This is a genomic window from Geodermatophilus tzadiensis, assembly GCF_003002915.1.
GTDB lineage: Bacteria > Actinomycetota > Actinomycetes > Mycobacteriales > Geodermatophilaceae > Geodermatophilus > Geodermatophilus tzadiensis.
On record NZ_PVTG01000008.1, the window covers coordinates 1 to 115,343 of the forward strand.

The 115,343-nt window shown below is 75.6% G+C and carries 103 protein-coding genes and 2 pseudogenes (1 of these 105 running past the window's edge); 54 read left to right on the forward strand and 51 right to left on the reverse strand.

All coding sequences use genetic code 11. From position 1 onward, the window contains the following. The first annotated feature begins 97 nt into the window (after positions 1-97). The 3 genes and pseudogenes from LY71_RS11675 to LY71_RS11685 all read left to right on the forward strand — a co-directional run bounded on the left by LY71_RS11675 (position 98) and on the right by LY71_RS11685 (position 4,662). Positions 98-1,197: pseudogene (locus LY71_RS11675) on the forward strand (IS3 family transposase). Positions 1,198-1,543: 346 nt separating this feature from the next. After that, positions 1,544-3,208, forward strand: a complete 1,665-nt coding sequence (locus tag LY71_RS11680; protein WP_245887862.1) for an McrB family protein — start codon at positions 1,544-1,546, stop codon at positions 3,206-3,208. Positions 3,209-3,300: 92 nt separating this feature from the next. Beyond that, complete coding sequence (locus tag LY71_RS11685; RefSeq protein WP_170121322.1) at positions 3,301-4,662, forward strand: 5-methylcytosine restriction system specificity protein McrC; 1,362 nt, start codon at positions 3,301-3,303, stop codon at positions 4,660-4,662. Here the strand turns inward: LY71_RS11685 and LY71_RS11690 are convergent. The 4 genes and pseudogenes from LY71_RS11690 to LY71_RS11705 form a co-directional block, all read right to left on the reverse strand. Beyond that, entirely contained in the window at positions 4,614-6,986 is a 2,373-nt protein-coding gene (locus LY71_RS11690; protein WP_106277633.1) for a hypothetical protein, read from the reverse strand. The genes LY71_RS11685 and LY71_RS11690 overlap by 49 nt on opposite strands. After that, a complete protein-coding gene (locus LY71_RS11695; protein ID WP_106277635.1) occupies positions 6,983-9,460 on the reverse strand; it encodes a BREX-1 system adenine-specific DNA-methyltransferase PglX in 2,478 nt (825 codons plus the stop codon). Before LY71_RS11695 ends, LY71_RS11690 begins: the two co-directional genes overlap by 4 nt. Before the next feature lie 146 nt (positions 9,461-9,606). Further along, positions 9,607-10,737, reverse strand: a pseudogene (locus tag LY71_RS11700) (IS3 family transposase). 1,865 nt (positions 10,738-12,602) lie between these two features. Further along, positions 12,603-13,853 carry a GGDEF domain-containing protein gene (locus LY71_RS11705; RefSeq protein ID WP_146146120.1) on the reverse strand — a complete coding sequence of 417 codons (1,251 nt, stop codon included), beginning with the start codon at positions 13,851-13,853 and terminating at the stop codon, positions 12,603-12,605. 110 nt (positions 13,854-13,963) lie between these two features. Between LY71_RS11705 and LY71_RS11710 the strand changes: the two genes are divergently transcribed. The 4 genes from LY71_RS11710 to LY71_RS11725 all read left to right on the forward strand — a co-directional run bounded on the left by LY71_RS11710 (position 13,964) and on the right by LY71_RS11725 (position 18,863). Then, positions 13,964-14,938 (forward strand): hypothetical protein, encoded by a 975-nt coding sequence (locus LY71_RS11710; protein ID WP_106277639.1) that lies wholly within the window; start codon positions 13,964-13,966, stop codon positions 14,936-14,938. A gap of 75 nt (positions 14,939-15,013) precedes the next feature. Beyond that, positions 15,014-16,558: an acyl-CoA synthetase gene (locus LY71_RS11715; protein ID WP_106277641.1), complete on the forward strand. Its 1,545-nt coding sequence runs from the start codon at positions 15,014-15,016 to the stop codon at positions 16,556-16,558. After that, positions 16,545-17,891: an ABC1 kinase family protein gene (locus LY71_RS11720; RefSeq protein WP_106277643.1), complete on the forward strand. Its 1,347-nt coding sequence runs from the start codon at positions 16,545-16,547 to the stop codon at positions 17,889-17,891. The genes LY71_RS11715 and LY71_RS11720 overlap by 14 nt, the downstream gene beginning before the upstream one ends. Before the next feature lie 3 nt (positions 17,892-17,894). Continuing rightward, complete coding sequence (locus LY71_RS11725; protein WP_106277645.1) at positions 17,895-18,863, forward strand: NAD(P)H-dependent flavin oxidoreductase; 969 nt, start codon at positions 17,895-17,897, stop codon at positions 18,861-18,863. Here LY71_RS11725 and LY71_RS11730 read toward each other — a convergent pair. Beyond that, positions 18,860-19,903, reverse strand: coding sequence for a DUF2332 domain-containing protein (locus tag LY71_RS11730; protein WP_106277647.1), 1,044 nt, complete (start codon positions 19,901-19,903; stop codon positions 18,860-18,862). The two genes, LY71_RS11725 and LY71_RS11730, sit on opposite strands and share 4 nt — an antisense overlap. Before the next feature lie 4 nt (positions 19,904-19,907). Next, positions 19,908-20,651, reverse strand: a complete 744-nt coding sequence (locus LY71_RS11735) for an enoyl-CoA hydratase/isomerase family protein (RefSeq protein ID WP_106277649.1) — start codon at positions 20,649-20,651, stop codon at positions 19,908-19,910. A 122-nt stretch (positions 20,652-20,773) separates the two neighbouring features. On the opposite strand from LY71_RS11735, the gene LY71_RS11740 reads away from it, so the two are divergent. Continuing rightward, positions 20,774-21,835: a YncE family protein gene (locus LY71_RS11740; RefSeq protein WP_106277651.1), complete on the forward strand. Its 1,062-nt coding sequence runs from the start codon at positions 20,774-20,776 to the stop codon at positions 21,833-21,835. A gap of 33 nt (positions 21,836-21,868) precedes the next feature. Here LY71_RS11740 and LY71_RS11745 read toward each other — a convergent pair whose 3' ends face one another. Continuing rightward, positions 21,869-22,717 carry an SGNH/GDSL hydrolase family protein gene (locus tag LY71_RS11745; RefSeq protein WP_106277652.1) on the reverse strand — a complete coding sequence of 283 codons (849 nt, stop codon included), beginning with the start codon at positions 22,715-22,717 and terminating at the stop codon, positions 21,869-21,871. Positions 22,718-22,819: 102 nt separating this feature from the next. Beyond that, positions 22,820-23,395 (reverse strand): TIGR03086 family metal-binding protein, encoded by a 576-nt coding sequence (locus tag LY71_RS11750; RefSeq protein ID WP_245887844.1) that lies wholly within the window; start codon positions 23,393-23,395, stop codon positions 22,820-22,822. A 72-nt stretch (positions 23,396-23,467) separates the two neighbouring features. Between LY71_RS11750 and LY71_RS11755 the strand changes: the two genes are divergently transcribed. The 7 genes from LY71_RS11755 to LY71_RS11785 all read left to right on the forward strand — a co-directional run bounded on the left by LY71_RS11755 (position 23,468) and on the right by LY71_RS11785 (position 28,172). Next, complete coding sequence (locus LY71_RS11755; protein ID WP_245887845.1) at positions 23,468-24,241, forward strand: DUF6308 family protein; 774 nt, start codon at positions 23,468-23,470, stop codon at positions 24,239-24,241. 67 nt (positions 24,242-24,308) lie between these two features. Next, a complete protein-coding gene (locus LY71_RS11760) occupies positions 24,309-24,890 on the forward strand; it encodes a DUF6318 family protein (protein ID WP_146146121.1) in 582 nt (193 codons plus the stop codon). Positions 24,891-25,018: 128 nt separating this feature from the next. Further along, entirely contained in the window at positions 25,019-25,801 is a 783-nt protein-coding gene (locus tag LY71_RS11765; RefSeq protein WP_106277658.1) for a hypothetical protein, read from the forward strand. Positions 25,802-25,839: 38 nt separating this feature from the next. Further along, positions 25,840-26,061, forward strand: a complete 222-nt coding sequence (locus LY71_RS11770) for an antitoxin (RefSeq protein ID WP_106277660.1) — start codon at positions 25,840-25,842, stop codon at positions 26,059-26,061. After that, a complete protein-coding gene (locus tag LY71_RS11775; RefSeq protein WP_106277662.1) occupies positions 26,058-26,441 on the forward strand; it encodes a type II toxin-antitoxin system VapC family toxin in 384 nt (127 codons plus the stop codon). The genes LY71_RS11770 and LY71_RS11775 overlap by 4 nt, the downstream gene beginning before the upstream one ends. A 139-nt stretch (positions 26,442-26,580) precedes the next feature. Then, positions 26,581-27,003, forward strand: a complete 423-nt coding sequence (locus tag LY71_RS11780) for a DUF1810 domain-containing protein (protein ID WP_106277664.1) — start codon at positions 26,581-26,583, stop codon at positions 27,001-27,003. A 110-nt stretch (positions 27,004-27,113) separates the two neighbouring features. Beyond that, complete coding sequence (locus tag LY71_RS11785; RefSeq protein WP_106277666.1) at positions 27,114-28,172, forward strand: glutathione S-transferase family protein; 1,059 nt, start codon at positions 27,114-27,116, stop codon at positions 28,170-28,172. A gap of 4 nt (positions 28,173-28,176) precedes the next feature. On the opposite strand, the gene LY71_RS11790 is transcribed toward LY71_RS11785, so the two are convergent. The 5 genes from LY71_RS11790 to LY71_RS11810 form a co-directional block, all read right to left on the reverse strand. Further along, positions 28,177-28,431 (reverse strand): hypothetical protein, encoded by a 255-nt coding sequence (locus tag LY71_RS11790; RefSeq protein WP_146146123.1) that lies wholly within the window; start codon positions 28,429-28,431, stop codon positions 28,177-28,179. 50 nt (positions 28,432-28,481) lie between these two features. Next, a complete protein-coding gene (locus LY71_RS11795) occupies positions 28,482-28,706 on the reverse strand; it encodes a hypothetical protein (RefSeq protein ID WP_146146124.1) in 225 nt (74 codons plus the stop codon). 320 nt (positions 28,707-29,026) lie between these two features. Further along, positions 29,027-31,606, reverse strand: a complete 2,580-nt coding sequence (locus LY71_RS23740) for a hypothetical protein (RefSeq protein WP_211297291.1) — start codon at positions 31,604-31,606, stop codon at positions 29,027-29,029. Between the two features lie 53 nt (positions 31,607-31,659). Further along, positions 31,660-32,394, reverse strand: a complete 735-nt coding sequence (locus LY71_RS11805; protein WP_106277672.1) for an alanyl-tRNA editing protein — start codon at positions 32,392-32,394, stop codon at positions 31,660-31,662. A gap of 21 nt (positions 32,395-32,415) precedes the next feature. After that, positions 32,416-33,141 carry a type 1 glutamine amidotransferase gene (locus LY71_RS11810; protein ID WP_211297292.1) on the reverse strand — a complete coding sequence of 242 codons (726 nt, stop codon included), beginning with the start codon at positions 33,139-33,141 and terminating at the stop codon, positions 32,416-32,418. A 129-nt stretch (positions 33,142-33,270) separates the two neighbouring features. Here LY71_RS11810 and LY71_RS11815 point away from each other — a divergent pair, with 129 nt between their 5' ends. Next, positions 33,271-33,891 carry an antibiotic biosynthesis monooxygenase family protein gene (locus tag LY71_RS11815; RefSeq protein ID WP_106277674.1) on the forward strand — a complete coding sequence of 207 codons (621 nt, stop codon included), beginning with the start codon at positions 33,271-33,273 and terminating at the stop codon, positions 33,889-33,891. A 96-nt stretch (positions 33,892-33,987) separates the two neighbouring features. On the opposite strand, the gene LY71_RS11820 is transcribed toward LY71_RS11815, so the two are convergent. The 5 genes from LY71_RS11820 to LY71_RS24475 form a co-directional block, all read right to left on the reverse strand. Next, complete coding sequence (locus tag LY71_RS11820; RefSeq protein ID WP_106277677.1) at positions 33,988-35,061, reverse strand: acyl-CoA dehydrogenase family protein; 1,074 nt, start codon at positions 35,059-35,061, stop codon at positions 33,988-33,990. Then, on the reverse strand, positions 35,058-36,227 hold the full coding sequence (locus tag LY71_RS11825) for an acyl-CoA dehydrogenase family protein (RefSeq protein WP_106277679.1): 1,170 nt from the start codon (positions 36,225-36,227) through the stop codon (positions 35,058-35,060). Before LY71_RS11825 ends, LY71_RS11820 begins: the two co-directional genes overlap by 4 nt. A 60-nt stretch (positions 36,228-36,287) precedes the next feature. Beyond that, positions 36,288-38,909 (reverse strand): SpoIIE family protein phosphatase, encoded by a 2,622-nt coding sequence (locus tag LY71_RS11830; protein ID WP_245887846.1) that lies wholly within the window; start codon positions 38,907-38,909, stop codon positions 36,288-36,290. Positions 38,910-38,924: 15 nt separating this feature from the next. After that, the gene (locus tag LY71_RS11835) at positions 38,925-39,722 is read right to left on the reverse strand and encodes an alpha/beta fold hydrolase (RefSeq protein WP_245887847.1); all 798 of its coding nucleotides are present in this window, start codon (positions 39,720-39,722) and stop codon (positions 38,925-38,927) included. 91 nt (positions 39,723-39,813) lie between these two features. Beyond that, positions 39,814-39,948 (reverse strand): hypothetical protein, encoded by a 135-nt coding sequence (locus tag LY71_RS24475; RefSeq protein ID WP_281261602.1) that lies wholly within the window; start codon positions 39,946-39,948, stop codon positions 39,814-39,816. A gap of 192 nt (positions 39,949-40,140) precedes the next feature. Here LY71_RS24475 and LY71_RS11840 point away from each other — a divergent pair, with 192 nt between their 5' ends. Both LY71_RS11840 and LY71_RS11845 read left to right on the forward strand, forming a co-directional pair. Beyond that, positions 40,141-40,809: a hypothetical protein gene (locus tag LY71_RS11840; RefSeq protein ID WP_106277682.1), complete on the forward strand. Its 669-nt coding sequence runs from the start codon at positions 40,141-40,143 to the stop codon at positions 40,807-40,809. Between the two features lie 203 nt (positions 40,810-41,012). Beyond that, entirely contained in the window at positions 41,013-43,322 is a 2,310-nt protein-coding gene (locus LY71_RS11845; RefSeq protein WP_245887848.1) for a HelD family protein, read from the forward strand. A 177-nt stretch (positions 43,323-43,499) separates the two neighbouring features. On the opposite strand, the gene LY71_RS11850 is transcribed toward LY71_RS11845, so the two are convergent. The 3 genes from LY71_RS11850 to LY71_RS23115 all read right to left on the reverse strand — a co-directional run bounded on the left by LY71_RS11850 (position 43,500) and on the right by LY71_RS23115 (position 47,074). Next, positions 43,500-44,756 (reverse strand): cytochrome P450, encoded by a 1,257-nt coding sequence (locus tag LY71_RS11850; protein WP_106277686.1) that lies wholly within the window; start codon positions 44,754-44,756, stop codon positions 43,500-43,502. A gap of 46 nt (positions 44,757-44,802) precedes the next feature. Next, complete coding sequence (locus LY71_RS11855) at positions 44,803-46,422, reverse strand: SIR2 family NAD-dependent protein deacylase (RefSeq protein WP_106277689.1); 1,620 nt, start codon at positions 46,420-46,422, stop codon at positions 44,803-44,805. Positions 46,423-46,486: 64 nt separating this feature from the next. Next, positions 46,487-47,074: a hypothetical protein gene (locus tag LY71_RS23115; RefSeq protein ID WP_146146125.1), complete on the reverse strand. Its 588-nt coding sequence runs from the start codon at positions 47,072-47,074 to the stop codon at positions 46,487-46,489. 153 nt (positions 47,075-47,227) lie between these two features. On the opposite strand from LY71_RS23115, the gene LY71_RS23120 reads away from it, so the two are divergent. The 3 genes from LY71_RS23120 (at position 47,228) to LY71_RS11870 (ending at position 49,952) form a co-directional block, all read left to right on the forward strand. Then, positions 47,228-48,118: a DUF1206 domain-containing protein gene (locus tag LY71_RS23120; RefSeq protein ID WP_170121323.1), complete on the forward strand. Its 891-nt coding sequence runs from the start codon at positions 47,228-47,230 to the stop codon at positions 48,116-48,118. Between the two features lie 65 nt (positions 48,119-48,183). After that, positions 48,184-49,035 carry a DUF1206 domain-containing protein gene (locus LY71_RS11865; RefSeq protein ID WP_106277695.1) on the forward strand — a complete coding sequence of 284 codons (852 nt, stop codon included), beginning with the start codon at positions 48,184-48,186 and terminating at the stop codon, positions 49,033-49,035. Positions 49,036-49,127: 92 nt separating this feature from the next. Beyond that, complete coding sequence (locus LY71_RS11870; RefSeq protein WP_245887849.1) at positions 49,128-49,952, forward strand: DUF1206 domain-containing protein; 825 nt, start codon at positions 49,128-49,130, stop codon at positions 49,950-49,952. Between the two features lie 51 nt (positions 49,953-50,003). On the opposite strand, the gene fabG is transcribed toward LY71_RS11870, so the two are convergent. From fabG to LY71_RS24135, 3 genes are all read right to left on the reverse strand, one after another. After that, positions 50,004-50,765, reverse strand: coding sequence for a 3-oxoacyl-ACP reductase FabG (fabG, locus tag LY71_RS11875; protein ID WP_106277699.1), 762 nt, complete (start codon positions 50,763-50,765; stop codon positions 50,004-50,006). A 72-nt stretch (positions 50,766-50,837) separates the two neighbouring features. Beyond that, a complete protein-coding gene (locus LY71_RS11880; protein WP_106277702.1) occupies positions 50,838-52,049 on the reverse strand; it encodes an acetyl-CoA C-acetyltransferase in 1,212 nt (403 codons plus the stop codon). 113 nt (positions 52,050-52,162) lie between these two features. Beyond that, positions 52,163-52,534: an STAS domain-containing protein gene (locus LY71_RS24135; RefSeq protein ID WP_245887850.1), complete on the reverse strand. Its 372-nt coding sequence runs from the start codon at positions 52,532-52,534 to the stop codon at positions 52,163-52,165. A 262-nt stretch (positions 52,535-52,796) separates the two neighbouring features. Between LY71_RS24135 and LY71_RS11890 the strand changes: the two genes are divergently transcribed. Both LY71_RS11890 and LY71_RS11895 read left to right on the forward strand, forming a co-directional pair. Beyond that, a complete protein-coding gene (locus tag LY71_RS11890) occupies positions 52,797-53,105 on the forward strand; it encodes a hypothetical protein (protein WP_170121319.1) in 309 nt (102 codons plus the stop codon). A gap of 223 nt (positions 53,106-53,328) precedes the next feature. Then, positions 53,329-53,694 carry a hypothetical protein gene (locus LY71_RS11895; RefSeq protein WP_106277708.1) on the forward strand — a complete coding sequence of 122 codons (366 nt, stop codon included), beginning with the start codon at positions 53,329-53,331 and terminating at the stop codon, positions 53,692-53,694. A 57-nt stretch (positions 53,695-53,751) separates the two neighbouring features. Here the strand turns inward: LY71_RS11895 and LY71_RS11900 are convergent, their stop codons facing one another. Continuing rightward, positions 53,752-56,796: a hypothetical protein gene (locus tag LY71_RS11900; RefSeq protein WP_245887851.1), complete on the reverse strand. Its 3,045-nt coding sequence runs from the start codon at positions 56,794-56,796 to the stop codon at positions 53,752-53,754. An 87-nt stretch (positions 56,797-56,883) separates the two neighbouring features. On the opposite strand from LY71_RS11900, the gene LY71_RS11905 reads away from it, so the two are divergent. Continuing rightward, positions 56,884-58,422 (forward strand): aldehyde dehydrogenase family protein, encoded by a 1,539-nt coding sequence (locus LY71_RS11905; RefSeq protein WP_106277712.1) that lies wholly within the window; start codon positions 56,884-56,886, stop codon positions 58,420-58,422. A 107-nt stretch (positions 58,423-58,529) separates the two neighbouring features. On the opposite strand, the gene LY71_RS11910 is transcribed toward LY71_RS11905, so the two are convergent. Further along, entirely contained in the window at positions 58,530-59,849 is a 1,320-nt protein-coding gene (locus LY71_RS11910) for an MFS transporter (protein ID WP_106277945.1), read from the reverse strand. A gap of 76 nt (positions 59,850-59,925) precedes the next feature. Between LY71_RS11910 and LY71_RS11915 the strand changes: the two genes are divergently transcribed. From LY71_RS11915 to LY71_RS11925, 3 genes are all read left to right on the forward strand, one after another. Beyond that, a complete protein-coding gene (locus LY71_RS11915; protein ID WP_106277714.1) occupies positions 59,926-60,909 on the forward strand; it encodes a GlxA family transcriptional regulator in 984 nt (327 codons plus the stop codon). A gap of 259 nt (positions 60,910-61,168) precedes the next feature. Next, entirely contained in the window at positions 61,169-62,758 is a 1,590-nt protein-coding gene (locus tag LY71_RS11920) for a DEAD/DEAH box helicase (protein WP_245887852.1), read from the forward strand. Between the two features lie 73 nt (positions 62,759-62,831). Next, a complete protein-coding gene (locus LY71_RS11925; RefSeq protein ID WP_106277716.1) occupies positions 62,832-63,344 on the forward strand; it encodes a hypothetical protein in 513 nt (170 codons plus the stop codon). An 86-nt stretch (positions 63,345-63,430) separates the two neighbouring features. Here LY71_RS11925 and LY71_RS11930 read toward each other — a convergent pair whose 3' ends face one another. Continuing rightward, a complete protein-coding gene (locus LY71_RS11930; protein ID WP_211297293.1) occupies positions 63,431-63,970 on the reverse strand; it encodes a helix-turn-helix domain-containing protein in 540 nt (179 codons plus the stop codon). Between the two features lie 55 nt (positions 63,971-64,025). On the opposite strand from LY71_RS11930, the gene LY71_RS11935 reads away from it, so the two are divergent. The 4 genes from LY71_RS11935 (at position 64,026) to LY71_RS11950 (ending at position 66,366) form a co-directional block, all read left to right on the forward strand. Next, positions 64,026-64,385 (forward strand): hypothetical protein, encoded by a 360-nt coding sequence (locus tag LY71_RS11935; protein ID WP_106277720.1) that lies wholly within the window; start codon positions 64,026-64,028, stop codon positions 64,383-64,385. A gap of 2 nt (positions 64,386-64,387) precedes the next feature. Then, positions 64,388-65,314, forward strand: coding sequence for an alpha/beta hydrolase family protein (locus LY71_RS11940; RefSeq protein ID WP_211297294.1), 927 nt, complete (start codon positions 64,388-64,390; stop codon positions 65,312-65,314). A gap of 105 nt (positions 65,315-65,419) precedes the next feature. Next, positions 65,420-65,950, forward strand: a complete 531-nt coding sequence (locus LY71_RS11945; RefSeq protein WP_106277722.1) for a cupredoxin domain-containing protein — start codon at positions 65,420-65,422, stop codon at positions 65,948-65,950. Beyond that, the gene (locus LY71_RS11950) at positions 65,947-66,366 is read left to right on the forward strand and encodes a hypothetical protein (RefSeq protein WP_245887853.1); all 420 of its coding nucleotides are present in this window, start codon (positions 65,947-65,949) and stop codon (positions 66,364-66,366) included. The genes LY71_RS11945 and LY71_RS11950 overlap by 4 nt, the downstream gene beginning before the upstream one ends. Positions 66,367-66,387: 21 nt before the next feature. Here the strand turns inward: LY71_RS11950 and LY71_RS11955 are convergent, their stop codons facing one another. The 7 genes from LY71_RS11955 to LY71_RS11985 form a co-directional block, all read right to left on the reverse strand. After that, entirely contained in the window at positions 66,388-67,395 is a 1,008-nt protein-coding gene (locus LY71_RS11955; RefSeq protein ID WP_106277724.1) for a sugar phosphate isomerase/epimerase family protein, read from the reverse strand. Beyond that, complete coding sequence (locus LY71_RS11960; protein ID WP_106277726.1) at positions 67,395-68,597, reverse strand: Gfo/Idh/MocA family protein; 1,203 nt, start codon at positions 68,595-68,597, stop codon at positions 67,395-67,397. The genes LY71_RS11955 and LY71_RS11960 overlap by 1 nt, the downstream gene beginning before the upstream one ends. 61 nt (positions 68,598-68,658) lie before the next feature. Next, complete coding sequence (locus LY71_RS11965) at positions 68,659-69,714, reverse strand: substrate-binding domain-containing protein (RefSeq protein ID WP_106277728.1); 1,056 nt, start codon at positions 69,712-69,714, stop codon at positions 68,659-68,661. A gap of 121 nt (positions 69,715-69,835) precedes the next feature. Further along, entirely contained in the window at positions 69,836-71,005 is a 1,170-nt protein-coding gene (locus tag LY71_RS11970) for an ABC transporter permease (RefSeq protein ID WP_106277730.1), read from the reverse strand. Then, a complete protein-coding gene (locus LY71_RS11975) occupies positions 71,002-72,624 on the reverse strand; it encodes a sugar ABC transporter ATP-binding protein (RefSeq protein ID WP_245887854.1) in 1,623 nt (540 codons plus the stop codon). Before LY71_RS11975 ends, LY71_RS11970 begins: the two co-directional genes overlap by 4 nt. A gap of 215 nt (positions 72,625-72,839) precedes the next feature. Further along, positions 72,840-74,021 (reverse strand): ROK family protein, encoded by a 1,182-nt coding sequence (locus LY71_RS11980; RefSeq protein ID WP_106277732.1) that lies wholly within the window; start codon positions 74,019-74,021, stop codon positions 72,840-72,842. A gap of 4 nt (positions 74,022-74,025) precedes the next feature. Further along, a complete protein-coding gene (locus LY71_RS11985) occupies positions 74,026-74,712 on the reverse strand; it encodes an alpha/beta fold hydrolase (protein WP_170121325.1) in 687 nt (228 codons plus the stop codon). Positions 74,713-74,838: 126 nt separating this feature from the next. Between LY71_RS11985 and LY71_RS11990 the strand changes: the two genes are divergently transcribed. After that, positions 74,839-76,290, forward strand: a complete 1,452-nt coding sequence (locus LY71_RS11990) for an NAD(P)/FAD-dependent oxidoreductase (protein ID WP_106277736.1) — start codon at positions 74,839-74,841, stop codon at positions 76,288-76,290. Between the two features lie 70 nt (positions 76,291-76,360). Here the strand turns inward: LY71_RS11990 and LY71_RS11995 are convergent, their stop codons facing one another. From LY71_RS11995 to LY71_RS12005, 3 genes are read right to left on the reverse strand one after another with little or no spacing between them, the layout of a single operon-like run. After that, positions 76,361-77,041, reverse strand: a complete 681-nt coding sequence (locus LY71_RS11995; RefSeq protein ID WP_106277737.1) for an alpha/beta hydrolase — start codon at positions 77,039-77,041, stop codon at positions 76,361-76,363. Positions 77,042-77,045: 4 nt separating this feature from the next. Beyond that, the gene (locus LY71_RS12000) at positions 77,046-78,317 is read right to left on the reverse strand and encodes an erythromycin esterase family protein (RefSeq protein WP_106277738.1); all 1,272 of its coding nucleotides are present in this window, start codon (positions 78,315-78,317) and stop codon (positions 77,046-77,048) included. Beyond that, a complete protein-coding gene (locus LY71_RS12005; RefSeq protein WP_170121326.1) occupies positions 78,317-79,453 on the reverse strand; it encodes a carboxylate-amine ligase in 1,137 nt (378 codons plus the stop codon). The genes LY71_RS12000 and LY71_RS12005 overlap by 1 nt, the downstream gene beginning before the upstream one ends. A gap of 271 nt (positions 79,454-79,724) precedes the next feature. Here LY71_RS12005 and LY71_RS12010 point away from each other — a divergent pair, with 271 nt between their 5' ends. The 3 genes from LY71_RS12010 (at position 79,725) to LY71_RS12020 (ending at position 83,240) form a co-directional block, all read left to right on the forward strand. Further along, positions 79,725-80,666 carry a S1C family serine protease gene (locus tag LY71_RS12010; RefSeq protein ID WP_106277740.1) on the forward strand — a complete coding sequence of 314 codons (942 nt, stop codon included), beginning with the start codon at positions 79,725-79,727 and terminating at the stop codon, positions 80,664-80,666. 84 nt (positions 80,667-80,750) lie between these two features. Further along, positions 80,751-81,698, forward strand: a complete 948-nt coding sequence (locus LY71_RS12015) for a GGDEF domain-containing protein (RefSeq protein WP_146146127.1) — start codon at positions 80,751-80,753, stop codon at positions 81,696-81,698. 27 nt (positions 81,699-81,725) lie between these two features. Continuing rightward, positions 81,726-83,240 (forward strand): FAD-dependent oxidoreductase, encoded by a 1,515-nt coding sequence (locus LY71_RS12020; protein ID WP_281261603.1) that lies wholly within the window; start codon positions 81,726-81,728, stop codon positions 83,238-83,240. Between the two features lie 3 nt (positions 83,241-83,243). Here LY71_RS12020 and LY71_RS12025 read toward each other — a convergent pair whose 3' ends face one another. Then, a complete protein-coding gene (locus LY71_RS12025) occupies positions 83,244-84,050 on the reverse strand; it encodes an SDR family oxidoreductase (RefSeq protein ID WP_106277745.1) in 807 nt (268 codons plus the stop codon). 191 nt (positions 84,051-84,241) lie between these two features. On the opposite strand from LY71_RS12025, the gene LY71_RS12030 reads away from it, so the two are divergent. Further along, entirely contained in the window at positions 84,242-86,614 is a 2,373-nt protein-coding gene (locus LY71_RS12030) for a serine/threonine-protein kinase (RefSeq protein WP_106277747.1), read from the forward strand. A 225-nt stretch (positions 86,615-86,839) separates the two neighbouring features. Next, positions 86,840-89,227: a serine/threonine-protein kinase gene (locus LY71_RS24480; RefSeq protein ID WP_211297295.1), complete on the forward strand. Its 2,388-nt coding sequence runs from the start codon at positions 86,840-86,842 to the stop codon at positions 89,225-89,227. A gap of 18 nt (positions 89,228-89,245) precedes the next feature. Here LY71_RS24480 and LY71_RS12050 read toward each other — a convergent pair whose 3' ends face one another. Then, a complete protein-coding gene (locus LY71_RS12050; protein ID WP_106277749.1) occupies positions 89,246-90,208 on the reverse strand; it encodes a helix-turn-helix transcriptional regulator in 963 nt (320 codons plus the stop codon). Positions 90,209-90,300: 92 nt separating this feature from the next. On the opposite strand from LY71_RS12050, the gene LY71_RS12055 reads away from it, so the two are divergent. Next, positions 90,301-90,807, forward strand: coding sequence for a DinB family protein (locus LY71_RS12055; RefSeq protein ID WP_245887855.1), 507 nt, complete (start codon positions 90,301-90,303; stop codon positions 90,805-90,807). Between the two features lie 44 nt (positions 90,808-90,851). On the opposite strand, the gene LY71_RS12060 is transcribed toward LY71_RS12055, so the two are convergent. Continuing rightward, on the reverse strand, positions 90,852-91,787 hold the full coding sequence (locus LY71_RS12060) for a hypothetical protein (RefSeq protein WP_106277751.1): 936 nt from the start codon (positions 91,785-91,787) through the stop codon (positions 90,852-90,854). A 149-nt stretch (positions 91,788-91,936) separates the two neighbouring features. On the opposite strand from LY71_RS12060, the gene LY71_RS12065 reads away from it, so the two are divergent. From LY71_RS12065 to LY71_RS12075, 3 genes are all read left to right on the forward strand, one after another. After that, a complete protein-coding gene (locus LY71_RS12065; RefSeq protein ID WP_106277753.1) occupies positions 91,937-92,194 on the forward strand; it encodes a ubiquitin carboxyl-terminal hydrolase 14 in 258 nt (85 codons plus the stop codon). 1 nt (position 92,195) lies between these two features. After that, positions 92,196-93,767 (forward strand): Na+/H+ antiporter, encoded by a 1,572-nt coding sequence (locus LY71_RS12070; RefSeq protein WP_106277755.1) that lies wholly within the window; start codon positions 92,196-92,198, stop codon positions 93,765-93,767. Between the two features lie 101 nt (positions 93,768-93,868). Continuing rightward, complete coding sequence (locus LY71_RS12075) at positions 93,869-94,309, forward strand: arsenate reductase/protein-tyrosine-phosphatase family protein (protein ID WP_245887856.1); 441 nt, start codon at positions 93,869-93,871, stop codon at positions 94,307-94,309. A gap of 13 nt (positions 94,310-94,322) precedes the next feature. Here LY71_RS12075 and LY71_RS12080 read toward each other — a convergent pair whose 3' ends face one another. Next, positions 94,323-94,712 carry a hypothetical protein gene (locus LY71_RS12080; RefSeq protein ID WP_146146128.1) on the reverse strand — a complete coding sequence of 130 codons (390 nt, stop codon included), beginning with the start codon at positions 94,710-94,712 and terminating at the stop codon, positions 94,323-94,325. A 65-nt stretch (positions 94,713-94,777) separates the two neighbouring features. Between LY71_RS12080 and LY71_RS23465 the strand changes: the two genes are divergently transcribed. Then, on the forward strand, positions 94,778-94,933 hold the full coding sequence (locus tag LY71_RS23465) for a hypothetical protein (RefSeq protein WP_170121320.1): 156 nt from the start codon (positions 94,778-94,780) through the stop codon (positions 94,931-94,933). 336 nt (positions 94,934-95,269) lie between these two features. Here the strand turns inward: LY71_RS23465 and LY71_RS12085 are convergent, their stop codons facing one another. Together LY71_RS12085 and LY71_RS12090 are read right to left on the reverse strand one after the other, a co-directional pair. Next, on the reverse strand, positions 95,270-96,514 hold the full coding sequence (locus LY71_RS12085; protein WP_211297296.1) for an MFS transporter: 1,245 nt from the start codon (positions 96,512-96,514) through the stop codon (positions 95,270-95,272). A gap of 85 nt (positions 96,515-96,599) precedes the next feature. Further along, positions 96,600-97,559, reverse strand: coding sequence for a LysR family transcriptional regulator (locus LY71_RS12090; protein ID WP_106277761.1), 960 nt, complete (start codon positions 97,557-97,559; stop codon positions 96,600-96,602). A gap of 85 nt (positions 97,560-97,644) precedes the next feature. On the opposite strand from LY71_RS12090, the gene LY71_RS12095 reads away from it, so the two are divergent. The 6 genes from LY71_RS12095 to LY71_RS12120 all read left to right on the forward strand — a co-directional run bounded on the left by LY71_RS12095 (position 97,645) and on the right by LY71_RS12120 (position 103,715). After that, on the forward strand, positions 97,645-98,643 hold the full coding sequence (locus LY71_RS12095) for a cyclase family protein (RefSeq protein ID WP_211297297.1): 999 nt from the start codon (positions 97,645-97,647) through the stop codon (positions 98,641-98,643). Between the two features lie 20 nt (positions 98,644-98,663). Beyond that, complete coding sequence (locus LY71_RS12100) at positions 98,664-99,794, forward strand: FAD-dependent oxidoreductase (RefSeq protein ID WP_106277763.1); 1,131 nt, start codon at positions 98,664-98,666, stop codon at positions 99,792-99,794. A gap of 78 nt (positions 99,795-99,872) precedes the next feature. Then, complete coding sequence (locus LY71_RS12105) at positions 99,873-100,811, forward strand: VOC family protein (protein WP_106277765.1); 939 nt, start codon at positions 99,873-99,875, stop codon at positions 100,809-100,811. Next, complete coding sequence (locus LY71_RS12110; protein ID WP_106277767.1) at positions 100,811-101,773, forward strand: fumarylacetoacetate hydrolase family protein; 963 nt, start codon at positions 100,811-100,813, stop codon at positions 101,771-101,773. Before LY71_RS12105 ends, LY71_RS12110 begins: the two co-directional genes overlap by 1 nt. After that, positions 101,770-102,519: an SDR family NAD(P)-dependent oxidoreductase gene (locus tag LY71_RS12115; protein ID WP_211297298.1), complete on the forward strand. Its 750-nt coding sequence runs from the start codon at positions 101,770-101,772 to the stop codon at positions 102,517-102,519. Before LY71_RS12110 ends, LY71_RS12115 begins: the two co-directional genes overlap by 4 nt. An 11-nt stretch (positions 102,520-102,530) precedes the next feature. Continuing rightward, complete coding sequence (locus LY71_RS12120) at positions 102,531-103,715, forward strand: alpha/beta hydrolase family protein (protein ID WP_106277769.1); 1,185 nt, start codon at positions 102,531-102,533, stop codon at positions 103,713-103,715. A 65-nt stretch (positions 103,716-103,780) separates the two neighbouring features. Here the strand turns inward: LY71_RS12120 and LY71_RS12125 are convergent, their stop codons facing one another. Beyond that, on the reverse strand, positions 103,781-105,061 hold the full coding sequence (locus tag LY71_RS12125) for a hydroxyacid-oxoacid transhydrogenase (protein ID WP_106277771.1): 1,281 nt from the start codon (positions 105,059-105,061) through the stop codon (positions 103,781-103,783). A gap of 158 nt (positions 105,062-105,219) precedes the next feature. Here LY71_RS12125 and LY71_RS12130 point away from each other — a divergent pair, with 158 nt between their 5' ends. Next, positions 105,220-106,869 (forward strand): AMP-binding protein, encoded by a 1,650-nt coding sequence (locus LY71_RS12130; protein WP_106277773.1) that lies wholly within the window; start codon positions 105,220-105,222, stop codon positions 106,867-106,869. A gap of 18 nt (positions 106,870-106,887) precedes the next feature. Here the strand turns inward: LY71_RS12130 and LY71_RS12135 are convergent, their stop codons facing one another. Further along, complete coding sequence (locus LY71_RS12135; protein WP_245887857.1) at positions 106,888-107,700, reverse strand: sulfite exporter TauE/SafE family protein; 813 nt, start codon at positions 107,698-107,700, stop codon at positions 106,888-106,890. An 85-nt stretch (positions 107,701-107,785) separates the two neighbouring features. Here LY71_RS12135 and LY71_RS12140 point away from each other — a divergent pair, with 85 nt between their 5' ends. After that, positions 107,786-108,751, forward strand: coding sequence for a YihY/virulence factor BrkB family protein (locus LY71_RS12140; protein WP_106277778.1), 966 nt, complete (start codon positions 107,786-107,788; stop codon positions 108,749-108,751). 30 nt (positions 108,752-108,781) lie between these two features. Here the strand turns inward: LY71_RS12140 and LY71_RS12145 are convergent, their stop codons facing one another. Then, positions 108,782-109,663: a dioxygenase family protein gene (locus tag LY71_RS12145; RefSeq protein ID WP_106277780.1), complete on the reverse strand. Its 882-nt coding sequence runs from the start codon at positions 109,661-109,663 to the stop codon at positions 108,782-108,784. A gap of 14 nt (positions 109,664-109,677) precedes the next feature. After that, the gene (locus LY71_RS12150; RefSeq protein ID WP_106277782.1) at positions 109,678-110,358 is read right to left on the reverse strand and encodes a GTP cyclohydrolase II; all 681 of its coding nucleotides are present in this window, start codon (positions 110,356-110,358) and stop codon (positions 109,678-109,680) included. Between the two features lie 88 nt (positions 110,359-110,446). Between LY71_RS12150 and LY71_RS12155 the strand changes: the two genes are divergently transcribed. After that, entirely contained in the window at positions 110,447-110,941 is a 495-nt protein-coding gene (locus LY71_RS12155) for a MarR family winged helix-turn-helix transcriptional regulator (protein ID WP_211297299.1), read from the forward strand. Here the strand turns inward: LY71_RS12155 and LY71_RS12160 are convergent. Continuing rightward, on the reverse strand, positions 110,938-111,723 hold the full coding sequence (locus LY71_RS12160; RefSeq protein WP_106277784.1) for an SDR family oxidoreductase: 786 nt from the start codon (positions 111,721-111,723) through the stop codon (positions 110,938-110,940). The two genes, LY71_RS12155 and LY71_RS12160, sit on opposite strands and share 4 nt — an antisense overlap. A 96-nt stretch (positions 111,724-111,819) precedes the next feature. On the opposite strand from LY71_RS12160, the gene LY71_RS12165 reads away from it, so the two are divergent. The 3 genes from LY71_RS12165 to LY71_RS12175 all read left to right on the forward strand — a co-directional run bounded on the left by LY71_RS12165 (position 111,820) and on the right by LY71_RS12175 (position 112,950). Next, positions 111,820-112,155, forward strand: coding sequence for a VOC family protein (locus tag LY71_RS12165; RefSeq protein WP_106277969.1), 336 nt, complete (start codon positions 111,820-111,822; stop codon positions 112,153-112,155). Positions 112,156-112,264: 109 nt separating this feature from the next. Continuing rightward, positions 112,265-112,522, forward strand: coding sequence for a hypothetical protein (locus tag LY71_RS12170; protein WP_169064642.1), 258 nt, complete (start codon positions 112,265-112,267; stop codon positions 112,520-112,522). Continuing rightward, positions 112,519-112,950 (forward strand): hypothetical protein, encoded by a 432-nt coding sequence (locus tag LY71_RS12175; protein ID WP_106277787.1) that lies wholly within the window; start codon positions 112,519-112,521, stop codon positions 112,948-112,950. Before LY71_RS12170 ends, LY71_RS12175 begins: the two co-directional genes overlap by 4 nt. Before the next feature lie 48 nt (positions 112,951-112,998). Here LY71_RS12175 and mgrA read toward each other — a convergent pair whose 3' ends face one another. The 3 genes from mgrA to LY71_RS12190 all read right to left on the reverse strand — a co-directional run. After that, positions 112,999-114,030: an L-glyceraldehyde 3-phosphate reductase gene (gene mgrA / locus LY71_RS12180; RefSeq protein ID WP_106277789.1), complete on the reverse strand. Its 1,032-nt coding sequence runs from the start codon at positions 114,028-114,030 to the stop codon at positions 112,999-113,001. After that, positions 114,027-114,602 carry a GNAT family N-acetyltransferase gene (locus tag LY71_RS12185; RefSeq protein ID WP_106277791.1) on the reverse strand — a complete coding sequence of 192 codons (576 nt, stop codon included), beginning with the start codon at positions 114,600-114,602 and terminating at the stop codon, positions 114,027-114,029. Before LY71_RS12185 ends, mgrA begins: the two co-directional genes overlap by 4 nt. Before the next feature lie 126 nt (positions 114,603-114,728). Then, on the reverse strand, positions 114,729-115,343 hold the end of the coding sequence (locus LY71_RS12190; RefSeq protein WP_106277793.1) for an HNH endonuclease signature motif containing protein. Its footprint extends 894 nt past the window's final position; 615 of the gene's 1,509 nt are visible here — the last part of the coding sequence; its start codon lies beyond the right edge, outside the window; the stop codon is at positions 114,729-114,731.

Sequence of the window (115,343 nt, forward strand, 5' to 3'; positions counted from 1 at the left end):
CGCCGCGATCTGGCACAACCGGGCCACCGGCCAGCCGATCACCCGATCCCTGATCGCCTACGACCATTGACCGGACTTCGGACTTACTCGTCTAGATCTGGTCGAGTCCGGCCGGCCGGTCGCCGAGGTAGCCAAGGCGCTGGGCATCAGCGACCAGACGATCTACACCTGGCGCCGGCAGGACCGCATCGACAAGGGCCGCGAGCCGGGGCTGACCTCCGCAGAGAAGTCCGAGCTGGCGACCGCCAAGCAGCGGATCGCCGCCTTGGAGGCCGAGCTGGCCGTGCACCGGAGGGCCTCGGAGCTACTGGGGAAGGTGGTGCCCCCAAAAGGCGGTTCCAGGCCATCGCGGTGATGGCGGGCGAAGGACTATCGGTCCAGCTGGCCGCCCGGGTCCTGGATGTGTCGGCGTCGGGCTACTACGAGTGGAAGAGCCGCGCCCCCTCGGCCCGCAGCATCCGCCACGCGCTACTTACTGACGCCATCCGCGAGATCCACACAGTCTCCCGCGGCACCTACGGCTTCCGGCGGGTGCACGCCGAGCTCACCCTCGGACGCGGCCTAGTCGTCGCGCACGGAACCGTCGAGCTGCTGATGGCCCGGGCCGGGCTCAAGGGCGCCACCGGCCGGCCCAAGTGGGTGCGCGCCCGACCCGACACGATCGCCATGGACCTGGTCGACCGGCGCTTCGCCCGCTCGGCGCCCAATCAGCTGTGGGTCACCGACATCACCGAGCACCCCACCGCCGAGGGCAAGGTCTACTGCGCCGTCGTCCTCGACACCCACTCCCGGCGCGTGGTGGGCTGGTCGATCGACTCCTCACCGAGCGCAGCGCTGGTCACCAACGCTCTCGGCATGGCGATCGAGTCCCGCAAACCACCCCCAGGCGCGGTCATCCATTCCAACCGCGGCGTGCAATTCGGCTCCTGGGCGTTCACCGACCGCGCCAAGGCCAGCGGGCTGGTGCCCTCGATGGGCAGCATCGGCGACTGCTACGACAACTCGATGATCGAGTCCTTCTGGTCCCGGATGCAGGTCGAGCTCCTCGACCGCCGACGCTGGAAGACCCGCATCGAGCTAGCCAACGCGATCTTCGAGTACCTCGAGATCTGGCACAACCGGCAACGACGGCACAGCCGCCTGGGCATGCTCACACCCATAGAGTTCGAGAACCGACAACTGATCATCGGGGCCTAACGAGTCCAACAACCCGACTCCGTCGAACCCGGGGCACACCAAGGCGTCCGCCTGACGGGGGTCACTTCACTACTCCCACGTCGAGGTGGCGGCCTCCCTGCGTCGGCGCAGGGCGATTCATGCTCTGCAACTTGGCATGTCACGGGCGGCCGGTCGCTGCCCACCTGCGGCCTCGGCAGCCAGAGGGGCGCGGCCGGCACCGACGACATCGCGGAACTGCGTCTGCCGCAGCCTCCCCCGGAAGGACCCCGCCCCGTGTTTGACTGCGATGCGGTGCCGGATCACCCGGCCCGCAGAGGCCGCGTCGCGAACGGACCGGCAGCGGCGGCAACAGGAACGGGGTGTGATGCAGCCGAGCGCGGAGGAAGTCATCGCCGTGGCGCGGAGCTTCCGGAACGTGGTTATCGAGGGGCCGCCCGGAACCGGTAAGACCTACCTGCTTGACGAGATCGCTCAGGACTGGCAGGCCCGCACCGGGCGTGAGCTCGGCGGCGACGCCCGCGGCAAGTGGGCCATCACGTTGCACCCGAGCACCAGCTACGAAGACTTCATCGGCGGCCTGCGCGCCGACGAGGACGGCTTCACTTATCGCCCCGGCTTCCTCCAGCAGCGGGTCAAGGACGCCCTCGAGGACCCGCACAAGGACTTCTTGGTCCTGCTAGACGAGCTCAACCGAGCCAATGTCCCTCGCGTTCTCGGCGACGCGATGCTCACCATCGAGGCCAGCAAGCGGCTCCGCTATGAAGAGCAGAGGGAGGCATGGGGCGGCGGCCTCACCGTCACCCTTCCGTCCGGCGACGTCGACCTCGGCGTCGAGGAGATCGACGGCTTCGGCATCCCCGACAACCTCTACATCCTGGCCACCATGAACACCACAGACCGCTCGGTGGCCGGCCTGGACAGCGCGCTGCGACGGCGGTTCGCCTTCGTCCGGCTCCCACCGATGGGCGCCGCCGACATGGCACAGGACATCGAGGCCCTGTACGGCACCGCCATCCGTGCGGCGATCGAGCCCAGCGCTCAGACCCTCAGCGTCCTCAACGACGACTTGCTTCAGCCGGTGCTCGGCGCCGACCACGTCCTCGGGCACAGCTACCTGTTCGACGCCGCCAACGCCCTCGACGGCACCCGCGGTGGCGATGGCGGCGCCGAGCTGGCCGTGCTGGCCGAGGAGCTGCGGACCGGCACCACCGGCGGCCGCACCATCCTGGAGGCCTTCTGGGTCGAGGTCGGCAAGAGCACCAGCGTCAAGCGCAACCAAGTCGACCTCTCTAAGCGCGGGCGGCAGAACCCCGCCGAGGGCTCGGCGCACTTCTTCCTCGGCCCGCAGCTGCCTGCCGGTGCCACGACCCGTCCCGTCACCGTCGAGTACAACAGCACCACCTACACCGGCTCGGAGCTCAAGTACTACGGCGGCGACAGGGCCAACCTGACCTGGCGGTTGAACCTCAACGGCACCGCCGGCACGGAGAACATCGGCGACCTGGGCTGGACGGCGATCCGCCTCCACGCGCTTGTCTTTCTGCGCGTGGGCTCCGACCACTACGTGATGCGCTCCCTTCCACTCTCGGCGATCGCGCAACTATCTGCATGGGGCACCGCCGACCAGGTGCCGGCCTCCAACCGCCAGTTCGGCCGGCTCACACTTCACCAGGCCGTCCCCGAGCCGACCCCCACCGCGCTGCGCCGCGCCTGGCAGTACGCGCTGCTGCCGCAACTGATCGACCTCATCGCCGCCCAGGGGGCCGAGGCCTTGCTGGTCAGCGGGGACCGCGCCTCCTTCCTGCTCGCCCGCGGCGACCTCACCGAAGCCCAGCGGACCGCGGCCGAGGTCGCCGGAACGCGCCTGGACGACCACCTACGCGCCCTCGGCCTGCAGGTCCGCGCCGACGGCACGGGCCTCTCCCGCACACTGGTCGTCGACCAGGCGCCGCCGCACGAACAACCGCCGGCCCCGGTGCGCGCGGCGCCCGAGCCGGACGCCGAGCCGAACGGAGGCGATCAGGCCTGAGCCGCACCATCCTCGCGCTCAAGGCCGCGCCGCGCGGCAACCGCTGTGGACTCGTCTCAGTCAGCGGCGGCGGCCGGTCGCTGCTGCTCGCCGTGCTGCCCAAACACTGGCGCGGCGCCGGGCAACGGGTTGTCGAGCTCGTCCCGGCCGCGGGCGGCACCAGCGTTGCTGTTGTCTACGAGGGCGACACACTGGCCCTCCCGGCTGGCTCCCCTGAGGCGGCGCTCGCCCTGGAGGCGGTCCGCGACAAGGACAGCACCAGCTCTGTGCTGTGGGGGCTGAGCTCGGTCAGCCGGGACGACGTCGCGGGGGCGGCGAGCACCGACCTACGCCACCTCCCGGCTCTCTACGGCCTCGCCGGGGCCGCCGATGTGCAGGCCCCACCCGCCACGCTGAGCCTCGGTCCGGACGCCGCCGCACCGCCCGCCTACCTGTGGGCGCGGCTGGTCGCGCTCACCGAGCCGCTCGCCCGTAAGGTCCGCCAGGGCTACGTGGAGCGGGAGGAGCGGCTGCCCGCGATGCGCGGCCGCATCGTCGCCGAGGACATCCCACGCGCGTTGGCAGAGCGGCGCACCCATCTGCTCTGCCGGTTCGACGACCTCACCCCCGGCACCACCCTGCAGCGGGTCGTTGTCACCGCACTCGACGTCTGCACCCGCCCCGCCGACGGTGTAACCGCGCTGCTCGGGCAGGTCCTCGGCCGGATTCCCCAACGGGCGGTCCAGGTACGCCGGCTGCTGCGCGACATCCCCTCGCTGCCCCCGGCCGAGGCCGTCCGGCTCGGTCGTGGACTGCGCCCCGGTCGGCTCGACGCCGCGTGGCGGCCGGTGCTCGAGGTCGCGCTGCAGGTGCTCAGTGGGCAGCACGCCGGGCCGGTGAACGACACCGACGACCGGGTGGACGTCCGTGAGGTGGTCGTCCGCAGTGAGAAGCTGTGGGAGAACCTGCTTGACCGGGCGATGCGACAGCGCTGGCCGGGGGTTCGGGTGCTACGCAGCGAGCTCGGCCAGTTGGGCGAGCACGCCAAGGTCCCCGCGCCCTGGGCCGGGGCGCGGTCGCGGTCGCGGGAGGAGGACAAGTCCTACCCAGACTTCTTGGTCCTCAACAACGACGTCGTGTGGTGCGGTGACGCCAAGTACAAGCGGCTGGGTGTCTGGGGCCCGGAGGGCGACTACAGCGTCGCCCCCGACCGCGCTGACCTCTACCAGCTCTTCGCGTACAGCCACCTTGCCCGAGGGCTGGCCCCGCGGCGGCCGGTCACCCGCTGCGCGCTGCTGTACCCGGCCGAGCGAGGCGGCCCCGCGGGCCTGCTGCGCACACTGCACCGGGAGCCTGACCGCCTGGAGCTCGACGTCCTCACCCTGCCGTGGCCCGAACCGGGGGACGCACAACGGCCGATAGCGGCCTACCTGTCCCGGCTCGCTGCGGCGCTGCCCTCCCTCACCACCCCGTAGCCGCCGGCGCGCAGCATCTCGACTTCGTCGGCCGGGACGTCAGCAGAGAAGTCCGCGGCGAGCTCGCAGAGGTCGGCGAGGGAGAGCCCGTAGCCGTGGGCGACCAAGACGTCGACCTCCCGCCGAGTGCGGCCGCGGTCGGCCGCGGGCGGCGGCACCGCACCGAGCGCTGAGGCCAGCAGCGGGTGTACCGCGGCGTCGTCGGCAAGCAGCGCGCCGACCCGGGTGAGCAGGTGCTGGCCGAGCGTCGCCCGCGCCCCGCCGAAGGCGACCACGTGCTTCCACGCGGCCGGGTCGGGCACGGGCACCTGGCGCACCACGGTGCCGGTGACGTCGATCCCGGGCATCCGGCGGCGGAGCAACCAGTCGAACGGCAGACTGTCGAGCACCCCGCACAGCTGCAGCAGGCGCTCGGCATCGGGGAGCTGGAGTAGCTGAACTGACTGAATGGTGGGGACCCGCGGCAGCACTGTGGCCAGCATCGTGCGCCTATTGAACGGCGAGGACGCGTTGCGCCAGACCAGGCTGAACGGCTGTGCGTGCCGGCGGGCCACCTTCTCCCACACGTCCGGGCGAACCCACCAGCGGGCCTCGGGCCGGTAGTACGGGTCGGCGCGCTGCTCCGGCCGGACCGAAGTGGCCCTGACCTTCGCGCTCCACCGCTGCGGCCCGGTAACCCCGGCGAAGGTGGCGAACCTGGCGGTGTACTGCTCGATCATCCGGCCCTCCCACACCGGGAGCAGCCCCGGCGCCGGATGCCGGGAGATGCCCTCGGAGTGGTTGGTGAGGTGCAGCAGCCGGCCGAAGTGTGCGTCCGGGTAGGCGTCGCCGAGCAGCGGGCTCGCCGACAGCGCCAGCAACCGGGGCAGCTCCTCGCGCGTGCACGCTGGAAGCAGCCCGCTGGAGGGGTTGATCCGGAGGCGGAGCTCGTCGTCGAGGGTGGTCAGCAGCGCCTCGTCGCCGAGGTCACGCACGCGGGTGAGCCCGGTGGCCAGTCGGGTGTGCGGTGCCGTCGCCGGCCCGGCCAGCAGGAAGGCGAACCGCTCCCGGCTGTCGATGTCGAAGATCCGCTCCTCGTTGCGGTAGTCCCACACCTCGTGCACCTGGTGCCCGTCGAGTAGCGGCCGCATCAGCGCGGCATGCCCCGTGCTGGTCAGCATCGCGCTCTTCACCAGCACCGCTACCCAGCCGTCGCGCTCACGCACCCGGTCCAGCGCCAACTCGGTGAACAGCACGTGCGTGTACAGCTCGCCGCGGGCGCCACGGGCCAGCCGGGGGTCGGCGCGCATTGCACGGAGGCCATCGGCGGTAGAAGCCCGCACATCGGCGAGCCAGGCGTGCAGCAGCGGGTGGCTGCTTCGGGTGGCGTCCAAGTGCTCGTCCCGGCTGGCGCGGTGCCCGTCGTCCGCGGCGGCGTCGAGCAGGCCACGCAGCAGCGGGCGCGGCTCGACCCGGACCCGTTCCCACGGCGGGTTGCCCAGCACGAGGTCGACTGGCTCCTCGGGCGCAGCCACGCCAACAGCCGGGTCCCAGATCCGGCCGGCGACGAATGCAGCGGCCGGATTGCCGGCGCCTGCGCGGTGCAGCAGCGCGTTGCCGTGCCGCAGCCGGGGACCGTCGGCGAGCAGAGTGGCGTCACCGACGGTGACCGCGCAGGCGACGGCGGCCAGCTCCAGCGCCACCTGGTCGACGTCAGTGAGCTCCAGGTTCCGGGCGGCCTCCACTAGCAGGTCGTGCAGCAGGCCCAGCTCGCGAAGGTGCTCCAGCCAGGCCACCGGAAACCGACCGGGGCCGACTGCGAGGTCGGCGACCCGCAGCGAGCTGAGCAGCCGCGCCCGGGCGAGATCGGACGCGTCGCCCAGCCGATCGCGTGCCACCACTGCGGCGGTGCGAGCGACGACGCGGCGGGTGAACTCTTCGGGGGTATGGAATGCACCGAAGGCCCGGCGGGTGTGCTGGTCCGCCGTGGTGCCGGCGCGCCAGTCGGCGGTCAGCAGGGTCTCGTAAAACGCGGACAGGTTGACCGACTCGGCCGCCAGCTCGGCCAGCAACTCCGGATCTGCGCCGTCGGACCAGGCCAGCAGCGCCGCGCCGGGCCGAAGGATGCCGGCGAGGTCGTCGGCAACCTGACCGGCGGTGCGTGCGGGGGCCCAGCCGATGAGCGGTCGCAGCGCGGCGTGCGCGGCGGCGGCGGAGAGCGCGCGGACGGCCGTGCCGGCGGCGGTCATCGCGGCGACCGGGTCCTCGTGCGGGAGCACCCCGCCGAGCGCGCGGGTGCGCAACCGCTGCCAGCCGCGCAGGGCCAGCTCGTCCAGGCGGTTCACCGGGCCAGCCGAATCTCGTCGGTGCCAACATGCAGCACCGGGCGCCTGCGGAACGCCGCGGTGTGAACAGGGCCCAGCCGACGGGCGATCCACTCCTCGACCGGCTGGTCGAGCAGCGGCATCCGCGCGGTGCCGACCGCCTCGGCGACGGCTCCGGCGACCGAGGGCAGCGGCCGGCGGCGGGGGCGCCAGGTGCGGTCGGCGGTGAACCCCATGACGGCCAGGCAGTGTTCGTGAAGCACCGCCTCCAGGTACTTGCGCAGCGTGTGTACCGGCAGCGTCGCCTCGCGCAGCCGGTGAGCCACGCTTGCCGCGCTGGCGCCCAGGTACAAGCTCAGCGCCTCCAGCGGCCCCTCGCAGCCAGTAGGCGTCCGCAGCCCGCCGCTGTAGCGCAACCCCGGGGTGAGCCGGCGGGCGAAGCGGGCCTCCAGGTGGTCGGGCCGCTCCAGTAGCGGGACCTCGGGCTGCCGAGCGGCAGCCACGCCTGTGGTCTCCACGCGCTCCTCGGTGAGGCCGTCGGCGTCGCCGAACAGTTCGGCGACGCGGTCATCGATCTCCGCCTCGGCGGCCAGCCGCTGCAGCTCCCCGTCGAGGTCCGCGAGCCAGATCGTGCCCAGCACGTCCAGCAGGTCCCCGTCGACGGCGGGCGCTCCAACCCAGTCGAGGCAGTCGGGTCGGCGGGACTCGGCCCGCTGCTTGAGCCGCACGCACTGCGCGGCGAGCGCGCGCAGCGTCTCGTCGCCGAGAGCCGCCTCCGGGAAGGGACTGGCGGCGAGCGCGCCGGCGGTGAGGGTCAACTTGGGATTGACGCAGCGCAGGTAGGCGGTCAGTACCCGCGAGTTCAGCACCGCCGCGTGGGACAGCGGCTCGCCGCGGCCCACCAGTATGCCGGGCCCGGACGCCATGAACACCGAGCCAGGCGCGTGTAGCCGCACGTTCAGTCCCGCGGTGCCGGTATCGCTCCAGACCAGCTGGGCGGCGTCGGCGAGTTCCGGGTTGCGCAGGGCCGCCCCTGAGTGAGCGCGCAGCAGTGATCCGCCTTCGCCCCAGCGGACGACGTAGCGGCGCAGCCCCCACCACTTGGAGTAACCGCCACCCTTGCTGGCTTCCCGCCACCCCTCCTCGTCGGCCGGGACCTCCCATGCGAAGCGGACGAACCGGGTGTTGTCACCGGTGGAACTGCCCTGCATCGGGCGAGCGACGGTGCTGTAGGCGGGGTGGGCGTCGCGGAGCGCGCGCAGCGACGCCGCGCGCGCTCTGTGCCCGGACGAGGGGGTGCCGGCGAGGTCGGCCTCCAGCGCCGCCTGCTTGGCCTCGCGGTTTAGCGCGGAAAGGTCGAGCCGGGCCTCGGGCCAGGCGTCGCCCGCGCCGCCCCCGCCCTCCAGAAGGGTGAGCGTGACCCGAGCCTTGTCCCCGGACAGCTCACGGAAGGCCCCGGAGCCCAGGTCGACCGCATCGAGCACGCGGGCCCGCGCGATGACCGACCGGCGCAGCTGGGCGAGAGTGACTAGGTGGGTGAGCGTGCTCTGGTGCACGACGCCCAGCCGATCGCCCTCGGTGAGGTTGGTGGTGAGGTGGCCGACAAAGGCCGCACACAGGTCGTTGCCCGCGGAGGGGAAGTGGGCCTTGAGGTGCTGGCGCAGTGGCACGCCCATCAGCCGCCGGCCGAGGAACGGCGGGTTGGTGAGCAGCGCCAGCCGCCGCTGCTCACCGGCGGGCAGCACCCGGCCGAGGGTGACTGGGTCGAGCGCGCCGGCAAGCGGGTGGCCGCCGGTGGTGATCCAGTTCGGCGCCCGCGCGTCGCCGGTGTGCCGCAGCGCCTGCAGCCACAGCGCGACGGCGGCAATCTCGGCCAGCGCCGGATCAAGGTCGTAGCCGCGCAGAACCCGGTCGAGCAGCACCGCGGAGCGTTCAGCGGCTGGCACCGCCCAGGTGGGCGAAGCGATCAAGTGCCGGTAGGCGGCGAGCAGGAACGCGCCGCCGCCCACGGCCGGGTCGGCGACCACCAGTGAGGCGTCGTCGAGGCCATCAAGCGTCCGGGCGGTCAGCCACCGGACCAGGTAGCCGTCGGTGAGGAACTGGGTGACGGCCAGCAGGTCCGCGCCATCCAGCTTGGCGCCGCCGGTGAACGCAACGGCGTTTGCCCGCCGGACGTGTGGCCGTCGAAGGGCCTGGTACAGCTGACCGAGCTCTTCCGGAAGCACGTGCGGGGCCATCCGGCTGATGAGCGCCAGAGCTGCTACGCCGTTGTCCGTCGTCTCCAGCGCTCGGCGCAGGACCGCCACGCGGGCCGCGGCGGTCGGAAACTCCGCGGCGAAGCGGCCGGCGTCGGCCGCTTCTTCGGCGACCAGCAGCGCCGCCGCCGCCGGGGCCTCCCGCAGGGGCGCCAGGCCGCTCAAGGCGGTGGCCAGCCTGCGGAGGTCCTGGGCCTTCGGCGCCGCCCCGGCTGACACGGAGAGCGGCGAGGAGGTCATGGGCGCACCGTAACCAGGGGGTCCGACCGTTTGCGGCCGGGCGCGCCAGGTTGCTGTGTGTGGGGTGTACTCCACCTGTGAAGGTTGTCTCCCTGCCGTCAGAGGGGACTGCCCCGACTTCAGTTGACTCGGTTCGGTAGGGGCGGTCAGGCCGCGTGAGCGGCCTGGGTCAGTGTCTCGAACTCGATGGGTGTGAGTCGGCCGAGGCGGCGTTGCCGGCGGCGCCGGTGGTAGGTCCTCTCGATCCAGGTGATGATTGCCAGCCGCAGGTCCTCCCGGGTGGCCCGGCTCTGGCGGTCGAGAACGTTGCGCTGCAGCAGCGCGAAGAAGGACTCCATCGCGGCGTTGTCCCTGCAGGCGCCGACCCGGCCCATCGACCCGATCAGCCCGTGGTTCTTCAGCGCGGTGACGAAGGCGGTCGAGCGGAACTGGCGGCCCCGGTCGGAGTGCACGATCGTGCCGGCCGGTCCGCGTAGGGCGATCGCGTTGCGCAGCGCGGTCACCGCCAGTGACGCGGTCATCCGGGCGTCCATGGAGTAGCCGACGATCCGGCCGGAGTGCAGGTCCTTGATTGCGCAGAGGTAGAGCTTGCCCTCGCTGGTGGGGTGCTCGGTGTTGTCGGTCAGCCAGACCGCGTTGGGTGCCTTGGCGGTGAACTGGCGGTCGACCAGGTCCTCGTGCACCGGCGGGCCGGCCTTGCGGTTCAGGCCGCGCTTCTCGGGCGTTCACCGACCAGATCCGCTGCTGGGAGCACAGCCGGGCGACCCGGTTCTCACCCGCGGTCAGGCTGCGTTCGCGCAGCTGATCGGTGATGAACCGCTCGCCGAACGCGGGGTCGTCGTGGTGGATGTCGTAGGCGGCGTTGATCAGGTGCGCGTCGTCCCAGTCGCGCTGACTGACCGGGTCGGCGCACCACTTGTAGAAGGCCTGCTCGGAGAAGCCCAGCACCCGGCAGGTCACCGCGACGGGGATCTTCTCGGCGGCGAGTTCACGGACCAGCGGGTAAATCATTTTGGGAGGACGTCACGGGCGAAGTACGCGGTCGCCCGGCGCAGGATCTCGTTCTCCTGCTCGAGCAGCTTGTTGCGCCGACCTAGCTCGCGCAGCTCCACGGATTCGTCGGCGCATCGGCCGCGGCGGTCGCTCGAGGTCGGCGCGGCGAGTCCGTCCTCGAGGTCGGCAATCTTCAACCACCGCTGCAGACAGGACTCCGTGATTCTGAAGTCCCGGGCCACCTGGACGACCGACGCATCGCCCTTGCCGGCCACGGCGATCACGTCACGACGGAACTACACCGGGAACGGCTTGGGCACGATGCTGGTCCTTCCAGCGACTCCGCCGAACCGGGGGCACCCCAAGGAGTCAACCGAACCGGGGGCAGTCCCTCATGTCACCGGACGCCGTCATCAACGTCCGTGCTTAGTACACCTAAGCCTCAACGACACGCCGTTGGCACTGGCGACGCTCGCTGCACGACCTGCGTCGTCGCAACATGGAGGCGTGACAAGGTCGATCGGTGACGAAACGGCGGGAGACATCCGCCTACGCCGTCAAGGCGAATCGCACAAGAGTAGGGATTATTGCACCACTGTCGAGATGCGGTTACTTACCGGTCGACCGGCGACCGGTATAGGTGGCTTGCTGTAGCCATGCACCAGTCAAGCGAAGCCCGGCCAGCGATCAGCCCTAGACATTAGCAAATGACACAATTCATCCACTAATGCACCGGCTCAACTATGGGAAAGAGGACGAGTGTGGCGCTTTGGTTGGTCCGAGGTGGACGACACAGGGAAGGCGAGGAGACGGCATTCAAGACGAGCTCTGTGGGCATTGGGTGGCCCGAAGTGGGCGATCTTTCAACGATTTCCGTGAGCGAGGAGCTCCGTCATCGACTGGAGGTTGCTTATCCCACCGCCAGGACTAATGCAATCACGACATGGGCAACTCAGATTGACGCTTTTCATCGACGCATGCGTGTAGGTGACCTCGTCGCCCTCCCCTCAAGACGGGCATCCACCATTGCGTTTGGCCGCATTACTAGCGCCTATCGCTACGAACCCACCGCTATCGCGTCACTGCGACACCAACGGTCGGTCCTCTGGATCCGCGACAACGTGCCACGCGAGCTGATTGAACAGGACGTTCTCCGTTCACTTGGCGCCGCCTTAACAGTTTGCGAAATTCAGCGCAATAATGCGGAAGCGCGGATTCGAGCGCTACTGAATTATGAGGAGTAGAACTGACGAACGAGCACCGTGGCTCCGCGACTCGATGCCCATTCGAATCGCAGCAATATTCTATCCGCCACACCAACTGGAGTTGCTCACACTTGCGATTCTATGCAACGCTACAAGTCAACCTCACCTCTGCGCGATGCAGTACGTCAACCCACTGTGGCAGGCGCCTCCCATGCGCAATTCTCCCAGCCGATGCTCCCGCCAGATGCGCAGGCTTCCGGCGCCAGGACAGTCCGGCCTACCTTGCTGCCCGGAATTGCGACAGCAAGCGCGCTCGATGGGCACGACACTTGGGGCGCCGACGCCCTGCATTAGGGCACGACATAGCAGCGTCGTCCGGTTAGGTGTTGGAGCTATTTACCCTGAGTATTGGTAGATACGCAAGCCACTCTAGTGCAACATCATTGCAACACTCAGTAATGCAATGTCAAATAGGAGCCGTCAGAGCCGAGTCCTTGACACGCGCGAATTTTCTATGCGCACCATGATTAGAGGAGGTACTTGGGCAACCTATAATTACCAAGTAGATACCGCTCCTGAGTCGAACGAAAGACTGACTTACCAACGGGCTTTCAAGGCGGCTACTGCGCTCGGTGTCGGCGCAGTCTACAGAACGCCGGCATCCACGAAGATGCCCTCGCTAGTCAGCGTCCAAGGGCGTGGCCGGCCACCTTCCCCGGGTGGCCGGCCACGGTTCTACCAGGAGAAGCGTACGTTCCAACAACCCTCAGGACCAGCCCGGACCTACTACGGCGCCGCCGAGCACCATCTCCTCCTCCATCGACCTCCTCCGCGCCCCATGAAGTAGCCTGGCCAGCGCATGATCAGCAAGCCGCTGCTGAACACCTCGCAGATGACGTCGAAGACTGCCGTTACCAAGACCTAGGTGTCCGGCCGGAACTGAGCTATGACTCCGCGTCGATCCTGTGCAGTACGCCGCGGCCGCGTTCCTTGGCGCCGTACATCGCCCGATCCGCCAGCGAGAGGACCTCGTCCAGCGTCGTCCCCGGGGCGGCCATCGCCAGCCCGATGGAGGCCGACACCCGCACCGTCCGCCGTCCCACCTCGACCTCGTCCACCAGCACAGCAGCAAGCCCGTGCCCGATGGCCTCGGCAGCAGCAACGTCCACCCCGGGCAGCACCGCCACGAACTCGTCCCCGCCCAGCCGACCGACCACGGTCCCCGGCAGTTCCCGCTCCACGTGCCGGCGCATCCGCTCGGCGAGCCGCACGAGCAGCTGGTCCCCCACCGCGTGCCCGCCGCGGTCGTTGACCTCCTTGAACCGGTCGACGTCCACGAAGAGCACCGCTCCCCCGACCGCCAGCGCCGCGCGGCCGGTGTCGAGCAGGTGGCTGCGGTTGGCCAGCCCGGTCAGCGGGTCCTGCCGCGCCGACCGCAGCAGCGCCTGCTTCCAGCCGTCGGCCTTCACCGCCACCGCGGTCAGCCGGTCCACCGTCTCCTGCAGCCGCCGCGACTGCGCGGCGTCCGCCTCGGAATCAAGCTCGGCCGTCGACGACGCCAGCGTGTCGAGCACGGCCTCCAGCGGCAGTCCGGCCGCCACCGCCTCCAGCGTCCGCCCCTGCGCCGCCAGCAGCCCGGCGTCCCACTTGTGCCAGGCCACCTGCCGCCGCAGCGACAGCACGCTGCGCACCAGCCGGACCTGGATCTCCAGCACCGCCTGCTCCGCCGGCGTGAACTCCCGCGGCTCGTCGTCGAACACGCCCAGCGAGCCGAGCACGTAGCCGTCCTCGTCGATCAGCGGCACCCCGAGGTAGGAGCGGATCGCCCCGGCCACCACCGCCGGGTTGTCGCGGAACACCGGGTGCTCGGCCGCGTCGGACACCTCCAGCGGCGCCCGCAGCGCCACCACGTACGCGCAGAACGACAGCTCGTCGGGCACGTGCGAGTACGGCGCACCCGCGCCCTTCTCGGCCGGGAAGCACTGCTCGTCCGGGCCGACCAGGTTGATCACCGCGATCGGCGCGTCCACCGTCCCGGCCATGTACGCGACGACGGCGTCGAGGTCCTCGATCCCGGCGTGCCCCGGCACCCGGTAGCTGGCGATCGCCGCCAGCCGCGCCGCCTCGGCCACCGCCGGCCGCGGGTTGGGCAGCTCGGACACGGGCAGGCGGGGCGTCGGGATGAGGGCACTCACGCGGGGCGACGCTAGCTGCCGAGCGTCACCGGCGGAACACGTTCCGGCACGGGAGGCGTCCGGATCCCCCGGGACGGCGAACGAGGCGGGACGCTCCCCCGGGAGGCGCCATGTCCCGCACCGCCGCCGCGGCGCTGTTCGTCCTGCTCGCGGCCGCCTGCACCGCCGGACCCGACCCGCCGGGCGCCCGGGCGGTCATCGGGACTGTCGACCTCGACAGTGCACTCGGCACGGACGTCACCGTCCTCGATCTCGCGCCCGACCCCGACGGTCCGCCCGTCGCCCTGGTCAGCGGCGACGGCCGGAGCTGGCTCGTTCCCCCAGCGACCGGCGTCGTCCGCGAGATCCCCGCCGCGGAGCCGGGCAGCCGGCTGGTCATCGCCGACACCGGCACGCCGCTCGTCGTCGGCACCGCTCTGACGCAGGTCGGCGGCGAGGTCCTCCCGCTGCCGCTGGGGGGACCCCCGACCGCCGCCCTCCTCGACGGCGACACCCTCTACCTCGCCCACGACACGGAGCTCGCCGCCGTCGACGCGCACACCGGCGAGGTCCGCGCCACCGCCACCGCACCCGGCCCGGTCACCCACCTCGCGCGGGCACCGGACGGCCTGGTCGCCCTCGTCCACCGGGACGGCGTCGAACTCCTCCGCCTCGCCCCCGACCTCCGCCCTGACGGCGAACCGGTCGAGGTCGTCCCGGAGGAGATCGGCACCCCCACCGACCTGCAGGTCACCGCCGACGGCACCGTCGTCGTCACCGCCTACGTCAACGAGGCGCGGGATGCCGGGCGACTGGTCACCGTCGTCGACGGCGCGGTGCACACGCAGGTCGACGTCGAGGGCACCGACGACACCGCCCTCGACGTCGCCGTCGACGGCCAATCCGCCTACGTCGTGCTGTCGGCCTCCTACCACCCGGCCGAGCTGACGGCGGTCGACCTGGTCACCGGCGGGGTCACCGGGATCGCCGGGCTGTGCGGCGGCGCCGGCGCGTTCGGGGCTCTCACCACCGACGGCGGCACCGTCACCGTCGTCGGCTCGTGCACCGGCGCCGACCCGCACACCACCGCCTTCGTCATCGGCTGACGGGGCCGTCCGCCCCTGGCCCGCCGACCTCGTCGGCGGGACGCTCCGGACCCACCGGAGAAGGGGGTCGGCACCGTGTACGTCACCCAGGGTCTGCACCGCCACGTCCAGCAGCGCCCGCATGAGGTCGCCACCGTCTGCGCCGGCCGCACCCGCACCCACGCCGAGTCGGTCGACCGGATCGCCCGCCTCGCGGCCGCGCTGCAGAAGCTCGGCATCCGGGACGGCGAGCGCGCGGCGATCCTGTCGCTGAACTCCGACCGGTACCACGAGTTCCTCGGCGCGACGCTGTGGGCCGGCGGCGTCGTCGTCCCCGTCAACATCCGCTGGAGCGTCCCCGAGATCGCCGACTCCCTCGCCGAGGTCGGCGCCTCCGTCCTCGTCGTCGACGATGTCTTCGCCGGCTGCGTCGACGGCATCCGGTCGGCGCACCCCGGGCTGCGGTCCGTAGTCCACGCCGGCGACGGCCCGACCCCCGACGGCTTGCTCTCCTTCGAGGAGCTCGTCGCGGCGCACGAGCCGGTCGAGGACGCCCGCCGCGGCGGCGCCGACCTGGCCGGCGTCTTCTACACCGGCGGCACCACCGGCCGGTCCAAGGGCGTCACGCTCAGCCACGACAACCTGCTGACGTCGTCCATGGGCGGGCTGGCCGCCGTCCACTTCCCGCCCGGCGCGGTCGGCCTGCACTCCGCGCCGATGTTCCACCTCGCCGCGTTCGCCCACTGGGTCGGCGGCGTCGTCGTCGGCGGCACGCAGGTGATGATCCCGGTGTTCGACCCGGTCGCGGTGCTGACCGCCGTCCAGGAGCACCGCGTCACCGACCTGCTGCTGGTGCCCACGATGGTCCAGCTGGTCGTCGATCACCCGCGGGTCGACGAGTTCGACCTGACCAGCGTCCGGCGGGTGCTCTACGGCGCCTCCCCGATGTCCGACGCCCTGCTCGGCCGGGCGATGAAGGCCTGGCCCAACGCACGCTTCATGCAGGCCTACGGCATGACCGAGCTCGCCCCCGGGGCCACCGTGCTCACCCCCGAGGACCACGAGGACCCGCGGCACCGGCGCTCCGTCGGCCGCGCCGCGCCGCACACCGAGGTGCGCGTCGTCGGCCCGGACGACGTCGAGCTGCCCCGCCGCGAGGTCGGCGAGGTCGTCGTCCGCGGCGGCAACGTGATGCTCGGCTACTGGGATCGTCCGCAGGAGACCGCCGAGGCGCTGCGCGGCGGGTGGATGCACACCGGCGACGCCGGCTGGATGGACGACGACGGTTACCTCTACCTCACCGACCGCCTCAAGGACATGATCATCTCCGGCGGGGAGAACGTGTACTCGGTCGAGGTGGAGAACGTCCTCGCCCAGCACCCGGCCGTGGCCACCTGCGCGGTCATCGGCGTCCCCGACGAGACCTGGGGCGAGCGGGTGCACGCCGTCGTCGTCCCGGCGGCCGGCGCCACCGTCACCCTCGAGGAGCTGCGAGCCTTCTGCGCCGACCGGCTCGCCGGGTACAAGACGCCGCGGTCGATGGACGTCGTCGACGCGCTGCCGCTCTCCCCCGTGGGCAAGGTGCTCAAGCGGACGCTGCGCGAGCCCTACTGGGCCAGCCAGGACCGTGGCGTCCACTGATGGGGACGGCCGGCCGACCAGCAGCCGGCTCGCCCGCACCGCCCGGCTCGCCGCGCTGCCCGCGGCGTACGCCGGGCGCACCGCCCTCGGCCTCGGCAAGCGGATCGGCGGCCACCCCGCCGAGGTGGTCGCCGCGCAGGTGCAGCAGCGGACCGCCGAGCAGCTGTTCGCCACCCTCGGCCAGCTCAAGGGCGGCGCGATGAAGGTCGGCCAGGCGATGTCGGCGATGGAGGCCGCCCTGCCCGAGCAGCTGGTCGGCCCCTACCGCGAGGCGCTCGTCCGGCTGCAGGACGCAGCACCGGCGATGCCGGCGCCGATGGTGCACGAGGAGCTCACCCGGTCCCTCGGCGAGAGCTGGCGGGAGTGGTTCCGCGACTTCGACGACCGGCCGGTGGCGGCGGCCAGCGTCGGGCAGGTGCACCGCGCCACCTGGTCCGACGGCAGCCCGGTGGCGGTGAAGGTCCAGTACCCGGGCGCCGGCGACGCGCTGGTCGCCGACCTGAACGTGCTGCAGCGGGCGGCGCCGCTCATGCAGGCGGCCATGCCCGGCCTCGACGCCCGGCAGCTGATCGCCGAGCTGCGCGACCGGCTCGTCGAGGAGGTCGACTACGTGCAGGAGGCCGACGCGCAGACCGCGTTCGCCGACGCCTACCGCGACGACCCCGACGTCTGCGTCCCCGAGGTGCTCGCCGGCGAGGACCACGTGCTGGTGAGCCGCTGGGTCGACGGGACGCCGCTGTCGCGGGTCATCACCGACGGCGCCCCGGGCGACCGCGACCGCGCCGGCCTGCTGCTGGTGCGCCTGTTCTGCTCCGCCCCCGAGCGCGCGCGGCGGCTGCACGGCGACCCGCACCCCGGCAACTTCCGGCTGCTGCCCGACGGCCGGCTCGCCGTCCTCGACTTCGGCGCCACCGAGGCCCTCCCCGACGGCTGGCCGGCCCGGCTCGGCCCCCTCCTCGCCGCCGGTCGGGACGGCGACGCCGCGGCCCTGCACCGCATCGCCGCCTCCGCGCGGCTGCTGCGCCCCGACGAGGTGACCGCACAGGCCCTGATGGACCTGCTCGACCCCTACCTGCAGCCGCTGCGCGAGCCCGCCTACCGGTTCGCCCGCGCCTGGATGCAGGAGCAGACGAAGGTCTCCTCCGACCCGTTCAGCGCCGCCTCCCGCACCCAGCGCCGGCTCGCCATCCCGCCGCGGCACCTGCTGCTGCAGCGCGTGGCCGTGGGACTGGTCGGCGTCCTCTGCTCGCTGGGCGCCACGGTGGCCGTCGACGGCGAGGTCCGCCGCTGGCTGCCCGGCTACGCGGACGCGACCCCGGCGGCGAGGACCTGAGCCGTGCGCACGCCGTTCACCGAGCTGGTCGGGTGCCGGGTCCCGATCCAGCAGGCCCCGATGGGGACCATCTCCTCGCCGGACCTCGCGGTCGCGGTCGCCGAGGCCGGCGGCGTCGGCACCCTCACCGCGCTCGGTCTCCCGCCCGCGGTGCTGCTGCGGCGGCTCGACGAGGTGCGCGCGCGCACGTCCGGCGTGCTGTCGGCCAACGTCGTCACCCCGGACGTCGACGACGGCCTGCTCACCGCCGTCGCCGAGCGGGTGCGGCTGGTCGACTTCTTCTGGTTCGACCCCGCACCGCGCCTGGTGGAGCGCGCCCACCGGGCCGGGGCGCTCGTCAACTGGCAGGTCGGGTCGACGGCGGAGGCGCGCGCCGCGGTGGACGCCGGCTGCGACGTCGTCACGGTGCAGGGCGTCGAGGCCGGCGGGCACGTCCGCGGCGCCACGCCCCTGCGGACCCTGCTGCGCGAGGTGCTCGACGCGGTCGACGTCCCCGTGCTCGCCGCCGGCGGCATCAGCGACGGGCGGTCGTTCGCCGAGGTGCTGGCGGCGGGCGCGGCCGGTGCGCGGATCGGCACGCGCTTCCTCGCGACTCCCGAGTCCGGCGCCCACCCGGCGTACAAGCGGGCCGTCGTCGACGCCGCCGGCGACTGCACCGAGATCACCGGTGCGTTCGCCGTCGGCTGCCCGCTGTGCGCCACCAGCCCGCGGGCCCGGGTGCTGCGGACCGCGGTGGAGCGGCTCGCCGAGGTCGACGACGACGTCGCTGCCACGATCGGCCGCGACCGGGTCCCGGTTCCGCGCGGGTCCGGCCTCCCGCCCGTGGCCGGCGTCGAGGGCCGGCTCGACGCGATGGCCCTGTACGCGGGTGCCGCCGTCGGCTCGGTGGGCGACGTCCGGCCCGCCGCCGAGGTGGTCGCCGAACTGGTGGCCGCGGTCGAGCGTCCGACCGTGCCGGGCTCCACTGGCTAGGAGTCCGCGAGCCAGGACAGCAGCCGGCCCCGCGACCAGCAGCGGCCGACCGCCTCGGCGTGCAGCGCCGACCCGCCGAGCACCGTCACACCGACGGTGCTGTGCCCGGAGGCGCGGCGGTCACCGAGCGTCGGGACCGCCGGCGCGACGCCGACGCCCTCCACCGACACCCACGCCACCACACGCCGGGCCGCCACCTCGTCGAGCCGGTGCAGGAAGCGCAGCCGGCCCTCCAGCGGGTACCGCGACAGCGCCCACGTCGTGGTGACGACGGGCAGCGCGCCGTCGGGCACCCGGGCCACGGCGTCGGGCAGCACCTCGACGGCGTCCCCGCACACGAGCTGCGGCGGGTCGGCCGTCATCAGCGCGAGCTCGGCTTCGAGCTGCGCCGCCCGCTCCGGCTCATCAGGCGGCACGCAGGCCCGCAGCCACCGGGCGTCGTCGGGGTCGGTCACGTCGACCGGGTCGGGGTCGACGGCGACCCGCGCCACCACCTCGGGCACCGCCGTCGCCGGTACGGGCCGGGCGCCGACGACCGACGCCGACAGCTGCACGGGCGACGCCGGGTCGCCCAGCCGCTGCCCGGTGCCGTACGTGATGCCGAGGCGGTCGAGGTGGGTGTTGAGCCCCACTGGGGAGCCGACGTCGACCAGCCCGACCGCGTCCGCACCCGCCCGCCGCGCGGCCTCGGCGACGGCCGGGTACAGCACGGCGCAGCGGGCGGTCTCGACGGTGCGCACCGGCCGGCGCGCGGCGAGCACGTCGGGCGTCCGCAGCAGCGTGTCGACCGCCGCGACGGCCGCGGCCTCGTCGTCCCCGGCCGCGTAGGCGGCGGCGAGCGCCGGGGCGCGGCCGGCCAGCGCCAGGTCGTGCAGCGCGGCGAGCAGCACCGCGGGCTGCCGGGCGCGCGCCGCCTGGAGAGCCTGCAGCGCGCCGGCCGACCCGCTCAGCGCGACGGCCACCCGCGCGGACAGCGGCGACGTCCCGGCAGCGTCCTCGGCGAAGCGCCGGTACACCTCGGCGAGGTCGCGGGCGGGCATGCGCTCAGCGGGCCTGCCGGCGCATCGACCACATCTGCGCGGGGCGCTCGAACTGGCTGGCGACCTCCCAGCTCACCGCGCCGTTGACGACCTCGCGCCGGAAGTTGCCCACGGCCACCCGCGCCAGCTCCGGGTCGGCGGCGACGCGGCCGGCCAGCTCCAGCGCGCGCGACTCGACGTCGGCGTCGTCCACCGACTCCCACGCCAGGCCCAGCTCGGCGGCGCGCGTCCCGTTGATCTCCTCGCCGAACAGCGCCATCGCCGCGGCGGCCTCGCGGCCGATCAGCCGCGACAGGATGACGAAGTGCCCGCCGCCGGGGTGCATGCCGCGCTTGAGGAAGCCGGCCAGCAGCCGGGCGTCGTTCGCGACGATCCGCAGGTCGGCGGCCAGCAGCATGTTCATCCCGGCGCCGACGGCCGACCCGCGGACGGCGGCGACGGTGGGCACCTTCACCTGGCCCAGCCGGTAGAAGGAGTCGTAGATCCGGCTCATGCCGTCGTAGGCGTCGGGCGCGGCCGGGTCCTGGCCCGCGCTGGTCAGCGTGGCGACGTCCCCGCCCGCGCAGAACGACTTCCCCACCGCCCGGACGACGAGCGCGCCCACCTCGGGCTGCGCGTCCACCTCGTCGAGGACGCCGATCAGCTCGGACGCCATCTGCGGCGTCAGCGCGTTGCGGCGGTCGGGCGCGTTGAGCGTCACCACCGCCACGCCGCCGTCGACCTCGAGCAGGACCTCGGCGTCAGCCACGAGCGCACCTCCACGTCAGGGGCCCGGCACCGCTGCCGGTCCGTCGGGGCATCAGACCACGGCGCCCGGTTGCCGCCCCGGCCGGGACGGACCCACACTCGCCTCCCGACCCCGGAGCCCGCATGCCGTCCGCCCGCCGCGCCGCACTGGTCCTCCTCGCGATGGTGGCGACCGGGTGCACCGCCGTCGAGGGCGAGCCCAGCCCGGCGCCGCGGACGTTAAGCGAGTCCCTCGGCACGGTCGACCTCGACGCCGCCTCCCCCGCCGGTGTCGACGTCCTCGACCTCGCGCCCGCTCCCGACGGCGGCACGCTGGCGCTGCTCGCCGACACCGCCGACCCGCGCGTCGGGTACCTGACGACCGTCGGCGCGGACGGGCTCGGCGACGTCCGCCGGCTCGACGACGTCGGCACGCAGGTGTTCCCCATCGCCGACGGCACCGTCCTCGTGGCGGGCCCCGGCCGGCTCACCCGGATCCCGCCCGGCCAGGAGCCCACGCTGGTGGAGGTCGACGTCGCCGGTGACCCCGCCGCCCTCTCCCCCGACGGCCGCCGCCTCTACGTCGCCGCCGACCGCCGGCTCGTGGCCGTGGACGCCGGCACCGGGGAGGTCGTCGCCACCGCCGACCTCGGCGAGGGGCTCACCGTGGCGGCGCTGGCCGTCGGCCCGGACGGCGGACCGACCGCGCTGCTCGGCGACGCCCGCGCCGCCGACCTGGCCGACGTCGCCGTCCTCGGGACCTGGGACGCCGACCTGCAGCAGCAGGGCACCCTCGTCGAGCTCGCCCCGGACGAGCCGGCCAGCATCCCGTCGGCGCTGGAGGTCACCGACGACGGCACCGCCGTCGCCACCCTCACCACCGGCGGCGACGAGCCCTTCCGCGTGGTCACCGTGGCCGACGGCGAGGTCACCGCCTCGCACGCCGTCCCGGGCACCGACCGCACTCCCGCCGACCTCGCCGTCTCGCCCGACGCGCGGGTCGCCTACCTGCCGGTGGTCGGCTTCGAGGTGGAATCCGGCGTGGTCACCCTCGACCTGGCCGCCGGCGGGCAGCTCGCCGACGTGCAGCTGTGCGAGGGCCAGGGCGCTTTCGGGCAGGTGGAGCTCGCCGGCGAGACGCTCACCGTCGTCGGCTCCTGCATCACCGGCGACGCGCCGTCGACCACCGCCTTCCTCGTGGGCTGACCCTCGCGGGCCCGCGCGAAGGGCTCCGGGGCCTCAGCGGGCGAGAGTCGCGTACAGCTCCTCGGCGATCGTGACGTGACCGGCGGCGTTCGGGTGCAGGCAATCCCGCCCGCCGACGTACTCGCTCGGGTCGAGGGCGCCGTACAGATCGGTGACCTGGGCGCCGGTGTTCGCCGCGACCTGGCGGATGACGTCGTTGAGCCCCGCCTGCAGCGACAGGGACAGCACGTCCGGGACGGCGCCACCCTCCAGGACGACGTCCGCGATCGCCGGTGCGAGGCGGTTGAGCCCGGTCAGGAAGCAGGAGCCGATCGGGTTGTAGTACGTCGTCACCACGACCTCGGTGTCGCGGCCCGCGGCGGCGACCAGCTTCCCGAGGATCTCGGCGAGGCGCTCCCTGACGCCGGCCAGCGCGGCCTCCACCGTGGCCTGGCAGCCCGTCGGCGTGGCGGTGGTGATGCAGGCCGCGGTCACCGGACCGAAGACGTCGTTGCCGCCGATGGTCACGGTGATGACCTCGACGTCGTTCTTCGGGTCGCGGTCGCCGTTGCGCTCGGTGATCAGGGCCAGCGCCCCGGGCAGCTGGTCGCTGATCAGGGTCGCCGTCGTCGCGCCGGCCACGGCCCGGTTCTCCAGCTGGAAGTCCGCCAGCGACCGCCCGGTCGCCTTGTCCGCGGCCGGGTTGTAGTCGGCGTCGAGGAGGTCCTCGAGCAGCTCGGGGTAACCGCTCACCTTCGGCACCGCGCCGACGCCCGCGGGGACGGAGTCGCCCAGCGCCAGGTACACCGGCGACCCCAGAGGGGAACTCTCCTCGGCGACCGCGGGTGCCGCTGCCACCAGCGGCAGGAGCGCCGCCAACCCGACCACCAACTGCCTGCGCATGGTCTCCCCCGTTCCCGGACGGTTCCCCGTGCCGCCCTGCACGGGGTGTGCGGACCCCACCACCGACAGCAGGTGACCGACCAGGGTCGAAAGGCCGTGGCGTCAGGCCGGCGGAGTCCACCCGGGGTCGCGGCCGGTGGCTCCGAGCAGCCGGTCGAGCGCCGGGGCGTCGTCGGGCACGGGGACGCGTGGTCCGTAGAGGTCCGGCGGCCGGTCGTCGTCGCCGAAGGAGTCGGCGAAGGCGCGGCACGCCTCGGCGCCCTCGTCGTCCACGGTGTAGGGCTGCCCCGTGGCGACGGCGACGTCCCAGCCGTGGACGACCACCTCGTCGAGCGCGACGACGACGGCCACCTCGGCGGGCATCTCCACGCCACCGGCGGCGGTCATCCCCTCGTGCGCCGCGGGGTCGCGCCATGCGGCCGCCAGCGCGTCGAGCTGCTCGGGGATGTAGGTGCGCCAGTCGGCGGGCAGGTGCGCGGGGTCGGTGGAGGCGGAGCCGTCGACGGGCGTCTTCTCGGCGGCCATCCGGAAGGCGTACGCGAGTCCGGCCAGGTGGCCGAGGACCCCGGCCACGGTCGTGCCCTCGCACGGGGTGGGTGCGGTCAGCTGGTCGTCGCGGACCCCGGCCACCACGCGCGCCACCGCGGTCGCCGCCGGTTCCAGATCGAGCATCGGCATGTCGGTCATGACCCGCCGCGCCGCCGGGACTCATCGGCCACCGAGCCTCCGATCCGGGCGAGAATGGCCTCCGTGACAGGGGGACGAGGGGACGAGACTGCCCTGGTCCTCCCGTCCGCCGGCCCCGACCCGATCCCGCTGGGCACCGCGCTGGCCGCCGTCCTCGGCTACGCCCGCGGACGGCGCCCGCTCTTCTTCCGCTCCCCCAGCGCGCCGCAGGGCCGCTGGTTCCAGGTGCTCGCCTACGGCTTCGACCGCTTCGACGGCCAGCCGCCCGAGACCGGCGACCGACCCACCGACCGCGACGTCCTGCTCGCCGAGGGCCTGCACGGCCGGCTCGACCGGGCCGGGTGGCGCGCGGTGCGCACCGACCTGGACGAGGTGTGGCCGCTGCTGCGGGACCTCCGTGCCCGCGCCGGCGGCCGGGCGTTCTGGGAGCTCCCGGACGACGAGTTCTCCGTGCTGGCCGAGCCGGGCACGGTGGGCGCCGTCCTCCGCTCGCTCACCGACCGGCCGACCGCGCGGCACGTCGCCGCCGCGCTGCACCACCGGCACCCGTCGCTGGTGCCGCTGGTCGACGGCGTCACGCGGCGGCAGCTGTGGGGCCACCTGCGCGAGGGCGACAGCGGCCCGGAGGCGTGCATCTCCCGGGAGGTGCACGCCAACGCCGCGGCCTTCGCCCGCCTGGAGACGGCGGCGGCGACGCTGCTCGGCCGGCCGGTGACCCGTCTGCGCCTGCACGACGTGCTGGTGTGGCTGGCCGGGTCGCTGCGGATGACGCACGCGGTCGCGCTCGGCCGGGCGCTGGCCGCTGAGTCGGGACAGGAGGCCGCACTCGCGCGGTGACGCCCTTCGGGTGGCTCTCCACAGGGTCGGCCCACGCGGCGGTGTGATCTGGCTATCGTGCCGAGCCGTGCGTGATCACCGGGGGCGGACCCGACTGGCGACGGCGCTCGTGCTGGGGACGACGCTGCTGTCCGGCTGCTCCGAGGACGCCGAGGCGCCCGGCGAGAGCCTGCCATCGGCCACCTCGTCGACCCCGACCACCGAGGCGCTGCCCGTCGTGGGTCCGGCCGACTTCCCCGTGCCGCCCGAGGCCCGCACCCAGGACGCCGCCGGCGCCGAGGCCTTCCTCCGCTACTGGATCGACCTGCTCGACCGTCAGCGCGCCGTCCCCGCCGGCCAGCCGCTGCGCGACCTGGGCCCGGACTGCGGCGAGTGCCAGCGCATCGCCAAGAACTACGACGACGCAGCTGCCTCCGGGTGGAGGTACGTCGGTGGAGAACTGACCCTCAACGACGTGCCGGCGCCGGTCATGGAAGCCGACACCGCCTACGTCAGCTTCGGGATCCGCCAGGAAGCCATCGAGGCGGTCGACGGGGCGGGCGCAGTCATCGACAGTCAGCCGCTGGCACCTAACGTCTTTGGCGGCATTGACCTCACCTGGTCGCCAAGTGATCAGGCGTGGATCGTGACCAGCTTCGGGTTCGGCTGATGCGGTCGTTATTGCGCAGCTTGATTGTTCTTCTAACGCTTGTCCTACTCGGCGACTTCGCCAGCGGGACAGCTAATGCCGCATGCGTCTTCGAGAAGTGCCCAGAAGCCGGACTGGGTGACGGCTCGGTGACCACCGAGTACTCCGGTGCCGAGATCGGTGGCCTCATCGGCGACGACGGCGGCGGAGGCGACGGTCTGGGGCCCTTCTATGTCTATCGCCTGCGCCAGCCCTGCAGCCTCGTCGAGGAGCGCGGCGACGTCTGCAACGCGCTGGACTTCCAGGCCTGTCCCGCGGATCCCGGCCGGGTGGTCCGCTACCTGACCGTGCAGCAGCGGCCCGTGGTCCGCGCCGACGGTAGTGCTGCCGTGCCGATCCCTGGAGGAGCACAAGCGGGCGACTTCCTCGGTGACTGGATCGACCTCCGCACGGCCTGCATCGACATCACCGCGCTCAACCCGCCGCCGACACCGGACGAGGTCTTCACCTACTTCCAGCGCCTGCCGCTGCCGCAGCTGACCACCCGGCACGCCCCACCCGGCGCCGGCCTCTCCGGGCTCCCGGTCGCCTTCTGGACCGACTCGCCCACCACCCAGACCTTCACCGTCGACATCCGCGGCTTCACCGTCGTCATCGCCGCGGAGGCGCAGCTGTACACCTGGCGCACCGGCGACCCCGCCGTGCCCACACTGACCAGCACCGAGCCCGGCGGCCCCTATCCCGACCAGGCCGCCGAGCACCTCTACCGCTCGGGCACCTACACGGCCGGCCTCACCGTGACCTGGGGTGCGACCTTTACCGTCGACGCTAGCGCGCCGGCCGACGTGCCCGGCACCACCACGACCGACGGCCCGCCAGTCACCTTCGACGTCGTCGAGGCCACCGCCGTCCTCACGAACCCCTACGACTGACGTCGACACATGCTTGCAGACTGCTAGCATTCTGCGACATGCGAACCCTGTACCTGCGCAACGTCCCTGACGAGGTCGTCGAGCGTCTGGAGCGCCTCGCCGCCCGTGAGGCGACGTCCGTCGGTGCGTTCGCGGTCCGCGAGCTGGCCGAGGCCTCGCGCCGGGCGGACAACGCGGCGCTCCTGGGCGACCTGCCCGACCTGGACGTGTCCCCGGACGAGATCGTCGAAGGACTGGACGCCGAGCGCGCCGGGCGGTGATCGTCGCCGACGCCTCGGCCGTCGTCTCCGGCCTCCTCAACGCCGGACCGGCCCGTGAGCTCCTGGCCCGGGAACGGCTGCACGTGCCACACCTGGCCGACGTCGAGGTCGCCAGCGCGCTCCGCCGCGCCGTGGGTGCCAGCCGCATCACCGCGGCGGAGGGGTGGTCGGTACTCGACACCTGGCGCCACCTGGGGGTCACCCGCCACGCCGCCCCTGGCCTGCTCGACCGCGTCTGGCAGCTCCGCGCGAACGTCACGGCCTACGACGCCACCTACGTCGCGCTCGCCGAGGCCCTGGGGTGCGCGCTGGTGACGGCGGACGGGCGGCTCACCCGTGCGTCCGGCATCGCGTGTCCCGTGACGGTGGTCCCCCGTTGAGCCCCGCAATCGGGACCCGTCGCGAGAGGGCAGTTGTTGCTGCCGACACGCACGGACACGCCCGCGGGAGCGGCACCAACCGCCCACTCGGCCTCGCACCGGCCCGTTCCCCGCTCGGCCCGCCGGGTAGGGGCGGGCGATGAGCGGCGACCCGTTCGGCCTGCAGCGCTTCGTCGACGCCCAGGCCGGCAGCTACCAGCAGGCGTTGGCGGAGCTCCGCAACGGGCGCAAGACCAGCCACTGGATGTGGTTCGTCTTTCCGCAGGTCGCCGGGCTCGGCCGCAGCGCGACGGCGCAGCACTACGCGATCCGCGGTCTCGACGAGGCGCGCGCCTACCTCGCCCACCCCGTGCTCGGGCCCCGGCTGGTCGAGTGCGCGCGGGTCCTGACCGGGCTGCCCGACGGCGACCCGGTGGCGGTGTTCGGCCCCGTCGACGCCGTCAAGCTGCGCTCGTCGATGACTCTGTTCGCGCACGCCGACCCGGGACAGTCGGCCTTCCGCGCCGTCCTCGAGCAGTACTTCGGCGGCGCGGAGGACGAGGCGACGACGTCCCGGTTGTAGTCCCGCGCGCAGTCGTGCTCTGCCCCGCGGGTGGGGGCAGAGCACGACTTCCCGGCAGGACAGGTGCCGCCCGGCGCGCGGCGGCACCGCGTGTCGGCGAGGCTGGGTCGGTGAGCGACGACAACACCGGGTCCGGGTACGTCAGCAGCGGGCAGGAGTACGCCCGCGACACGAACTACCTGGAGGACCGGATCACCGCCGACGGGTCGAGCGGGTGGCCCGTCGAGCCCGGCCGCTACCGACTGGTGATCGCCCGCGCCTGTCCCTGGGCCAACCGGGCGGCGATCGTGCGCCGGCTGCTCGGCCTGGAGCCGGTGATCTCGATGGGCATCTGCGGGCCGACCCACGACGAGCGCAGCTGGACGTTCGACCTCGACCCCGGCGGCCGGGACCCGGTGCTGGGCTACGAGCGGCTGCAGGAGGCGTTCCTCGCGCGCGACCCGCAGTACCCGCGGGGCATCACGGTGCCGGCGATGGTCGACGTCCCGACGAAGGCCGTCGTCACCAATGACTTCATGCAGATGACGCTCGACTTCTCCACCCAGTGGACGGCGCACCACCGCGAGGGCGCCCCCGACCTCTATCCCGAGAAGCTGCGCGACGAGATGGACGAGGTGATGCAGCGCGTCTACACCGAGGTCAACAACGGCGTGTACCGCTGCGGCTTCGCCGGCTCGCAGCGCGCCTACGACAGGGCGTACGACCGGCTCTGGACGGCGCTGGACTGGCTGGAGGAGCGACTGTCGACGCAGCGCTACCTCATGGGCGACACGATCACCGAGGCCGACGTCCGCCTGTTCACCACACTGGCCCGCTTCGACGCCGTCTACCACGGCCACTTCAAGTGCAACCGGCAGAAGCTCACCGAGATGCCGGCGCTGTGGGGCTACGCGCGCGACCTGTTCCAGACGCCGGGGTTCGGCGACACCACCGACTTCCCGCAGATCAAGGAGCACTACTACGTCGTCCACGCCGACATCAACCCGACGCAGGTCATCCCGATGGGGCCGGACACGTCGGTCTGGCTGACCTCGCACGGTCGCGAGGAGCTCGGCGGTTCACCCTTCGGTGAGGGGACGCCGCCCGGGCCGGTCGCGCCGGGCGAGGAGGTCCCGGCCGACCACGGCCCCGGCGGGATCGGCCACCGGCCCGACGGGGAACGGCACTAGCCGCTCAGCACCCGCCGTCGCCCCCGCCGCCACCGCCGCCGTCGAAGCCGCCCCCGCCCCAGCCGCCGCCGTCGGCACCGAGACCTGCGTGGCCACCGCTGATGTAGGCGCCGCCGGCGAGGTAGCCGACGTCGTGCGCGCGGTCGTAGCGCCGTCCCCGGACGGCGGGGCGCCGTCCGGCGCGCGCTCGGGACCGCTGCAGGCCGAAGGCCATCAGGAGCACCGCCGCGACCACCACGAGGAGCACGACTGCCGTCATGGCGGAACTGTCCCGCGACGGAGGCCGGTGCGCCAGTGCTCTCCGCTGGGTCAGTCGCCGCCGCCACCTCCGCCACCGTCGCCGCCGCCGGCGTCACCGGAGTCACCCCAGCCACCGTCGTCGGACGAGTAGCCGTCGTGGTCGTAGCCGCCGGACCCGCCGTCACCGGCCGCGTGCCGGCCGCGGGGACGGCGACGTGGTGCGGCCCTCCGCGCCACGCTGACGCCCAGGCTGAGCAGGACCGCGAGCACGACCAGGACCACGAGTGCCGTCATGGCGCGCACTGTGCCCGACCACCGACCCGCGTGGGGCGCCTCCCGCCGTGGGACCCGGACAGCCCGCACCGCGGTCGGCGGAGGTGGCGCCCGTTGCGTCGAGCGCCACCTCCGCCGCCCTTCACGTTGGGCGGGGAGGTCAGGGGTCCCGCGCGCGAGCACAGGTCGCCGGCAGCGGTACCCCCATCCCCGATACCTCCCCGCCCGGTGGCCCCGGCCCAGTCGCCCAGGTCGGGGTCACGCCGGGGAGGCGTGCACGACCGACCTGTGCGGGGAGCGGGAGGACCGGCCCCGGCGGTGGCGTGCACGCCGGGGAGGGGTCAGTCGGGCGAGAAGACGGGGTCGGCGACCGTCGGGGACGCCACGTGGTGGATCTGGGCCCCACCGCTGGTCGCCGCGATCTCGAGACCGGGCAGCGTGGAGGCGAGGACGGCGTCCGGGAGGGCCAGCAGCCCCGCGGACGACGACGACGCGATCGGTGCGGGTGCCGGCGCAGGAGCGGCGGGCAGCGGCACCGGGGTGGACGCCGGGCTGCCGGCCGGGACCGTGCCGCTGGTGAGCGACGGCGTGGAGGGCGTGGTCGCGCGGGTGGGACCGTCGTCGCTCCGGGACGGCTCGGCGGAGGTCCGGACGAAGGCGTCGGCCACGGGGGAGGCGAGCACGGCCGCGGCCGACAGCAGCAGCTGCTGGACGATCGGCGGGACGACCGGGGCGGCCGCGAGCGTGACGGCGACGGTCGCCGTCGTGACGACCGGCGCTGCCACCGCGGTGGCGGGAGCGGCGGTCGGCGCCACGACCTCGGTCACCGGTGCGGGCACTGGCTCCACGGCCTCGGCGACCGGAGCGGTGGGCTCGGCCGCCGGCACGACCGCCACGACCTCGGCCACCGGCGCCACGGCCACCGGCGCCACGGCCACGGTGACCACTCCGGCCACGGGCGGGAGGACCGACGCCACGACCTCGACCACCGTGGCCACCGGCGCGGCGACGGGCGCGGTGGCGTCGACGACCTCGCTCACAGGCGCCGGAGCGGGCGCCACCGTCTCGACCACGGGAGGCACAGCCGCGACGACGGGGACGACCGGCGCCAGGAGCTCCGTGACCACCGCTGGGACGGGCTCGACGACCGGCGCCACGGCCCCCACGACCGGCGTCACCCGGTCGACAGCCGGTGCAGCCATCTCGATGACCGGCGCGACCGGTGTGACGACCTCGACCACGGGCGCGAGGACCGGCGCCACCGCCTCGACGACCGGTGTCACTGCGTCGATGACCGGCGCGGCCACTGCGGGAGGCGTCGCGATCTGCAGCCCCGGTGGGGTGGCTTCACTGGCGGGCGTGACCGGTCGGGCGACAGGGGCGACCGCCTCGGCGACCGGACGCACCACCGGGGCCACGACCTCGACCACGGGAGCGGCGACCTCGGCGACCGGCGCGGCCACCACGGGAGGCGTCGCGACCTGCAGCCCCGGGGCCTCGGCGCCACTGGCCGGCGTGGCCGGTCGGGGGACCGGGACCACGTCCTCGACCACGGGCGCGACGACGGGCGCCACCGCCTCGACGATCGGCGCAGCCCCCACCGGAGGCGTCACGATCTGCAGCCCGGGTGGGGCGGCCCCGTTGGCGGGCGTCTCCGGTCGAGCAACCGGGGGGACCGGCTCGGCCACGGGCGTGACGACTGGCGCCACCGCCTCGACGACCGGTGTCACTGCGTCGATGACCGGCGCGGCCACCGCCGGAGGCGTTGCGATCTGCAGCCCGGGTGGGGCGGCCCCGTTGGCGGGCGTCTCCGGTCGAGCAACCGGGGGGACCGGCTCGGCCACGGGCGTGACGACCGGTGCCACCGCCTCGACGACCGGCGCGGCCACCGCCGGAGGCGTTGCGATCTGCAGCCCGGGCGGGACGGCCCCGCTCGCCGGCGTCTCCGGTCGAGCAACCGGGGGGACCGGCTCGGCCACGGGCGTGACGACCGGTGCCACCGCCTCGACGACCGGCGCGGCCACCGCCGGAGGCGTCGTGTTCTGCAGCCCGGGCGGGACGGCCCCGCTAGCCGGCGTCACCGGTCGCGCTGCCTGAGCAGCTGCCTTGGCGGGCGGGCCCGCCACCGGAGCGACGTCCGCGACCACGGGCGTCACCGTGTCGACGACCGGCTCCACGACTGGTGCGGCCGTCTCGACCACCGGCTCAGGGACGGTCTCCACCACGGGCGCGGCAGCCTCGGGGACGGTCTCGGTCACGAGCTCGGTGACCGGTGCGACCACCCCGTCCACCACGGGCACGGCGGTCTCGGCCACGGGCTCGACGACGGCATCGCTCGCGGGCTCGACGACCGCCTCGACGACCGGCGGCGTCGGCTCGACCACCGGTTCCACGACGGCCTCGACCGGCGCTGCCGGCTCAGCCACCGTCTCGGTCGCCGGCTCCACGGCGGCCTCAACCGGGGCCACTGGCTCGACCACCGCGTCGGGCACGGGTTCGGCGCGCGGCGCCACGTCCTCGACCACCGGCTCGGCGACCGGCTCCGCCACCTGGTCGGTCACCGGCTCCACGACGGCCTCGACCGGGGCCACGGGCTCGACGACCGCATCGGCCACGGGTGCGGCGGGCGGCGCGACGCCGTCCGCCACCGGTTCGGGCACGGGCTCGGCGGCCGGCTCCGCCACCTCGGCCACCGTGTCGGCTGCCGGCTCGGCGACCGCCTCAGCGACCGGCTCCGTCGCCGCACCGACGACGTCCGCGGCCGTGCCGGACAGGGCCTCGTCAGCCCGTGCCGTACCGGTGAGGGCCAGCGTCAGCGCGTAGAGGCAGCCCAGCAGCCCGATCAGCAGGAGGACGCGGCGCAGCCAGCACGGGTCGAGCACGGAACCCGCGGCCGCCTTGGCTGAGCGCCCACCGTCCATCGCCCCACAGACTAGAGCGACTCCAACCGATCCGCAGCACGGACGGAACTGGATCAGACGATTCGTACCCGCAGCCGCCGGAACCCGCGGCCCTTGTTCTCCATCTTGACCACCTCAACCCGGCCGACCATCGCCGTCGAGGCCACGTGCGTGCCACCGTCGGCCTGCAGGTCCAGGCCGACGACGTCGACGATCCGCACCTGCTCGATGTCGGGCGGCAGCAGGTCGGTCGCGGTGCGGATCAGGTCGGGGATCGCATAGGCCTCCTCGCGCGGGAGGGTCCGCACCACGATCGGCCGGTCAGCGGTGATCTCGGCGTTGACCGCCTGGGCCACCCGGTCCTTGAAGTCGGCGGGCACCTCGGCGAGGTCGAAGTCCATCCGGGCGGTCAGCGGCTCCATGTTGCCGCCGGTGACCTTGGCGCCGAAGTCGCGCAGCACGACGCCGGTGAGCACGTGCAGTCCCGAGTGGGTGCGCATCAGCGCCGTCCGCCGCTCGTCGTCCAGCGCACCGCGGACGGCGGTCCCCGGCGGCGGCACGGGGTCGCCCTCGACCGGGATCAGGTACAGCTCGTCGCCCCTGCGCGTCCCGGCGATACGGGTGCGGACGCCGCCCCACAGCAGCACGCCCTCGTCCGGCGGCTGCCCGCCGCCGCCCGGGTAGAAGGCCGACCGGTCGAGCACGATGCCCTGCTCCGGGTCGGCCGCGACGACGGTGGCGTCCCACTCGCGGACGGTGGCGTCGGCCAGGTCGAGGCGGTGGGTGTGTCCGTGCCGGTCAGCGCTCACCCCCGCATCGTGCCCCCGCGGTCAGGCCGCCCGGCCGCCGGCCAGCCCGTCGGCCCGCGCCAGGAACGCCGCCACCAGCCGCGCGCACGCCGCGGCCGAGACCTCCCGCCGGGCGGCGATCTCCGCCCGCAGCCCGGGCACGAGCGCGGCGGCCCCCGGCGGCGGCGGGCCGGTCAGCTCCCAGGTCTCCTCCCACGCGGAGAACACACCCGGGTCGATCTCCGGGTGGAACTGCACGCCCAGGTGCGGCCCGTACGCGAACGCCTGCACGGCCCGCTGGGTGCGGGCCACCTCGACGCCACCGGGCGGCACGGTGAACCGGTCGCCGTGGTACTCGAACCACAGCCCGGCCGGCACCAGCTCCGGGTCGGCCGTCTCGACCGGCAGGAAGCCGTGCTCCCCCGCCGGCGCCGCCGAGACCACCCCGCCGAGCACCCGCGACAGCGCCTGCCCGCCGAAGCAGACCCCGAGCACCGGCGTCCCGGCGTCCACCGCCCGTCGCAGGTAGGCCAGCTCCGTGGCCAGCCAGGGCACCGTGTCGTCGTAGGCGGCCGCGCCCGAGCCCATCACGACGAGCGTGTCCAGCGTGGCCGGGTCGGGCAGGTCGGTGAGCAGCGGCGAGGGCCCGACCGTCGTCCCGACGACGACGTCGAGCCCCTGTGCCTCCAGCGCCGGCCGCAGCGTGCCGACCAGCCGGTGCCCCCGCGAGGGGTCGGCGTCGTGGACCAGGACGAGCGCGCTCCGCATGCCCCCATCATCGGCACCCGGCCGACATCCCCCGACGCACGGGCAGGGGCTTCCCCTGGCGCGCGACCGCGAGCAGGCTGTCGCTGCGGCGGTGCCGCGCGGGCGCCGCCGTCCTGTGAGGAGGACGGCATGTACGCACGCTCGACCACGCTCAACGGCGCCCCGGTGACCATCGACGACGGCATCTCTTACGTCTGTGACGAGGTGATGCCCGCGGTCACGGCCATGCCGGGCTGCGTCGGACTGTCGATGCTGGCCGACCGGGAGAGCGGGCGGTGCATCGTGACGTCCTCCTGGCACGACCTCGAGTCGATGCGGGCCAGCGCCGAGGGCGTCCGGGGGCTGCGCGAGCGGGCGGCGAGCATCTTCGGCGGCCCCCCGGAGGTGCACGACTGGGAGGTCGCGGTCATGCACCGCCGCTCCGAGGCGCCCTCCGGTGCGTGCACGCGGGTGACCTGGACCAGGGCCGACCCCTCACAGGTCGACCGCGTCCTCGACGCCTACCGCTCGGTCATGGTGCCGCGGATGGAGGACTACCCCGGCTTCTGCAGCGTGAGCCTGTTCCTCGACCGCGAGCAGGGCCTCTCGGCGTCGGCGGTCACCTTCGAGGACCGGGACTGCATGGAGTCCTCCCGCACGCACGCCCGCGCCAGCCGCGACGACTTCGCCCGTCTCATGCGCATCGAGATCACCGACCACGACGAGTTCGACCTGGTCCTGGCGCACCTGCGCGTCCCCGAGACGGTATAAGGACCCTCCTGCCCCCCACCGCTCGCACGCTCGCGGCGGGCCCCTGCAGGAGGGCCACCCCGGGCCGGCGTCAGCAGCGGCGCCGGCCCGGTCGCTTCACACCACCCGCGTGAAGGCCGGCCAGAGGTCGTCCCCGCCGCCGGCGACCAGGCCGGCGCCCAGCGCCCGTGACCACACCAGCTCGGTGCCGCCCTCGTCGCGCCACGACCAGCAGCGGCGGGTGAGGTGGTGCAGCCGGTGCTCCTGGGTGAAGCCGATCGCCCCGTGCACCTGGTGCGCCCGCTTGGCGACCACCTCCACGGCCGATCCCGCCCGCACCTTGGCCGCCGCGGCGGCGAGCACCACGGTGTCCTCGCCGCGGTCGAGCGCCTGGACGGCGGCGTCGACGAGCGCGGCGGTCGCGGTGACCTCGCCGGCCATCTCCGCGAGCTCCATCTGGATGGCCTGGAACTTCCCCAGCGGCCGGCCGAACTGCTGCCGCTCGCCGGCGTACTGCACGGTCCAGGCCAGCACCTGCTCCAGCGCCGCCGAGATCTGCACCGCCCGCGCCAGGGCGTAGCGGGCGCGCACCAGCTCCGCCCGCGCCGGGGACAGCAGCGCCCCGGGCACGCCGACGCCGTCGAGGACCAGCGACCCGCGCGGCTCGCCGGCCAGGTTCACCGCCTGCGAGGCGGCCAGCCCCGCGGTGTCGACGACGGCGAGCACCGCGCCCTCGATCCCGGCCGGCGGGCTCGCCAGCACCGCGACGTACCGGGCCACACCGGCCCAGGGGACGTCGACCGCGGTGCCGGTGAGGACGAACCGGCCCGGGCCGTCGCCGTCGTCGGAGGGCTCGGCGGTCACCGCGCCGTCGACCGCGATCGTCAGCGGCTCCTCGGGCGCGGGCAGGTCGAGGTCGGCGGCCAGCAGCGCGGGCGCGGCCACCAGCAGCTGCTCGGCCACCGGCACCGCCCCGGCACCGGCGGCCAGCGTGCGGACGACGGCCACCGCGTCGGCCAGCTCGCCGCCGGAGCCGCCGGCCTCCTCGGGCAGCCCCACCCCGGTCAGCCCGGCCTCGGCCAGGTCGGCCCACAGGCCCTCGTCCCACGGGCGCTCGGCCGACAGCAGCAGCGGCTCGTGCCCGGCGAGGATCTCCCGGACGGTCTCGACCACCAGGTCCTGGTCGCTCATCGCAGCCCCAGCCCCCGCGCCACGATCCCGCGCAGGATCTCGTTGGTCCCGCCGCGCAGCGTGTAGCCCGGCGCGTGCAGCTGCGCCTCGGCCAGCGCCCGGCCCAGCGGGTCGGGGCTGTCCAGCGACGCGGCGACGTCGGCCACCCGGCGCACCTCGTCGACGACGTCCTGCTCGAACGTCGTCCCCACGTCCTTGACCAGCGCCGCGGGGATGTCGGGCAGCTCGCCGCGGTCGAGGGCCGCGGCGATCCGCAGCGACAGCTGCCGCAGCGCCAGCGCCCGCGCCGAGAGCCGGCCCAGCGTGGCCAGCTGCGCGGGGTCCCCGGTGGCGGCGGCGCGGCGGCCGAACTCGGCGAGCAGCGGCCAGGTCGACAGGAACCGCTCGGGCCCCGACCGCTCGAAGGCCAGCTCCGCGGTCACCTGGTGCCAGCCGGCGCCCTCGGTGCCCAGCAGCATGTCGCCGGGGACGACGACGTCGTCGAACACGACCTCGTTGAAGTGGTGGCCGCCGTCGAGGATGCGGATCGGGTTGACCGTGATGCCCGGCAGCGACAGGTCGACGAGCAGCTGGGTCAGCCCCTGGTGCTTGCCGCGCGGGCCCTCCCCCGGCGGGCCGGTGCGCACGAGCACGATCCCGTAGTGCGAGTGGTGCGCGTTCGACGTCCACACCTTCGCGCCGGTGACCACGAAGTCGCCGTCGGCGTTGCGGACCCCGCGGGTGCGGATCGAGGCGAGGTCGGAGCCGCTGTCGGGCTCGCTCATGCCGATGACGAAGTAGCACTCGCCGGCGGCGATGCGCGGCAGGATCTCCTTGCGCTGCGCCTCGGTGCCGTAGCGCAGCAGGTTGGGCCCCGACTGCCGGTCGGCGATCCAGTGCGCGGCCACCGGGGCCCCGGCGGCCAGCAGCTCCTCGGTGACGGCGTAGCGCTCCATCGCGGAGCGCTCGTGCCCGCCGTACTCCTTGGGCCAGGTCATCCCCAGCCAGCCGCGGGCGCCGAGCTTGCGGGAGAAGTCGGGGTCCACGCCGGACAGCCAGGTGTCCACGTGGGTGGTGAAGGTCCCCGCGGCGAGCTCCTCGGCGAGGAACTGCCGCACCTCGAGCCGGACCTGCTCGGCGGCCTCGGACGGCGGCGCGGGCGCCAGGGTCAACTGGTTGCTGCTCATACCGGATCGGTCCCCACGTCGGCGTGGCGGTGCGTTCTGCGTCGGTTGTACAGCACCGCCTCAGCGGTCGCCGTCGCCGCGGGGGCGGACGTCACGGGCCAGCTGGCGCAGCTCGACGACCGCGTCGCCGACCGCGCCGGACAGGCGGGTCAGCGCGCCCGACACCAGCCGGCGCACCACCGCGGGGTGCAGGCCCAGCGCCGAGCCCAGCCCCGCGGCGACGTCCACGCCGGGGAAGCCGGACGACGGCGGCGGCTCCTCGGTGCGCCCGGGCGACCAGCGCATGGCGTCGCCGGAGACGGTGACGTCGCCCGCGGCGCCGTCCAGCGCGTCGGCCAGGGCCTGCGACACGGGCTGCGGCAGGGGCTGCGGCAGGGGGTGCGGCACGGCGGGCAGCGACTCCCCCGCACCGGCGCCGGGCAGCCGGGTGAGCACCAGCAGCGCGACGTCGTCGGCCCGCCGGGAGCCGGTGAGCGCGGCCAGCAGCCGGTCGCACAGCGCGTCGGGGTCGGCCGGCCCCTCCCCCGCCGCGTCGGCGGCCACGGCGCGCAGCCGGTCGAGGCCGGCGTCGAGGTCCGCGGTGCGGCTCTCCACGAGCCCGTCGGTGAAGAGCACCAGCGTCGCGCCCTCGGGCAGCCGCCCCGACCACTCCGTCGCCGGCCCGGGCGGCGCCCCGAGCAGGCGGCCGGGGGCGACCGGCAGGAACTCGGCGCGGCCGCCCTGCACCAGCAGCGGCGGCAGGTGCCCGGCCGAGGCGATCCGCAGCTCCCCGGTGGCCGGGCGCAGCACGGCGAACAGGGCGGTGGCCATCCGCGGCAGGTCCAGCAGCGGCCAGCTGCCGTGCAGCCGCTCGACCAGCGCCCCGGGGTCGGGGCAGTCGACCAGCAGCGCCCGGTGCACGCTGCGCAGCTGGCCCATCGTCGCGGCCGCGGTGACGTCGTGGCCGACGACGTCGCCCACCGCCAGCCCCACCCGGTCGCCGCCGGGCAGCGGGACGACGTCGTAGAAGTCGCCGCCGACGTCGGCGCCGCGGCTGCCGGGCAGGTAGCGCACGGCCAGCGCCAGTCCCGGCACCGCCGGCGGCTCGGGCGGCAGCAGGCTGCCCTGCAGCGCGTGCGAGGTGCGCGACTCCAGCTCGAAGCGCTGGGCGACGTCCATCCCCTGCGACATCTGCAGCGCCAGCTGCTCGGCGGTGTCGACGTCGGCCTCGGTGAACCGGCCGCGGCGGGCGTCGGCGCCCAGCGAGATGACGCCCAGCGGCCGGTTGTCCACCAGCAGCGGCACGCAGATCAGGTCGGTGAGCTGGAGCGCCCGGCTGACCGCCAGGTGCTCCGGGGAGGTGCTGATCCGCACCAGCATCGCCTCGTCGACCCCGCGCGCCCAGATCGTGCGGCGCTCGACCATCGCCCGCACCGAGGGGTGGCTGCCGTCGCGGTGCGGCAGGTGGTCGTCGCGCAGCTGCTCGACCAGGTGCCGGCGGGCCGGGTCGGCGTGCGCCACCACCGGCGCGGTCAGCCCGCGCTCGGTGAGCAGGTCGATGACGCATATGTCGGCCGGCCCGGCGACCGCCAGCTCGGCCAGCCGCTGCAGGGTCTCGCCGACCTCCCCGGCCACGGCCAGCAGCCGGGCGGCGTCGAGCAGGAACGCCGAGCGGGCGGCCTGCCGCACGGTCTCCTCGTGCAGCCGCACCCGCTCCAGCGCCTGCCCGGCCTGCCGGCCGAGGGTGGTCAGCAGCTCGGCGTCGGCCGGTGACAGCGCGCCGCGCGTCCCGGGCTCGGCCAGGCTGATCAGCTCGCTGTCGTCGGTGACGCCGAGGAGGAGCACCAGCGCGCCGAGGTGCCGGTCGTCGTCGGCCGACACCGGCACGACGACGAGCGCCTCCTGCCCGGCCTCGGCCATCGCCGAGGCCAGCCCCGGCCAGCGCTGGCGCAGCTCCGGCCCGACCGGCGCCGCGCGCACCCCGCCGGTGCGCACCAGCTCCGCCCCGGTCGGCGCCGCGGTCGCCAGGTGGGCGAGCAGCTCGGGGCCGAGCCCGTCGGAGGCGGCGAGGCTGACCGGCACCGTCCCCTCCGGCCGCGCCCCCGGCACCGGGTCGGCCAGCCACAGCGCGGCGCCGCCGGCCTCCAGCGCCCGCCGCGCCCGGCGCACCACCACGTCGGCGACCTGCCCGGCCGATCGCGCCGCGGCCAGCTCGGAGACGACCTGGTGCAGCGTTCGGGCGCGCACCTCGGCGTCGGTGGCGGCCTGCTGCGCGGCGAGCAGCGCCCGCTCGTACCGGCGGCGCGAGCTGGCCTCGAACACCGTGGCGCGCACCAGCAGCGGCCGGCCCTCGGCGTCGCGCACCTCGACGGCGTTGAGCAGGCAGGGCAGCACCGACCCGTCGGCGCGGACGACGTCGAGGGCGACCTCGCGCACCGCGCCCTGCAGCCGCAGCAGCGGCGCGAGGTGGGTCTCGAAGAACACCCGGCCGCCGGCGTTGAGCAGGTCGGGCAGCCGCAGGCCCAGCACGTCCTCGGGGCGCCGTCCGGTCCACGAGCAGAAGGTGCCGTTGACCTTGACCACGTGCGCGTCGGGCAGCATCGACAGGTACCCGCACGGGGCGTTCTCGTACAGGTCGGCAGGGTCCTCCTCGAGCAGCCGCGCCAGCCCCTCCGGGCGGGCCGGTCCCTCGTCGTGCGCCACCCGGGCCCCCTCGCCTCAGGTCCCCGCGAGGAACGCCCGGATCGCCGCCGTCGTCTCCTCCGGCGCCGACAGGTGCGGGCAGTGACCGGTCGCGGCCAGCTGCCGGAACACGCTGCCGGGTACCCGCTCGTGCACGTAGCGGCCGACCGCCACCGGGGCGATGGCGTCCTGGGTGCACTGCAGCACCAGCGTCGGCACGCGCACGTGCGGCAGGTCGTCGCGGTTGTCGGACAGGAAGGTGACCCGCGCGAACTGGCGGGCCACCCCGGGGTCGGTGCGGCAGAAGCTCTGCGCGAGCTCGGTGGCCACGCCGGGGTTGCCCGGACCGGCCACCACCGGCGCGAGCACGGCCGACCACTGCTGCGGGTTGGCGTCGAGGGAGTCCAGCAGCGCGGCGACGTCGGCGCGGGTGAAGCCGCCGGTGTAGCCCTCGTCGTCGACGTAGCGCGGGCTCGGGCCGACCATCACCAGCGCACCGAAGCGCTCGGGTGCCGCCTGCGCCGCCAGGACGCCGATCATCGCGCTGACCGAGTGCCCGACGAACACGACGTCGGTCAGGTCCAGCTCGCGGCAGATGTCCACGACGTCGGCCGCGTAGCCGCGCAGCGAGCCATAGCGCTCCGGGTCGTAGGCGGCCAGGTCGGACCCGCCGGACCCGACGTGGTCGAAGGTGACCACCCGGTGGTCGACGGCGAAGTCGGGCGCGACGGCCCGCCACATGGTCTGGTCGCAGCCGAACCCGTGGGCGAACAGCATCGGCCGGGCGCCGGCCGGACCGCTCACGTGGACGCAGTTCCGCGTGATCACGCGCACCCGTCGAACGTAACGGACGACGCCGTCCCTGTCGCCGTCCGTCAGTGTCCGAGTGCGAGCCGGAACCGCCCCGTGCCGACGCGGGGTCAGCTCACCAGCGGGAGGTCCCGCAGTCGGCGCAGCGCTTCTTCGCGGTGGTGGTCTCGCCGCGGCAGTTGGGGCAGGTCCAGGTGGCCCGCCCAGTGGGCCGCTCGACGGTGGTGCTCTCCAGCGTGGTGGTGCTCACGGTGCTCGCGTCTCCCTGTGGTCCCGGTGAGCACCCGAGGGTAGGCACACGACATGTCGTCCTGATGACCTCGCGGTTGCAGTTGGCTCCAAGTCGGCGTGCAAGAGCCATCCCAGTGGTCCACAGGTGTCCCGCGCGAGCGTCCTCGCAGCGAGCCGGAGGACCGGCTCCCACCCGAGGAAGGCACCCGCCATGACCCGCACCCGCCTCACCCGCACGCTGCTCCGCACCGCCGTCCCGACCGCCGCCGTCGCGGCCGCGGTGCTCGCCGGCACCGGCGCCGCGTCGGCGACCACCGTCGCCTACAACGCCTACGACACCGACGCCAACGGCTACTCCGACCTCTACGCCTTCGACGACAGCGGCGACGGCTACGAGGACACCTGGGCCATCGACTGGGACGAGAACGGCCTGGTCGAGCAGATCGCCCTCGACACCGACCTCGACGGCTGGGCCGACACCTGGGCCTTCGACACCGACGAGGACGGCTACGTCGAGGAGGTCGGCGTCGACACCACCGGCAACGAGCAGCCCGACGAGTGGGGCGCCGACACCGACCTCGACGGCTACCTCGACCTGCTGGCCCACGACGTCGACGACGACGGGTACGCCGACTACTCCGAGCCCGCCACCACCGCCTCCTACGCCTACGCGACGGTGAGCTACGTGTTCGCCGAGGCCGACGGCTGGGTCTACTGGGAGAGCACCGTCGAGTACGGCTACGGCCTGGCCTCCGACGGCGCGACCGCCGACAGCGGCATCTCCTCGCTGACCGGCGACCAGCCGGTGGTTCCCGCCCAGATGGAGGACACCGAGCCCACCGGGGGCCTGGTCGCCCAGGCGCTGCTCGAGCTGTTCTGACACCGCCGACCGCTCCGCCGGTGCCCGGGCCCCGCGGCCCGGGCACCCGGGGCGTGGGCCCGCGGGGAGACCCGACACACGCGCCAGGAGGATGACAGGAGGCGGCCGAAAGGCGCAGGATGGTCGATTGCCGCTCGTGCCAAGAATGGCGCGGGAATGGCGCCCGCACGAGACTGACGACCATTATAGCAGAGGGAAGTGCATTGCCGGCGACCCCGTCCGACGTCGACCCCGACCCCGAGCTCGCGCAGGAGCAGACCTACGTCAGCGACCTGTACACGCGCCTCGACGCCGCCCGTGACCTGGCCACCCGGCGGCTGCGCCAGGCGATCTCCTGGCCGGCGGTCGACCCGCAGGCGCTGCAGGAGCGCGACGCCACCGTGCGCTTCCAGACCGAGCGGGTCACCGCCCTCGACGCCGCGGAGGCCGGCCTGTGCGTGGGCCGCATCGACCGCACCGACGACGGCCCGCTCTACATCGGCCGCATCGGCCTGCCCGCCGACGACGCCGGCGGCGACCCCGCGCTGGTCGACTGGCGCGCGCCCGCGGCCCGCCCCTTCTACACCGCCACCCCGGTGCACCCGCTGGGCATCGAGCGGCGCCGGCACATCCGCACCCGCGGGCGCACCGTCGTCCGGCTCGACGACGAGGTGCTCACCGGCGGGGTCGCCGGCTCCGGGCTGACCGGCGAGGCTGCGCTGTTCGCCGCGCTGGACGCCTCCCGCACCGGGCGGATGACCGACATCGTGCGCACCATCCAGGCCGAGCAGGACCGGATCATCCGCGCCGACGACCGAGGCGTGCTCGTCGTCCAGGGCGGCCCGGGCACCGGCAAGACGGCGGTGGCGCTGCACCGCGCGGCCTACCTGCTCTACACCCACCGCGAGCGGCTGGCCCGGCGCGGGCTGCTCGTCGTCGGCCCGACGCCGACGTTCCTCCGCTACATCGCCGACGTGCTGCCCGCCCTCGGCGAGACCGGGGTGCTGCTGGCCGGGCTGGGCCAGCTGCGGCCGGGCCTGGACGCGCGCGGCGAGGAGTCGCCGGAGACCGCGGCGGTCAAGGGCCGGCTGGAGATGGTCGACGTGCTGCGCACGGCCATCTCCGACCGGCAGGTGGTGCCCGACGGCCCGCGCGAGGTGGTGGTCGACGGGTTCGCCCTGCGGCTGCGGCCGATCGACGTCACCCGCGCCCAGAACGCCGCGCGCAAGGCCGACCCGCTGCACAACCTGGCGCGGCCCGTGTTCGTCCGGCGGGTGGTCGACCTGCTGACCCGCCGCTACGCCGAGCGCATCGGCGCGGGCATTGACGTCGGCCGCGACCTGTTCGACCGGGAGGACGTCGCCGCGCTGCGCCGCGAGGTGGCCGAGGACCCCGGCGTGCGCTCGCTGCTGGCGCAGCTGTGGCCGGTGCTCACCCCCGAGCGGCTGCTCAGCGACCTCTACGCCGACCCCGACCGCGTCGCCCGGGCCACCCCCGGGTGGTCCGACGCCGACCGCGCGCTGCTGCACCGCCCCCGCGGGTCGGCGTGGACGCCGGCCGACGTGCCGCTGCTGGAGGAGGCCGAGGAACTGCTCGGCTTCGACGACAGCGCGCAGCGGGCACGCGCCGACCGGGACCGCCGGCGCGCGCTGGCCCGCGCCCAGGAGACGCTCGACGTGCTGCACGGCTCCCGGTCGGTGGACCTCGAGGACGAGCACCTGGAGGCCGAGGTGCTCAGCGCCGGCGACCTGCTCTCCGCCGAGGACCTCGCCGACCGGCACCGCGAGCTCGACTTCCGCACCACCGCCGAGCGGGCCGCCGCCGACCGCACCTGGACCTTCGGGCACGTCGTCGTCGACGAGGCCCAGGAGCTCTCGCCGATGGCCTGGCGGCTGCTCGTGCGCCGCTGCCCGACCCGCTCGATGACCGTCGTCGGGGACGTGGCGCAGACCGGCAGCCTGGCCGGGGCCGACCGCTGGGACGCCGTGCTGCGCCCGCACGTCGGCGACGCCTGGCGGCTGGAGGAGCTGACGGTGAACTACCGGACGCCGGCCGAGGTCATGGAGCTGGCGGCCGACGTGCTCGCCGCCTCCGGCACCGGCCTGCGCCCGCCGCGGTCGGTGCGCACCGGCGGGGCGCCGCCGGCGGCCGAGGTGACCGGGTCGTCGGGGCTCGCCGCCCGCGCGGCGGCGGTGGCGGCCGAGCTGGCCGGCGGTGAGGGGACGACGGCGGTGCTGGTGCCGCCGAGCCGGCTGGCCGACGTGGTCGCGGCGTTGCGGGAGCTGCGCCCGGACGTGCAGTCGGGACCGGGCGCGGACTCCTCCGCCGGGCCGGTCGTGCTGACCCCCGGCGAGGCCAAGGGGCTGGAGTTCGACTCGGTGGTGCTCACCGATCCCCAGGGGGTGCTCGACGAGGGCGTGCGCGGGGTCAACGACCTCTACGTGGCGCTCACCCGGGCCACCCAGCGGCTGGTCGTGCTCTCCCCCGGCCCGCTGCCGGCCGTGCTGTCCCGGCTGGAGGAGGCCGCGGCCTGAGGAAGGTCCCTCCTGCTCCCCACCGCTCGCGGGCTCGCGGCGGCCCCTGCAGGAGGGCCACGGCGCGTGGTCGTGCTCTGCCCCGCCGGTGTGGGCAGAGCACGACCTGGCGGAGGGCGGAGGTGTCCGGCCGCTCGGTCGTGCTCTGGTCCGCATCGGGGGCAGAGCACGACTCGCTCAGGAGGTGGGTACCACCGCCGCGGGGCGCCAGAGCGCGGCGGGCCGGAGGACGACGCCGCTGGCCGGGCGGGCGGGGATGCGGCGCAGCGAGATGGTCAGGTCCTGGTCGGCGGGGATGTCCAGGGGCAGCCGGGCTAGCCGCGGCGCCAGCGCGGCGAGCAGGGCGACGGTGAGCTGCTCGCCGGGGCAGCGGTGGTTGGTCCGCGGGTCGCCGCCGCCCTGGGGCACCAGCTCGAACTCGCCGATCCCCCGGCCGAGGAACCGCTCGGGCCGGAAGGCGTAGGGGTCCTCCCACAGGTCGGGGTCGTGGTTCTGCCCGAAGAGGTCGAGCAGCACCATGGAGTGGCGCGGGATCGTCTGCCCGCGGAACTCCAGCCGCCGGGGCGCGCGGCCGCCGATGAACGGCGCGAAGGGGTAGAAGCGCCGCACCTCGTGGGCCCACGCCTCGGCGAAGGCCGGGTCGGCCGCGGCCAGCCGCGGGCGGTACTCCGGCCAGCGGGCCAGCGCGTGCCCGGAGAAGGTCGTGAACCAGGCGACGGCGGTGGTCGGCCGGATGACGTTGAGCAGCTCGACGGCGGCCACCCGCGGGTCGAGCGGCTGCCCGTCGGCGTCGCGGTGCGCGGCGACGACGGCCAGCGCCGACCCCGCCGGTGCCCGCACCTCGCCGGCGCGGACCCGCTGGACGAGGTGCGCCAGCTGCCGCTGACGCCGGCCGCGCGCCCGCCGGGCCCGCCAGTGCCGCGGCCCGCCCGTGGCGAAGCCGTCGACCATCGCCAGCAGGTCGCGCGTGAGCGCCGGCACCTCGTCCTGCTCGACCGGCACCCCGGCCCACCGGGTGACCGCGCCGGCGATCACCTGCGCCGACTCCTCGAACAGCACGACCTGCGGCCGGTCCTGCCAGCCCCGCGCGGCGGCGTCCCAGTCGGCGCAGGCCTGCTCCACCAGGTCCGCGATGCGGTCGCCGTCCATGAGGACCGACACGAACATCGCCTTGCGGACCCGGTGCGCCTCGCCGTCGAGGGTGTGCACCGCGCCCTTGCCGAACAGCGTGCCCTGCACCGGCTCGGGGATGGCGTGGGCGCGGTGCACGTGCCGCTCGTCGTAAAGGAACCGCGCCGCCTCCGGGCCCTGGATCGCGATCGCCGGCAGGCCGCCCAGCCGGGTCCTGGCGGCGTACCGGCCGCGGGCCCGGCGCAGGTCGGGCATCCAGGCGTAGCCCTTGGTCAGCAGGGCGAGGGAGTTCTCCAGGCGCATCTCCCACCCCTGCCCTGGTCGGCCGGGCGGCAACCCCGGCGGCGGCTCAGCCGGGTCGCTGCTGCTGCAGCCGGTCGTCGCGCGGCTCGGAGGCGGCGTCGGCCGGCTCGTCCGGGCGGTCGTCGCGGCGGCCCGCCGAGCGGCCGTGCCCGAGCCGGCGCAGCAGCGCGGCCACCTCGCCGGCCGCCGACGGCGCCACCGAGCCCTCGGGGACCCGCGCCGCGACGTCCTGCAGCGCCTCGGCCAGCGCGCGCTCCTCGTCGCTGAGCATGCCGCGGTAGGCGGGGTCGAGCAGGTAGCCGGTGGGTGGGGTGGACAGGCAGCCGATCAGGTCCAGCAGCACCTCCAGCCGGCGGGCGGCCTCGGCCGGTGAGGTGTCCGACCGCGACATCGCGACCGTCTCCACGTCCTGCTCCCACAGCCGCGCGCGGGCGGCGTCCTCCCGCAGCGCCAGCACCGTGCCCGACCGGCGCCGCGGCTCCCGGTCGGGGCCCTGGACGGCGCTGCGCACCTGGTGGGCGATGCGGACCAGGTCGTCGTCGAGCATCGAGGTGCCCACGAACAGCACGTGCCGGGTGAGCAGCAGGGAGTGCAGCACGCCGGCCAGCGCCGCTCGCGAGTCGCCCAGCTGCAGGTACTCCTCGCGGGTCAGCACGACCGACTCGGGGTGCGCGGCGTCGCCGTGCAGCTTGAGCAGCCACGGCCGACCCGGCTGCGGCTCGTCGTAGGGCAGCACCGACAGCTCCCGGCCGATGTCGGCGGCGGCGAGCTCGACGAGCGGGTCGTAGTTGGTGGTGACGAACTCCTGCACCGGCAGGTCGGCGATCAGCGCGTGCGCCAGCGCGTAGGGGCCCGGGCCGAAGCGCTCCCGCACGAAGTCCTGCAGCCGGTCGCGGCCCAGCTCCCGCGCCAGCAGCGCCGCGGAGTCCTCCGGCGGCAGGCGGGTCAGCCCGGCTCGCAGGTCGTCGTCCAGGCCCGAGCGGCCGGCCAGCTCGTCGAGCAGCTGCTCCCAGGTCGGCAGGCCGGCGGCCGCGCTGACCCCCGCGCCGATGAACAGCGCCAGCTGCCCGCGGCGGGCCCGCTCCCCCAGCTGCTCGGCCAGCGCGCGCAGCGGGTCGGGCAGGTCCCAGCCGGTGGGCTCACCGCGGCGGATCCGCTGGGCCGCGGCCAGGTCGCTGGGTCCGCGCAGCACCAGCGCGACGTCGAAGCCGTGCGCGTCGGCGGCCTCGCGGAGCACCGGCAGCAGCTGCTGCAGGAGGTCGCCGCGCCGGCCGGCCGCCCCGCCCCAGCCGGTGCCCAGCGCCGGCAGCCCGACCAGCCGCCGCGCCCGGCCGTGCACCGGTTCGGGCACCTCCCGCCGGGCGACGGCGGCCAGTGCCTCGCGGGCGCCGTCGAGCAGCCAGTCCAGGCCGCGGCCGCAGTCGTCCACGGTGTCGAGCAGCCACGCGCGGCGCGGCCCGGTGCCGGGCACCTCGATGACGCGCTCGCCGCCGGACCACGCCAGGTCCACGCAGATGCCCGAGGCGTCCTCGTCGGCGACCAGGTCGGCGGGCAGCACGTCCCGCCAGCTCGCCGCCACCCGCAGGGTGCGCCCGGTGGGCACGAGGACGTCGTCGCAGGACAGCCGGGTCAGGTCGGCACCGACGACGAAGACGTGTCCGCTCACGCCGCTGCCCTACCCACGGCCATGCGCGGCGGGAACCCGGCGGACCGGGCCCCGCGGAGGCGGGTCAGGCCCCGCAGCCCCCGGCGCCGCAGGCGCAGCCGCCGCAGCCGGCCGGGCGGGCGAGGACCGGCCGCGCGGCGACCGAGCGCAGCGCGGCGGCGCCGACCAGCAGCGGCACCGCGGCCAGGCCGGTCGCCAGCGCGGCGACGACCGTGGCGACGTCGGCCGCGCGCCCGGCGCCCTGGACGGCCGCGGTCCCGGCGAGCAGCCCGCCGACCAGCACGGTCCAGACCAGCAGCGCCATCCCGGCGCGGCGGGCGGCGCCCCCGCGGGCGACGGCGACCGCCGTGGCGACCACCAGCGCCAGCGGCACCCCGGCCAGCAGCGCCCACCCGGTGGCGGCGGCGGAGACGGCCGCGGCGACGAGCGCCGCGACCCCGAGCAGCAGCGTCAGCGCCCCGGCCGGCGTCGTGCCGGCGCGCAGCAGGACGGCCCCGCGGGCGGCGGCCAGCAGGCCGAGGACGCTGAGCAGCAGGCGGGCGCCGAGGTCGCCGGTCAGCACCGCCGCGACGGCCAGGCCCAGCAGCAGGACGCCGAGCGCCGCGCGCACCGGCCACGCCCGCCGGGCCGCCTCGTGCTCGCTGCGCGTCACCGCGCGGAGGGTCCGTCCTGCCGTTCCGGTCGCCGTCGGTGTCGCCACGTCCCCAGTGTCCCTGATGCCCCGTGCCGCGGGACGCCGGGCGCGGAGGGCGCGCGCGTGCGACCCTCGTGGGCCGCAGCGACGACAGGCGGGGAGCGCGGGGGCGTGGCCGAGGACACAGTCGAGAGCACCACCGGGGACCCGGCCGGGGACACGGCCGGCGAGACGGCGCCGGTGACCCAGCGGGCCGCCCACAGCCCGGTGCTCCGGCGCACCGCCCAGCTCGGCCTGCTCGGCTACGCCCTCATCCACCTGCTGGTCGCCTGGCTGGCGCTGCAGCTGGCGTGGGGCCCGGGCCGCGCGCGCACCGCCGGCCGCTCCACCGACTCGGCCGGCGCGCTCGACGTGCTGGCCGAGTCCCCGTTCGGCGACGGCCTGCTGTGGGTGCTGGCCGTGGCGCTGAGCGGGCTGTGCGTGTGGCAGGCGGTGGAGGTGCTGCGCCACCACCGCTCGGTCCCCGGCCCGGGGCCGCGGCGGCGTGAGGCGCTGGTGCAGCTGGTCAAGACGGTGGGCACCGCGGTGCTCTACGGCTTCCTCGCCGTCTCCGCCGTCCGCGCCGCGCTGGGGCTGCGGGCCGGGCGGCGCGAGGAGCAGGAGACGGTGCGCGGCGTGCTGTCCTGGCCCGGCGGGCAGGTGCTCGTCGTCGCCGTCGCGCTCGTGGTGGTGGGCATCGGCGCCTACCACGTGCGCAAGGGCTGGCGGTCGGACTTCCTCGGCGAGATCGACCTGTCCACGGTGTCCCCGGCGCTGTGCACGCTGACCACCCGGCTCGGGCAGGTCGGCTTCGTGCTCAAGGGCGTCGCGCTGGTGCTGGTGGGCGGGGTGGTCGGCTGGGCGGCGGCCACCTTCGACGCGGCCACCGCGACCGGCCTGGACGGCGCGCTGCGGGCGGTGGCCACGGGTCCCCTCGGCCCGGTGGTGCTCACCGTCGTCGCCACCGGGCTGACCACCTTCTCCGTGTACCTGCTCGCCCGTGCGAGGCACCCGGTCGGCTGAACCGACACGGCGCGGCGCGCTGTGCCACGCTGGTCCGTCACTCGGGGTGGGAAGGAGACCTGGCCATGAGCGGTCCGGGAACGGCGGCGGGCGCGGCGGGCCGGGCGGGCCGGGCGGGCCAGAGCGACGCCCTGGAACACCTCGCCCGGGTGGGGCTGATCGCCTACGGCATGGTCCACGTGCTCATCGCCTGGCTCGCGCTGCAGCTCGCCTGGGGCGGTGGCAGCAGCGAGTCCGCCGACCAGTCCGGCGCGCTGGCCACCCTGGCCGAGTCGCCCGTCGGCAAGCCGCTGCTGTGGGTGCTCGCCGTCGGGCTGGTCGCGCTGGCGCTGTGGCAGGCCGCCGAGGTCGTCCGGTGGCGCTCGGGCTGGTCGGCGTCCGGCGACGCGCGGAAGCGGGCGGTGCAGAAGACCGTCAAGGCGGTGGCCAAGGCGGTCGTCTACGCGGCGCTGGCGGTGCTGGCGTTCCGCTTCGCCACCGGCGGCGGGCAGTCCAGCTCGGGCCAGCAGCAGCAGACGACGGCCGGCGTCTTCGGCTGGCCGGGCGGGCGCTGGCTGGTCGCCGCGGTCGGGCTGGTCGTCATCGGCGTCGGCGTCCACCACGTGCTCAAGGGCGTGAAGAAGGGCTTCCTCAAGGAGATCGACCTGGCCTCCGCGCCCCCGGCGGCCGAGCGGACGGTCACCCGGCTCGGCCAGGTCGGCTACCCGGCCAAGGGCGTGGCGCTCGGCCTGGTCGGCGCGCTGCTGGTGTACGCCGCGCTGACCTTCGACCCCGCCAAGGCCTCCGGTCTCGACGGCGCGCTGCGCACGGTCCTCGACGCGCCCTTCGGCCGGGTGCTGCTGACGCTGGTGGCGCTGGGCATCGCCGCGTTCGGCGCGTTCTGCTTCGTGCGGGCGCGCTACCCCGAACGCACGTGAAGGACCCCGTCCTCCCCACCCTTCGCAAGCTCAGGGCGGGCCCCGGGACGGGGCCGCGTCCACGCACTCTCCTGGAACGGGTGCACGTCGTCGTGAGCACGGCGCGGGAGGTCACCGACCACCCGGTGCTCGAGGCCCTGGCGCGGGTCGGGCTGGTCGCCTACGGCGTCGTCCACCTGCTCATCGGCTGGCTGACCTGGCGGCTCTCCCGCGGCGCCGGTGACACCGACGCCGACCAGACCGGCGCGCTGGAGACCGTCGCGGGCACACCCGGCGGGGCGGTGCTGCTGTGGGCGATCGGCCTGGGCCTCCTCGCGCTGGCGCTGTGGCAGGGCGGTGAGGTGCTGCTGTGGTGGCGCGGGCTTCTCGACCGGGAGCACCGCACCCGCACCGCGGTGGTGTGCGCCAAGTGCCTGGCCAAGGCCGCGGTGTACGCCGTCCTCGGGGTCACCGCGCTGCTGTTCGCGGTGGGCGCGGAGTACGAGGCCGACGAGCGGCTGCGCGAGCTCACCGGGGAGACGCTCGAGGTGCCCGGCGGCGCGGTGGCGGTGGGCACGGCGGCGGTCGGCGTCCTCGCGGTGGGCGCCTACTCGCTGTGGCGCGGGGTCACCGGCGGGTTCATGCGCGACGTCGACCTGCCCGCCGCCCCCGACCGCTGGGAGCCGGTCATCGAGGCGGTCGGGCGGGTCGGCTACGTGGCCAAGGGCGTGGCGTTCGGCGTCGTCGGCGTGCTGCTGTTCCGCGCGGCGACGACGGCCGACGTCTCCACCGCCACCGGACTCGACGGCGCGATGACCGCGATCGGCCGCACCGACGCCGGGCCGTGGCTGCTCGGCGTCGTCGCGGCCGGGTTCGCGGCGTTCGGCGTCTACGCCCTGGCCCGCGCCCGCTACCCCGACCGCGACCCGTCGTCCTAACCGTGCAGGTCCGCGGAGATGCCCGGGGCATCTCCGCGGACGTGCACGGCCTCACGTCCGCGGGCCGCCGGCGACGTAGACGACCTGGCCGGACACGAAGCCCGCGCCCTCGCTGACGAAGAACGAGACGGTGTGCGCGATGTCCTCGGGGACGCCGCCGCGCGCCACCGGGATGGCCGCCGCGCGCTCGGCCACGTACTCGTCCCAGTCGCGGCCGAGGCGCTCGGCGGTGGCCTTCGTCATCTCGGTCTGGATGAAGCCCGGGGCGATCGCGTTGGCGGTGACGCCGAACTTGCCCAGCTCCAGGGCGAGGGTCTTGGTGAAGCCCTGCAGGCCGGCCTTCGCGGTGGCGTAGTTGGCCTGGCCGCGGTTGCCCAGCGCCGAGGTCGAGGACAGGTTGACCACCCGGCCCCACCGCGCGTCGACCATGTACCGCTGGCAGGCACGCGTCATGAGGAACGAGCCGCGCAGGTGGACGTGCATGACCAGGTCCCAGTCGGCGTCGGTCATCTTGAACAGCATGTTGTCGCGGGTGACGCCGGCGTTGTTCACCAGCACGACGGGCGGGCCGAGCTCGGCGGCGATCCGGTCGACGGCGGCCTGCACCTGCTCGGCGTCGCCGACGTCGGCACCCACGCCCAGCGCCCGCCCGCCGGCGGCCTCGATCGCCTCGACCGTGCCCGCGGTCGAGGCCTCGTCGAGGTCGATCACCGCGACGGCGAAACCGTCGGCCGCCAGGCGGAGCGCGGTCGCCGCCCCGATGCCACGGGCGGCGCCGGTGACGATCGCGACGCGGGCGGGGGTCTCGGTCATGGCTGCCTGCTCCTCGGGGTCGGGGACTGCCGGCCGATCATGCCGGGCAGCCCCCGGTACCCGCCTGCCGGCCTAGGCGCGCTCGAACAGCGCGGCCAGGCCCTGCCCGCCGCCGATGCACATCGTCTCCAGGCCGTAGCGGGCGCCGCGGCGGTCCATCTCGCGGGTCAGCGTGGCGAGGATGCGGCCGCCGGTGGCACCCACCGGGTGGCCGAGCGAGATGCCCGAGCCGTTGACGTTGGTGCGCTCGAAGTCGGCCTCGGTGAAGCCCCACTCGCGGGTCACCGCGAGCACCTGGCTGGCGAAGGCCTCGTTGAGCTCGATGAGGTCGACGTCGGAGAGCTTGACGCCCGCCAGGTCCAGCGCCTTGGCCGTCGCCGGGACCGGGCCGATGCCCATGGTCCGCGGCGGGACACCGGCGACGGCCCAGGACACCAGCCGGGCCAGCGGGCGGAGGCCGAGCTCGGCGGCCTTCTCCGGTGAGGTGACCACGCAGACCGCGGCGCCGTCGTTCTGGCCGCTGGCGTTGCCCGCGGTCACGGTCGCCTCGGGGTCGTCCCGGCCCAGGATGGGCCGGAGCCTCGCCAGGGTCTCGACGTTCGCGTCGGGGCGGATGTGCTCGTCGCGGTCGACGACGGTGTCGCCCTTCCGGCCCGTGACGGTGACCGGGACGATCTCGTCGGCGAAGCGGCCCTCCGCGGCGGCCGCGGCGGCGCGCTGGTGGCTGCGGACGGCGTACTCGTCCTGCTCCTGGCGGCCGATCGAGTACTCCCGGCGCAGGTTCTCCGCGGTCTCCAGCATGCCGCCGGGCACCGGGTGGTTGACCCCGCCGGCGGTCACCCGGCCGCGGGCCAGGCCGTCCTGCAGCAGCACACCGGGGCCGGCCTTCACGCCCCAGCGCATGGCCTGCGAGTAGAACGGCGCGTTGCTCATCGACTCCGCGCCGCCGGCCAGGACGACCTCGGCCGCGCCGGTCTGCACCTGCATGGCCGCGTAGAGCACCGCCTGCAGGCCCGAACCGCAGCGGCGGTCGACCTGGATGCCGCTGGCGGTCACCGGCAGGCCGGCGTCCAGGGCCGCGACCCGGCCGATCGCGGGGGCCTCCATCGTCGGGTAGCAGTGCCCCAGGACGACGTCGTCGACCGACTCCGGCGGCAGGCCGGTGCGCTCCATCAGCGCCCGGACGACGGTGGAGGCGAGGTCCTGCACGGGCACGTCGCGCAGCGATCCGCCGAAGCCCCCGACCGGGGTCCGCAGCGGCTCACAGATGACCGCATCTCGCACGGCGTCCTCCTCCTCGACACGGCCGGCTCCGCCTCGGACCGGCGCCGTCGTCGAGTCTGCCCCTCCGACCCCGCGGGCGCGCAGCCAGGTCGGGGAGCTGCCGGGGCCCCGTGCTAGGCGGCGCCGGCTCCGGCGCGGCGCTCGACCTGCTCGACGGCGAGGAGCTCCCACAGGCCGGTGACCTGCAGGGCGCGGGCCACCGCGCGGGTCCCGACGAGCACCCGCAGCCGGACGCCGTTGCCGATGGCCGTGCGGTGCGCGATCGCCAGGGTGGACAGGCCGGCCGAGTCGAGGAAGGTGACCGCCTCGAGGTCCACGGTCACCGAGCGGGAGCCGTCGGCGAAGGCCGCGTCCAGGGCGCGGCGCAGCAGGGGTGCGGTGGAGCAGTCGACCTCACCGGAGAGGACGAGGCGGGCCGCGCCGTCGACGGCGCGGGTCTCGACGGTGAGCAGGTCGTCGGTGGGGCCAGGGGAGATGATGGTCACGGTGCGCTCCTCGGTCGAGGGCGGGCCCGTGCGGATGAGAGCGGCCCGAGAGCCACACCACGGCGCAGAGTCCAGCGTTGGCGTCACGGCTGTCGTTTGAACCGCACCGAGGACGTTAGGCCCGGGGCCGGTGGTGCGCAAGGGTCCCCGGCGGCCGGAGCGGTCCCCCTGACCGGCCTCCCCGCGTGTCCGCGACCGGGCCGTCACCTGCGGGGACGCGCTCCCGACCGGCGGCGCGCCGGGTGCGGGGATACTGGTCGGTGTGACGAAGCGGCTGGTGCTGGCAGGGCTGATCTGGGCGGCGGTCTCCGCCCTCGCGTTCGTCGGCCTGGGCAACGTCATCGTCGCCGCGGGCCTGTCCGTCTTCGGCTTCGTCCTGCTCGTCGTCCTGGCGATGGCCAGCGATTGGGAGCAGCACCCCGACTTCGAGGAGCGCGAGATGTACCGCGCCCAGCGCCGGGCGGCCCGGTGGCAGCGCGGCGCCCGCGCCCGGGCGCGCGACCGCGAGCGGTGGGAGGCCCACCAGGCGCGGAAGACCGCGCGCACGCCCGGCGACGGCGACCGGGCCTGACCCCGGGGGACCCGAGGCCGGAAAACCGCTCGACGGGCGCGGGCGGCCGGTCCTACGGTCGGCGCATGCGCTCCTGAGCCGCCCTCGCGACGACGCCTGCGTCCGCACCGGACGCCCGCGGGTCGAGCCCCTGGCTCCCCGCTCCCTCCCGCCCGGCTCCCGGGCGCCCTCCCCTGGCTGCCGGCTGCCCGCGGCCGGTCCGACCTCCCTGCAGGAGGCCCCCGTGTCACGTCCCCTCCGCTCCCCCGGCCCGGCGGCCACCGCCGCCCGCGCCGGCCTGTCCGCCGACGAGGCCCCTGCCTTCGACCGGCTCGTCACCGCCGTGCTGAGCTCACCGGGGACCGCCCTCGGCCCGGCCCTGCGTGCCCAGCTCCCGGGCTCCGCGGGCGTGCGGTGGCTGCGGACGGCCGGCCTGCCGCCCACCACCCGGACGGCGGCGCTCACCGCCGAGCAGTGGCTGTCCCTCTACCGCTGCTGGCGGTCGGTCACGCCGGTGCCGCACGCCGGCCGCCCGGACCGGGGGCGGGCCGGCCGCCCGTCGGCGCACGGCCACGCCCCCGGCGCCCTGGCCGCCCCGCGCTGGCACTAGGCCCCCTGCAGGGGCCCGCCGCGAGCTTGCGAGTGGTGGGGGGCAGGGGGTCCTCTCTCAGCCGACCGCGTCCTCCGCGGCGAGGTCGGCGGCCCGGTCGGGGTCGGCGAACGCCTCGGCGAGCGCCTGCCGCAGCGGCCAGGCCCCGGCCCGCCAGGCCAGCGCCCGGCCGAGCGCGGGCGGGGTGCCGTCGACGTGGTCGGCGTCGCCGTCCGGCCACCAGGCCACCGGCCGGCCGTCGACGAGCAGCGGCTCGTGGACGGCGACCTCGCCGTCGAGCTCCGCGACGCCCAGCCGGGCCGCGGCCAGCTCCGCTCCGGGCAGCGCCGACCACGCCTGCCGCCGCGCCGGGCGGCTGGTCACCGTGCCGGTCACCCGCTCGGAGGCCAGCGGCAGGTCGAGCAGGTCGGCCACGGCGGCCGGCGCCCCGCCCGCGGGGACCAGCAGCCCGTCGACCAGCGGCTGCACCCACGGCGCGTCGAGCACCAGCACCGGCTCGCGGCCGGGGTCGGCCACCCGGTCGGGCGCCACCCGCACCCCGGCCGGCGGGTCGACGTCCACCCCGTCGAGGGCCTCGGCCAGCCGCGCGTAGACGGTGCGCAGGACCGCCGGCGACACCGTCCGCTCCGGGTCGCCGAGCCGGTCGAGCAGGTCGAGGGCGGCGTCGACGTCGGCGAGCACGTCCCCGACGGTCGCGGGCGGGCGCAGCCGCTCGAGCACGTCCGGCGGCCCGGACGCCGGTTCGTACAGCCCCTGCAGCTCGCGGCTGCCCGGCGCGGCCAGCCGGTCGGGTCGCCGGCCGCCGAGCACCGGGTGGGTGGTCAGCCACCAGCGCAGGTAGCCCGGGGCGGCGACGCCGTCGAGCACGACGTCGGCCCACGCCTCCTCCGGCGCGCCCGCCAGCAGCGCCAGCGCGCCGGCCCAGTCGGCGACCAGCTCCAGGTCGCGGACGGCGCACAGCGGCGGCCAGGCCGGCGGCGGGCCGGGCGGCAGCCGGTCGAGGACGGCGTCCGCCCAGGCGCCGGCGGCGTCGACGTCGAGCTCGTCCGGGTCCTCCGCGCGCACCAGCGCGAAGGTGACCAGCACGCCGGCCGCCCGCAGCGCCGCCGGGTCCTGGCCGTCGGCGAAGGAGGGGTCGAGCAGGCCCAGCGCGCCGTCCTGCAGGACCGCCGCGAGCGGGGCGCCGGGCATCAGCAGCTCCCCCGCCGGCGCCCAGGCGCCCGCGGCGTCCGGCAGCGCCAGCTCGGCCAGCCACGGCAGCTCCCCGGGCGCGGTCCCCGCGGCGCCCACCAGCGCGAGCACCGCGCGGGCCAGGTCGGCGGGGTCGGCCCGGCCCCAGTCCTCCTCGACGGCGTCCACCGACTCCTCCACCGCGGCGCGCACCGCCGGGTCGGCGAGCACCGCCGCCGCGGTGGCCGGGGAGGCGCCGAGCCGCTCGAGCAGCCGTCGCGCCGCGGGCGGGGCGACCGCGTCGGGGTGCGCCACCCGCAGCGACAGCGGCCCGAGCCGGCCGACCGGGAGGTCGTCGGCCGGCAGCAGCACACCGGCCGGGCCGGGCGCGGTCCGCCCGTCGGCCAGCGGGACGGGCAGCGCGCCGAGCTCCTCGCGGTCGGCGCCGTCGAGGGAGGCGTAGAGCCGCGCCCACCACCGCGGGGGCCGGGCCACCCCGCCGACGGCCTCGGCCACCTCCGCCGGCCCCACCCGCCGGACGCCGAGCGCGGCCAGCGCCGGTGCGCCCGCGCGCCCGGCCCAGCCGGCCGGCAGCAGGCCCGGCACCACCCCGGCGAGGACGGCGGTCCGCTCCTCGGCGACGCCGTCGTGCGCGGCGTCGTCGAGGGCGGCGGCACGCTCGGCGGTCTGGCGGGCCTCCGGGTCGTCGGCGAGCGGCAGCCACGCCGTCGTGCGCAGCCGGTCGAGCGCGGCACTGCCCAGGGCGGCGTCGAGCTCGGCGGCGGCCAGGCCGATGCGCGGCACGAGGCCCAGGACGGCGGGATCCGGCGCCAGCGCGGCGAGCAGGCCGGCGTAGGCCTCCGCGCAGACGTCGACCAGCGCGTCGGTGACCGGCCCGGGGGCGACGTGCCGCCGGTCGGGCCCGAGCGGGAAGGGGGCGACCAGCCGGGCGGGCAGCGACAGCGGCTCGTCGCTCGGGGTCGGCGCGTGCACCACCTGGCGCACCGGCAGCGGCTCGGGTCGGCCGTCGTCGTCCAGCGGCACCGCCCAGGTGACGGCGTACCCGCGGCGGGCGCGCTCCTCGACCGGGCGGCCGGCGAACAGCTCCTCGGCCAGCTCGCCGGTGCGCTGCTCCAGCCGCCACGTGCGCGTCCGGTCGCCGTCGCGCAGCCGGGCCAGCGGCGAGGTGTGCGAGCAGGCCAGGGTCCGGGTCACGCCGTCGACGACCACCTCGATCTCGGTCAGGCCCGGCAGCGCGAGCAGCAGCTCGGCCTGCAGCGCCTCGAGCGCCGTGCGGACGGCGACGCGCGAGCCCGGGCGCAGCGGCAGCACGACCTCGGTGGCGTAGCCCCCGGGCGGGGTCCCCTCGGCCGGCCAGGGCAGCCGGAGCACCGGGACCGCGCCGTCGCGACGGGTCAGCTCCCCGGCCAGCGCGGGCACGTCGGCGACCTCGGCGCGGGTGCGCGCGGCGCTGAAGCGCACACCCCCGCCGGTGGAGTGCACGGCCGGCTCGTCGGTGACGGTGAGGACGGCGGCGAAGCCCACCCCGAACCGGCCGACGCTCGGGATCGGCGGCCCGCCCGCACCTCCGGACCGGCCGGCGGTCTGCGACTCGTCGCGCTTGGCCGACGCCCGCAGGCTGGCCAGCCCGCTCACCCCGGCGGCGTCCAGCGGCGCCCCGGTGTTGGCCGCGTGCAGCACCTCTCCCCCGCCGCCGACGTCGGCCAGCTCCAGCCGCAGCCGCCCCGGGACCCCCGCGCGGGCGGCGGCGTCGGCGGCGTTCTGCGCCAGCTCGACCAGCAGCCGGTCGCGGTAGCCGCCGCGGACGAGGTCCTCCTCGGCGTTGGCGTCCTCGCGGAAGCGCGCCGGGGAGTCGGTCCACGCGGCCAGCACGCGGCGGCGCAGCTCCGCGGTGGCGAAGGGGTCGGACACGGTCCTCAGCATGGCAGCGCGCGCGGCCTCCGAACCGGTCCACGAGGAGACCTACGCGCCGGTAACTTGCCGGGTACCCTCCGCCGCATGTCGCTCGCCGAGCAGATGGCCACGGTCACCGACGCCGCCGCCGGCACCGTCGACCGGCACGCCACCACCGAGACCTTCGAGTCCACCGACCCGGCCACCGGCGCCGTCGTCGGCGTCTTCCCGGTGCACGACGCGCGGGCGGTGACCGGGACCGTCGGACGCGCCCGGACGGCGGCGCCGCGCTGGGCCGGGCTCGGCTTCGACGGCCGCCGGCAGCGGCTGGCCGCCTACCGCGGACACCTCGCCCGGCAGGTGCACGAACTGGCCGACCTGGTGCACCGGGAGAACGGCAAGCCGCACGCCGACGCGGTCCTCGAGACCGCGCTGGCCATCGACCACCTGGCCTGGGCCGGGGCCCACGCGCGCCGCACGCTCGGGCCGCGCCGCGTGCGCGTCGGCGTGCTGGCGGCCAACCACGCGGCCTACCTGGAGTACCAGCCGCTCGGTGTCGTCGGGGTCATCGGCCCGTGGAACTACCCGGTGTTCACACCGATGGGCTCGATCGCCTACGCGCTGGCCGCGGGCAACGCCGTCGTCTTCAAGCCGTCGGAGCACACGCCCGCCGTGGGCGCGTGGCTGGCGGCCGCGTGGCGGGCCGCCGTCCCCGACGTCGCCGACGCCCTCCAGGTGGTCACCGGCGCCGGCGAGACCGGCGCGGCGCTGTGCCGGGCGGGCGTGGGCAAGCTGGCGTTCACCGGGTCCGCGCCCACCGGTCGCAGGGTGATGGCCGCCTGCGCCGAGACGCTCACCCCGGTGCTCCTGGAGCTCGGCGGCAAGGACGCGATGATCGTCGACGACGACGCCGACGTGGCCGCCGCCGCCGACGCCGCCGTCTGGGGCGCGATGAGCAACGCCGGGCAGACCTGCATCGGCATCGAGCGCGTGTACGCGACCTCCGCCGTCTACGACCGGTTCGTCGCCGAGGTCACCGAGCGGGTCCGCGGCCTGCGCCCGGGGTCCGACGACCAGGCCGCCTACGGGCCGATGACGATGGCCGCGCAGACCGACGTCGTGCGGCGGCACCTCGAGGACGCGACGTCGTCCGGCGGCCGGGCGGTGCTCGGCGGCACGGTGGACGACGGGTTCATCGCGCCGACCGTGCTGCTCGACGTCCCCGAGTCCTCCGCCGCCGTGCAGGAGGAGACCTTCGGGCCGACGCTGACCATCAGCCGCGTCGCCGACGCCGAGGAGGCGCTGGCGCGCACCAACGCGACGTCCTACGGGCTGGCCGGCGCGGTGTTCTCCCGGTCGAGGGCCCGGGCGATGGACCTCGCCCGCCGGATGCGCAGCGGCATGACCAGCGTGAACTCCGTGCTCACCTTCGCCTCGGTGCCGGCGCTGCCCTTCGGCGGCGTGGGCGACAGCGGCTTCGGCCGCATCCACGGCGAGGACGGGCTCAAGGAGTTCACCCGCGCCAAGGCGATCACCCGGCAGCGCTTCCGGCTGCCGGTGGACCTCATGTCCTTCAGCCGCCCGCCCGCCGCGGCCGACACCCTGGCGCGGGTCGTGTCCCTGGTGCACGGGCGCCGCCGGTGACCGCCGCCGCCTGACCCCACCGGGGGGCGTTCCTCGCGCACCGGGGGTCCTGCAGGACCGGCAGTGCGCGAGGAACGCCCGCCGAGCGCGCGGAGGAGGGCCGCTCCTCAGCCGTGGGTGGTGGCGGCCGAGGCGGTGGTGGGCTCGGTCGGGACGGCGGGCGGTCCGGCGGGGGCCGGACGGCGGCGGATCGAGATGGACAGCGCCGCGGCGACCAGGCACAGCCCACCGGCGAGGAACCAGGCCAGGTCGTAGGAGCCGGTGACGTCGCGGATCACGCCGCCGCCGAACGCCGCGACCGCCGAGCCGACCTGGTGGGAGGCGAACACCCAGCCGAAGACCACCGGCGCCCGGGCGCCGAAGTGCTCGCGGCACAGCGCCAGCGTCGGCGGCACGGTGGCCACCCAGTCCAGGCCGTAGAAGACGATGAACGCGATCATGCTGACCTGCAGGTCCGGCCCGAACAGGGGCGGCAGCAGGAACAGCGAGAAGCCGCGCAGCCCGTAGTAGGCCAGCAGCAGCACCCGGGGGTCCACGCGGTCGGTCAGCCAGCCGGAGAACACGGTGCCGGCGATGTCGAAGACGCCCACGACGGCGAGCAGCCCGGCCGCCGTCGTCACCGGCATGCCGTGGTCGTGCGCGGCGGGGATGAAGTGCGGCTGCACCAGCCCGTTGGTCGACGCCCCGCAGATGAAGAAGCCCGCCGCCAGCAGCCAGAACGGCCGCGACCGCGCCGCCTGCACCAGCCCGCGGACGGCGGTGCGCGCGGCGCCGGTGCGCACCGGGTCGACGTCGTCGGCCGCGGTCCCGCCGTAGGGGACGGCGCCGACGTCGCGCGGCCGGTCGCGCAGCAGCCAGGCCACCAGCGGGACGACGGCGAGCGCGGCGGCCGTCGTCCCCAGCGACGCCGCCCGCCACCCGCCGCTGGTCTCCGCCACCGCGGCGACCACCGGCAGGAACACCAGCTGCCCGGTCGCGCCGCCGGCGGTGAGGATGCCGCTGACCAGCCCCCGGCGGGCGACGAACCAGCGGCCGGTCACCGTGGCCACCAGCGACAGCGCCATCGACCCGGTGCCCAGCCCGACGGCGAAGCCCCACAGCAGCACCAGCTGCCAGCTCGCCGTCATGAACACGGTCAGCCCGCTGCCGAGCGCGGTGAGCAGCAGCGCGGCGACGACGACCCGCCGGATGCCGAAGCGCTCCATCAGGGCCGCGGCGAACGGCGCGGTGAGCCCGTAGAGCGCCATGTTCACCGCGACGGCGGCCGAGATCGTCGACACCGACCAGCCGAACTCCGCGCGCAGGGGGTCGATGAGCACGCCGGGCACCGCGCGGAAGGCCGCGGCGCCCACCAGCGCCAGGAAGGTCACCGCGGCCACCCACCACGCGGGGTGCACGCGGCGGGTGCGGGCGGGCGCGCTGGTCATCACGAGTGCAGAGCATGGCCGACGGCCCGGCGGCCGGACCAGTGGCCCGACGGCCAACACGTGCAAGGATCCGGCCATGAGTGCACCGGCGCCGGCGCCCCGCCCGCACGAGGTGGTCGTCGTCGCCGTCGACCGGGTCGTGGGCTTCGAGCTCGGGCTGCCCTACCGCCTGCTCGGCCTGGCGGAGGACGAGCACGGGCGCCCGCTGTACCGGGTGCGGGTGGCCACCCTCGACGGACGGCCGGTGCGCACCGCGGACGGCTTCGCGGTGCTGCCCGAGCACGACGGGTCGGTCCTCGCGGAGGCCGAGACGGTGGTCGTCCCCGGGATCATGGGCGGCCCCGCCGTGCGCGAGGGCCGCATCCCCGGCGAGCTGCGCGACGCCCTGCGGCAGGCGGCCGGGCGGGCGCGGATGGTGTCGGTCTGCACCGGCTCCTCGGTGCTCGCCGCGGCCGGCCTGCTCGACGGGCGGCCGGCCACCACCCACTGGCGCGACGCCGACGCCTTCCGCCGCAACTTCCCCGCCGTCCGGCTGGACCCCGACGTGCTGTTCGTCGACGACGGCGACGTGCTCACCTCGGCCGGGGTGGCCGCGGGCATCGACCTGCTGCTGCACCTGGTGCGGCGTGACCACGGCAGCGAGGTGGCCAACCGGGTGGCGCGCCGCAACGTCGTCGCCCCGTGGCGGGAGGGCGGGCAGTCGCAGTTCGTCGAGCGGACGCTGCCCGAGCCGGGGGACGCCGGGACCGCGCCCACGCGCGCCTGGGCGCTCGAGCACCTGACCGAGCCGCTGACGCTCGCCGACCTCGCCCGGCACGCGCGGATGAGCGTGCGCACCTTCACCCGGCGGTTCCGGGAGGAGACCGGTTCCTCGCCGCTGCGCTGGCTGGCGGCGCAGCGGATCGCGCTGGCCCGGAGGCTGCTGGAGTCCACCGACGCCTCGGTCGACCGGGTCGCCGCCGAGGCCGGGTTCGGCACGCCGGCGTCGCTGCGCCAGCACCTGCGGGCCGCGATCGGGGTGGCCCCGGGCGCCTACCGGCGCACCTACCGCGGGGCCTGAGGCTCCCCCCGACGGGTGGGGTGTGACACGCGACTCCCCCCTCGACGGCAGTTCCCGGGCCCGCGTCTGGTTGAGTGGGACGTACCGGCGCCGCCCTCGCTCATCCGGAGCTGCAGGACTCGACGTCGGGCTGGTGCAGCGCCACCGAGGTGCGCCCGGCTGTCCGACGTCGCCGACGGCGCGACCCGCCCCTGACCGGGCCGGCGTGCGCCCGTGTGCGGTGACCGAGGACGGCGACCCGAGTACCACCGAGGAACCCATGACCTCCCCGCAGTCCCCCACGTCCGCCGGTTCCCGGCCCCGCCGCCGTCGCGGTGGCCGCGGCCGCGGCGCCGGCAGCCCGACCGCCGGCACCCCCGCCGGCACCGCCACCGGCACCGCCACGACGACGGCCCCGGTGGCCGCGCCCGCCGAGATCCCCGCCGGCGACGTCGCCACCGTGCTGCCCACCGACACGACCTTCGCCGAGCTCGGTGTGCCCGCCCCGCTGGTCGAGGTGCTCACCGCCAGCGGCATCACCGCGCCGTTCCCCATCCAGGTCGCCACGCTGCCCGACTCGCTCGCCGGCCGCGACGTGCTCGGCCGCGGCCGCACCGGCTCGGGCAAGACCATCGCCTTCGCCCTCCCGCTGGTCGCCCGGCTGGCCGCCTCGACCACGCGGCGCCAGGCCCGCCAGCCGCGCGCGCTGGTGCTCGTGCCGACCCGCGAGCTGGCCAACCAGGTGCTGGCCACCGTCGAGCCGCTGGCCACCGCGCTCGGCCTGCGCGCCACGACCGTCTTCGGCGGCGTCGGCCAGAACCCGCAGGTGCAGGCGCTGGCCGCCGGCGTCGACGTCGTCGTCGCCTGCCCGGGCCGGCTCGAGGACCTCGTCGGCCAGGGCCACGCCGACCTGTCCGCCGTCGAGGTCACCGTGCTCGACGAGGCCGACCACATGGCCGACCTGGGCTTCCTGCCCGGCGTCAAGCGGCTCCTGGACCGCACCCCCCGCGGCGGCCAGCGGCTGCTGTTCTCAGCCACCCTCGACAACGGCGTCGACGTGCTCGTCAAGCGCTACCTCGAGTCGCCGGTGACCCACTCGGTCGACCCGGCCGTCGCGCCGGTGGCCGCGATGACCCACCACGTGTTCCAGGTGTCGGCGACGGACAAGGCCGACGTCGTCCGGGAGCTGGCCTCCGGGCTGGGCCGCAGCGTGCTGTTCACCCGCACCAAGCACCAGGCCAAGAAGCTGGCCAAGCAGCTCACCGCGGCCGGCGTCCCGGCCGTCGACCTGCACGGCAACCTCAGCCAGAACGCCCGCGAGCGCAACCTCGAGGCCTTCAGCACCGGCGGCACCCGGGTGCTGTGCGCCACCGACATCGCCGCCCGCGGCATCCACGTCGACGACGTCGCGCTGGTCGTGCACGTCGACCCGCCGACCGAGCACAAGGCCTACCTGCACCGCTCCGGGCGCACCGCCCGCGCCGGTGCCGGCGGCACGGTGGTCACGCTGTCGACCCCGGACCAGCACGCCGAGGTCCGCACGCTGACCCGCCAGGCCGGCATCTCACCCGTCGTGGCCTCGGTGCGCCCCGGCGCCGAGCAGATCACCGCGCTCACCGGCCCGGCCGCGCCGCACGTCGAGCCGGCCCCGGCGCCCGCCCCGCAGCCCCAGGGCCAGGGCGGCGGCGGACGGCGGCGCCGCGGCGGTTCGGGCGGCGGCGGGTCGGCCGCCACCCCCGCGGCCGGCGGTGGCCGCAGCGGCTCGGGCCGCGCCTCGGGCCCGGCGCGCACCCGCGCCGAGCTGGCCGCGCGGGCGGGCACGCACACCGCGGCGTCGTTCAGCGGCCGCTCGCGGCGCGGCGGTCGCTGAGCCCGGCGGGGTTCACGCCGGGGACGGTCGGGAAGAGGACCCCCGACCGTCCCCGACGACCCGAGGAGTGCCCGTGGCACTGCCCATCACCCTCTCCGAGATCGGCCCGCGCATCTCGGCCGGCGCGTTCATCCTCAACAGCGGGCTGGGCAAGCGCGCCGCCGACGACCAGACCGCGGCCGGCCTGCACGGCTTCGCCACCGGCACCTACCCGTTCCTCAAGGACGTCGAGCCCCAGCAGTTCGTCCGGGTCCTGTCGACGGCGGAGATCGCCGTCGGCGCCGCGCTGCTGACGCCGTTCGTGCCCACCGCCCTGGCCGGCGCGGTCCTCACCGGCTTCGCCGGCGGCCTGCTGGGCCTGTACCTGCGCACGCCCGGCATGCACAAGGAGGGCAGCCTCGCCCCGACCGAGCAGGGCCTGTCCATCGCCAAGGACGTCTGGCTGCTCGGCATCGGCGTCGGCCTGCTCACCCGCGGCACCGTCGACCGCGGTGACCGCAAGGTGAGCCGGGCGGCCAGGACGCTGGCCAAGGCCAACCGGAAGGTGTCCAAGGCCGAGCGCAGGGCCGAGCGCAGGGCCGCCTGAGGAAGGACCCCGTCCCCCTCACGCCTCGCAGGCTCGGCGCGAGCCTCCGGACGGGGCCGAGGAGCGCAGGTGCCTGCGGCGCCGCATCAGCTGCCGGGCAGGAACACCGTCCCGACCAGGCGGCGGCGGCGTGATCCGCCGGGCCCGTGCGCCAGCCGCCCGGCCAGCACCCCGCGCAGCTCCGCGAGCAACGCGGCGAACTCCTCGTCGTCCAGCCACAGGCCGGTCATCCGGTAGCCCACCCCGTCCCGGGCGGCGTCCAGCCCGCCCGGGACGGCGGCGGCGCCGTCGACCCACCGGTCGAAGTCGGCCAGCAGCGCGGCGACGAACGTGCCGAAGGCCCGCCGGTGCTCCTCGGGCCCCATGGCCGCCGCCTCCTCCGGCCCGACCGAGGCCGCCGCCGGAACCAGCCGGTAGGTCCGCTCGGTGCTGCCGCGCACCCGCCGCTCCCCCACCACCTCCAGGACGCCGGCCTCGGCGAGCACGCCGACGTGCCGGTAGAGCGTCGCGACCGGGACGTCGGGCAGCTCGGCGTGCAGATCGCCCGTGGTCAGCGCCCGGTCGCCGAGCAGCGCCTGGACGACGCGCAGCCGCACCGGGTGCAGGAGCAGGTCCGCAGACGCCACGCGCCCCACCTTTATCAAGATTGACAATGGTCTCAGGTTCGAGAACAATGGTGCCATGGCCACGATCCGAACGACAGCCGAGACCCTGACCGTCACCCTCACCCGCGCCGAGAAGGTCCTCGGCCTGCTCCGCGACCTCGAGGTCCCGCTGTCCGCGGTGCGCTCGGTGGAGGTCGTCCCCGACGGCCTCGCCGCCGCCCGCGGGCTGCGCGCCCCCGGCCTGGGCCTCCCGGGCCGGCGCCTGATCGGGACGTGGCGACGGCGGGGGACCCGCACGCTGGTCAGCGTGCGCCGCGGCGAGCCCGCCGTGCGGATCGGCCTCGCCGGGCAGCGCTTCGACACCGTGCTGGTGTCGGGCGCCGACACGGCCGACGTCGCCGCCTCCCTCACCGCGGCCGTCCCCAGCGGGCGCTGACGGTGCGCGAGGTCGCGGTGACCGTGCCCGGTGAGCCCCCGCTCGCCGGCACGCTCACCCTCCCCGACGTCCCCGGGCCCGTCCCGGCGGTGCTGCTCGCGCCGGGGTCGGGCCCCCTCGACCGCGACTCCGACCACCGGCGGGCGCGCTTCGGCGTGACCCGCGCGCTGGCGCACGCCCTCGCCGAGGGCGGGCTCGCCTCGCTCCGCTACGACAAGCGCGGCGTCGGCGGCACCCCCGGCGACTGGCGCCGGGCCGGCCTGCACGACGGCGCCGACGACGTCGCCCGCGCCCGCGACGCGCTGGCCGCCCGGCCCGAGGTCGACGGCGACCGGGTGGTGCTGGCCGGCCACAGCGAGGGCGCGCTGCTGGCGGCCGCGGTGGCCGCGCGCGGCGTCCCGGTGGCCGGCGTCGTCCTGCTCGCGGCGTCGGCCACCCCCGGCGACGAGCTGCTGCGCTGGCAGGCCCGGCAGCTCGGCCCGACGCTGCCCGCGCCGGTGCGGGGGCTGCTGCGCCTGCTGCGCACCGACCTGGAGGCGAAGGTCGCGGCCAACCACGCGCGGATCCGCGCGACCACGACCGACGTCGCCCGCGTCGGCGGCGTGCGGGTCAACGCGCGGTGGACCCGCGAGTTCCTCGACCACGACCCGCGCACCGACCTCGCCCGGCTGCGGGTGCCGGTCCTCGCGGTGACCGGGAGCAAGGACCTGCAGGTCCGGCCCGGGGACCTCGCGGTGGTCGCGGCGACCGTGCCCGGGCCGGTCGAGACCCACCTGGTGCCCGACCTCACCCACACGCTGCGCCGCCAGCCGGGCGCGGCGTCGCTGCGCGCCTACCGGGGCGAGCTGCGCCGGCCCGTCGACGCGGAGGTGCTGGCGACCGTGGTGGCCTGGTGCCGGCGCACCACCGCCGTTCCGTCCCCGTCGTGATCCGGGACCGGAAGGGCTTTCCGGGAGGTGCTGCAAGGTTGCAGGATCGCCTCCCATCGGGGGGCCGCTGAGGGGGCGGGACCCCGCCGGCTCCAGGAGGCTCGCGTGCCCCGTCCCACCCGCCGTTCCGCGGCCCTCGTCCTCGCCCTGGGCCTCGGCCTGCTGAGCGGCTGCTCCGACGACGGCGGCACCAGCGCCGACGCCGCCACGGCCAGCAGCCACGCCGAGGGCGAGCACTCGGAGAGCCCGTCGGCGAGCGCGTCCGGCGAGGCCACCCCGTCGAGCAGCGCCGCCGGGGGCAGCGCGGCACCGGAGAGCGCCGCCCCCACCAGCGAGGCCGCTCCCCCGGTCGAGGCGCAGACCGTCACCGCCACCGAGGGCGAGATGTTCATCGAGCTCTCGCAGGACTCGTTCTCGCCCGGCGAGGTCACCATCGAGGTGGTCAACGAGGGCAACGCCACCCACGACCTGGTGGTCGAGCGCGACGGCGCGGACGTCGTCGCGAGCGACTCCATCGGCCCGGGGCAGTCGACCACGGTCACCGTGACCCTCGAGGCGGGTGAGTACGTCTTCTACTGCTCCATCGGCAACCACCGGGCCATGGGCATGGAGACCACCGTGACGGTCGCCGCGTGACCGGGGGCACCGCGACCCGACCCCCGCGGACCGGCGTCGCCATCGGGGTGCTGCGGCTGGCCGGCGCGGTCCTGCTGGCCGCGATCGCCGTCATCCACGTCTACCTGTGGCAGCAGGGCTACAGCGGCATCGAGGTCATCGGCCCGGCGTTCCTGGTGCAGGCGGTGCTCGGGGCCGGTGGCGCGCTGCTGCTGCTCGTCGCGCCACCGCGCCTGGTGTCGTGGGCGGCCGTGCTGGGGGCGCTGTTCGCCGCCGGCTCGCTGGCCGCGCTCCTGGTGTCGACGACGGTCGGCCTGTTCGGCTTCGTCGAGTCGACCGTGGCGACGCTGTGGTGGGAGTCGTTCTGGGTGGAGGTCGCCGCCGTCGTCGTGCTGGTGACGCTGGCGGTCCTCGCCCGGCGGCGCGCCGCCCGCTGAGCGCGGGCGGCGCGCCCTGGCTCAGCTGCCGGAGGAGAAGGCCGCGTCGAAGGCGGCGGCCGGCGGGTCGAACGCCAGGCGGCGGACGAAGGCCAGTGCCTCGGGGGCACCGACCAGGCGGTCCATGCCGGCGTCCTCCCACTCCACCGAGATGGGCCCGTCGTAGCCGATGGTGTTCAGCATCCGGAAGCAGGCCTCCCACGGGACGTCGCCGTGGCCGGTGGAGACGAAGTCCCAGCCGCGCCGCGGGTCGGCCCAGGGCAGGTGCGAGCCCATCCGGCCGTTGCGCCCGTTGCCCACCTGGCGCTTCGCGTCCTTGCAGTCGACGTGGTAGATCCGGTCCTTGAAGTCCCAGATGAACCCGACCGGGTCGAGGTCCTGCCACACGAAGTGCGAGGGGTCCCAGTTCAGGCCGAAGGCCTCGCGGTGGCCGATGGCCTCCATGGTGCGGACCGTCGTCCAGTAGTCGTAGGCGATCTCCGACGGGTGCACCTCGTGGGCGAACCGGACGCCGACCTCGTCGAAGACGTCGAGGATCGGGTTCCACCGGTCGGCGAAGTCGCGGTAGCCGTCCTCGACCATCGACTCGGGCACCGGCGGGAACATCGCCACGGTCTTCCAGACCTTCGACCCGGTGAACCCGACGACGGTCTTCACGCCCAGCTTCGCCGCGGCGCGGGCGGTCAGCTTCATCTCCTCGGCCGCGCGCTGCCGGACGCCCTCCGGGTCGCCGTCGCCCCACACGCGCGGGTGGACGATGCCGCGGTGCCGCTCGTCGATCGGGTCGTCGCAGACGGCCTGGCCGTTGAGGTGGTTGGAGATGGCGAAGACCTGCAGGTCGTACCGCTTGAGCAGGTCGAGCTTCTCCTGCACGTACGCGTCGTCGTTGGCGGCGCGCTCGACGTCGAGGTGGTCGCCCCAGCAGGCGATCTCCAGGCCGTCGTAGCCCCACTCGGAGGCCAGCCGGGCCACCTCCTCGAAGGGCAGGTCGGCCCACTGACCGGTGAACAGGGTGACGGGACGGGGCATCAGTCGGTCCTCTCGGGGTCCTGGGCGGCGATCGGGGTCCACACGGAGTCGGCCGCGGCGCTGCGCTCGACGGCGTCGAGCACCCGCTGCACCTGCAGGCCGTCGGCGAACGAGGGGACGGGGTCCTCGTCCTTGGCGATCGCGGTCACCAGGTCGACGACCTGGTGGGTGAAGCCGTGCTCGTAGCCGAGGCCGTGCCCGGCCGGCCACCACGCGGCGATGTAGGGGTGCTCGGGCTCGGTGACGATGATCCGCCGGAAGCCGGCCCGCTCGGCGGGCTCGCTGCCGTCGAAGAACTCCAGGACGTTCATGTCCTCGAAGTCGAAGGCCAGGCTGCCCTCGGAGCCGTTGACCTCGATGCGGATGCCGTTCTTGCGGCCCAGCGCGAAGCGGGTGGCCTCGAAGGTGGCCAGCGCCCCGCCGGAGAAGCGGGCCAGGAAGACGGCGGCGTCGTCGACGGTCACCCGGCCCATGCCCTCGCCGGCCGTGCCGGACAGCGAACCGGCCGAGGCGGGGAGCGGGCGCTCCGTGACGAAGGTCTCCAGCAGCGCGCTCACGCCGGTGAGGGTCTCGCCGGTGATGTACTGCGTCAGGTCGACGACGTGCGCGCCGATGTCGCCGAGCGCGCCGGAGCCGGCCTTGTCCTTCTCCAGCCGCCAGGACATCGGCGCGGCCGGGTCGGCGATCCAGTCCTGCAGGTAGGCCGCGCGCACGTGCCGGATCCGGCCGAGGCGGCCCTCGGCGACCAACCGGCGGGCCAGGCCGATGGCCGGCACCCGCCGGTAGGTGAAGCCGACCATCGAGCGCACGCCGCGGGCGGCGGCGCGCTGCGCGGCCTCGGTCATCGCCTCGGCCTCGGCGACGGAGTTGGCCAGCGGCTTCTCGCACAGGACGTGCTTGCCGGCCTCGAGCGCCGCGATGGCGATCTCGGCGTGGGTGTCGCCGGGCGTGCAGACGTCGACCAGGCCGACGTCGGCGCGCTCGACCACGCGCCGCCAGTCGGTCTCGGTCTCCGCCCAGCCGAGCTTGCCGGCGGCCTCGGCCACCCGGTCGGCGTCGCGGCCGGCGAGCACCCGGAGGTCCGGGCGCAGCGGCAGGTCGAAGAAGTGGGGGGCGGTGCGCCAGGCCTGCGAGTGCGCCGCGCCCATGAAGGCGTAGCCGATCAGGCCCACCCCGAGGGTCGGCCGGTCGGGCGAGGTCATCGGGTTCTCCTCGGGGAGGGAGGCGGGGCCGCCGGCGACCGGCGGCCCCGCCCCGGGGGGCTCAGGACTCGAAGGCTGTGTCGATGTACTGGTCGACGTTGTCCGCGGTGACGACCGGCGCGTTGAGCACGATCTGGCGCGGGATCTCGACCTCGACCAGGTCGGACAGGGCCTTGTCCTGCGCGATCAGGCGGGCCAGGCGGACACCGTCGGCAGCCTGGGTCGACGGGTAGATGACCGTCGCCTGCAGCACCGAGTCGCCCTCCTGGATGGACCGCATGGCGTTGGCCGAGCCCGCGCCGCCGACCATGAAGAACTCGTCGCGGCCGGCGCTCTCGATCGCGGCCAGGACGCCGACGCCCTGGTCGTCGTCGTGGTTCCAGATCGCGTCGATCTGCGGCGCCGCCTGGAGCAGGTTGGAGGCCGCCTCCTCGCCGCCCTCGACGGTGAAGTCGGCGGCGACGCGGTTGTCGACGTTCAGCCCGCACTCGGCCAGCGCGTCGGCGAAGCCCTGGCTGCGGTCCTGGGTCAGGGGCAGCGAGTCGATGCCGGCGATCTCGGCGACGACGGCGTCGGGGGTGTCCCCGAGCTGCTCGCAGATGTAGGTGCCGGCCGACACGCCCATGCCGTAGTTGTCGCCGAGGATCGTGGTGCGGGCGGCGAAGGGGCTGTCGAACTCGCGGTCGACGTTGATGACCGGGATGCCGGCCTCCATCGCCTGCAGCGCGACCGGGGTCATCGCCGCGCCGTCGAAGGGCAGCAGCACGATGGCGTCGACGCCGTCGTTGATGAACGTCTCGACCTGGCTGATCTGGGTGCTGACGTCGTTGGTGCCCTCCGCGACCACCAACTCCACGTCCTCGTACCCCTCGGCCTCGGCGCGGGCGGCCTCGGTGATGCCGGCCATCCAGCCGTGGTCGGCGGCCGGCGCCGAGAAGCCGATGGTGACGGTGTCGCCGGCCTCGTCGTTGTCGCTGGCGGCCTGGTTGCCGCCACCGCCGCTGCTGGACTCCTCGGGCGTGTTGCTGGTGCAGCCGGCCACGAGCACGCCCGCGCTGAGCAGGGCGACCGTGGCGTACGGCAGGCGGCGGAACGGACGCTGCCTCGTTGCGGACATGCTCTCTCCTCGGGTGTCGCCCCCTGTGCGGGAGCGGGGTGGGTTCCCACCGGACGGAGGACCGGTGGGGAGTGCGGCCGGCGCGCGTGGGGAGGGCGCGCCGGACTGTCGGTGGGTGCGGTCAGGGGGTCGTGCCGCCGCCGGCGGCGGACCGGGCCCCGCCGGGACCGCCGTCGGCGGTGGTGCCGCCGGAGACCGCGCCCGACGGCGCACCGCTGAGCGCGGGGCCGCCGGCCGTGCCGCCGGAGGACGGCCGGCGGAAGCTGAAGCCGCCGGTGGCCAGGCGCTGCTGCAGCAGGACGGCGGCGATGATGATCACGCCGCGGGCCACGGCCTGCGCCGAGCTCGACAGGTTGTTCAGCGTGAAGACGTTGCCGAGCGTGGTGAAGATCAACACGCCGAGGACGGTGCCGACGATCGTGCCGCGGCCGCCGATGAGCAGCGTGCCGCCGATGACGACGGCGGCGATGGCGTCGAGCTCGTAGAGCGTGCCGTGGGTCGAGCTGCCGGTGGTCGTGCGGGCCATGAGCATCACGGCCGCGATGCCGCAGCAGACGCCGGACAGCACGTAGAGCTTCACCGTGTGCCGCTGCACCCGGATGCCGGCCAGCCGGGCGGCCTCGGCGTTGCCGCCGACGGCGAAGGTGCGCCGGCCGAAGGTGGTGCGGTTGAGCAGCACCCACCCGGCGACGGCGACCAGCACGAAGATGATCACCAGCGTCGGGATGCCGAGGACGTCGCCGGAGAAGAAGCCGAGGAAGTCGCGGTCGCGCACGATCTGGGTGCGGCGGTTGGCGATGATCTCGGCCAGGCCGCGGGCGGCGGCCAGCATCGCCAGCGTCGCGATGAACGCGGCCAGTCTCCCGTAGGCGATGACCAGGCCGTTGACCAGTCCGGCGACCGAGCCGACGACGACCGCGGTGAAGACCATGACGATCCAGTGGACGTCCTCGGCCATCTGCTGGGTGGCCAGCGTGGTGGCCCAGACCGAGGCCAGTGCCACCAGCGCGCCGACCGACAGGTCGATGCCGCCGCCGATGATCACGAACGTCATGCCGACGCTGACCACGCCGATGACCGAGGCCAGCCGCAGGATCGTCAGCACGTTGTCGACGCTGGCGAAGCGGTCCCCCGCGGTGGCCAGGCCGACGACGCAGAGGAGGACCAGCGCGACGACCAGGCCGAAGTTGCGGAAGAGCGGGCCGGCCAGCAGGCCGCCGCCGGAGCGGCCGCGGCCCTCCGCCGCGCCCGTGTCCGTCGCCGTCGTCGTCACCGTGCTGCCCTGGCTCATGCCACGGTCCCTTCGTGCTGCGTCTTCTCGAGGCGCGTCGTCCCGGCGCCTGTCGGGTGGTGGAGTTCCGGCGCGACGCCGTGCGTGGTGGTCCCCTGCATGACGAGGTCGAGCACGCGGTGCTCGTCGAGGGCGCCGGCCGGCTCCTCGGCCATGACCCGGCCCTCCGCGATGACGAGCACGCGGTCGGCCAGGCCCAGGACCTCAGGGATCTCGCTGGAGACGACGACGACGGCCACGCCGCGGTCGGCGAGGTCGCGCACCAGCGCGTAGATCTCCGAGCGGGCGCCGACGTCGACGCCGCGGGTGGGCTCGTCGAGCAGCAGCACCCGGCAGTCGCGCAGCAGCCACCGGGCCAGCACGACCTTCTGCTGGTTGCCGCCGGAGAGGGTGCGCACCTCGCGCGTCTCGTCGGCGGGGCGCACGTCGAGCGAGCGGACCTGCTCGCGGGCGGCGCCGCGCTCGGCGGCCCCGGCGAGGAAGCCGCCGCGGGAGAACCGGGCCAGGCTGGAGATGCTGATGTTGCGGGCCACGGACTCGCCGAGCAGCAGCGCCTGGCTCTTGCGCTCCTCGGGGGCCAGGCCCACGCCGGCGGCGACCGCGGCACCGACGTCGCCGCGCCGCAGCACGCGGCCGCCCACGCGCACGGCCCCGCCGGTGGCCCGGCGCGCGCCGTAGACGGTCTCGAGGATCTCCGAACGCCCGGAGCCGACGAGCCCGGCCAGACCGACGATCTCGCCGGGCCGCACGGTGAAGGAGACGCCGGAGAAGGAGCCGCGCAGCTCGAGGTCCTCGACCTCCAGCAGCGGCGGGGTGCCGGCCGGCACCGCGGTGCGGCGCTCCGGGAAGACGTACTCGATGGTGCGGCCGGTCATCAGCGTGATGACCTCGCGGGTGGGCGTCTCGCGGGCCGGGAGCCCGGTGGCCACCGTGCGGCCGTCCTTGAGCACGGTGATCCGGTCGCCGATCTCGCGGATCTCCTCCAGGCGGTGGGAGATGTAGACGACCGCGACACCGTCGGCGGTGAGGTCGCGGATGACGGCGAAGAGCCGCTCGACCTCCTCGTTGTCCAGCACCGCGGAGGGCTCGTCCATGATGATCAGCCGCGCGTCCTGCGACAGCGCCCGCGCGATGCTGACCATCTGCTGCGAGGCCGCCGACAGCGAGCCGACCTCGGCGCCGGGCCGGATCTCGGGGTGGCCGAGCCGGGTGAGCAGCTCGGCGGCCCGCCGGTTGATCTCACGGGGCCGCACGAAGCCGAGCTGCGCCTGCTCGCGGCCGAGGAAGACGTTGTCGGCGACGGTGAGCCCGGCGACCAGGTCGAGCTCCTGGTAGATCGTCGCGATGCCCAGCCGCAGGGCCGCCTGCGGGTTGCCCAGCGTGACCCGCTCGCCCTGCCAGGTGATGACGCCCTCGTCGGGCTGGTGGGCACCGGCGAGCACCTTGATCAGCGTCGACTTGCCCGCGCCGTTCTGGCCGAGCAGGCAGTGCACCTCGCCGGCCCGCACGTCGAGGTCCACCCCGCCGAGGGCCCGCACACCGGGGAAGGTCTTGACGATGCCCTGCATCTCCAGCAGCGGCGCACCTGCCGGCGCCGCCGCCCGTGCCGGCGCGGTCACCGGGCGCCTGCCCGTGTGCCGCCGGTGGTCGGCCGTCGTGTCCTGGCTCCCACGGCGCTCCTCCCGACTTCTGCTCATCGTTGACCATTAGTCCGCTGAGCGGAGAACATATGAGCCGAGTCACCGGGAGGTCAAGCCCCCGGGCGGGGGGAGACCGGATCGAGACGTGCGCGGACGCCGGGAGTGGCGCGTCAGGGAGGGCGGCGCCCCGGGGGTCAGCGGGCGACGGCGGCGCGCTCGAGCGCCTGGTGGACCGAGTCCTCGTCGAGCCAGCCCTCGATGGCCATGAGCGCGGCGCCGACCCGGCCGGAGAGGTCGGGCGCCTCGCTGACGGTGATCTCCAGCGCCCGGGCGGCCAGGGGCATCGAGCGGGCGTAGACGGCCTCGCGGATGCCGGCGAGCAGCGGCACGCCGGCGCGGGCGACGCCGCCGGACATGACGATCCGGTGCGGGTTGAAGAAGTTGACCAGGGCGGCCAGCACGGTGCCGATGGTGCGCCCGGCGGCGCGGACCAGCTCCAGCGCCTGGCCGTCGCCGAGGGCGGCACGCTCCACGACCTCGCGGGTCGTCGTCACCGGCATCCCGGCCGCCTGCGCGTCGCGCAGCAGCGCCCCGCCGCCGGCGATCGCCTCGAGGCAGTTGACCTGGCCGCAGCGGCAGACGACCTCGCGGCCGTCGGCGGTCGGGACGTAGATGTGCCCGATGTCGCCGGCGCTGCCCTGGGCGCCCCGGTAGACCCCGCCGTCGACGATGATCCCGCAGCCGATGCCGGTGCCCACCTTGACGACGAGGACGTCCTGCACCGACCCGGCGACGCCCATCTCGCCGAGCGCCATGACGTTGACGTCGTTGTCGACGAACACCGGGCAGCCGTAGCGGCCGAACGCCGACGGGATCGGGTGGTCGTGCCAGCCGGGCATGATCGGCGGGTGCGAGGGCCGCCCGGTCGAGAACTCCACCGGGCCGGGGACGCCGACGCCGACGGCGCACACGTCGGCCGGGGTCAGCCCCGCCTCGGCGAGCACCTGCTGGGCCAGCCGGTCGACCTCGGCCAGCACCCGGTCGGGGCCCTCGGCGATGTCGATCGGGTGGCCGACGGTGGCCAGGACCTGCGCCGAGAGGTCGGTGACCGCCACATCGACGCTGGTCACCCCGAGGTCGACGGCGAGCACGCACCCCGCCGCGCTGTTGAACCGCAGCAGCGTCGGCGGCCGCCCGCCGGTGCTCCAGCCGCGGCCGCCCTCCTCCAGCAGCCCCGCGGCGATGAGCTGGTCGACGCGCGCGCTGACGGTGTTGCGCGCGGCGCCGGTCAGCGCGACCAGCTCGGCCCGGCTCCGCGCGCGACCGGTGCGCACGTGGTGGAGCAGCGCGCCGGCGGAGGCGGAGGAGGTGGCCATGGGGTCATGGTGACACGCCACCGGCCCTCCCCCCGCCGGGCGCCGTCGCCCCGGCGAGTGCCTCGCGCAGCACCGCGGCGACCGCGTCGGGGTGCGTCTGCGGGGTCATGTGCGCCGCGCCCGGCACCTCCACCAGCGACCCCCGCGGCGCGGCCGCGGCCACCTGCCTCGCCCAGTCGCCCGGGCACAGCCGGTCGCGGGTTCCCCGGACGACGGTCACCGGCACGCCGACGGCCCGCAGCCGCGCGTCGATCCGGTCGGGGGCGGCGACCCGCCACAGCGCCCGCATCGCGCGCGGCCCGGTCGAGAGCCACTGGAGGAGCACCAGCGGCAGCTGCCACCACGGCTCGCGCAGCGCCGTCCGCAGCCACCACGTTCCCAGCCGGCGGACCGAGTGCAGCCGCGGGTCGGTGGTGGGGCCGAGCAGCACCACGCCGGCCACCCGGGGGTCGACGGCGGCCGCGGCGACCACCTGGCAGCTCTGCGAGTGCCCGACGAGCACCACGGGTCCGGTGCCCAGGCGGGTGCGGAGCCGGGCGGCCAGCACGTCGAGGCCGGGAACGGGTGCAGAGCGCCCCATCCCGGGTAGGAGGACCAGGTCGGCGGCCACCCGCCGGCGCAACCGCCGCGACGACCGGTCGTCGAGCCCCAGGCCCGGCACCAGCACGAGTCGGGGGATGACCGGGCGCACCGGACCGGTTGTACCCAACGGCGGTACCAGCCGCGAGCGCACCGAGAGGCCGCCGTGACCGGGATCACCCGCCCGCCCGGCCGGTCACCGGACGCCGGACCTCCTGACAGGAGAGGATCAGTCATCATGACGACATCACCTGCGCCCACCGCCCACGGCACCTCCCCGACCGGCCGGCCGCGGGTCGTCGTCGTCGGCTCGGGCTTCGGCGGGCTGTTCGCCGCCAAGGCCCTGCGGAAGGCGCCGGTCGACGTCACCGTCATCGGCAAGACCGGCCACCACCTGTTCCAGCCGCTGCTCTACCAGGTGGCCACGGGCATCCTGTCCGAGGGCGAGATCGCCCCGGCCACCCGCGAGGTGCTGCGCCACCAGCAGAACGCCCGCGTGGTGCTCGGCGAGGTCGTCGACATCGACGTGGACGCCCGCACGGTGACCTCCACCGTCCTCGGCCGGACCACGGTCCACCCCTACGACGAGCTCATCGTCGCCGCGGGTGCGGGCCAGTCCTACTTCGGCAACGACCGGTTCGCCGAGTTCGCCCCCGGCATGAAGTCCATCGACGACGCCCTCGAGCTGCGCGGCCGCATCTTCGGCGCCTTCGAGCTGGCCGAGCTGGCCACCGACCCCGCCGAGATCGACCGGCTGATGACCTTCGTGGTCGTCGGCGCCGGCCCCACCGGCGTGGAGATGGCCGGCCAGATCGCCGAGCTGGCGCACCGCACGCTGCGCCGCGACTTCCGCAACATCGACCCCGAGCGGGCGCGGATCATCCTGCTCGACGGCGCGCCGCAGGTGCTGCCGCCGTTCGGGCCGAAGCTCGGTGAGAAGGCCCGCCGGCACCTCAACGAGATGGGCATCGAGGTGCAGCTCGGCACGCTGGTCACCGACCTCGACGCCGAGGGCCTGACCGTCAAGGACTCCGACGGCCAGGAGCGCCGCATCTCGGCGGCCACCAAGGTGTGGGCCGCCGGCGTGCAGGCCTCCCCCCTCGGCCGGCTGCTGGGCGACGCGACCGGCGCCGAGGTCGACCGCGCCGGGCGCATCACGGTGCAGCCGGACCTCACGCTGCCCGGCCACCCCGAGATCCACGTCGTCGGCGACATGGCCAACCACCCCGACCGGTACCCCGGCGTCGCGCAGGTGGCCATCCAGGGCGGCCGCTACGCCGCTGAGCAGATCCAGCGCCGACTGGCCGGCAAGGCCCCGAAGGGCCCGTTCCGGTACCGCGACAAGGGCAACATGGCGACGATCTCGCGGTTCTCCGCGGTGGCCGACATCAAGAAGCTCAAGTTCGAGGGCTTCATCGCCTGGGTGCTCTGGCTGGTGGTGCACCTCTTCTACATCATCGGCTTCAAGAGCCGGATCACCACGGTGCTGCACTGGGTGGTCAGCTTCCTGGGCCGCGGCCGCTCCCAGCGCGTGGCCACCCAGCAGCAGGTCTACGGCCGGCTGGCGCTGGAGAAGCTCGGCGCGGGCTTCGCGGCGTCGAAGACCGGCGGGCCCAAGGACCACCCGCAGTCGCCGGACTCGGTCAACCCCGACCAGCAGCACGACCTGGTCGGCCGCCGCACGGCATAGCGGTCCCGAGGGTGGCCCCCCTGCAGGGGCCCGCCGCGAGCTCGCGAGCGGTGGGGAGCAGGGGGGTCCTTCAGCAGCCGGGCGGGCCGAGCCACGTGTCGAGGGCGGCGGTGACGAGGGCGGGGGTCACCACGTGGCCGCCGTCGAACTCCTCGTAGACGACGTCGTAGCCGGCCGCGGTGAGGCTCTGCGCCACCCGGCGGCCGCAGCGTGCCACCGGCAGCACCCGGTCGTGCGTGCCGTGCGCGATCCACACCCGCGGCCGGCCCTCCCGCCCGGGCGGTGCGACGAAGCCGGGCGAGAAGGCCAGCAGCGCCTCGAACAGGCCGCCGTTGGCCAGCCCCAGCGACAGCGCGTACGAGCCGCCGTCGGAGAACCCGCTCAGCGCCGTCCGGGTGACCGCGAGCCGGTCGGTCACCTGCTCGAGGGCCGCGTCGAGGACGGCGACGTCGCGGCCGAGCCCGCCGGCCAGCAGGTCCCAGGTGGCGGCGACGGAGGTGGTCGCCAGCACCGCGACCCCGCGGTCGGCGGCCACCGCGCCCACCGCGGCCAGCGACTGCCCGGCCGAGCCCCCGGCGCCGTGGCAGAACACCAGCAGCGGCCGCGGCCCGGGTGGTCCGGGCGGGACGGCGACCAGCGCCTCGGCCTGTCCGCCGAGGTCGAGGGCGGTGGTGCCGGGCGGCAGCGGCGGGCCGGGCGGGTCGGTGCCGGGCCGCGCGTCGAGCAGGCCCTCGTCGGCAGGACGCGTCACCGGCTCACACCGCGTGGGCCGCGGGCGGCACGTTCTCGTCGGGCTGCTCGAGGTGCAGCGGCTGCAGCGGGGTCGTCTCCTCCAGCCACAGGAAGGCGTCGTAGCGCTCGCCGAGCACCGTGGGCACGTAGTTGCCCCAGCGCTCGCGCTCGGGCCGGTACACGACGCCGATGGCCCGGTGCCCGAGCCGCTCGTCGAGCCAGGCCGGGCGCTGCCCGCCCGGGACGACCACCAGCGCGTCCCGGCCGAGCTCGCGGTGCAGCAGGGCCTCGAGGCTGCCCTCGCGGGCAGGCGGCACGGTCATCCGCTCCACCTGCGCGCCCCACTCGCGGCCCGCGACCACGCCGCCGCGGTGCCCGCCGAACCCGACCAGGACGACGTCGTCGGCACCGTGCCGCTCGCGCAGCAGCCGGCCCAGGTTCGTCATCCCGGCGTCGGCCATGTCGGTGGCCCGGGCGTCGCCGACGTGCGTGTTGTGCTCCCAGACGACGGCCTTCGCGCCGGTGTGCGCCAGCAGCCGGTCGAGGGTGTCGGCCATGTGCACGTCGCGGACGTTCCACGACTCCGCCGACCCGGCCACCATCGCCCGGTAGTACCGCTCGGCGCCGACGACGACCGCGGCGTTCTGCTCGGCGGCGAACCGGTCGTCGGGGTCGTCGTCCGCGCCGCGCGCCTCGCACAGCCGGTGCAGCAGCTCGACGACGGTCGCCTCGCAGGCCGCCGGCGCGAAGCGCTGCGCGAAGGCGTACTCGGCGCCGTCCTCCCCGAACGGCTCGAAGCAGCGCAGCGCCTGCCGCGCCGCGCCCACGTGGTCGGGCTCGTGCTCCCCGACCCACGCCAGCAGCTCGTGCATCGAGTCCCAGAGGCTGTAGACGTCCAGGCCGGCGAAGCGCACCCGCTCGGCCTCGGGGCGGGCCGCGTTGTGCGCCCGCAGCAAGCGGCAGAAGTCGACGACGTCGTCGTTGGCCCACATCCACGTCGGCCAGCGGGAGATCGCGTCCAGCGCCGTCCGCGGGTCCTCGGCGCCGCCGGGCCGCAGCCGCACGCTGCGGTCGACCCGGGCGCAGTCGGGCCAGTCGCCCTCCACGGCGACCAGGCCGAAGCCGCGCTCCTCGACGAGCCGGCGGGTGAGCGCCGCGCGCCAGGCATAGTACTCGTGCGTGCCGTGGCTGGCCTCGCCGACCGCCACGACGCGCGCGTCCCCGATCCGCTCGAGCAGCGGGTCGAGGTCGGCGGCGTCGCGCAGCGGGCGGGCCACTCCCCCGAGTCCGTCCATCAGGTCCTCCCGGCCGCGCCCTCGCGGACGACCTGCTCGGCGACCGCGCGGCGGTCCCCCGTGCGCAGCCAGGTGCTCCGCTGCCGCGCCGCCGAGGTACCCCGGCCGAGCAGCTCCTGCACCATCGCGCGGACCTCGTCCTCCTCGCCGGCGTCGGCGAGGTCGCCGGCGAGCTCGGCCAGCAGCGCCTCCACCGCCTCGCGCGGGTCGACCAGCTCGCCGCGCAGCGGGTCGAACAGCGGGCCGGACAGGCCCGAGCGGGCGGCCCGCCACCGCGCGGCGCGCAGCAGCTCGGGGCGGACCCCGGGCACCGGCTCGCCGCGGGCGGCCCGGCCGGCGAGCACCCGCACCAGCGAGCGGACCAGCGCGGCGTGCAGGACGGCGTCGTCGAGGGTGGTGCACACGTCGGCCAGCCGGAACTCGATCGTGGGCAGCCGGGCCGAGGGCCGCACGTCCCAGTACAGGTGCGAGCCGTCCTCGACCACGCCGCTGGCCACCAGCCCGGCCAGCACCCGGCGGTAGCCGTCGGCGGTCCCGAGGGGCTCGGGCGCGCCGGCGTGCGGGAAGCGGGTCCACCACAGCGTGCGCGAGGACTCGTAGCCGGTGTCCACGCCGTCGTGGAACGGCGAGCTGCCGGTCATCGCCAGCAGCACCGGCAGGTACGGGCGGGCCCGGTCGAGCACGGCGACGGCGGTGTCGAGGTCGGGGACGCCGACGTGGACGTGGCAGCCGCAGATGTCCTGCTGCCGCGCCAGGCCCGCCCAGCGGCCGACCATCGCCTCGTACCGCTCCCCCGGCGTCATCGGCATGGTGTGCCACGAGCTCCACGGGTGGGTGGAGGCCGCCAGCAGGAGCAGGCCGTCGCGTTCCGCCGCCTCGGCCGCCTCGGCACGGGCGGCCACCAGCTCGGACCGGACCTGCTCCAGCGTCGTGCACACGCCGGTGGCGATCTCCAGCTGGGTGGTCGAGATCTCCGGGTGCACCCGCGCCCCCGCCTCGCCGGCGAGCGCGGCGGCCGACGCGCGCGGGCCCGGGGTCAGCTCCAGGGTGTCGGGGTCGACGAGGTGGAACTCCTCCTCGACGCCGAGGGTGCGCCCGACCGCGGCGCCCTCGGTCTGCAGGCCGTCGGTGCGCACGCCCCTCCTCGGTGCCGGTCCCGGGTCGCCGGGCAGGCCGACGCTACGGCCGCCGCTCCCCCGCCGCACCTGCTGACCAACACGGTCGTGCTCTGCCCCCAACCCCGGGGCAGAGCTCGAGACGCGCCTCGTGCTCTGCCCACACCGGCGGGGCAGAGCACGACCGGGCGCGGGAGGACCTGATCGCTCTCGGCGTAGCGACAGGGGTGGCCGCGTCGGCCCGCGTGGGCGTCCACTGGTCGGTGCAACGGTGTAATCAAGGAGGTGCGTCGTGACCCGACCGGACACCGACGCGGCGCTGGACGCCTACTCGCAGGTGGTCACCGCGGTGGCCGCCGACCTCACCCCGCACGTGGCCGCCCTGCAGGTCACCGCGCCCGACGGCCGGGCCGGCGCGGGCTCGGCGGTGGTCGTCCCCGGTGACGGCCTGCTGCTCACCAACGCGCACGTCGTCGGCCGGGCCCGCACCGGGCGGGCGGTGTTCGGCGACGGCACCGAGACGCCGGTCGAGGTCGTGGGCACCGACCCGCTGTCCGACCTCGCCGTCGTCCGCGCCACCGCCGGCGCCCCCGAACCGGCCGTGCTCGGCGACGCCGCCGCGCTGCGGGTCGGCCAGCTCGTCGTCGCCGTCGGCAACCCGCTCGGGCTGGCCGGGTCGGTCACCGCCGGCGTCGTCAGCGGCCTGGGCCGGTCGCTGCCCACCCGTGACGGGCGGACCGCGCGCGTGGTCGAGGACGTCATCCAGACCGACGCCGCGCTCAACCCGGGCAACTCCGGCGGTGCGCTCGCCGACGCCGCCAGCCGGGTGGTCGGCATCAACACCGCCGTCGCCGGGTGGGGGCTGGGGCTGGCCGTGCCGGTCAACGACACCACCCGCCGGATCATCGCCGCCCTCGTGCGCGACGGCCGGGTGCGGCGGGCCTACCTGGGCCTGGTGAGCAGCCCGGCACCGCTGCCGGCCGAGCTGGCCGAGCGCACCGGCCGGAAGCGCGGGCTGCGGGTGGTCGACGTCGTCGCCGGGTCACCGGCCGACCGCGCGGGGCTGCGCGCCGGCGACCTGGTGCTCGAGGCGGCCCGCTCGCCCGTGGCCGAGGCGCAGAGCCTGCAGCGGCTGCTGTTCGCCGAGGCGGTGGGCCGGCCGCTGCCGGTGACGGTCTTCCGGCGCGGCGCCATGGTCGACGTGATCGCCGTCCCCACGGAGCTGACGGGCTGACCCCTCCTCCGGGTGGGACCGCCCGTGGCACCCTCCAGGTCGCACCGCCGGGCGACGATGCCCCGGCGACGGAGGGAGACACCGGTGCACGGGGACCGCAGGGGCGCGCTGGGCCTGCTCGCGCTGCTGTACGGCTGCGCGGCCGCGCTGTGCGCCGCGGGCGCGCTGCGACCGATGGACGCCCGCACGCCGGTGGCGCTGCTGGCCGTCCTCGCCCTCCTCGGCGGCCTGGCCGCCGGCGGGCTGTGGCTGGGCCGCGACCGGCTGCCCGGGGGTGCCGTGCACGCCGCGCTCGCGCTGTTCGGCGGGCTCACCGCCGTGCTGGCCTGGCAGTCGGCCACCGCGGTCGGCGTCGTCGGGCTCGGCCCCGCGCTGGTGGCCACCGGCGTGCTCGCCGGACACGTGCTGCCCGCGGCGCAGGCCCGCCTGCACGCGGCCGGCGCGGTCGCCGTCGTCTCCGCCGGGGTCCTGGCCGCGGCGCCGTCGGACGTCGCCACCCCCTGGCTGACCGCCGTCGCCGCCACCGCCGTGCTCACCGAGGCGCAGGTGCGCCAGACCGGGGCGCTGCGCCGCGCGGCCGGCACCGACCCGCTCACCGGGGTGGCCAACCGCCGCTCGTGGGCCGACGGCGCCGGCCGGCTGCTGGCCGCTGCCGGGCGCGCCGGGCAGCCGGTCACCGTCGCGCTGCTCGACCTCGACGACTTCAAGGTGGTCAACGACACCGAGGGCCACGCCGCCGGCGACGCGCTGCTGCGCTCGCTCACGGCCGGCTGGCGCCGGGAGCTGCGCCGCTCGGACCTGCTCGGCCGGCTGGGCGGGGACGAGTTCGTCCTGTGCCTGCCCGGCAGCGACGCCGCGGCCACCGCCGAACTGCTCGACCGGCTGCGCGCCGCCTCCGCGGGCGCCTGGTCGGCCGGGACGGCCACCGCCTGCCCCGGGGAGGACCTCGACGAGGTGCTCGCCCGGGCCGACGCCGACCTCTACCGCCGGAAGGCCGCCCGCCCGGCGCGGCGCCCGACGACGGTGGACTGAGCCCCGGTCGGTCACGCCCGTCCGGCGCTGCGTGCCGACGCGCCCGGGGCCGAGGACACCGCGGCCGCAGCCGTCCCCGCCCCGGCGCGCCGGGAGGAGCCTGCACGCGACCACGGGGACCGACCTCGGCGCGAGGAGGCGGACATGGCCTCGGTGGTGGTCTGCGGCGGCAGCGTGATCGGGCTGTGCGCCGCCGCGGTGCTGGCCCGGGACGGGCACGAGGTGACCGTCCTGGAGGCCGACCCCGACGCCGCGCCCGCGACGCCCGCCGAGGCGTGGGAGGCCTGGCGCCGCCGCGGCGTGGCCCAGTTCCGGCAGCCGCACACCCTGCACGCCCGCTTCCGCGCCGTCGCGGACGAGCAGCTGCCCGGCCTGACCGCACGCCTGCTGGAGGCCGGCTGCGTCTGGGTCGACCGGCTCACCGCGATGCCGCCCTCCCTCGCCGACCGCATCCCGCGGGAGGGCGACGAGCGGCTGCGCAGCGTCACCGGACGGCGGCCGGTCGTCGAGTCGGCCGTGGCGGTGGCCGCCGAGGACACCCCCGGGGTCACCGTCCGTCGCGGCGTCGGGGTGGCGGGACTGCTGCCCGGGCCCTCGGCGCTGCCGGGCGTGCCGCACGCCGGCGGGGTCCGGACGACGGCGGGCGAGGACCTGCGCGCCGACCTCGTCGTCGACGCGACCGGCCGGCGGACGCGCTCGGCCGGCTGGCTGGCCGACCTCGGCGCCGGCCCGCCGCGGACACGGGCGCAGGACTCCGGGTTCGTCTACTACACGCGGTACCTCACCGGGCCGCGGGCGCCCGCCGTGCTCGGCCCGCCGCTGTACCCGCTGGGCAGCATCTCGGTCCTCACCCTCGTCGGGGACTCCGACACCTGGTCGGTGACCTTCTTCGGCCAGACCGGGGACACCCCGCTCCGGGCGCTGCGCGAGCCCGCGGCGTTCGACCGGGTGCTCGCGGCGTGTCCCCGGCAGGCGCACTGGCTCGACGGGCGCCCGCTCGGCGGCGTGCTGGCGATGGCCGGAGGACTCGACTGCGCCCGCCGATTCGTCGTGGACGGTCGTCCGGTGGTCACCGGGTTCGCCGCCGTCGGGGACGCCTGGGCCTGCACCAACCCCTCGGCCGGGCGGGGCCTGTCGGTCGGCCTCCTGCACACGGCACTGCTCCGCACCGCGGTCGCCGGGCACCTGGACCGGCCCGCCGACCTCGCGGCGGCGTTCGACGCGGCCACCGAGGCCACGGTGGCGCCCTTCGTCGAGGAGCAACTGGCCGAGGACCGGGTCCGGCTCGCGGAGATGGCCGCCGCCCGGGAGGGGCGGCCGGCTCCACCGCCACCCCCGGGGCCGGCGTCCTTCCTCGCTGCGGCGGTGCAGGACGCCGACCTCTTCCGCGCGATGCTGGAGTACCGGCTGTGCCTGGCGCCGCTAGCCGAGGTCCTGGCCCGGCCCGCGGTGCGCGAGCGGGTGGCCGCCACCTCGCCCGGGCCGCCGCCGCGCTCCCCCGGTCCCGACCGCGCCCGCCTGCTCGAGCTCCTGGCCGGCTGAGCGCTACGGGCGGCGCCAGTCGTCGCCGGTGAGGTGGGAGCCGGCCATCGGGCCCATCTGCAGCATGCCGCCGTCCACGGCGTAGGAGGAACCGGTGACGTAGGAGGCCGCCGGCGAGGCGAGGAAGGCCACCACGGCGGCCACCTCGTGCGCGTCGCCGGGCCGGCCGACCGGGACGCCGGGGCGCTCGTGGCCCGGTGCGGTCGGGTCCTCGTCCTCCTGGCCGGTCATCGGCGTGGCGATCTCCCCCGGCGCGACGGCGTTGACGGTGATGCCGTGCTCGGCCAGCTCGATCGCCGCCACCCGGGTGAGCAGGCCGAGGCCGCCCTTGGCCGCGCAGTAGGCGGCCGCGCCGACGCGCGGCTGGTGCTCGTGGACGCTGGTGACGTTGACGATCCGCCCGCCGCGACCCGCCGCCACCATGCGCCGCGCGGCGCGCTGCAGGCAGAGGAACGCCGCGTCGAGGTCGGTGGCCACGACCTCGCGCCAGGTCTCGTAGTCGGTGTCCAGGATCAGCGTCGAGTGGCCGGTGCCGGCGTCGTTGACCAGGACGTCGATGCCGCCCAGCGCGTCGGCCAACTCGTCGACGACGGCGGCGGCGCCGGGCAGCTGGGTGAGGTCGACCGGGCGGACCTCGGCCCGGCGACCGCGCGAGCGCACCTCCTCGGCGGTGCCCTGCGCGTGCGCCTCGTCGCGGTACCAGGTGATCCCGACGTCGCAGCCCTGCTCGGCGAGCGCGACCGCCACCGCCCGCCCGATCCCCGACTCCGACCCGGTGACGACCGCGACGCGGCCCGGTGCATCCGTCATGTGCCCATGCTGGGGGCGCGGGCCGCCCGCCGCCGGACGACGTCTCACCGTCCGCGTCTCACCGTGCGCAGTGCCGCCGCGACCGCCCGCTGCGGTCGACCGCGCGTTGCACGACCGGGTGGCAGGCCAGCCGGTCGCGGCCGACACTCGCGGAGGACGGAGCCCCCCGTCGCTCCGGCTCCCCCCGGGAGATGCTCCTGAGCCCCCAGACCCTCGGCCCCTACGAGCTCGACGAGCTGCTCGGCCGCGGACGCACCGGCGAGGTGTACCGCGCCTGGGACACCCGCCGCTCGCGCGCCGTCGCGCTCGAGCTGGTCTCCCCCGCGCTCAGCGCCGACCCCCGCTTCCGCGCCCGCTTCCAGCAGGTGTGTGCCGCCGTCGCGCAACTGGACGAGCCGCACGTCCTCGCCGTGCACGAGATCGGCGAGGTCGACGGCCGGCTCTACGTCGACAGCCAGCTGGTCGACGGCCGGTCGCTGGCGGCGGTGCTCGCCGCCGAGGGTCCCCTGCCGGCCGCGCTCGCGGTCGACGTCGTCGGCCAGGTGGCCGCGGCGCTCGACGCGGCGCACGCCGCGGGGATCGTGCACGGCGAGATCCGGGCGGCCGACGTCCTGCTGTCCGGGCACCCCGACCGCCCCGACGCCCACCTGTCCGGCTTCGGCCTCGCCGGCGCCGTCGGAGGCAGGACCACCGACCGCCGGGCCGACGTCTCCGCGCTGGCGGCCCTCCTCCACGAGGCGGTCACCGGCCGGCCGCCGGGCGACTCCCGGCGCGCCGGCGCGCTGCCGGGGGCGCTGGACGAGGTGGTGGCGCGGGGGACGGCCGCGGACCCCGGCCGGCGCTTCGCCAGCGCCGGCGAGCTCGCCGGTGCCGCCCGGGCGGCGCTGCGTCCGGCGGCCGACACCATCCCGGCGCGGGTGGTGGCCGCGCCGGCCCCGGCCGGCGCGGCGGCGTCGCGCGGTGCCGTGGCGGGGGCAGCGGCGTCGCGCGGTGCCGCGGTGGGGGCAGCGGCGTCGCGTGGTGCCGCGGCGGCGGTCCGCGGCCCGCGGCACCGCCCGCCGGGGCGGTGGTCCGGACGCCGACGGGGCCTCGCCGCGGCGCTGATCGCCGGCGCGGTGGCGTTGAGCACCGCGGGCGGGGTGGCCGCGGTCCGGCTGGCCTCGGACGACTCCAGCGCGGCGACCTCGACGCCGGTCGTCGTGGAACCCTCCGACGAGCCCGGCGAGGACCCCTTCGTGCCGGCGCCGCCGGGCAGCGCCGACCCCACCCCGGGCACCGCCGACCCCAGCGGGAGCACCGCCGAGCCGTCGCAGGGCACCGCGGACCCGACCCAGGGCACCACCGGCCCAACGGACGGGTCCGCGGCCGGGACCGCGGAGTCCCCATCGGGGACCGACACCTCGGGATCAGGGGCCGGGGCCTCGGGAGCAGGGCCCGGGGCCTCGGGATCGGGGGCCGGCACGCCGGCCGCGGCGGCGGCGGCGGGCGGCACGGTGCCGGGTGACCGGCCCGGTCTCTACGGCGGGTCCGGGGCCGAGGTCTGCGACGCCGCCGGCATGGCCGCGTTCCTCGCCGCGCACCCCGACCGGGGCGCTGCGTTCGCCGCCGTGGAGAGCATCCCGACCGACGGGATCGACACCTACCTGGCGTCCCTGACCCCGGTGGTGCTCCGCTTCGACACCGCCGTCACCAACCACGGGTTCGCCGACGGGCAGGCCGTCCCGTTCCAGTCCGTGCTGCAGGCCGGCACCGCCGTGCTGGTCGACGACTCGGGCGTCCCGCAGGTCCGCTGCATCTGCGGCAACCCCCTGCAGCCGCCCGCCGACCGCCCGTCCCCCGAGTACGAGGGCGAGCCGTGGCCCGGCTTCGCGCCAGGGGCGGTGGTCGTGGTGGAGCGCAGCCCCGCGCCGCTGTCGGCGCTGGTGCTCGCGGATACGACGACCGGCGCGGTCGTGGCGCGGCCCGTGCACACCACGGGCGACACCGACCAGCCGGTCGACGCCACGCTGGCCGAGCGCGCCCGCGCGTTCGACGGGGACACCGGCGCGGGCAGGACGACGGCACCGGGCCCCGGCACGGAGGGACCGGCCGGCGAGGAGCCGCCGGACCCGGGCAGCACGGGCCAGGACGACCCGGGCCGAGGCGACACCGGCCGGAGCGACGGCGGCCAGGACGCCCCGGGTCAGGGCGAACCCGGCCAGGACGACACCGGCCAGGACGACACCGGCGAGCCGGACACCGCGACACCGGACGGCGACGACGAGGCACCGGGCGAGACACCCGCCGAGGAGCCGAGCGAGGAGCCGAGCGAGGCGCCGGCCGAGGAGCCGGGCGATCAGCCGACGCCGACCGGGGAGACGCCCAGCGACCAGCCGGCCCGCACCGAGGACACACCCACCGACGAGTCCCCGGAGGAACCGACCGAGGAGACGACGACCGGGCAGTCCCCGGCCGAGGAGTCGCCCACGGAGGAACCGACGGAGCAACCGACCGAGCAACCGACCGAGCAACCGACCGAGGAGCCGGCGACCACGACGTCCACCGGAGGAACGTCCACTCCCTGACCGGCGCGTGTGGAGCCCGGAGGACGGCCGGCGTCCCCGTCGGTCGTGACGGACCCCTCCTCCTCACCCGCTGCAGCCGTGTCGCGACCCCCTGGTGGCCCACGCCGGGGCCGCTCCACGGTGGCCCGGACGGCGCCCGGGTGGGTGGACACGGGCGCCGGGTGCTCCGGAGACTCCGCGTCCGGCGCAGCACCTTGCCGTCAGCACCACCCGGGAGGTCCACCCGTGAACCCGGAGACCTTCGGTCCGTACGAGCTGCTCGAGCTGCTCGGCCGGGGCGGCATGGGCGAGGTCCACCGCGCCTGGGACACCCGCCGGGGGCGGGTGGTGGCGCTCAAGCGACTCCTCCCCGAGCTGGCCGACGACGAGCAGTTCCGCGCCCGCTTCTACCGGGAGTGCAACGGCGCGGCCCGGCTCAACGAGGCACACGTCGTCCCCATCCACGACTTCGGCGAGATCGACGGCCGGCTCTACCTCGACATGCGCCTGGTCGACGGCCGGGACCTGTCCGAGCTCCTCGAGCAGGAGGGGCCGTTCCCGGCCGACCTGGCCGTCACCGTCGTCGAGCAGGTGGCGGCGGCGCTGGACGCCGCGCACGCGGCCGGGATCGTCCACCGCGACGTCAAGCCGTCGAACGTGCTGGTGACCGGCACGGGGACGGTCCCGCACTGCTACCTGGTCGACTTCGGCATCGCCGGGACCACCGGAGGGCGGACGACCGGCTCGCTGACCCGGACCGGCATGTTCGTCGGGACCCTGGAGTACGTCGCACCGGAGCGCCTGGGCGACGGCCCGACCGACCACCGCGTCGACGTCTACTCCCTGGCCTGCTTGCTCCACCAGCTCCTCATCGGCCAGCCGCCGTTCCCCACCTCCGAACCGGCCGCGCTGTGCGCGGCGCACCTCTACCGCGAGCCGCCACGGCCGTCGGAGACGGTGCCCTCCCTGCCCCGGGCACTGGACACGGTCATCGCCCGCGGGATGGCCAAGGACCCCGAGGCCCGGTACCCGAGCGCGGGAGCGCTGGCCTGGGCGGCCCGGGCGGCGCTGGGCGACGACCACGTCCGGACGCCGGTCGGGCCCGTCGGGGGCGCGCCGCCGACCACGACCCCGCCGCCCCCGGCCCGACCGCCCCTGACGCCACCGCCTCCGGTGCCGCCTGCAGCGTCGACGACCGGTGGGTACGGGGCCGCCGCGTTCCCACCACCGCCTCCGACCCTGGTCCCGGCGGCCCGCTCCGAGGGAGGCCTGCCCCCGACCGCCACCGGGACGGCGTCGCCACCGCCCGACGGGCCCCGCGCTGCGCGGCGGCCGGCGGGGACGCGGCCGGCCCGGCGGCGTCTCACGGCAGCCCTGGTCGCCCTCGCGGTCGCCGCCGCCGCCGCGGGCGGAGTGGTCGCGGCACAGCTCCTCGGTGAGGGCACCGCGGTGGCCACCGAGGCGATCGACGACCCCGGCGACCACCCGTTCCACGTCCCCACGCCCGAGGCCGGAGGCCAGATGGGCGAGCAGGCGCCCCCGCCCGATCCTCCGTCGACCGCGCCGCCGGAGGGCGTGTACGGCGACCAGCCCGGCCTCTACGGCGGGACGGGAGCGGAGGTGTGTGACAAGGCAGCGCTGACCGAGTTCCTCGAGACCCACCCCAGCGAGGCGGCCGCCTGGGCGGACGCGCAGGACATCGCACCCACCGAGATCGGCGCCTACATCGACCGACTGACGCCGGTGGTGCTCCGCTTCGACACCGCCGTGACCAACCACGGGTTCGAGGGTGGCCGGGCGACGCCGTTCCAGTCGGTGCTCCAGGCCGGGACCGCGGTCCTCGTCGACGAGTACGGCTCACCGCAGGTGCGCTGCGCGTGCGGCAACCCGCTCGACCCGCCCGCACCCCGTCCGTCCCCGGAGTACGAGGACGCGGCGTGGCCGGCGTTCTCCGACGACGTCGTGGTCGAGGTGACGCCGGCGGTCGTGGTCGTCGAGGTCCTGGTCGTCGTCGAGATCGACGGGCAGATCGTGGAACGGCCGCGAGGGACCACCGGTGAGGCGGACCGGGCACCCGACCCCAAGACGTTGGAGGAGGCCCAGGACTTCGTCGAGGACCCGACGACCGCCACCCCGCCCCCGGCCACCACGAGCCCGGCCGGCACGGCCCCCACCACCACGAGCCCGACCACCACGAGCCCGACCACCAGACCGACCACGACGCACCCCACCACCGCAGCGACCACCACGGCCACCACCACCACCACCGCACCGACCACCACCACGCCTGCCCCGACCACCACGAACCCGGCCACCACGGCACCGACCACGACGGCACGGACCACCACCACGGCACCGACCACCACCAGCCCGACCACCACAGCCCCCACCACCAGCCCGACCACCACCACGGCACCGACCACCACCAGCCCGACCACCACGGCCCCGACCACCACGCCCCCCTCGACGTCCGCGGGGCCGTCCACCGACGACGCGAGCGAGGGTCCGACGGGCGGGTCCCCGGACACCACCACCGGCGACGCCGAGGAACCACCGGACGACGGAGCTCCACCGGCCGGTGGGGAACAGCCGCCGGTCGACACGGGTCCAGCGGACGGCGAGCCCGGCGCCTGAGTGCGTGCAGTGCCGACGTCAGGCGGTCCCCGCCGCTGCGGTGTACCGGGCGGCGAGCACCCGCAGGTGCGGCACCATCTCCGGCGGGGACAGCACGGTGAACGGTGCGCCGGTGACGCCCAGCGCCAGCGCGGCCCAGTCGAGGTCGTCGCCCTCGATCCGCACCCGGCAGCCGTCCCCGTCGCCGGTCACCGTGGCCCAGCGGCCGATCCGCCGGCGCACCTCGTCGGCCGGCGCGGCCACCGTCGCCTCGACGACGTGCCGGGTCCAGGCGCTGCCGATCCGCTCGCGCACGTACGCCGCCGCGTCCTCGGCGGGGAAGCGGCGGGGGCCGAAGACGGCGCCGGTGCCGCGCGGGGCGTCGAGCCGGTCGAGCCGGAACACCCGCCAGTCGCCGCGGTCGAGGTCGTAGCCGACGAGGTACCAGCGCCGGCCGAGCGCGACCAGCCGGTGCGGCTCGACCGTGCGCTCGGTGCGCTCCCGGCCGGGCGGGGTGTAGCCGAAGACGGTCCGCTCGGTGTCGCGGCAGGCGAGCGCGACGGCGGTGAGCACGGCCGGGTCGACGACGTCGCGGGGCGGGCCGTCCCACCCGCCCGGCACGGTCATCGCCCGCAGGGCCTCCACCCGCCGCCGCAGCCGGGCCGGCATCACCTGCACCACCTTGGCCAGCGCCCGCACCGACGTCTCGGCCATCCCCGCGACCGGTCCGGAGGCGGCCGCCTGCAGCCCCAGCGCCAGCGCGACCGCCTCGTCGTCGTCGAGGACCAGCGGCGGCAGCGCCGCGCCGGGGGCGAGCGCGTAGCCGCCGTCCACCCCGCGCGAGGCGGCCACCGGGTAGCCGAGCTCCCGCAGCCGGTCGACGTCGCGGCGCAGGGTGCGCACCGAGACGCCGAGCCGGCCGGCGAGGTCGGGCCCCGGCCAGTACCGGCGCGACTGCAGGAGGGACAGCAGCCGCAGGGTGCGCGCGCCCGGGTCGCTCATCCGCCCATCGTGGCCGACACAGCGGACAGGATCTGACCTCAATGGGCGCGATGCTGGTCCGGCACACGACGACGAGCCCACCGGAGGACACCGTGACCGCTCCGACCGCCCTCACCACCGAGCGCGCCGACCTGCTCGAGACCCTGCGGACGCACCGCGCGTTCCTGCGCTTCACCGTGCGCGGGCTGACCGACGAGCAGGCCACCCGCCGTACCACCGCCAGCCAGCTGACCCTCGCCGGGCTGGTCAAGCACGTCTCCTGCACCGAGGCGACGTGGGCCGACTTCGCCGTCCGCGGCGCGGAGGCCTTCGCCGCCACCACCCCGGAGGTGTGGGCGCAGGAGTGGGTGCTGCAGCCCGGCGAGACGCTGGCGGGCGTGCTGGCCGACTACGAGGAGGTCGCCGCCCGCACCGACGAGCTGGTGGGCACCATCGACCTGGACCTGAGCCACCCGCTGCCCGAGGCGCCGTGGTTCGAGCCCGGCGCGGTCCGCTCGGCCCGGCGGACCTTCCTGCACCTGGTGGCCGAGACCGCGCAGCACGCCGGGCACGCGGACATCCTGCGGGAGTCCCTCGACGGCCAGAAGACGATGGGCTGACGGCGGCGGGCTGACGACGGTGGGCCGACGACGGCGCCGAGCGGCTACTCCTCCAGCGGGGCCCGCTCGAGCTCGGTCACCCGGGCCGCGGCGCGCTCGCGCTCCCCCGCCGCCCGTCGCGCGACCCGGTCGGCCGCCGTCGCCCGCCGGGCCGCCCGGCCGGCGTCGGCCCCGGCCGCGGCCGCCTCCTCCCGGACCCGCTCCAGCTCGGCGGCCAGCTCCTCGGCCCGCGCCTCCAGGCCGGCCTGCCGCGCGGCGGCCCGGTCGGCACGATCGTGCGCGTCCCGGGCGGCCTCCTCCGCCTCCTCGGCCGCAGCGGCCGCAGCGCCGGCCTCCTCCCGGGCGTCGGCCAGCTCGCGCTCCCGGCGCTCCTCGGCGGCGCGCCGGCGCTCCTCCGCCGCCCGCCGCGCCTCCTCCTCGGCCCGCCGCCGCCGGGCGGGGACCTGCGCCGCCGGCTCCGCCCGCGCCGGCCGCGGCGGCGGCACCACCCGCAGGTCGGGCCGCACGCCCAGCCCCGTGCCGCGGTAGGACAGCGGGCCGGTCAGCCGGCCGGCCAGCAGCGCCTCCCCCGCCTCCGGGTCGGCGAGCGCGGCACGCAGCGTCTCCTCGACCTGGGTGGCGACGGCGTCCGACAGCGGGTGGCCCAGCCCGGCCGCCACCACCCGCGCCTGGCGGGTGAGCGCGGACAGCAGCCGGGAGCGCTGGGTGCCCAGCGCCCTCAGCTCGTCGCCGGCCAGGGTCTGCTGGGCCTCGCGGAGCAGGTCGCCGAGCTCGACGAGGCCGGCGATCTCGTCGGGCTGCTCGCGCACCAGCGCGTTGCACGCCCACGCCGCCGTCGACGGCTTGCCGAGCGCGGCGATCCGCCCGGCCAGCGCCCGGTCCCCGGCGGCCCGCGCCCGGCGGGCCGCCTCGGTGCGGGCGGCGACGAACTCGCCGGGCGGCAGCGCGTACAGCTCGTCGGCGACCTCGTCGAGGTCCACGGCACCTCCCGATCCCGTCCGGACGTCGCCCGCCGACCCTGCCACGGCCCACCGGGAAGACAGCGGGCACGGGGAGGCGTTGCCGCCGTCGTCGCGGGGGTGGTCGACTCCAGGCGCTCCCGGACACGGACGACGAGAGGGGTGGCGGGATGACCACGTGCGGGCACCTGGACCAGATCCGGGACGTGACGCCGGACTCGACGGAGGGCTGCACCGACTGCCTGGCGATCGGGTCGACGTGGGTGCACCTGCGGGAGTGCCTGTCCTGCGGCCACGTCGCGTGCTGCGACTCCTCGCCCAACCGGCACGCCACCGCGCACGCCGAGGGCAGCGGGCACCCGATCATCCGGTCCTTCGAGCCGGGTGAGGACTGGCGCTGGTGCTACCCGGACCAGTCGATCGTCTGAGGTGGAGCTCTCGGTCGTCGGCCTGCTGGCCGGCTCCTTCGCGGTCACCGCGCTGGCCCGGCGGCTCGGGGTGTCGCCGCCGCTGGTGCTCGTCGTCGCCGGGCTCGCACTGTCGTTCGTGCCGGGCGTCCCCGACTACGCGCTCGACCCGGAGCTGATCCTCACCCTGGTGCTGCCGCCGCTGCTCTACTCGGCGGCGCTGGACAGCTCCTACCTGCGGCTGCGGGCCAACCTGCGGGCGATCGGCATGCTCGCCGTCGGCGCGGTGCTGTTCACCACGCTCGCCGTCGGGCTGGCCGCCTGGTGGCTGGTGCCGGGGCTGCCGCTGGCCTCGGCCCTGGTGCTGGGGGCCGTGGTCGCCCCGCCCGACGCGGTGGCGGCCACCGCCGTCGGCCGCCGGCTGGGCCTGCCGCGCAAGGTGATGACCATCCTCGGCGGCGAGAGCCTGGTGAACGACGCCACCGCGCTGACCGCGTTCCGGGTGGCCGTCGCGCTCGCCGCCGGTGCCGGCTACGGCATCGCCGAGGGCCTCGGCGTGTTCGCGCTGGCCGCGGCCGGCGGCGCGGCGATCGGCTGGGCGCTGGGCTGGCTGGTGCACCGGGTGCGGCGGGCACTCGGCGACGGCGTGCTGGAGAGCGCGCTGGGCCTGCTGGTGCCCTTCGTCGGCTTCGTCGTCGCCGAGGAGGTGCACGCCTCCGGGGTGCTGGCGGTGGTCCTGGCCGGCCTCTACCTCGGCCACCGCTCGCCGCAGGCCGACCCGGTCGCCCGCCTGCAGGACCGCGCGGTGTGGCAGGCCGCCGACACGGTGCTCGAGGCGACGGTGTTCGCGCTCATCGGCCTGCAGCTGCCCACCGTCGTCGCCGGTGTGGGCCCCGACCTCGGCACGCTGACCGCCGTCGGGCTGGCCCTGGTCCTCGTCGCGCTGCTGGCCCGCGTCGCCTTCGTCTTCCCCACCGCCTACCTGCGCCCCGTCGCCCGCCGCCGGCCCGGCTGGGTCCCGCCGCCCTGGACCCACGCCGTGGTGATCTCGTGGGCCGGGATGCGCGGTGTGGTGTCGCTGGCCGCCGCGTCCGGCATCCCGCTGACCACGATGTCGGGCGACCCGTTCCCGGGCCGCGCCGAGGTGCTCTACCTGACCTTCGTGGTCACCGTCGGCACGCTGCTGCTGCACGGGCTGACGCTGCCCGCGGTGATCCGCCGCCTCGGCGTGCAGGCCTCGGAGGACTCCGCCGACGCGCTGGCCGAGGCGCAGGCGCAGTCCGACGCCGGCCGGGCCGCGGCCGCCCGGCTCGACGACCTCGACGACGGCGACCCGCTGCACGCGCAGGCGGTCACCGAGCTGCGGCAGCGCATCGAGGCGCGCACCAACGCCGCGTGGGAGCGGCTGGGCGGGCCGGTGCCCCACGGCGGCGAGACGCCGAGCGCGCGCTACCGGCGGCTGCGCCGGGCGATGCTCGAGGCCGAGCGCGAGGTGTTCGTCCGGCACCGCGACCAGCGGCGCATCGACGACGAGGTGTTCCGGCGGGTGCAGCACGAGCTCGACCTCGAGGAGGTCACGCTGCTGCGGGAGTGACCCCTTCCCGCCCGCGGGGTGCCGGTGGCACGGTGTGCCCCCGGGAGGACGGCGCGGTCCCCCAGGGGGAACGTCCTGTCCCGACCACCCGGAGGTCCGCCGTGGTCCCCTCCCCGCACACCCAGCCCAGCGCCGCCGCCGCGCACGTCGGCCCGCCGACGGTGCTCTTCGTCGGGGCACGCGACGCCGCCACGTCGCAGATGGCCGCCGCGCTGCTCGCCACCCACGCCGGCGGCCGGGTGCGCGCGCTGTCGGCCGGCTCCGCGCCCGCGGTCCGGGTCGACCCGGCGGCGGTGGCGGCGATGGCCGAGGTGGGCATCGACCTCACCACCCGCTTCCCCAAGCCGCTGACCGCCGACGCGGTGCTCGTCTCCGACGTGGTGGTCACCCTCGGCGGGGCCCAGCCGTGCCCGGTGCTGCCGGGCACCCGCTACCTCGCCTGGCCGGTCGAGGACCCCTCCGGTCGCGACGTCGCCGGCGTCCGCCCGGTGCGCGACGAGCTCGACCGCCGGGTGCGCGGCCTGCTCACCGAGCTCGGCTGACCCCCGTCCGCGCTCAGGTCCGGCCGAGGGCGGCCAGCCGCTCCGCGCGGGCGGCCCGCAGCAGCGCGGGCAGCCGCGGGTCGGCGAGCACGTCGGCGCCGCGGACGGCGACCTTGCGGAACGACCGGCCGGTGCCCTCGAGCAGCCCGCCGTCGAGCCCGGCCTCCGCGAGTGCGGCGCCGCGGTTGAGGCCCAGGTTGAGGTGCCGGTCGTAGACGTCGAGGTAGGCGTAGTGCTCGCTGTTCTTCCGGGGGCCCACGCCGTAGCCGACCGTGCGCTGGTGCGGCCAGACCACGCGGACGACGTCTGGGTCGAGTCCGCGGACCAGCGCGTCGGCGGTGCGCACGAGGTCGGCCGTCGCGGGCGTCAGCGCCGCGAGGAACGCGTCCCAGGTCTCGTCCACGACCACCCATCCTGCCCTGACCCTAGGCTGGCCGGGTCCGTCCCGACGGCTCCCCGGAGGTCCCCGTGCTGCTGCGCCTGCTCGGCCTGCTGGTGCTCGTCTGGCTGGTCGTGACCGTCGTCGGCTGGGTCGTCGAGGGCCTGTTCTGGCTGGCCGTCGTGGGGCTGGGTCTGCTCCTCGTCACCGGCGCCCTGGGCGTGCGGGAGCGCACCCGCCGCTGACCGGGGCCCAGCGGGGCGACCGGCCGCTGAGCACGAACCCGTTGCCGTCGGGGTCGCGGAAGACCGCCTGCCGGCCCCACCTCGGACACCACGCCCCGCAGCGCCCTGGGCGGCATCCGGTCGAACCAGGTGACCAGCGAGAGCGAGGTCGCCGCGCCGGGCGACCCGACCTGCACCCGGCGCGCCGGGCGCGGACCCGGCGTCGGCGAGCGGGACCGGTGGGGTCGGTGTCGAGGAGGGCACCGACGCGACGGGCTCCGGACGTGCCGGTGCCCCGGCCGCCGGGAGGCAGGCCGGGGCACCGGGGACCGGTGCGCCGTGGTCGGGGCGCGGTGGTCAGTGCGCGGCGACCGGGGTGGGCCGGGCCAGACGGACGCCGGCCGCCGCCACCAGGCTCACCGCGCCGAGGACGGCCAGCGCGGTGCCGAGACCGCCGAGGGCGCCGGTGAGCGCGAGGACGACGAGCGGGCAGACGAACTGCCCGATGAAGAAGGCCGACGTCCAGATGCCGGTGCCACGACCGCGCTGCTCGAAGCTCAGCGAGCCGAGGGCCCAGGTGAGCAGGGACGGCAGGATCAGCCCGTTGCCGAGACCGGTGACCACGGCGAACGCGATCACCGCGGGGACCGCCGAGGACAGGCCGAGGCCGACGATGCCGACGCCGGAGAGGGCGAAGGCGAGCGGCACGAGGACCGCCGGACCGCGCTTGGCCAGCCGGCCGAAGAGGATGCCGCCGACCGCGGTGCCGACCGACGCGATCGCGCTGGCGGCGCCGATGACCGCCGTGGACTCCACGCCGATGTCGTCGAGCTTGAAGGACAGCTGGACGATCAGGACGTAGAAGACCAGCCCGCCCACCAGGGACACCCCGATCGGGGCGGCGAGGCGACGCCACGGCAGGGCCGGCAGCTTCTCGGCGCGGGCCGCCGCCTGCGCCTGCGGCGCCGGCTGCCAGACCAGCTTGGCGGCCGCGAGCGCCAGCGGCAGGCTGACCGCGTACAGCCAGAACGGCGTCCGCCAGTCGGCCGCGCCCAACGCGCCGCCGACCCCGAAGAACACCGTGGCGGCGACGGTGGTGAAGACGACCTGCAGGCCGAAGTACCGCTCCCGCTGCGAGCCGTGGAAGTAGTCGGCCAGCAGGGTGGTGCAGCAGGTCATGATCGCCGCCTCGGTGAGGCCGAGGAGCACGCGGCTGGCCACGATCAGCTCCAGCGAGGGCAGCCACAGCGGCGCGGTGCCCACGAAGGCGTAGGCGACGAGCGAGCCGACGAGCAGGCGCTTGCGGCCCACCCGGTCGACGATGCGGCCGGCGATCATCGCGGTGAGACCGATGACCAGCGCCGGTGCGGTGAGCACGATCGGGGTCAGCGCCTCGACCCCCGGGGTGCCGGCGAAGGCGTCCTGGATGCGGGGCAGGACGGGTGCCAGCAGCACCGCGCCGAGCACCGCGAGGCAGCTGGACAGCAGCAGGACCAGCGCCTGCGGCCGGCCGGCCGGCCGACCGGTGGCGGGGTCGACGGCGACCTCACCGGCCAGCGGCTCCTCGGCCGGCCGCTCAGGGCTCAGGACGTTCTCCGACACGGGCGTCTCCATCGACGGGCGTGCCGGTCCCGGTGACCGGCATCACTGGCGGGACAGTGTCAGGACGCCGCCCGCCGAGCGGAAATCACTTGTTGTGCTGACCCCCATCGACCACGTCGATACCCGTCGACCGGCGGCCCACCGCCAGGGCGGCCGCTCGGACCACCAGGTCCCGCAGGTAGACGTGCTCGGGGTCGTCGTCGAAGACCGGGTGCCACCACATCGCCTCGATGAGCGGTCCGGCGTCGAAGGGGCACGGCAGCGCCCGGATCCCGGTGTCGAGGGGCAGCAGGTCGACCAGCCTGCGCTGCAGCAGCGCGACCCGGCCGGTGCCGGCGACCAGCGCGGGCACGGTCAGGAAGCTCTCCGTGACCACCTGGACGCGCGGCTCGATCCCCAGCATGCGCATCTGGCGCGCGGCCGGGGTCGACGCCGTCGGCCCGTGGTAGGTGGCCACCCAGGGGAGGGTCTCGAGGTCGGCGACGGTCAGGCCCACGTCCGCGACCGGGTTGTCCGCGGCCACCACGCAGACCCACTCGTCGCGGTACAGGTCGCGGCGGGACAGGTCGGTGAGGAACCCGGGCGGCAGGAAGAGGAGGTCGGCCGACAGCAGCGCCTGCTCGGCCCGGTCCACGATCGCCGGGGAGTGCGCGCTCAGCCGCAGCCGGGTGTGCGGCGCCTCTTCGGCCAGCAGGCCGGCCACGGTGTCCCCGAGCACCGTGACGACGTAGTCGCTGACGAGCAGGGTGAACTCGCGCGTCGAGGACGCCGGGTCGAACTCCGGCTGGGCGGAGAACACCCGCTCGACACCCGAGAGGGCGATGCGGGCGAGCTCCCGGAGCTGCACCGCGAGCGGCGTCAGGCGGTACTCGTTGCCGACGCGGGTGAGCAGCTCGTCGTCGAAGTGGCGGCGGAGCCGGGCCAGCGACGCCGAGAGCGCCGGCTGGCTCAGCCCCATCTGCGCGGCGGCCCGCGTGACGCTGCGCTGCTGCAGCAGGGCGTCGAGCGACACGAGCAGGTTGAGGTCCAGGCTCGCGAGGTTCACGGACGCACCGTATTGACGTCGTCGATGCCCGTCATCAGGCATTCGGTCTTCCCTCACTCGTGTGGGCTGGCCCACTGTCGAGGGCATGCACGAGACCCCTGACCGGCTGGACCGCAGCGATCCCGAGGGCGCCATCGCCGCCGCCGCGAAGCGCTGCTCGAACTGGGGCCGGTGGGGCGCCGACGACGTGCTCGGCACGCTCAACTTCCTCGACGACGCCAAGCGGCGCGAGGGCGCGGCGCTGGTCCGCCGGGGGGCGAGCTTCTCGCTGTCGCAGTCCTTCGACATGGACGGCCCGCAGAAGGGCTGGCGGCGGCGGAACAACCCCGTCCACACGATGACCGACACCGGCCTGGACGCCGAGCGCGGGGTGCAGGGCTTCCCGCACGGCATCGGCGGCGCCGACGACTACATCGCCATGCCGCTGCAGGCCTCCACGCAGTGGGACGGCCTCGGGCACATCTTCGACCACGGCATGGCCTGGAACGGGCGCCGTGCCGGCGACGTCGTGACCAGCCTGGGCGACGCGGTGACCGGCATCGAGACCGTCGCCGACCTGATCGCCGGGCGCGGGGTGCTGCTGGACGTCGGCCGGGCGGTCGGCACCGACGGGGAGCTGCCCGACGGCTTCGCGATCACCGCCGAGCACCTGGAGGCCACGATCGCCGCCCAGGGCGCGTCGTCGGCCGTTGGCCGGGGCGACCTGCTGCTGGTGCGCACCGGGCGACTCACCCGGGCGCGACGCGACATCGCCGAGGGCCGCGGCTGGGGCGACTACGCCGGCGGCGCGGCCCCCGGGCTGTCGTTCACCACCGCCGACTGGCTGCACGCCTCCGAGGTCGCCGGCGTCGCCACCGACACGTGGGGCTTCGAGGTCCGGCCCAACGAGTTCGACGTGGCCTTCCAGCCGCTGCACCAGGTGGCCATCCCGAACATGGGCCTGTTCATCGGCGAGATGTGGGACCTCGACGCGCTCGCCGCCGACTGCGCGCAGGACGGCCGCTACGACTTCTGGCTCACCGCCGCCCCCCTGCGCGTGACCGGCGCCGTCGGCGCCCCGGTCAACCCGATCGCCGTCAAGTAGCCGGACGAAGGAGTCCCGACATGCCCGCTGTGAACAGCGTCCTCGTCGTGGGCGGCGGCCTGGCCGGCGCCGCCACCGCGATCCACCTCGCGCAGGCCGGCGTCGCCGTCGACCTGGTCGAGATCAAGCCCGACGTCGCCGCCCTCGGCTCGGGCATCACCCTGCAGGGCAACGCGCTGCGCGAGCTCCGCACCCTCGGGGTGTGGGACCAGGTGCAGGCGGCCGGCTACGCCTTCGACGTCACCGGCATCCGCGCCCCCGATCCGCACGGCACCGTCGTCGCCGAGATCCCCGACGCCAAGACCGGCGGCCCGGACCTGCCCGCCGCCATGGGCATGCCCCGCCCCGAGCTGGCCCGGATCCTGGTCGACCGCGCGACGGAGGTCGGCGCCAAGGTGCGCTTCGGCACCACCCACACGGCGCTGGGCCAGGACGCCGACGGCGTCGACGTGACCTTCTCCGACGGTTCCACCGGCCGCTACGACGTCGTGGTCGGTGCGGACGGCGTCCGGTCGTGGACCCGGCGCGCGCTCGGCGTGGACCTGGAGACCCGGTCGGTCGGCATGGGCATCTGGCGGGCGTTCGGGCCGCGGCCGGCGAGCGTCACCCGCACCGACCTCTACTACGGCGGCCCCTCCTACATCGCCGGCTACTGCCCCACCGGTGAGGACTCCCTCTACGCCTACATCGTCGAGGACGCCCAGGACCGCAGCGCGCTGACCCCCGAGGAGCAGCTCGCCACGATGAAGGAGCTCTCCCGGGCCTACCACGGCCCCTGGGACGAGATCCGCGAGACGCTGACCGACCCGAGCCGGGTGAACTACACCTGGTTCGAGACGCACGTCCTCGACGAGCCGTGGAACCGCGGCCGGGTCGTGCTCATCGGCGACGCCGCGCACACCTGCCCGCCCACCATCGCCCAGGGCGGCGCCATGGCCCTGGAGGACGCCGTCGTCCTCGCCGAGCTGCTGGTCGAGCGGCCCGCGCTCGACCAGGACCTGTGGGACGCCTTCACGGCCCGCCGCCACCGGCGCGCGAAGACCGTCGTGGACGCGTCCAACCAGCTCGCCCAGTGGCAGCTCGACCACGTCCAGGGCGACATCCCCTCGATGATGCGCTCGATCGCCCAGCTCACCAGCCAGCCCGCCTGAGACAGGACCCTCCCTGCCCCCCACCGCTCGCACGCTCGCGGCGGGGCCCTGCGGGAGGGCCGCCCCGAAGGGATCCCGATGACCCAGCGACTGATCACCCACCTGCGGCACGTCGACCTCGCCGTGCCCGACTTCGCCCGGCAGCTCGACTTCTACTCCGGCACCTGGGGGCTGACGACCGAGCACACCGACACCGGCCTCGCCTTCCTGGCTGCCGAGGGGTCGCCGGAGCAGTACATCGTCCGGCTGCGCGAGGCGACCGACAAGCGCATCGACCTGATCAGCTTCGGCGCCAAGGACCGGGCCGACGTCGACACCCTCGCCGGGCGGCTGGCCGCCGACGGCGTCCAGCTGGTGCACGAGCCGACCGACCTGCAGACCCCCGGCGGCGGCTACGGCTTCCGGTTCTTCGACAACGAGGGCCGCACCATCGAGGTCAGCTCCGACGTCGAGGTCCGGCAGCACCGGACGATCGAGGAGGGCGAGTCGATCCCGGTGCGGCTGTCGCACGTGGTGATCAACTCCGCCGACCCCGAGGGCACCGTCGCCTTCTACGACAAGCACCTGGCCTTCTCGCTGTCGGACACGCTCATGCACCCGCGGATGGGCAACATGATGTGGTTCCTCCGCACCAACGCCTGGCACCACAGCATGGCCATCGCCCGGGGCCCGCACGCGTCGCTGCACCACGCCTCGTTCGAGATGCGCGGCATCGACGAGTACATGCGCGGCACCGGCCGGCTGCTGCGCGCCGGCGTGGAGAAGGTCTGGGGGCCGGGCCGGCACCTGGCCGGGAACAACACCTTCAGCTACTTCCTCGACCCGCACGGCAACACCGTCGAGTACACGACCGAGCTGGAGACCCTCGACGAGGACACCTGGCACCCGCACCTCTACGACATCAGCAACCCCGAGGTCTCCGACCAGTGGGGGACGGCGAACGCGATGAACGAGTTCGTCGCGCAGAAGTCGTTCAACGACCCGGACAAGGGCCTGTTCGTGGCCCCGCCGGTCTGATGCGGTTCGCCACCTGGGAGGCCGACGGCGTCGTCTCCGCCGGGGCCGTGTCCGACGCGGGCCTGCACGCGCTGCCGGAGGGGACGACGGTCCTCGACCTCGTCCGCGCCGGCCTGTCCGCCGCGCTGGAGGCGGGCGCCGAGGCGCTGCGCGGCCCCGCCGTGCCGGTCGACTCGGTCCGGCTGCTGCCGCCGCTGGAGGCGCCGACGGTGCGCGACTTCGTCGCCTTCGAGGAGCACGTCGAGGGCATGGTCGCGCCCAGCGGTGAGCCGGTCGCGCCGGAGTGGTACCAGGCGCCGACCTTCTACTTCACCAACCCGTACGCGCTGATCGGCGCGCACGACGACGTCGCGGTGCCGCCGGGCTCCCAGCGCTTCGACTTCGAGCTCGAGGTCGCCGCCGTCGTGGGGCGGGACGGCGCCTCGCTCACCCCGGAGCAGGCCCGCGAGGCGATCTTCGGCTACACGGTCCTCAACGACTGGTCGGCCCGCGACCTGCAGTTCCGGGAGATGGCCGTCCGGCTCGGCCCGGCCAAGGGCAAGGACTCCGCCACCACGCTCGGCCCGTGGCTGGTCACCGCCGACGAACTGGAGCCGCACCGCGACGACGAGGGCTTCCTGGCCCTGGACATGCGCGTCAGCGTCAACGGCACCGAGATCGGCCAGGACCTGCTGTCGAACATGGGCTGGCCGTTCGAGGAGCTCCTCGCCTACGCCTCCCGCGGCACCGAGGTGCGGGCCGGTGACGTGCTCGGCTCGGGCACCTGCGGCAACGGCGGGTGCCTCGGCGAGCTGTGGGGCCGCCGCGGTGAGCTCTCCCCTCCCCCGCTGCAGCCCGGCGACGTGGTGGAGATGACCGTCGAGGGGATCGGCACGATCCGCAACCGCGTCGTCGAGGGCGTCGACCTGCCGCCGGTGCGCGCCGCCCGCCCCCGGCCGCGCACCCGCAAGCGCCCGGCGTGAGCCTGACCGGCCGGGTCGTCGTCGTGACCGGCGCGGCCCAGGGACAGGGTGCGGCCGAGGCCCGGCTGCTGACCGCCGAGGGCGCGACCGTCGTCGCCACCGACGTGCAGGACGCCCCCGCCGAGGACCTCGGCGGGGCGGCCTACCGGCGGCTCGACGTCACCGACGCCGCCGGGTGGGCGGCGCTGGCCGCCGACCTGCGCGCCGAGCACGGCCGCGTGCACGGGCTGGTCGCCAACGCCGGGATCACGTGGCGCGCGCGCCTGGGGGACCTCGACCCCGCCGACCTCGCCCGGGTCGGCGAGGTCAACGTCACCGGCACGCTGCTCGGCATCCAGGCACTCACCCCGCTGATGACCGGCGGCGGGTCGGTCGTCGTCGTCGGCTCCGTCGCCGGGCTCACCGGCCACTACCCGGTCGCCTACACCACCTCGAAGTGGGCGCTGCGCGGCCTGGCCAAGGCCGCCTGCCTCGAACTCGGCCCGCGCGGCATCCGGGTCAACACCGTCCACCCCGGCTACGTCGAGACGCCGATGACCGCCTCGGCGGCGCCGGCGTTCCGCGCGGCCAACGTCGCCGAGACCCCGCTCGGCCGCACCGGCACCGTCGACGAGGTCGCGCCCCTGGTGGCGTTCCTCCTGTCCGACGGCGCCTCCTTCATCACCGGCGCCGAGATCCCCGTCGACGGCGGGATGACCGCCCACGGCGGCGTGAAGTCGATCAGCGACGCCGTCCGTACCGCCTGAGAGGAACTCCCGTGTTCGAGTACTTCCCCACCGGCCCCTACACCTGGAACCTCAGCGTCGTCGCCACGCTGAACTCCGGCGGGCTGATCGACGAGGTCGACCGCGCGTGCCGGCCGATCAAGGACGCCGCGAACGCCGGCGAGGACGCCGGGACGCCGGACTTCCTGCGCGCCTGGACCGCGCTGACCGACCAGCTCGTCGGCCAGGCCGAGGAGGCGGAGAAGGCCGGCCACGTGCGCACCGCCGGGCAGCTGTGGTTCCGCGCCAGCAACTACCTGGCGCAGGCCGAGCGGATGCTGGCCCACTCCGACCCGAACCGGGTGCCCACCTACCGGCGGATGCTGGAGATCGCGCAGAAGGCGTTCGAGACGCACAGCCCGCGCGTCTCCCGCGTGGAGGTCCCCTACGAGGGGACGACGCTGCCGGCGTACTTCTCCGCCGCGCCCGCCGCCGACGACGGCCCGGTGCCGGTGGTCGTGCTGGTCAACGGGCTGGACTCCACCAAGGAGCACATGTACGCCTCCGACCACTGGGAGGAGCTGGCCGCCCGCGGCATCTCCTGCCTGATGCTCGACCAGCCCGGCACCGGCGAGGCGCTGCGGCTGCAGGGGCTGACCGCCCGGGTGGACACCGAGGCGTGGGGCGCCGCCGCCGTCGACTACCTCGAGACGCGCGACGACGTCGACGCGTCGCGGATCGGGATCGTCGGCTGGTCACTGGGCGGCTACTACGCCCCGCGGGCGGCGGCGTTCGAGAAGCGCTTCGCGCTGTGCGTGGCGTGGGGCGCCAACCACGACTGGGGCGCGGTGCAGCGCCGCCGCCGGGAGCGCGAGGGCGAGCGTCCGGTGCCGCACTACTGGGAGCACGTGCTCTGGGTGTGGGGGCAGCAGGGCGACGAGAGCGACCTCGACGGGTTCCTCGACTTCGCCGACCAGGTGAACCTCGAGGGCGTCGTCGAGCAGATCACCGTGCCGTTCCTCGTCGCGCACGGCGCCAACGACCGGCAGATCCCGCTGGAGATGGCCCACCGCTCCTACGACCAGGCGGTCAACTCCCCCAAGCGGGAGCTGCGGGTGTTCACGCCCGAGGAGGGCGCCACCGAGCACATCGGCCTGGACCACCTGCCGTACGTGAGCACCTTCGTCGCCGACTGGGTCGCCGACACCTTCGCCGAGCTGGCCGCGCGGCGCGGCTGACCGCCGGGTGTCGACCTGCTGCGGTCTCCGGCCTCAGGAGGGCGCAGCAGGTCGACACCGGACGCTCACCAGAGCTCGATCGAGCGGGTGAACACCCCCGCCAGGTCGTCCTCGGTGACGTCCCGCGGGCAGGTGGCCAGCAGCCGCTGCTGCTTCATCGCGCCCTCGACCAGCGACGGGACGTCGCCCTCCCCGAACCCGACCGCGCCGATCCCGTTGGGGATGTCGATGTCGCGCATGAGGTCGGTCAGCACCGTGGGCAGGAACTCGGCCGGCTCGTCGGGGGTGCCGGCGTTGGGCGCGAGCAGCGACGCGGCGCGCAGGTGCCGCTCGGGCGCGGCCTCGAAGGTGAACCGGAAGGCCTCCGGCGCGGTCAGCGCCACCGACATCCCGTGCGGCACCATCGCGTGGTCGGCCGGGTAGTCCTTCGGGTGGAAGTCGCGCACCTGACCGGCGATCGGGTAGGCGTTGGCGTGCGGCACGTGGACGCCGGCGTTGCCGAAGCCCATCCCGGCGAAGGTGGCCGCCATGGCCATGTCCGCGCGGGCCTGCCGGTCGTCGCCGTGGCGCACCGCGCGCCGGAAGGAGCCGGCGAGCAGGGTGAGCGCCTTCTCCGACCACATGTCCGAGATCGGGTTGGACCCGCAGTAGGGCACCCGCTGCTCCGGGGCCTTGCGGTCGTAGGTGGTGTACCAGCGGGCGGTGTAGCTCTCCAGCGCGTGGCACAGGATGTCCATGCCCGAGGCCGCGGTGACCCCGGCCGGCTGGGTGAGCGTCAGCTCGGGGTCGATGACGGCGAGGGTGGGCCGCAGCCACGGGTGGCTGATGCCGGACTTCACCTTCTGCGCGAGCACGTCGAGCACGCAGATGGTGGTGCTCTCCGAGCCGGTGCCGGTCGTCGTCGGGACGGCGACCAGCGGCTTGAGCTGGTGCTCCGGGGCCCGTCCCTTCCCCACCGGCACGTTGACGTAGTCCATGAGCTCGCCGGGGTTGGTGGTGAGCAGGTCGACGGCCTTGGCGGTGTCGATGCTCGACCCGCCGCCGACGGCGACGAAGGCGTCCCACGGCCCCGACGAGCGGGCCTCCTCGGCCGCCGCGGCCAGGCTGGCGTCGGTGGGCTCGACCTGCGCGCCGTCGTAGACGTGCGCCTCGATGTCGAAGCGGGCCATCTGGTCGGCCACCCGCTGCGGCAGCCCGGTGGCCGCCACCCCGGGGTCGGTCACCACGAGGACCCTCCGGACGCCGAACCGGCTCAGGTCGTAGCCGATCTCGTCGGAGGCGCCGCTGCCGAACTTCAGCTGCGGCGCTCCGTAGGTGAAGACGGACTCGGACGTCGGGCTGCTCATGGCGGGTCCTCCCCCGGGGCGCGGTACCGGTCGCGGGCAGCGTCGCACGTGCTTGTGGTCGTGACCACAGCGCGGCAGGGTCAGCAGTGCTCCGCCGCCGTCGTCCGGAGGTGCCCGGTGACCGCTCCCCTCGTGCCCCTGCCCGCCGGGGCCCGGCCGTGAGCGTCTACGACAAGCGGCCGTGGCTGGCCCGCTACGGCGACCAGCCCGCCGACTACGACCTGGAGTTCGACGACGCGCTCTCGATGTTCCGCGCCGGCGTGCAGCGCGATCCCGACGGCGACGCGTTGCGCTACTTCGACGGCACGGTCGTCCGCCGCGACCTCGACGCCACGACCGACGCCCTGGCAGCCGGCCTCCTGGACGCAGGTCTCCGGCGGGGCGACCGGGTGGCGGTCTACCTGCAGAACGTGCCCCAGTTCGTCTTGGCCGTGGTCGGCACGTGGAAGGCCGGCGGGGTGGTGGTGCCGATCAACCCGATGAGCCGGGCGCGGGAGCTGTCGTACCTGCTGGCCGACTCCGGGGCGGCGGTGCTGGTCTGCCTGGAGCACCTCCACGACGAGGTGGCCCGGGAGGTCGTGCCCGGCACCGGCGTGCACCTGGTGCTGACCACCAGCGGCCTGGACCTGCAGACGCGGGACGACCAGCGGCTGTTCGCCGGCGTCACGCGACAGCGGCACGAGGGCACCACCGACCTGCTCGGGTTCGTCGAGCGGTACCGCGGACGGACCCCGCCACCTGTGGACCTCGGGCCCGACGACGTCGCGTTCCTGACCTACACCTCGGGCACGACCGGAGTGCCGAAGGGGGCGATGAACACCCACCGCAACGTCGTCTTCACCGCGCAGGTCTACCGCGACTGGATGCGCGCCGGGCGGGACGGCCCGGTCCTCGCCCTCGCCCCGCTGTTCCACATCACCGGGTTGATCGGCCACGTCGCCGTCAGCCTGCTGGCACCGGCACCCCTGGTGCTCGCCTACCGCTACGAGCCCCGGGTGGTGCTCGACGCCCTGCTGGAGCACCGTCCCGCGTTCACCATCGGCGCGATCACCGCCCTCACCGGACTGGTCGACGCCCCCGGGTGCACGCGCGACCACTTCGCGTCCCTCACGTCCGTCTACTCCGGCGGGGCGGCCATCTCCCCGGCGGCCGAGCGGCGGTTCCTCGAGGCCACCGGCACGCGGGTGCACAACGCCTACGGCCTCACCGAGACCACGTCGCCGATGACGGTCACGCCCTTCGGCACGCCCGGCCCGGTCGACCCGGCCTCCGGTGCGCTGTCGGTGGGTGTGCCCGCGCCGAACACCGTCGTCCGCATCCAGGACGACGACGGGCACGACCTGCCGCTGGGCGAGGTGGGCGAGATCGTGGCCGAGGGCCCGCAGGTGGTGCCCGGCTACTGGGGCAAGCCCGAGCAGACGGCGGTGGACCTGCCCGGCGGCGCGCTCCGGAGCGGCGACGTCGGGATCATGGACCCAGAGGGCTGGGTCTACATCGTCGACCGCAAGAAGGACATGATCAACGCGTCGGGCTACAAGGTCTGGCCGCGCGAGGTCGAGGACGTGCTCGCCGAGCACCCGGCCGTCCGCGAGTCCGCCGTCATCGGCGTCCCCGACGAGAGGCGCGGCGAGACGGTCAAGGCGTTCGTCAGCCTCCGGCCCGGGACGAGCGCCACGCCCGAGGACCTGATCGCGCACTGCCGGGAGCGGATGGCGGCCTACAAGTACCCGCGCAGCGTCGTGCTGCTCGACGAGCTGCCGAAGACCGTCACCGGCAAGATCCTCCGGCGCGAGCTGCGCGGTACCTGACCGGCAGGCCGGCCACGCTCAGCGCAGCAGCGGCCGCAGGTTCTCCGTCCACACGTCCCAGCCCAGCCGGGCGATCAGCGCGGTGACCACGACGAGGAAGACCCCGCGGACGAAGCCGGTGCCGCGGCTGGTGGCAGTGCGCGACCCCAGGTAGCCGCCGAGCGTGTTGGCCGCCGCGAGCAGCAGGCCCAGGCCCCAGACGACCGAGCCGTGCGGCACGAAGAACGCCAGCGCGCCGACGTTGGTGGCGACGTTGACGATCTTCGCCTTGGCGCTGGCCGACAGGAAGTCGTAGCCGAGCAGCGCCACGAGGGAGAACACGAGGAAGGAGCCGGTGCCGGGGCCGAGGACGCCGTCGTAGAAGCCGATGACCGCGCCGACGGCCAGCGCGGTGCCGTGGTGCCGGCGGCCGGTGTGGCGCAGCGCGGTCACCTCGCCGAGCGCCGGGCGGAACGCGGTGAACAGCGCGATGCCCACCAGCGCCACGACGATCACCGGCTTGAACACCGCGGCCGGCAGCAGCGCGGCGACCGACGCGCCGCCGAAGGAGGCCACCAGGGCGACGCCCGCCATCGGCAGGGCGGTGCGCAGGTCGGGGTGCACGCGCCGCTGGTAGGTGACGGCGCTGGTCGTGGTGCCGAAGAACGAGGCCAGCTTGTTCGTGGCCAGCGCCTGCACCGGGGACAGGCCCGGCACGAGCAGCAGGGCGGGCAGCTGCAACAGGCCGCCGCCCCCGACCACGGCGTCCACCCAGCCGGCGGCCAGCGCCGCGACGAGCACGAACGCGAGCACCCACGGCGTCAGCCCGTCGGGGAGGAGGACGTCGCTCACGAGGGGCCAGCCTCCCCCAGCCGCGGCCGGGCGGGACGGCGGGGTCCGGCGTTGCGGCCGGTGCCCGGCGGCGGTCAGATGACGCATGGCGCGCGCACGGGCCGGCGGGCACGCGGCCAGCGAGGCCGACTCCCCGCACCGGCTGCCCCTGCGGGACTGGCGGCCGGTCCTGCGCCGCGTCCTCCGGCACGCCCTCAGCGACCGGCTCATGGTGCAGGCGGCGGGGGTGGCCTTCTTCGCCGTCCTGTCCGTCGCGCCGGTGCTGGTGACCGCCGTGTCGGTCTACGGCGCGGTGAACACCCCGGAGGACGCCCTCCGGCAGCTGTCGAGCGTGGCCGGGATGCTCCCCGAGGACCTGCGGTCGGTGGTCGCCGACCAGCTGGTCACGGTCACCACCGCTTCCGGGCAGGTGCTCACCTTCCGCGGCATCACCGGCCTGGCCGCTGCCCTCTACACCGCCACCACGGCGATGACGTACCTGGTCGACGGGCTGACGCTGGCCTACCACGAGGAGGAGACCCGGGGGTTCCTCCGGCGCAGCGCGCTCGCGCTCGCCCTCGTGCTGGGCGGCGCGGTGCTGCTCGCCGCCGTGTTCACCGTGGCCGGGCTCGTCCCCGGTGCCGTCGACGGGGCACCCGGCGCGGTGCGGGCGGCCGTCCCGGTGCTGGCCTGGGTCGCGGCCGCGGCGCTGATGGCCGGGGTGCTCGCCGTCCTCTACCGCCTGGGGCCCGACCGGAAGCAGGCTCGCTGGCGGTGGATCACCCCCGGCTCGGTCGTGGTCACCGCGCTGTGGCTGGCGACGACGATCGGCTTCTTCGCCTACGTCAGCAGCCTGGGCAGCTACGCGGCGACCTACGGCTCGCTGGCCGGCGTGGCGATCAGCATGTTCTGGCTGTGGGTGACCGTGTTCCTGGTGTTCCTGGGCGCGGCGTTCAACGCCGAGGCCGAGCGCCAGACGGCGCGCGACTCGACCGTCGGCCCGGAGCGCCCGCTGGGCGAGCGGGGCGCCGTCGTCGCCGACAGCGTCCCGCCCTACCCCAGCGAGCGGTGACGCCGGCGGCGCCGGCTCGGGCGACCCGCCTCAGGCGACCTGGAACGAGCGCTTGGCCAGGCCGATGAAGAAGCCGTCGACCGTGGTGGTGACGCCGGCGGCCGGATCGGTCGCCGCACCCAGGGTGACGAACAGCGGCGTGAAGTGCTCCACCGTCGGGTGGGCGTAGCGCAGCCCGGGCGCCCGCAGCCGGAACCGGGACAGCTCCTCGACGTCGCCACGGCCGAGCGCGTCGGCGGCCCAGGCGTCGAAGTCCGCCGACCAGTCCGGGACGGCGCCGCCGAGCATCTCCCGCGTCAGGTAGGGCAGCCCGTGGGTCATGAAGCCCGACCCGACGACGAGCACGCCCTGCTCGCGCAGCGGGCGCAGCCGCTCGCCGAGGGCCAGCAGCGTGGCGGTGTCGTGCGTGGGCAGGCTCAGCTGCAGCACCGGGACGTCGGCCTCGGGGTACATGACCTTCAGCGGCACCCAGGCGCCGTGGTCGAGGCCGCGGCTGCGGTGCTCGTGCACGTGCGCGGTCTCCGGCAGCACGGCCAGCAGCTGCCGCGCCAGGTCGGAGGCCTCCGGGGTGTCGTAGCGCATCGAGGAGTACAGCGGGTCGAAGCCGCCGAAGTCGTAGACCAGCCCGGTGGGCGCGGTGCTGGCGATGCCGAGGGAGTCCGACTCCCAGTGCGCGCTGACGATGAGCACCGCCCGCGGCCGGGGCAGCGCGCGGGCCCAGGCGGCCAGCTGCCGCATCCACGGGGTGTCCTCGAACAGCGGCGGAGCACCGTGGGAGAGGTAGAGCGCCGGCAGCGGGCCGTCGTCCGGCGTCCAGGACCGGTGCGGTCCGAGGCCGGCGACGTGCCGCAGGTGCGCGGCGAACGGGTGGCGGGGGTCGATGCGCGCGTCGGCGACGGCGGTGGGGTGCACGGGGTCTCCCGGGGTCAGCCGGCCAGCGGCAGGTCGAGGGTGTGGGCGGTGTGGTCGCGCTTGACGGCGAGGTAGCGGGCGTTGGCGGCCGACAGGTGGACGCCGGTGGGCACCCGCTCGGTGACCGCGACGCCGAGCAGCCCCAGCTGGGCGGCCTTGTCGGGGTTGTTGGACAGCAGCCGCACCCGGTCGACGCCGAGCGCGGTGAGCATCTGCGCGGCGGCGGTGTAGTCGCGCTCGTCCTCGCCGCGGCCGAGGGCCAGGTTGGCCTGGTAGGTGTCCAGGCCGGCGTCCTGGAGGGCGTAGGCGTCGAGCTTGGCGTAGAGGCCGATGCCGCGGCCCTCCTGGCGCAGGTACAGCAGGACGCCGCCGGCGCCGGTGATCCGCTCGGCCGCCTCGCGCAGCTGCGGCCCGCAGTCGCACCGCTCGCTGCCGAGCACGTCGCCGGTCAGGCACTCGCTGTGCGGGCGCACCAGCGGCGCCTCGCCGCCGGCCCCGGCACGGTCCGCCGCGCCGCGCCAGTCGCCCAGCCCGAGGGCCAGGTGCTCCCCGCCGTCGGCCAGGCCGGTGAAGGTGAACACCTCGGCGGTCGTGGCGTACCCGTCGGCGAAGCGCAGCGGCACGGTCACCCGGGTGCGCACGGTCGCCGGCGCCGGGGAGGCGGACACCGTGTCCGCGCCGAGGGTGAGGGTCATGCCGGCCTCCCAATCACTTGTACCTACAAGTGACGACCGTAGCCCACGGAGGTTGAAGCTACAAGTACCCGGGTGGGACCATGCCGGTGTGGAACCGCGGTGGCTCGACGAGGACGAGATGGCGGCGTGGCGGCGGCTGGTCGCCGTCGTCGAGCTGCTGCCCGGCGTCCTCGACGGCCAGCTGCGCCGCGACGCGCAGCTCACCCACTTCGACTACCACGTGCTCGCGATGCTGTCCGAGGCGCCGGACCGGGTGCTCCGGATGACCGACCTGGCCGCGCGCACCAACGCCACCCTCCCCCGGCTCTCCCACGTCGTCCGCCGGCTGGAGGAGCGCGGGCTGGTCGAGCGGGCGCCCTGCCCCTCCGACGGCCGGGCCACGAACGCGCGGCTGACCGAGGCCGGCTGGGCGAAGGTGCGCGAGACCGCGCCCGGCCACGTCGCCACGGTCCGCGAGCACGTGGTCGACGCGCTCACCCCGGAGCAGGTCACCCAGCTCGCCGGCATCGCGGACGCGCTGCTGCGGCGGCTGGACCCCGACGGCCGGCTGACCGGGGCGCTGGACCGGGCCGACCGGGACTAGCCCGACGTCGAGCGCACCAGGCGGCGGACGCCGGCCAGCCACCGCTCCGGCTCGGCGGCCTTCTGCGCCCAGTACGTGGCCACCTCCGGGTGCGGGAGGATCAGGAACCGCTCGTCGGCGAGCCCCTCGACCACCGACTGCGCCACGTCCTCGGGCGTGATCACCCGCCCGGAGGCAGCGACGACGGCGGCCGCCGACCGGCCCTGCTCCAGCGGGTCCATCAGCAGCGGCGTGCTCACCCCGAGCGGGCAGACGCAGCTGACGCCGATGCCGCGGTCGCCGTAGGTGACCGCCAGCCACTCGGCCAGCGCCACCGCGCCGTGCTTGGTCACCGTGTAGGGCGCGTCGCCGGGCGTGGTGAGCAGGCCGGCAGCCGACGCGACGTTGAGCAGGTGGCCCGAGCCCCGCTCCAGCATCGACGGCAGCACCGCGCGGGCGGCGTACACGTGGGCGAGCACGTTGACCGCGAACACCTGCTCCCACACGGCGGTGTCGGTCTCGATCCCGCCGCCGGAGAACACCCCGGCGTTGGAGCAGAACAGGTCGACCCGGCCGTGGGCGGCCACCGTCCGCTCCACCAGCGCCGCGACGGCGGCCTCGTCGGTGACGTCGGTGGCGTCGGCGGTGCCGCCGACCTCCCCGGCGACCCGCTCGGCCGCCGCGCCGTCGCGGTCGCTGACCACGACGGCGGCGGCTCCCTCGGCGGCGGCGCGGCGGGCCAGCGCGGCACCGATCCCGCTGCCGGCCCCGGTGACGACGACGACGGCGTCCTGCAGCTGCATGCCCGAGTCCTACCCCGGTCCCCGCGCCGGCGCGCGATGAGTCCCCCGCCGTCGGGCGGTCTGCCCTCCCACGACCCCGACGAGGAGCAGACCACCGTGACCGTCACCACCGTGCTCGCCCAGGCCACCGTCACCGACCTCGACCGCGCGGAGCGCTGGTACACCGCGCTGTTCGGCCGCGGCCCCGACAGCCGGCCGATGGACGGCCTGCTCGAGTGGCACCTCACCGACTCCGCCGGCGTGCAGGTGTGGCGGGAGCCGGGGCGCAGCGGCCGCTCGACCGTGGTGCTGGCCGTCTCCGACCTCGACGCCGTCGCCGCCGCCGCGAGCGCGGCGGGCACCGCGCACGACGGCCCGGAGCCCGGTGGCGGCGGCCGCCTGCTGCGGCTGGCCGACCCCGACGGCAACCGCGTCGTCGTCACGGGGGGCTGACCGGCCAGGTCAGAGGCGGTACGCGACCGGCTGCCACCTGCCGTGTGCGGCGTCGGGACCGGGGGTAGTGCGCCACCGAGTCGCACACCACCGAGATCGAGGAGACCCCGTGACCGTTCCCGACACGACCACCCGCGACGCCGCCACCGGTCAGCGCGACATCAAGTCGCACGAGACCACCAGCTTCGCCGACCTCGGCAAGGAGATGTGGTCCTACCTGACGGGGAAGGGCGCGGCGATCAACTACGAGTTCGTGGACATGACCGTCGAGGTGCCGCGCGAGACCGGCCCGCAGGCGCCGCGCGCCACCTGGAAGCTCAACGGCACGCTGCGCATCACCACCGCCGAGAACGCCAGCCGGGGATGACGCCGGAGGGCGAGCACGCCCTCGAGGTGACCGCCGACCTCTCCGTCGAGGTCGACGGCGTCCCCGTGCGGGTGCAGGCCTCGGGCTCGGAGATCGAGGTGACCTCTCCCGACGTCCGGCGGCTGTTCGCCGCGGTGCGCGTGGCCGGCGGCGCGGCCACCCAGGGGTCGCCGGGCCGGGCCGAGCTGGCCCGGGTGGCCGACACGCTGGCCGACCACGGCCTGACGGCGCGGCTGGACGGACCGGCCGGGCGGGTGCTGTCGCTCGGCGCCGACGTCGACTCGGCCGCGGGCTCGGCACTGGTCGGCACCCGGCACGCGCGGCTGCACCCGGCGGGGGCGCTGCGCAGCAGCGGGCCGGCCGGCGTGCTGGCCGCGGCGGCGCTGCTCGTGGGGTTCGCCGTCCTGGCCCGCCGCCGGGGCCGCTGACCCGTCCCACCGGCCGCCGTCCCCTGCGGGACGGCGGCCGGTGGGCGCTCAGGCGGTGCGGGCCCCCTGCCACAGGTCGACGCCGGCGTCGACGGCGTGCCGGTCGATGCGGGCGAGCTCGTCGTCGGTGAAGTCCAGCCGGTCGAGCGCGGCCACGTTCTGCTCGAGCTGCGTCACGCTGCTCGCGCCGATGAGCACGCTGGTCACCCGCCGGTCGCGCAGCGCCCAGGCCAGCGCCATCTGGGCGAGCGACTGCCCGCGCTCCTGGGCGATGTCGTTGAGCGCCCGCACGCGCTCGAGCGCCTCGTCGGTGAGCAGGTCGGTCGACAGCGACTTGCCCTGGCTGGCGCGCGAGCCCTCGGGGACGCCGCCGAGGTACTTGTCGGTGAGCATCCCCTGCGCCAGCGGCGAGAAGGCGATGCAGCCGGCGCCGACGTCGGCGAGGGTGTCGAGCAGCCCCTCGGTCTCGATCCAGCGGTTGAGCATCGAGTAGCTGGGCTGGTGGATCAGCAGCGGCGTGCCGAGGTCGGCCAGGATCGCGGCGGCGCGCGATGTGTCCTGCGGCGAGTACGACGAGATGCCGGCGTAGAGGGCCCTGCCCGAGCGGACGGCGGTGTCCAGCGCCCCCATCGTCTCCTCGAGCGGGGTCGTCGGGTCGGGCCGGTGGGAGTAGAAGACGTCGACGTAGTCCAGGCCCATGCGGCGCAGCGACTGGTCGAGGCTGGCCAGCACGTACTTCCGCGACCCGCCGCCCTGGCCGTAGGGGCCGGGCCACATGTCCCAGCCGGCCTTGGTGGAGAGCACCAGCTCGTCGCGGTAGGGACGGAAGTCGTCGCGCAGGTGGCGGCCGAAGTTGGTCTCGGCCGAGCCGTAGGGCGGGCCGTAGTTGTTGGCCAGGTCGAAGTGGGTGATCCCCAGGTCGAAGGCCCGCCGCAGCACGGCGCGCTGGCGCTCCATCGGGACGTCGTCGCCGAAGTTGTGCCACAGCCCGAGGCTGATCACCGGCAGGTCCAGGCCGCTGCGCCCGGTGCGGCGGTAGGTCATGGTCTCGTAGCGGTTCTCCGCAGCGGTGTGGGTCATGGCGCTGTCCTGCCCCCGCCCCGGCCCGGGGAACCGCGGCGGGCGTTCCCGGGCGCGGTACGGCACGGGACCGGCCGGCGCAGGTCCAGCAGCATGACGTCGGAGTCGCCGAGCCGGCCGACGACGACGAAGCCGGCCCGCTCGTAGAGGACGCGGGCCCGGTTGCCGTCCTCGACGCTCAGCGACAGCGCACGCGCGCCTGTCTCCCGGGCGCGGGCGACCAGGCCGTCGAGCATCGCCGTGCCGATGCCCTGGCCCCGCCGCGCGGGCGCCACGCCCATCGAGACCTCCGGGACGTCCTCGGCGACGAACCCGTAGCCGGGGTCCCCCGCTGGGAAGGTGCGGCACCAGGCGGCGCCGACCGGTTCACCACCGGCGACGACGGCGACGACGCCGAGGTCGCCGGGTCGCGGCCAGCCGGCCACGTAGTGGGCCAGGCGCGGGTCGGCCGCGATGTCGTCACGGGTGAGGCGGGCGGTGCCCTGCCAGGTGACCGCGCAGAACAGCGCATCGGTGAGCGCGGGAGCATCGCCGGCCGTGGCGTCGCGGAGCCGGACGCCCTCAGCACGCACCGGCCGACGGTATCGACGCCGGCCCCACCTCTCCCCCGCCTCCCCGGCGCTGCCGGCGATCGCGTCGGCACCGTGTCGACGGGTCGAGGTGGCGTCAGGTCGACCTGGCGACCCGGGCGAGCAGGGTCAGAAGGGCGGTGGGTCGTCGTCCGGATCGGTCGGCGGCCGTGGAGCCGGGCCGGCGTCGTCCGGTGGTGCGGGCTCGGCCGGCGCGGGTGGTCGCATGCCCGGTGGCCGGGTGGTGCGGGTGATCCCCGACGGGGTGGTCACGGTCAGCACGCCATCGGTGCTCATCTGGAAGTGCCAGCCGCGGGCGAAGGTCTTCAGCCGGTGGTGGCTGCGGCACAGGCAGCACAGGTTGGCGCAGTCGGTGGCGCCGCCGCGGGCGTGCGGGAGGACGTGGTCGGCATCGGCCCACCCGACGCGTTGGCCGCAGCCGGGGAAGCGGCAGGTGCGGTCGCGGGTGTGGATGAACGCCTGCTGCGCCGCCGACGGCGCGTAGGCGGCGACCTCTCCGGGTCGGTCGAGCACGGCGCACCCGCACTCGTCCTGCCCGTGGGTGGTGCATCCCCGCTTGGCGAGGCGGCGCAGCTGCTCCAGCGTGGTGGTGGCGCGCAGGGCGCCGTCCTCGTCGGTCAGCGCCAGCGTCACCGAGCCACCCTCCGGCGTGCGCAGGCCGAGGGCGTCGAGCTGGGCGAGGAGGTCGCGGAGCTGGCCGATGGTGATCGGCAGCCCGTTGAC

What these genes read in the sequence shown, in the direction of transcription:
- mgrA (WP_106277789.1), bottom strand. Translation starts at nt 114,030, where the DNA reads ATGACCCACACCGCTGCGGAGAACCGCTACGAGACCATGACCTACCGC.
- fabG (WP_106277699.1), bottom strand. Translation starts at nt 50,765, where the DNA reads ATGACCGAGACCCCCGCCCGCGTCGCGATCGTCACCGGCGCCGCCCGT.
- LY71_RS11980 (WP_106277732.1), bottom strand. Translation starts at nt 74,021, where the DNA reads ATGGCCACCTCCTCCGCCTCCGCCGGCGCGCTGCTCCACCACGTGCGC.
- LY71_RS12095 (WP_211297297.1), top strand. Translation starts at nt 97,645, where the DNA reads ATGCACGAGACCCCTGACCGGCTGGACCGCAGCGATCCCGAGGGCGCC.
- LY71_RS12065 (WP_106277753.1), top strand. Translation starts at nt 91,937, where the DNA reads ATGACCACGTGCGGGCACCTGGACCAGATCCGGGACGTGACGCCGGAC.
- LY71_RS12000 (WP_106277738.1), bottom strand. Translation starts at nt 78,317, where the DNA reads ATGGACGGACTCGGGGGAGTGGCCCGCCCGCTGCGCGACGCCGCCGAC.
- LY71_RS12025 (WP_106277745.1), bottom strand. Translation starts at nt 84,050, where the DNA reads ATGACGGATGCACCGGGCCGCGTCGCGGTCGTCACCGGGTCGGAGTCG.
- LY71_RS12110 (WP_106277767.1), top strand. Translation starts at nt 100,811, where the DNA reads ATGCGGTTCGCCACCTGGGAGGCCGACGGCGTCGTCTCCGCCGGGGCC.
- LY71_RS11910 (WP_106277945.1), bottom strand. Translation starts at nt 59,849, where the DNA reads ATGACCAGCGCGCCCGCCCGCACCCGCCGCGTGCACCCCGCGTGGTGG.
- LY71_RS11780 (WP_106277664.1), top strand. Translation starts at nt 26,581, where the DNA reads ATGAGCGGCGACCCGTTCGGCCTGCAGCGCTTCGTCGACGCCCAGGCC.
- LY71_RS12050 (WP_106277749.1), bottom strand. Translation starts at nt 90,208, where the DNA reads ATGAGCGACCCGGGCGCGCGCACCCTGCGGCTGCTGTCCCTCCTGCAG.
- LY71_RS12160 (WP_106277784.1), bottom strand. Translation starts at nt 111,723, where the DNA reads ATGCAGCTGCAGGACGCCGTCGTCGTCGTCACCGGGGCCGGCAGCGGG.
- LY71_RS11770 (WP_106277660.1), top strand. Translation starts at nt 25,840, where the DNA reads ATGCGAACCCTGTACCTGCGCAACGTCCCTGACGAGGTCGTCGAGCGT.
- LY71_RS11990 (WP_106277736.1), top strand. Translation starts at nt 74,839, where the DNA reads ATGACGACATCACCTGCGCCCACCGCCCACGGCACCTCCCCGACCGGC.
- LY71_RS11710 (WP_106277639.1), top strand. Translation starts at nt 13,964, where the DNA reads ATGTCCCGCACCGCCGCCGCGGCGCTGTTCGTCCTGCTCGCGGCCGCC.
- LY71_RS12175 (WP_106277787.1), top strand. Translation starts at nt 112,519, where the DNA reads ATGACGCCGGAGGGCGAGCACGCCCTCGAGGTGACCGCCGACCTCTCC.
- LY71_RS11850 (WP_106277686.1), bottom strand. Translation starts at nt 44,756, where the DNA reads ATGCGCCTGGAGAACTCCCTCGCCCTGCTGACCAAGGGCTACGCCTGG.
- LY71_RS11955 (WP_106277724.1), bottom strand. Translation starts at nt 67,395, where the DNA reads ATGCCCCGTCCCGTCACCCTGTTCACCGGTCAGTGGGCCGACCTGCCC.
- LY71_RS11920 (WP_245887852.1), top strand. Translation starts at nt 61,169, where the DNA reads ATGACCTCCCCGCAGTCCCCCACGTCCGCCGGTTCCCGGCCCCGCCGC.
- LY71_RS11905 (WP_106277712.1), top strand. Translation starts at nt 56,884, where the DNA reads ATGTCGCTCGCCGAGCAGATGGCCACGGTCACCGACGCCGCCGCCGGC.
- LY71_RS11795 (WP_146146124.1), bottom strand. Translation starts at nt 28,706, where the DNA reads ATGACGGCACTCGTGGTCCTGGTCGTGCTCGCGGTCCTGCTCAGCCTG.
- LY71_RS12100 (WP_106277763.1), top strand. Translation starts at nt 98,664, where the DNA reads ATGCCCGCTGTGAACAGCGTCCTCGTCGTGGGCGGCGGCCTGGCCGGC.
- LY71_RS11935 (WP_106277720.1), top strand. Translation starts at nt 64,026, where the DNA reads ATGGCCACGATCCGAACGACAGCCGAGACCCTGACCGTCACCCTCACC.
- LY71_RS23740 (WP_211297291.1), bottom strand. Translation starts at nt 31,606, where the DNA reads ATGGACGGTGGGCGCTCAGCCAAGGCGGCCGCGGGTTCCGTGCTCGAC.
- LY71_RS11970 (WP_106277730.1), bottom strand. Translation starts at nt 71,005, where the DNA reads ATGAGCCAGGGCAGCACGGTGACGACGACGGCGACGGACACGGGCGCG.
- LY71_RS12030 (WP_106277747.1), top strand. Translation starts at nt 84,242, where the DNA reads ATGCTCCTGAGCCCCCAGACCCTCGGCCCCTACGAGCTCGACGAGCTG.
- LY71_RS11825 (WP_106277679.1), bottom strand. Translation starts at nt 36,227, where the DNA reads ATGAGCAGCAACCAGTTGACCCTGGCGCCCGCGCCGCCGTCCGAGGCC.
- LY71_RS11745 (WP_106277652.1), bottom strand. Translation starts at nt 22,717, where the DNA reads ATGCGCAGGCAGTTGGTGGTCGGGTTGGCGGCGCTCCTGCCGCTGGTG.
- LY71_RS11680 (WP_245887862.1), top strand. Translation starts at nt 1,544, where the DNA reads ATGCAGCCGAGCGCGGAGGAAGTCATCGCCGTGGCGCGGAGCTTCCGG.
- LY71_RS11695 (WP_106277635.1), bottom strand. Translation starts at nt 9,460, where the DNA reads ATGACCTCCTCGCCGCTCTCCGTGTCAGCCGGGGCGGCGCCGAAGGCC.
- LY71_RS11790 (WP_146146123.1), bottom strand. Translation starts at nt 28,431, where the DNA reads ATGACGGCAGTCGTGCTCCTCGTGGTGGTCGCGGCGGTGCTCCTGATG.
- LY71_RS11740 (WP_106277651.1), top strand. Translation starts at nt 20,774, where the DNA reads ATGCCGTCCGCCCGCCGCGCCGCACTGGTCCTCCTCGCGATGGTGGCG.
- LY71_RS12150 (WP_106277782.1), bottom strand. Translation starts at nt 110,358, where the DNA reads ATGACCCTCACCCTCGGCGCGGACACGGTGTCCGCCTCCCCGGCGCCG.
- LY71_RS11815 (WP_106277674.1), top strand. Translation starts at nt 33,271, where the DNA reads ATGTACGCACGCTCGACCACGCTCAACGGCGCCCCGGTGACCATCGAC.
- LY71_RS11820 (WP_106277677.1), bottom strand. Translation starts at nt 35,061, where the DNA reads ATGAGCGACCAGGACCTGGTGGTCGAGACCGTCCGGGAGATCCTCGCC.
- LY71_RS11730 (WP_106277647.1), bottom strand. Translation starts at nt 19,903, where the DNA reads ATGCCCGCCCGCGACCTCGCCGAGGTGTACCGGCGCTTCGCCGAGGAC.
- LY71_RS11750 (WP_245887844.1), bottom strand. Translation starts at nt 23,395, where the DNA reads ATGCCGATGCTCGATCTGGAACCGGCGGCGACCGCGGTGGCGCGCGTG.
- LY71_RS12125 (WP_106277771.1), bottom strand. Translation starts at nt 105,061, where the DNA reads ATGAGCAGCCCGACGTCCGAGTCCGTCTTCACCTACGGAGCGCCGCAG.
- LY71_RS11965 (WP_106277728.1), bottom strand. Translation starts at nt 69,714, where the DNA reads ATGTCCGCAACGAGGCAGCGTCCGTTCCGCCGCCTGCCGTACGCCACG.
- LY71_RS12105 (WP_106277765.1), top strand. Translation starts at nt 99,873, where the DNA reads ATGACCCAGCGACTGATCACCCACCTGCGGCACGTCGACCTCGCCGTG.
- LY71_RS11915 (WP_106277714.1), top strand. Translation starts at nt 59,926, where the DNA reads ATGAGTGCACCGGCGCCGGCGCCCCGCCCGCACGAGGTGGTCGTCGTC.
- LY71_RS11865 (WP_106277695.1), top strand. Translation starts at nt 48,184, where the DNA reads ATGAGCGGTCCGGGAACGGCGGCGGGCGCGGCGGGCCGGGCGGGCCGG.
- LY71_RS12140 (WP_106277778.1), top strand. Translation starts at nt 107,786, where the DNA reads ATGGCGCGCGCACGGGCCGGCGGGCACGCGGCCAGCGAGGCCGACTCC.
- LY71_RS11840 (WP_106277682.1), top strand. Translation starts at nt 40,141, where the DNA reads ATGACCCGCACCCGCCTCACCCGCACGCTGCTCCGCACCGCCGTCCCG.
- LY71_RS11960 (WP_106277726.1), bottom strand. Translation starts at nt 68,597, where the DNA reads ATGACCTCGCCCGACCGGCCGACCCTCGGGGTGGGCCTGATCGGCTAC.
- LY71_RS11810 (WP_211297292.1), bottom strand. Translation starts at nt 33,141, where the DNA reads ATGCGGAGCGCGCTCGTCCTGGTCCACGACGCCGACCCCTCGCGGGGG.